At 44.1% G+C, this 115343-nt stretch carries 105 protein-coding genes and 13 tRNA genes (1 of these 118 cut by a window edge); 68 read left to right on the forward strand and 50 right to left on the reverse strand.

Going from position 1 to position 115343, the window contains the following annotated elements; translation table 11 throughout:
* The 7 genes from ACGHAV_RS06825 to ACGHAV_RS06855 form a co-directional block, all read left to right on the forward strand.
* On the forward strand, window positions 1–672 hold the 3' portion of the coding sequence (locus ACGHAV_RS06825) for a SpoIIE family protein phosphatase (RefSeq protein WP_390378215.1). 1002 nt of this gene lie to the left of the window's left edge; only the last 672 of its 1674 coding nucleotides appear in the window; the start codon falls outside the window, past its left edge; the stop codon is at window positions 670–672.
* Between the two features lie 84 nt (window positions 673–756).
* Entirely contained in the window at window positions 757–1194 is a 438-nt protein-coding gene (locus tag ACGHAV_RS06830) for a TerB family tellurite resistance protein (RefSeq protein ID WP_390378218.1), read from the forward strand.
* A 166-nt stretch (window positions 1195–1360) separates the two neighbouring features.
* A complete protein-coding gene (locus ACGHAV_RS06835) occupies window positions 1361–3433 on the forward strand; it encodes an EAL domain-containing protein (protein ID WP_390378221.1) in 2073 nt (690 codons plus the stop codon).
* 299 nt (window positions 3434–3732) lie between these two features.
* A complete protein-coding gene (locus ACGHAV_RS06840; RefSeq protein ID WP_390378224.1) occupies window positions 3733–4014 on the forward strand; it encodes a calcium-binding protein in 282 nt (93 codons plus the stop codon).
* Window positions 4015–4092: 78 nt separating this feature from the next.
* Entirely contained in the window at window positions 4093–5490 is a 1398-nt protein-coding gene (locus ACGHAV_RS06845; protein WP_390378636.1) for a sensor histidine kinase, read from the forward strand.
* Between the two features lie 62 nt (window positions 5491–5552).
* A complete protein-coding gene (locus ACGHAV_RS06850) occupies window positions 5553–6080 on the forward strand; it encodes a hypothetical protein (protein WP_390378227.1) in 528 nt (175 codons plus the stop codon).
* Window positions 6077–7426, forward strand: coding sequence for a sigma 54-interacting transcriptional regulator (locus ACGHAV_RS06855; protein WP_390378230.1), 1350 nt, complete (start codon window positions 6077–6079; stop codon window positions 7424–7426). The genes ACGHAV_RS06850 and ACGHAV_RS06855 overlap by 4 nt, the downstream gene beginning before the upstream one ends.
* A 134-nt stretch (window positions 7427–7560) precedes the next feature.
* On the opposite strand, the gene ACGHAV_RS06860 is transcribed toward ACGHAV_RS06855, so the two are convergent.
* Complete coding sequence (locus ACGHAV_RS06860; protein WP_390378233.1) at window positions 7561–8442, reverse strand: DUF72 domain-containing protein; 882 nt, start codon at window positions 8440–8442, stop codon at window positions 7561–7563.
* 201 nt (window positions 8443–8643) lie between these two features.
* Here ACGHAV_RS06860 and aspS point away from each other — a divergent pair, with 201 nt between their 5' ends.
* The 19 genes from aspS to ACGHAV_RS06955 all read left to right on the forward strand — a co-directional run bounded on the left by aspS (window position 8644) and on the right by ACGHAV_RS06955 (window position 24324).
* Window positions 8644–10404, forward strand: a complete 1761-nt coding sequence (aspS, locus tag ACGHAV_RS06865) for an aspartate--tRNA ligase (protein WP_390378235.1) — start codon at window positions 8644–8646, stop codon at window positions 10402–10404.
* Window positions 10405–10407: 3 nt separating this feature from the next.
* Window positions 10408–10848, forward strand: a complete 441-nt coding sequence (gene nudB, locus ACGHAV_RS06870) for a dihydroneopterin triphosphate diphosphatase (RefSeq protein ID WP_390378238.1) — start codon at window positions 10408–10410, stop codon at window positions 10846–10848.
* Window positions 10848–11366 carry a crossover junction endodeoxyribonuclease RuvC gene (ruvC, locus tag ACGHAV_RS06875; RefSeq protein WP_334013082.1) on the forward strand — a complete coding sequence of 173 codons (519 nt, stop codon included), beginning with the start codon at window positions 10848–10850 and terminating at the stop codon, window positions 11364–11366. The genes nudB and ruvC overlap by 1 nt, the downstream gene beginning before the upstream one ends.
* A gap of 36 nt (window positions 11367–11402) precedes the next feature.
* Window positions 11403–12023 carry a Holliday junction branch migration protein RuvA gene (gene ruvA, locus ACGHAV_RS06880; RefSeq protein WP_390378242.1) on the forward strand — a complete coding sequence of 207 codons (621 nt, stop codon included), beginning with the start codon at window positions 11403–11405 and terminating at the stop codon, window positions 12021–12023.
* 68 nt (window positions 12024–12091) lie between these two features.
* Window positions 12092–13096, forward strand: a complete 1005-nt coding sequence (gene ruvB / locus ACGHAV_RS06885) for a Holliday junction branch migration DNA helicase RuvB (RefSeq protein ID WP_390378245.1) — start codon at window positions 12092–12094, stop codon at window positions 13094–13096.
* Between the two features lie 529 nt (window positions 13097–13625).
* A complete protein-coding gene (gene ybgC / locus ACGHAV_RS06890; protein ID WP_334013085.1) occupies window positions 13626–14024 on the forward strand; it encodes a tol-pal system-associated acyl-CoA thioesterase in 399 nt (132 codons plus the stop codon).
* Window positions 14014–14703: a protein TolQ gene (gene tolQ, locus ACGHAV_RS06895; protein WP_334013086.1), complete on the forward strand. Its 690-nt coding sequence runs from the start codon at window positions 14014–14016 to the stop codon at window positions 14701–14703. Before ybgC ends, tolQ begins: the two co-directional genes overlap by 11 nt.
* A gap of 29 nt (window positions 14704–14732) precedes the next feature.
* The gene (tolR, locus tag ACGHAV_RS06900) at window positions 14733–15152 is read left to right on the forward strand and encodes a protein TolR (protein WP_390378250.1); all 420 of its coding nucleotides are present in this window, start codon (window positions 14733–14735) and stop codon (window positions 15150–15152) included.
* A 7-nt stretch (window positions 15153–15159) separates the two neighbouring features.
* A complete protein-coding gene (gene tolA, locus ACGHAV_RS06905; protein WP_390378254.1) occupies window positions 15160–16005 on the forward strand; it encodes a cell envelope integrity protein TolA in 846 nt (281 codons plus the stop codon).
* 4 nt (window positions 16006–16009) lie between these two features.
* Window positions 16010–17365, forward strand: a complete 1356-nt coding sequence (tolB, locus tag ACGHAV_RS06910) for a Tol-Pal system beta propeller repeat protein TolB (protein WP_390378257.1) — start codon at window positions 16010–16012, stop codon at window positions 17363–17365.
* 38 nt (window positions 17366–17403) lie between these two features.
* On the forward strand, window positions 17404–17970 hold the full coding sequence (gene pal / locus ACGHAV_RS06915) for a peptidoglycan-associated lipoprotein Pal (RefSeq protein WP_390378260.1): 567 nt from the start codon (window positions 17404–17406) through the stop codon (window positions 17968–17970).
* A complete protein-coding gene (gene ybgF, locus ACGHAV_RS06920) occupies window positions 17970–18758 on the forward strand; it encodes a tol-pal system protein YbgF (RefSeq protein ID WP_390378263.1) in 789 nt (262 codons plus the stop codon). Before pal ends, ybgF begins: the two co-directional genes overlap by 1 nt.
* A 292-nt stretch (window positions 18759–19050) precedes the next feature.
* A tRNA-Lys gene (locus tag ACGHAV_RS06925) sits at window positions 19051–19126 on the forward strand.
* Between the two features lie 24 nt (window positions 19127–19150).
* A tRNA-Lys gene (locus ACGHAV_RS06930) sits at window positions 19151–19226 on the forward strand.
* Between the two features lie 38 nt (window positions 19227–19264).
* Window positions 19265–19340 (forward strand) — tRNA-Lys (locus ACGHAV_RS06935).
* Between the two features lie 269 nt (window positions 19341–19609).
* Window positions 19610–20665: a quinolinate synthase NadA gene (gene nadA / locus ACGHAV_RS06940; protein ID WP_390378266.1), complete on the forward strand. Its 1056-nt coding sequence runs from the start codon at window positions 19610–19612 to the stop codon at window positions 20663–20665.
* Between the two features lie 108 nt (window positions 20666–20773).
* A tRNA-Ser gene (locus ACGHAV_RS06945) sits at window positions 20774–20864 on the forward strand.
* Between the two features lie 311 nt (window positions 20865–21175).
* Window positions 21176–23680, forward strand: coding sequence for a TonB-dependent receptor (locus ACGHAV_RS06950; protein WP_390378269.1), 2505 nt, complete (start codon window positions 21176–21178; stop codon window positions 23678–23680).
* Between the two features lie 422 nt (window positions 23681–24102).
* Entirely contained in the window at window positions 24103–24324 is a 222-nt protein-coding gene (locus ACGHAV_RS06955; protein WP_390378272.1) for a hypothetical protein, read from the forward strand.
* A gap of 117 nt (window positions 24325–24441) precedes the next feature.
* Here ACGHAV_RS06955 and ACGHAV_RS06960 read toward each other — a convergent pair whose 3' ends face one another.
* Window positions 24442–25419: a patatin family protein gene (locus ACGHAV_RS06960; RefSeq protein WP_390378275.1), complete on the reverse strand. Its 978-nt coding sequence runs from the start codon at window positions 25417–25419 to the stop codon at window positions 24442–24444.
* 192 nt (window positions 25420–25611) lie between these two features.
* Here ACGHAV_RS06960 and ACGHAV_RS06965 point away from each other — a divergent pair, with 192 nt between their 5' ends.
* Window positions 25612–26670 carry a 2-dehydropantoate 2-reductase gene (locus ACGHAV_RS06965; protein WP_390378277.1) on the forward strand — a complete coding sequence of 353 codons (1059 nt, stop codon included), beginning with the start codon at window positions 25612–25614 and terminating at the stop codon, window positions 26668–26670.
* 12 nt (window positions 26671–26682) lie between these two features.
* Entirely contained in the window at window positions 26683–27039 is a 357-nt protein-coding gene (locus ACGHAV_RS06970; protein ID WP_390378279.1) for a VOC family protein, read from the forward strand.
* Between the two features lie 63 nt (window positions 27040–27102).
* On the opposite strand, the gene asd is transcribed toward ACGHAV_RS06970, so the two are convergent.
* The 4 genes from asd to ACGHAV_RS06990 form a co-directional block, all read right to left on the reverse strand.
* Window positions 27103–28227, reverse strand: coding sequence for an aspartate-semialdehyde dehydrogenase (gene asd / locus ACGHAV_RS06975; protein ID WP_390378282.1), 1125 nt, complete (start codon window positions 28225–28227; stop codon window positions 27103–27105).
* A gap of 214 nt (window positions 28228–28441) precedes the next feature.
* On the reverse strand, window positions 28442–30013 hold the full coding sequence (locus tag ACGHAV_RS06980) for a diguanylate cyclase domain-containing protein (RefSeq protein ID WP_390378639.1): 1572 nt from the start codon (window positions 30011–30013) through the stop codon (window positions 28442–28444).
* A gap of 1 nt (window position 30014) precedes the next feature.
* Window positions 30015–30461 (reverse strand): hypothetical protein, encoded by a 447-nt coding sequence (locus ACGHAV_RS06985; protein WP_390378285.1) that lies wholly within the window; start codon window positions 30459–30461, stop codon window positions 30015–30017.
* A gap of 8 nt (window positions 30462–30469) precedes the next feature.
* Window positions 30470–31714 (reverse strand): hypothetical protein, encoded by a 1245-nt coding sequence (locus tag ACGHAV_RS06990; RefSeq protein ID WP_390378288.1) that lies wholly within the window; start codon window positions 31712–31714, stop codon window positions 30470–30472.
* Window positions 31715–32018: 304 nt separating this feature from the next.
* Here ACGHAV_RS06990 and ACGHAV_RS06995 point away from each other — a divergent pair, with 304 nt between their 5' ends.
* On the forward strand, window positions 32019–32438 hold the full coding sequence (locus ACGHAV_RS06995) for a CBS domain-containing protein (protein ID WP_390378291.1): 420 nt from the start codon (window positions 32019–32021) through the stop codon (window positions 32436–32438).
* A 39-nt stretch (window positions 32439–32477) separates the two neighbouring features.
* Here ACGHAV_RS06995 and ACGHAV_RS07000 read toward each other — a convergent pair whose 3' ends face one another.
* Both ACGHAV_RS07000 and ACGHAV_RS07005 read right to left on the reverse strand, forming a co-directional pair.
* Complete coding sequence (locus ACGHAV_RS07000; protein ID WP_390378294.1) at window positions 32478–35525, reverse strand: efflux RND transporter permease subunit; 3048 nt, start codon at window positions 35523–35525, stop codon at window positions 32478–32480.
* Between the two features lie 3 nt (window positions 35526–35528).
* Window positions 35529–36611, reverse strand: a complete 1083-nt coding sequence (locus ACGHAV_RS07005; RefSeq protein ID WP_390378297.1) for an efflux RND transporter periplasmic adaptor subunit — start codon at window positions 36609–36611, stop codon at window positions 35529–35531.
* Window positions 36612–36777: 166 nt separating this feature from the next.
* Here ACGHAV_RS07005 and ACGHAV_RS07010 point away from each other — a divergent pair, with 166 nt between their 5' ends.
* Together ACGHAV_RS07010 and ACGHAV_RS07015 are read left to right on the forward strand one after the other, a co-directional pair.
* The gene (locus ACGHAV_RS07010; RefSeq protein WP_390378300.1) at window positions 36778–37389 is read left to right on the forward strand and encodes a TetR/AcrR family transcriptional regulator; all 612 of its coding nucleotides are present in this window, start codon (window positions 36778–36780) and stop codon (window positions 37387–37389) included.
* Window positions 37390–37780: 391 nt separating this feature from the next.
* Complete coding sequence (locus ACGHAV_RS07015) at window positions 37781–39859, forward strand: TonB-dependent receptor (protein ID WP_390378303.1); 2079 nt, start codon at window positions 37781–37783, stop codon at window positions 39857–39859.
* A 120-nt stretch (window positions 39860–39979) separates the two neighbouring features.
* Here the strand turns inward: ACGHAV_RS07015 and ACGHAV_RS07020 are convergent, their stop codons facing one another.
* From ACGHAV_RS07020 to ACGHAV_RS07050, 7 genes are all read right to left on the reverse strand, one after another.
* The gene (locus tag ACGHAV_RS07020; protein ID WP_390378306.1) at window positions 39980–40468 is read right to left on the reverse strand and encodes a GNAT family N-acetyltransferase; all 489 of its coding nucleotides are present in this window, start codon (window positions 40466–40468) and stop codon (window positions 39980–39982) included.
* A 109-nt stretch (window positions 40469–40577) separates the two neighbouring features.
* Window positions 40578–43757 carry an efflux RND transporter permease subunit gene (locus ACGHAV_RS07025; protein WP_390378309.1) on the reverse strand — a complete coding sequence of 1060 codons (3180 nt, stop codon included), beginning with the start codon at window positions 43755–43757 and terminating at the stop codon, window positions 40578–40580.
* 9 nt (window positions 43758–43766) lie between these two features.
* On the reverse strand, window positions 43767–44915 hold the full coding sequence (locus tag ACGHAV_RS07030) for an efflux RND transporter periplasmic adaptor subunit (protein WP_390378312.1): 1149 nt from the start codon (window positions 44913–44915) through the stop codon (window positions 43767–43769).
* 176 nt (window positions 44916–45091) lie between these two features.
* A complete protein-coding gene (locus ACGHAV_RS07035) occupies window positions 45092–46081 on the reverse strand; it encodes a GGDEF domain-containing protein (RefSeq protein ID WP_390378315.1) in 990 nt (329 codons plus the stop codon).
* A gap of 116 nt (window positions 46082–46197) precedes the next feature.
* Window positions 46198–46815 carry a membrane integrity-associated transporter subunit PqiC gene (locus ACGHAV_RS07040; RefSeq protein WP_390378318.1) on the reverse strand — a complete coding sequence of 206 codons (618 nt, stop codon included), beginning with the start codon at window positions 46813–46815 and terminating at the stop codon, window positions 46198–46200.
* Window positions 46816–46869: 54 nt separating this feature from the next.
* Window positions 46870–48528 (reverse strand): intermembrane transport protein PqiB, encoded by a 1659-nt coding sequence (pqiB, locus tag ACGHAV_RS07045; RefSeq protein ID WP_390378321.1) that lies wholly within the window; start codon window positions 48526–48528, stop codon window positions 46870–46872.
* Window positions 48525–49667, reverse strand: a complete 1143-nt coding sequence (locus ACGHAV_RS07050) for a paraquat-inducible protein A (protein WP_390378323.1) — start codon at window positions 49665–49667, stop codon at window positions 48525–48527. The genes pqiB and ACGHAV_RS07050 overlap by 4 nt, the downstream gene beginning before the upstream one ends.
* 158 nt (window positions 49668–49825) lie before the next feature.
* Between ACGHAV_RS07050 and ACGHAV_RS07055 the strand changes: the two genes are divergently transcribed.
* A complete protein-coding gene (locus ACGHAV_RS07055) occupies window positions 49826–51007 on the forward strand; it encodes a hypothetical protein (protein WP_390378326.1) in 1182 nt (393 codons plus the stop codon).
* 3 nt (window positions 51008–51010) lie between these two features.
* On the opposite strand, the gene ACGHAV_RS07060 is transcribed toward ACGHAV_RS07055, so the two are convergent.
* Entirely contained in the window at window positions 51011–51955 is a 945-nt protein-coding gene (locus tag ACGHAV_RS07060) for an alpha/beta fold hydrolase (protein ID WP_390378329.1), read from the reverse strand.
* A gap of 112 nt (window positions 51956–52067) precedes the next feature.
* Window positions 52068–53465, reverse strand: a complete 1398-nt coding sequence (gene asnS / locus ACGHAV_RS07065) for an asparagine--tRNA ligase (RefSeq protein ID WP_390378332.1) — start codon at window positions 53463–53465, stop codon at window positions 52068–52070.
* 289 nt (window positions 53466–53754) lie between these two features.
* On the opposite strand from asnS, the gene ACGHAV_RS07070 reads away from it, so the two are divergent.
* Complete coding sequence (locus tag ACGHAV_RS07070) at window positions 53755–54240, forward strand: hypothetical protein (protein WP_390378335.1); 486 nt, start codon at window positions 53755–53757, stop codon at window positions 54238–54240.
* 73 nt (window positions 54241–54313) lie between these two features.
* Here ACGHAV_RS07070 and ACGHAV_RS07075 read toward each other — a convergent pair whose 3' ends face one another.
* Entirely contained in the window at window positions 54314–55282 is a 969-nt protein-coding gene (locus ACGHAV_RS07075; RefSeq protein ID WP_390378338.1) for a calcium/sodium antiporter, read from the reverse strand.
* 253 nt (window positions 55283–55535) lie between these two features.
* On the opposite strand from ACGHAV_RS07075, the gene ACGHAV_RS07080 reads away from it, so the two are divergent.
* Window positions 55536–57023, forward strand: coding sequence for a RimK family protein (locus ACGHAV_RS07080; RefSeq protein ID WP_390378341.1), 1488 nt, complete (start codon window positions 55536–55538; stop codon window positions 57021–57023).
* A complete protein-coding gene (locus tag ACGHAV_RS07085) occupies window positions 57020–58183 on the forward strand; it encodes a GNAT family N-acetyltransferase/peptidase C39 family protein (RefSeq protein WP_390378344.1) in 1164 nt (387 codons plus the stop codon). Before ACGHAV_RS07080 ends, ACGHAV_RS07085 begins: the two co-directional genes overlap by 4 nt.
* A 94-nt stretch (window positions 58184–58277) precedes the next feature.
* On the opposite strand, the gene ACGHAV_RS07090 is transcribed toward ACGHAV_RS07085, so the two are convergent.
* The 3 genes from ACGHAV_RS07090 to bioA all read right to left on the reverse strand — a co-directional run bounded on the left by ACGHAV_RS07090 (window position 58278) and on the right by bioA (window position 60860).
* The gene (locus ACGHAV_RS07090; RefSeq protein WP_390378347.1) at window positions 58278–58559 is read right to left on the reverse strand and encodes a hypothetical protein; all 282 of its coding nucleotides are present in this window, start codon (window positions 58557–58559) and stop codon (window positions 58278–58280) included.
* A gap of 408 nt (window positions 58560–58967) precedes the next feature.
* A complete protein-coding gene (locus ACGHAV_RS07095) occupies window positions 58968–59489 on the reverse strand; it encodes a DUF2937 family protein (protein WP_390378350.1) in 522 nt (173 codons plus the stop codon).
* Between the two features lie 105 nt (window positions 59490–59594).
* Complete coding sequence (gene bioA / locus ACGHAV_RS07100; protein WP_390378353.1) at window positions 59595–60860, reverse strand: adenosylmethionine--8-amino-7-oxononanoate transaminase; 1266 nt, start codon at window positions 60858–60860, stop codon at window positions 59595–59597.
* A 109-nt stretch (window positions 60861–60969) separates the two neighbouring features.
* Here bioA and bioB point away from each other — a divergent pair, with 109 nt between their 5' ends.
* Genes bioB through bioD form a run of 4 tightly spaced genes read left to right on the forward strand, consistent with a single transcriptional unit; the run spans window position 60970 to window position 65006 of the window.
* Window positions 60970–62097 (forward strand): biotin synthase BioB, encoded by a 1128-nt coding sequence (bioB, locus tag ACGHAV_RS07105; protein ID WP_390378356.1) that lies wholly within the window; start codon window positions 60970–60972, stop codon window positions 62095–62097.
* Complete coding sequence (locus ACGHAV_RS07110) at window positions 62097–63407, forward strand: aminotransferase class I/II-fold pyridoxal phosphate-dependent enzyme (protein WP_390378359.1); 1311 nt, start codon at window positions 62097–62099, stop codon at window positions 63405–63407. The genes bioB and ACGHAV_RS07110 overlap by 1 nt, the downstream gene beginning before the upstream one ends.
* The gene (locus tag ACGHAV_RS07115; RefSeq protein WP_390378362.1) at window positions 63408–64295 is read left to right on the forward strand and encodes a methyltransferase domain-containing protein; all 888 of its coding nucleotides are present in this window, start codon (window positions 63408–63410) and stop codon (window positions 64293–64295) included.
* A gap of 21 nt (window positions 64296–64316) precedes the next feature.
* Entirely contained in the window at window positions 64317–65006 is a 690-nt protein-coding gene (gene bioD, locus ACGHAV_RS07120) for a dethiobiotin synthase (RefSeq protein ID WP_390378364.1), read from the forward strand.
* A 23-nt stretch (window positions 65007–65029) separates the two neighbouring features.
* On the opposite strand, the gene pepE is transcribed toward bioD, so the two are convergent.
* Window positions 65030–65761: a dipeptidase PepE gene (pepE, locus tag ACGHAV_RS07125; RefSeq protein ID WP_390378367.1), complete on the reverse strand. Its 732-nt coding sequence runs from the start codon at window positions 65759–65761 to the stop codon at window positions 65030–65032.
* A 105-nt stretch (window positions 65762–65866) separates the two neighbouring features.
* Here pepE and ACGHAV_RS07130 point away from each other — a divergent pair, with 105 nt between their 5' ends.
* The 8 genes from ACGHAV_RS07130 (at window position 65867) to ACGHAV_RS07165 (ending at window position 73488) form a co-directional block, all read left to right on the forward strand.
* Entirely contained in the window at window positions 65867–66334 is a 468-nt protein-coding gene (locus ACGHAV_RS07130; RefSeq protein ID WP_390378370.1) for a low molecular weight protein-tyrosine-phosphatase, read from the forward strand.
* Between the two features lie 70 nt (window positions 66335–66404).
* A complete protein-coding gene (locus ACGHAV_RS07135; RefSeq protein ID WP_390378642.1) occupies window positions 66405–67313 on the forward strand; it encodes a FecCD family ABC transporter permease in 909 nt (302 codons plus the stop codon).
* Window positions 67314–67316: 3 nt separating this feature from the next.
* Window positions 67317–68102 (forward strand): ATP-binding cassette domain-containing protein, encoded by a 786-nt coding sequence (locus tag ACGHAV_RS07140; protein WP_390378373.1) that lies wholly within the window; start codon window positions 67317–67319, stop codon window positions 68100–68102.
* A 144-nt stretch (window positions 68103–68246) separates the two neighbouring features.
* Window positions 68247–69590, forward strand: coding sequence for a class II 3-deoxy-7-phosphoheptulonate synthase (locus ACGHAV_RS07145; protein WP_334013149.1), 1344 nt, complete (start codon window positions 68247–68249; stop codon window positions 69588–69590).
* A 180-nt stretch (window positions 69591–69770) separates the two neighbouring features.
* Entirely contained in the window at window positions 69771–70778 is a 1008-nt protein-coding gene (locus ACGHAV_RS07150) for a DUF4118 domain-containing protein (protein WP_390378376.1), read from the forward strand.
* Window positions 70771–71457: a response regulator transcription factor gene (locus tag ACGHAV_RS07155; protein WP_390378379.1), complete on the forward strand. Its 687-nt coding sequence runs from the start codon at window positions 70771–70773 to the stop codon at window positions 71455–71457. Before ACGHAV_RS07150 ends, ACGHAV_RS07155 begins: the two co-directional genes overlap by 8 nt.
* A 13-nt stretch (window positions 71458–71470) precedes the next feature.
* A complete protein-coding gene (locus tag ACGHAV_RS07160; protein ID WP_390378382.1) occupies window positions 71471–72127 on the forward strand; it encodes a potassium channel family protein in 657 nt (218 codons plus the stop codon).
* Complete coding sequence (locus tag ACGHAV_RS07165) at window positions 72124–73488, forward strand: TrkH family potassium uptake protein (protein WP_390378385.1); 1365 nt, start codon at window positions 72124–72126, stop codon at window positions 73486–73488. Before ACGHAV_RS07160 ends, ACGHAV_RS07165 begins: the two co-directional genes overlap by 4 nt.
* Here the strand turns inward: ACGHAV_RS07165 and ACGHAV_RS07170 are convergent.
* From ACGHAV_RS07170 to ACGHAV_RS07180, 3 genes are all read right to left on the reverse strand, one after another.
* Window positions 73485–73808 carry a hypothetical protein gene (locus ACGHAV_RS07170; RefSeq protein WP_390378388.1) on the reverse strand — a complete coding sequence of 108 codons (324 nt, stop codon included), beginning with the start codon at window positions 73806–73808 and terminating at the stop codon, window positions 73485–73487. The genes ACGHAV_RS07165 and ACGHAV_RS07170 overlap by 4 nt on opposite strands.
* A gap of 75 nt (window positions 73809–73883) precedes the next feature.
* Entirely contained in the window at window positions 73884–74099 is a 216-nt protein-coding gene (locus ACGHAV_RS07175) for a DUF3820 family protein (RefSeq protein WP_390378391.1), read from the reverse strand.
* Window positions 74080–75891, reverse strand: a complete 1812-nt coding sequence (locus ACGHAV_RS07180) for an ABCB family ABC transporter ATP-binding protein/permease (RefSeq protein ID WP_390378394.1) — start codon at window positions 75889–75891, stop codon at window positions 74080–74082. The genes ACGHAV_RS07175 and ACGHAV_RS07180 overlap by 20 nt, the downstream gene beginning before the upstream one ends.
* Before the next feature lie 283 nt (window positions 75892–76174).
* Here ACGHAV_RS07180 and moaA point away from each other — a divergent pair, with 283 nt between their 5' ends.
* Together moaA and ACGHAV_RS07190 are read left to right on the forward strand one after the other, a co-directional pair.
* Complete coding sequence (gene moaA / locus ACGHAV_RS07185) at window positions 76175–77143, forward strand: GTP 3',8-cyclase MoaA (RefSeq protein ID WP_390378396.1); 969 nt, start codon at window positions 76175–76177, stop codon at window positions 77141–77143.
* 87 nt (window positions 77144–77230) lie between these two features.
* Complete coding sequence (locus tag ACGHAV_RS07190; RefSeq protein ID WP_390378399.1) at window positions 77231–77758, forward strand: GNAT family N-acetyltransferase; 528 nt, start codon at window positions 77231–77233, stop codon at window positions 77756–77758.
* Window positions 77759–77767: 9 nt separating this feature from the next.
* Here the strand turns inward: ACGHAV_RS07190 and ACGHAV_RS07195 are convergent, their stop codons facing one another.
* The 5 genes from ACGHAV_RS07195 to ACGHAV_RS07215 all read right to left on the reverse strand — a co-directional run bounded on the left by ACGHAV_RS07195 (window position 77768) and on the right by ACGHAV_RS07215 (window position 79970).
* Window positions 77768–79390: a response regulator gene (locus ACGHAV_RS07195; protein WP_390378402.1), complete on the reverse strand. Its 1623-nt coding sequence runs from the start codon at window positions 79388–79390 to the stop codon at window positions 77768–77770.
* Between the two features lie 210 nt (window positions 79391–79600).
* A tRNA-Val gene (locus tag ACGHAV_RS07200) sits at window positions 79601–79676 on the reverse strand.
* Window positions 79677–79696: 20 nt separating this feature from the next.
* A tRNA-Val gene (locus tag ACGHAV_RS07205) sits at window positions 79697–79772 on the reverse strand.
* 23 nt (window positions 79773–79795) lie between these two features.
* Window positions 79796–79871: transfer RNA gene (locus tag ACGHAV_RS07210), tRNA-Val, on the reverse strand.
* A gap of 23 nt (window positions 79872–79894) precedes the next feature.
* Window positions 79895–79970, reverse strand: a tRNA-Val gene (locus ACGHAV_RS07215).
* Window positions 79971–80655: 685 nt separating this feature from the next.
* Between ACGHAV_RS07215 and gltX the strand changes: the two genes are divergently transcribed.
* The 10 genes from gltX (at window position 80656) to dusC (ending at window position 86219) form a co-directional block, all read left to right on the forward strand.
* Complete coding sequence (gltX, locus tag ACGHAV_RS07220; protein WP_390378405.1) at window positions 80656–82065, forward strand: glutamate--tRNA ligase; 1410 nt, start codon at window positions 80656–80658, stop codon at window positions 82063–82065.
* 85 nt (window positions 82066–82150) lie between these two features.
* A tRNA-Ala gene (locus tag ACGHAV_RS07225) sits at window positions 82151–82226 on the forward strand.
* Window positions 82227–82384: 158 nt separating this feature from the next.
* Window positions 82385–82460, forward strand: a tRNA-Glu gene (locus ACGHAV_RS07230).
* A gap of 154 nt (window positions 82461–82614) precedes the next feature.
* Window positions 82615–82690: transfer RNA gene (locus ACGHAV_RS07235), tRNA-Glu, on the forward strand.
* Between the two features lie 152 nt (window positions 82691–82842).
* Window positions 82843–82918 (forward strand) — tRNA-Glu (locus ACGHAV_RS07240).
* A gap of 152 nt (window positions 82919–83070) precedes the next feature.
* Window positions 83071–83146, forward strand: a tRNA-Glu gene (locus ACGHAV_RS07245).
* 387 nt (window positions 83147–83533) lie between these two features.
* A complete protein-coding gene (locus ACGHAV_RS07250; RefSeq protein WP_390378408.1) occupies window positions 83534–84439 on the forward strand; it encodes a M14 family metallocarboxypeptidase in 906 nt (301 codons plus the stop codon).
* Window positions 84440–84496: 57 nt separating this feature from the next.
* Complete coding sequence (locus ACGHAV_RS07255; protein WP_390378411.1) at window positions 84497–84724, forward strand: hypothetical protein; 228 nt, start codon at window positions 84497–84499, stop codon at window positions 84722–84724.
* Between the two features lie 2 nt (window positions 84725–84726).
* Complete coding sequence (locus ACGHAV_RS07260) at window positions 84727–84909, forward strand: DUF1289 domain-containing protein (protein ID WP_390378414.1); 183 nt, start codon at window positions 84727–84729, stop codon at window positions 84907–84909.
* 371 nt (window positions 84910–85280) lie between these two features.
* Window positions 85281–86219, forward strand: a complete 939-nt coding sequence (dusC, locus tag ACGHAV_RS07265; protein WP_390378645.1) for a tRNA dihydrouridine(16) synthase DusC — start codon at window positions 85281–85283, stop codon at window positions 86217–86219.
* 61 nt (window positions 86220–86280) lie between these two features.
* Here the strand turns inward: dusC and ACGHAV_RS07270 are convergent, their stop codons facing one another.
* The 3 genes from ACGHAV_RS07270 to ACGHAV_RS07280 all read right to left on the reverse strand — a co-directional run bounded on the left by ACGHAV_RS07270 (window position 86281) and on the right by ACGHAV_RS07280 (window position 88633).
* A complete protein-coding gene (locus tag ACGHAV_RS07270) occupies window positions 86281–87159 on the reverse strand; it encodes a hypothetical protein (RefSeq protein WP_390378417.1) in 879 nt (292 codons plus the stop codon).
* Window positions 87160–87747: 588 nt separating this feature from the next.
* Window positions 87748–87930 carry a hypothetical protein gene (locus ACGHAV_RS07275; RefSeq protein ID WP_390378420.1) on the reverse strand — a complete coding sequence of 61 codons (183 nt, stop codon included), beginning with the start codon at window positions 87928–87930 and terminating at the stop codon, window positions 87748–87750.
* 46 nt (window positions 87931–87976) lie between these two features.
* The gene (locus tag ACGHAV_RS07280; protein WP_390378423.1) at window positions 87977–88633 is read right to left on the reverse strand and encodes an arylesterase; all 657 of its coding nucleotides are present in this window, start codon (window positions 88631–88633) and stop codon (window positions 87977–87979) included.
* Between the two features lie 16 nt (window positions 88634–88649).
* On the opposite strand from ACGHAV_RS07280, the gene ACGHAV_RS07285 reads away from it, so the two are divergent.
* On the forward strand, window positions 88650–89348 hold the full coding sequence (locus ACGHAV_RS07285) for an ABC transporter ATP-binding protein (protein ID WP_390378426.1): 699 nt from the start codon (window positions 88650–88652) through the stop codon (window positions 89346–89348).
* Window positions 89349–91871: an ABC transporter permease gene (locus ACGHAV_RS07290; protein WP_390378429.1), complete on the forward strand. Its 2523-nt coding sequence runs from the start codon at window positions 89349–89351 to the stop codon at window positions 91869–91871. It begins immediately after the preceding gene.
* A gap of 270 nt (window positions 91872–92141) precedes the next feature.
* Here the strand turns inward: ACGHAV_RS07290 and ACGHAV_RS07295 are convergent, their stop codons facing one another.
* Together ACGHAV_RS07295 and folX are read right to left on the reverse strand one after the other, a co-directional pair.
* A complete protein-coding gene (locus tag ACGHAV_RS07295; protein ID WP_390378432.1) occupies window positions 92142–93038 on the reverse strand; it encodes a TIGR01777 family oxidoreductase in 897 nt (298 codons plus the stop codon).
* A gap of 23 nt (window positions 93039–93061) precedes the next feature.
* Window positions 93062–93430 carry a dihydroneopterin triphosphate 2'-epimerase gene (gene folX, locus ACGHAV_RS07300; protein ID WP_334013171.1) on the reverse strand — a complete coding sequence of 123 codons (369 nt, stop codon included), beginning with the start codon at window positions 93428–93430 and terminating at the stop codon, window positions 93062–93064.
* A 72-nt stretch (window positions 93431–93502) separates the two neighbouring features.
* Between folX and ACGHAV_RS07305 the strand changes: the two genes are divergently transcribed.
* The gene (locus ACGHAV_RS07305; RefSeq protein ID WP_390378435.1) at window positions 93503–94549 is read left to right on the forward strand and encodes an AI-2E family transporter; all 1047 of its coding nucleotides are present in this window, start codon (window positions 93503–93505) and stop codon (window positions 94547–94549) included.
* Window positions 94550–94695: 146 nt separating this feature from the next.
* Here the strand turns inward: ACGHAV_RS07305 and ACGHAV_RS07310 are convergent, their stop codons facing one another.
* The 10 genes from ACGHAV_RS07310 to ACGHAV_RS07355 form a co-directional block, all read right to left on the reverse strand.
* On the reverse strand, window positions 94696–96027 hold the full coding sequence (locus ACGHAV_RS07310) for an ATP-binding protein (protein ID WP_390378438.1): 1332 nt from the start codon (window positions 96025–96027) through the stop codon (window positions 94696–94698).
* On the reverse strand, window positions 96024–96698 hold the full coding sequence (locus tag ACGHAV_RS07315) for a response regulator transcription factor (protein WP_390378441.1): 675 nt from the start codon (window positions 96696–96698) through the stop codon (window positions 96024–96026). Before ACGHAV_RS07315 ends, ACGHAV_RS07310 begins: the two co-directional genes overlap by 4 nt.
* An 8-nt stretch (window positions 96699–96706) precedes the next feature.
* Window positions 96707–96973, reverse strand: coding sequence for a PepSY domain-containing protein (locus ACGHAV_RS07320; protein ID WP_390378444.1), 267 nt, complete (start codon window positions 96971–96973; stop codon window positions 96707–96709).
* A 437-nt stretch (window positions 96974–97410) separates the two neighbouring features.
* On the reverse strand, window positions 97411–97710 hold the full coding sequence (locus ACGHAV_RS07325; protein ID WP_390378447.1) for a YciI family protein: 300 nt from the start codon (window positions 97708–97710) through the stop codon (window positions 97411–97413).
* 6 nt (window positions 97711–97716) lie between these two features.
* Window positions 97717–98526 carry a tryptophan synthase subunit alpha gene (gene trpA, locus ACGHAV_RS07330; RefSeq protein ID WP_390378449.1) on the reverse strand — a complete coding sequence of 270 codons (810 nt, stop codon included), beginning with the start codon at window positions 98524–98526 and terminating at the stop codon, window positions 97717–97719.
* A complete protein-coding gene (gene trpB, locus ACGHAV_RS07335) occupies window positions 98526–99707 on the reverse strand; it encodes a tryptophan synthase subunit beta (protein WP_390378452.1) in 1182 nt (393 codons plus the stop codon). Before trpB ends, trpA begins: the two co-directional genes overlap by 1 nt.
* Before the next feature lie 22 nt (window positions 99708–99729).
* A complete protein-coding gene (gene trpCF, locus ACGHAV_RS07340) occupies window positions 99730–101139 on the reverse strand; it encodes a bifunctional indole-3-glycerol-phosphate synthase TrpC/phosphoribosylanthranilate isomerase TrpF (protein ID WP_390378455.1) in 1410 nt (469 codons plus the stop codon).
* Window positions 101132–102163, reverse strand: a complete 1032-nt coding sequence (trpD, locus tag ACGHAV_RS07345) for an anthranilate phosphoribosyltransferase (protein ID WP_390378458.1) — start codon at window positions 102161–102163, stop codon at window positions 101132–101134. The genes trpCF and trpD overlap by 8 nt, the downstream gene beginning before the upstream one ends.
* Window positions 102156–102788: an aminodeoxychorismate/anthranilate synthase component II gene (locus ACGHAV_RS07350; protein WP_390378461.1), complete on the reverse strand. Its 633-nt coding sequence runs from the start codon at window positions 102786–102788 to the stop codon at window positions 102156–102158. Before ACGHAV_RS07350 ends, trpD begins: the two co-directional genes overlap by 8 nt.
* Window positions 102785–104461, reverse strand: coding sequence for an anthranilate synthase component 1 (locus tag ACGHAV_RS07355; protein ID WP_390378464.1), 1677 nt, complete (start codon window positions 104459–104461; stop codon window positions 102785–102787). The genes ACGHAV_RS07350 and ACGHAV_RS07355 overlap by 4 nt, the downstream gene beginning before the upstream one ends.
* A 278-nt stretch (window positions 104462–104739) precedes the next feature.
* Here ACGHAV_RS07355 and ACGHAV_RS07360 point away from each other — a divergent pair, with 278 nt between their 5' ends.
* The 5 genes from ACGHAV_RS07360 to rluB all read left to right on the forward strand — a co-directional run bounded on the left by ACGHAV_RS07360 (window position 104740) and on the right by rluB (window position 108770).
* The gene (locus ACGHAV_RS07360) at window positions 104740–105582 is read left to right on the forward strand and encodes a PHP domain-containing protein (RefSeq protein WP_390378467.1); all 843 of its coding nucleotides are present in this window, start codon (window positions 104740–104742) and stop codon (window positions 105580–105582) included.
* Window positions 105583–105738: 156 nt separating this feature from the next.
* A complete protein-coding gene (locus ACGHAV_RS07365) occupies window positions 105739–106359 on the forward strand; it encodes an L-threonylcarbamoyladenylate synthase (RefSeq protein WP_334013184.1) in 621 nt (206 codons plus the stop codon).
* A 42-nt stretch (window positions 106360–106401) separates the two neighbouring features.
* On the forward strand, window positions 106402–107256 hold the full coding sequence (locus ACGHAV_RS07370) for a segregation and condensation protein A (RefSeq protein WP_390378648.1): 855 nt from the start codon (window positions 106402–106404) through the stop codon (window positions 107254–107256).
* Window positions 107243–107836 carry an SMC-Scp complex subunit ScpB gene (gene scpB / locus ACGHAV_RS07375; protein WP_390378469.1) on the forward strand — a complete coding sequence of 198 codons (594 nt, stop codon included), beginning with the start codon at window positions 107243–107245 and terminating at the stop codon, window positions 107834–107836. Before ACGHAV_RS07370 ends, scpB begins: the two co-directional genes overlap by 14 nt.
* 37 nt (window positions 107837–107873) lie before the next feature.
* Window positions 107874–108770 carry a 23S rRNA pseudouridine(2605) synthase RluB gene (rluB, locus tag ACGHAV_RS07380; RefSeq protein ID WP_334013187.1) on the forward strand — a complete coding sequence of 299 codons (897 nt, stop codon included), beginning with the start codon at window positions 107874–107876 and terminating at the stop codon, window positions 108768–108770.
* A gap of 63 nt (window positions 108771–108833) precedes the next feature.
* Here rluB and ACGHAV_RS07385 read toward each other — a convergent pair whose 3' ends face one another.
* Window positions 108834–109388 (reverse strand): sugar O-acetyltransferase, encoded by a 555-nt coding sequence (locus ACGHAV_RS07385; protein ID WP_390378474.1) that lies wholly within the window; start codon window positions 109386–109388, stop codon window positions 108834–108836.
* A 32-nt stretch (window positions 109389–109420) separates the two neighbouring features.
* The gene (locus tag ACGHAV_RS07390) at window positions 109421–110092 is read right to left on the reverse strand and encodes a hypothetical protein (RefSeq protein ID WP_390378477.1); all 672 of its coding nucleotides are present in this window, start codon (window positions 110090–110092) and stop codon (window positions 109421–109423) included.
* Window positions 110093–110808: 716 nt separating this feature from the next.
* On the opposite strand from ACGHAV_RS07390, the gene ACGHAV_RS07395 reads away from it, so the two are divergent.
* Window positions 110809–112092 carry a DUF445 domain-containing protein gene (locus tag ACGHAV_RS07395; protein ID WP_390378480.1) on the forward strand — a complete coding sequence of 428 codons (1284 nt, stop codon included), beginning with the start codon at window positions 110809–110811 and terminating at the stop codon, window positions 112090–112092.
* A 16-nt stretch (window positions 112093–112108) separates the two neighbouring features.
* On the opposite strand, the gene tmpT is transcribed toward ACGHAV_RS07395, so the two are convergent.
* The 3 genes from tmpT to recN all read right to left on the reverse strand — a co-directional run bounded on the left by tmpT (window position 112109) and on the right by recN (window position 115032).
* On the reverse strand, window positions 112109–112756 hold the full coding sequence (tmpT, locus tag ACGHAV_RS07400) for a thiopurine S-methyltransferase (protein ID WP_390378483.1): 648 nt from the start codon (window positions 112754–112756) through the stop codon (window positions 112109–112111).
* Window positions 112757–112869: 113 nt separating this feature from the next.
* On the reverse strand, window positions 112870–113226 hold the full coding sequence (locus ACGHAV_RS07405) for an outer membrane protein assembly factor BamE (protein WP_390378485.1): 357 nt from the start codon (window positions 113224–113226) through the stop codon (window positions 112870–112872).
* A 120-nt stretch (window positions 113227–113346) separates the two neighbouring features.
* Window positions 113347–115032, reverse strand: coding sequence for a DNA repair protein RecN (recN, locus tag ACGHAV_RS07410; RefSeq protein WP_390378488.1), 1686 nt, complete (start codon window positions 115030–115032; stop codon window positions 113347–113349).
* Window positions 115033–115343 lie beyond the last annotated feature (311 nt).

Genomic DNA, 115343 nt, shown 5'->3' on the forward strand with positions numbered 1-115343 from the left:
GAGGAAGGTTTTGCAAATTTGGTCAAGTCGGAGCTACAAGAAACAGGGGGGGTATCAACATCGTCTTTAAAACAGCGTGTTGAAACCTTCGCAGCCAACGATGAGTTTGAAGATGACGTGACCTTAGTCATTTTTACGGCAAAGCCCATTACGTTGACGGAGCCCTCGAAAAGTGCAGTTGGTCTACCATCGGTTCATGAAGTGGCACTAGTTGCCGAGCACTTAAAACAACCTGATATACTGCAACGTGTTCTCCAGCTGGCAGGACAATGTGAGGGCGTTAAAGGCGTTCGCTCAATCATGTATACGGTACTTTCTGAATTATTTAATAATGCACTTGAGCATGGCATCTTAGCACTCGACTCTAAATTGAAATCGGAAGAGAACGGGTTTCATGCTTATTATGAAGCACGAGAAAAAAGTTTAAATGCGCTTGAGACCGGGCGTATTATTGTGCGTGTAGAATCGGTACCGCAAGAAAGTAAAGTGCTACTGAGTGTTGAAGACAGCGGAGAGGGTTTTAATTGGAAAAATGCATCTCTGGCTAACTCGGAAGCCTCTTACGGAAGAGGGATCCCGCTTTTGCATGCTTTATGTGAAAAAGTATGGTTTGACAAAGGGGGAAGCAAAATCACCTGTTTGCTCAATACTGACTACGCCGGTTTTGCTTAACGCTTGTGAGTGTTGAATAAACGTATTTTGCTTGTCAACAGTACAACATATAACAAGACTCTTTCATTTTAACGGTAGTTCATAGTGCTTAAATCATTTCTTAATCTCTTTGAAACGAAGACAGCGTCTTCTCCTTCTTACACCCTAGAGTTAGCGACAGCAGCTTTACTCAGTGAAATAGTAAGCGCTGACAATGAAGTGACTGACGAAGAACGAGACGAATACAAGAAACAGCTCCAAAAGCACGTAAAGCTCGATGAAGAAGCTATGTCGTTGTTGTTAAGGAAGGGCCAGGATACAGCAGAAGACGCTGTTGACCTTGTTCAGTTTACACAAGTTGTTAATCAGCACTGTAGTGCACAAGAACGCAACGATATTATTAGAAGCTTATGGGCAATTGCCTATGCTGACAAAAGCTTGGCACCGTTAGAAGAAAGCACTATTCGTCAAATCGCCGAATTGCTTTATGTGCCACACAGTCAGTTCATTAAAGCAAAACTTGCAGTGGTTGAGGGAAACTAAGCGTTTTATTCATTTAATAACCAAAACACTATGACTAAATTTTATTTTAGTTTTTGCTAACAGTATCTTACTATTGGGCACCTCATTGGCAGTAAACAAAGCTAGTGTATCTAATAAATTAGTTTGTTTGGCTTTGTATTGAGTAGCAATAGTTAAAGGTGTACGTGTGTTTAAAACGTTAAAAGTACCAATTGGTGTGGTTATCGCGCTGTCTATGTCGGTGCTTGCTATTTCGGTAGCAGTAGTTACAAAAGTTGAACACAATAACGCCATTGAAGACATTCTTTTAAAGAACACTTCAGCATTAAGCGACGAACTTGCCCGTCAACTTGCGGTGGTGATGGAGCAAAGCCCAGGCAATAAAACACTCCATAACAAGGTGTTTCAGTCTTTAAGAGGCAACCCCAATATATTATCGGCTACTTTTTACGATAATAACTATCGCGCCCTGTCTTCTGTTGAGCAAGCGAATATCAATCCTGAAGTACTCTCCGATATACCAAGTAAGCCGCAAAGCGTTCCATTTGGCGTAACACATTACGGCAATGCTATGGTAGCGCACCAATTGATTGGGAGTAGCCTGTATCCGCTGGGCCACGTAGTTATTTACGTTGATGTAGACGGTGCATTAACGCAAGGTTCAAAGAAAACCCTGCTCAATCAAGTGCCTGTAATTATTGTGGTTTGGATATTGTGCGTCGCTATCTGCATGCTTTGTATTCACCTTTTAATTACACCACTAACAACGCTAAAAAAATTCACACAAAGTGTTTTCGAATCAAAAGATTATTCGTTAAGAAGTTCAATCGTTTCAGGTAACGAAATAGGTCGCTTGTCAAACAACATCAACAGTTTGCTCGATACTATTGAAGTAGAGCTGCTGATAAACTTTGAGCAGAAGCAAACGCTGGTTGATCAACAAGAAACCATGGCGCGGCTTGCTAATTTTGACAGTTTGACTGGCTTACCAAATAGACAGTTTGTATTAGATAATTTGCGCTTGGAGTTGGCAAGAGCAAAGCGTAATGATGAAGACATTATGCTGCTGTTTTTTGACCTAGACGGGTTCAAAGGTATCAACGATTCGTTAGGGCACGAAACGGGCGATTTGATTTTAATCGAAGTGGCAGACCGCGTGCAGCAATTGCTAAGAGATGGTGACTTATTTGCCCGTTTGGGTGGCGACGAGTTCCTAGTGCTTCCCGATAGGGATGTATCGACAGCGGCAGCAGAAAGCCTTGCTACACGTCTTATTACTGCGTTTGATGAGCCTTTTGAATTACGTGGTTTGTCATTAACCGTTGGCCTTAGTGTGGGCATAGCAAATGCTACTGATGCAAACTATGACTTAAGCGAGTTAATGAGTAATGCTGACCTTGCTATGTATCGTTCAAAGGCGAGAGGGCGAGGTAGTTTCACCTTATTTACACCGGACATGGTGGAATCACACAAACGTAAGTTACACCTTGCCAATGGTATTGAAAGCGGCATAAATAACGATGAATTTGTGGTTCATTACCAAGTTAAAGTCAATAACAACGGGTACATAATTGGGGCTGAAGCACTTATTCGCTGGCAACACCCTGAATTTGGATTAGTTATGCCCAACGAGTTTATCCCGATTGCAGAGCAGGGCGGAAAAATTACCGCTATTACACAATGGGTAATACAGCGTGTTTGCTTAGATATTCCAACTATCAAGCACTGGGCATCATCAAGCACTTTTAGAGTGTCGATTAACTTATCTGGTCACGACCTTCGTAATGCTCATCTGTTCGACTTTATTTACAATACTTTTAGCGTAAACGGTATTAACCCCGAAAATATAGAGTTTGAAGTGACCGAAAGTGCTTACCTCGAAAACTTCGCTTTATCTAACAAATTCTTTAGACGTATTGGTAATATGGGGTGTGCTATTGCGCTGGACGACTTTGGCACTGGTTACTCTTCACTAAGCTATCTAACGCAAATTAATATAGACACCCTAAAAGTTGACCGTCAGTTTGTTACTGAAATACAAACCTCTGAAAGAAGTCGTCTTGTAACGGGGGCTATTATTGACTTGGCAAAACGATTATCGCTTTCGGTGTGTGCAGAAGGTATCGAAAACCTCGAACAATGGGATTACTTGAAACTTCATGGTTGCGATAGTGTACAAGGTTTTATGTTCAGTAAGCCCATTCCTTTAGACCAGCTTCTAGCCTTAAAGGCGCAATACAGTGTTGAAGAATTCTCTTAAAAGAAAGTGTTGCAAATAACTGTCACTTTTTTGCCACACACTCTTTGTGCTCTTGTGTGTATACAATCCAATTTTTGAATCAAATCATTGAAATAAAAAGCTAATGTAGTTTTGGTCTGAAACTCGCATAGGCTATTCACAACAATATCTTTTGATGTAATTTGCAAACTTACAGTAGTGGTTAATTGATGACTAGTGATACTATCTAGGCACTTTTCAAAACGAATACCGTTTAAATAAATGCATGTTTTGAAGAGCCTAGTAAGAAGGATTTTAACGAGCATTTTTGCGGAGGATTCATGATGAAACGACTCGAAAAAGTATTCTTAGCTGCGTGCACAGTAGCGGCAATGCAAACTGTGCTAATGGCAGACGTTCAGGCGTCGCCGGCGCGCTCTCTTATGGAACAGTTAGACACGGATAAAGACGGTCTTATTTCGCTTAAAGAAGCTGTTCGCCACACTGGTTTGCTGCGTAACTTCGGCTTGATTGACGACAACGAAGACGGAAAGCTTTCTGAAGCTGAGTTAACCAAAAGTCAATTAACACCGGGCAACAAAAAGGAAATAGCCATTAACTAGATCGTGTTTTTTTAGTTAGTTTGGCGATGGTTTTTTAAGGGGAAGGTTCTGATTAATAAGTTTTCATTGGGTGAACGCCTGATGCAGGTGGGCTCGCTTCGGCAGTTAACCTTAGGTAGTTTTGTTCTAGCCCTTATTCCTCTTATTGCCTTGCTATGGCAAAGCCAAAGCGATTTAGCCAAGGTAGGCCAAATGACAACGCTTGAAACCCGCTTTGTGGTAGATGTAGTGGGTGACATGCAGCGTTTAGACAATGCGGTAACAGACGTTGAGCGAAGTGTCAGACAATTTGCTGTTTTGAGAAACGAGCAGGTGGCTACACTGTCTGATAACGCGCTAGAACAATTTGCCGTGGCTGCCGATAATTTGTGCCAAACGTTGTCGGCGTCACCAACGTGCGAAAGACTATCTGAACAACTAAACCAACTTGCTGATTATCGAACCATTGAAGATCAGTTGCTGTTAAACGCTTATCTTGCTTCTGTGAGTAACAGTGTAGAACAATTGCGAGACGACGTTGAAGGCGCAATTAACCAGCGTGTACAACTGCAGCAAGATGACTTGAATGCCATGCAGGCAAAACAGGCGTGGTCTACCGCAATGCTGGTAAGTGTGTCGCTTTTGCTTATTTTGCTTGGCAGTCAGCTTATTGTTAACCCTGTAAATAACCTCAAAAAAATCATTCGCATTGTTGCGCATAGTGGTGGAGAACTACCGCCATTATCACGCCAAGCACCGAAAGAGCTTATTGATGTAGAAAAAGATCTGCATTGGCTTTACGACAGGCTTCAGCAGTTAGAACACATACGCACAGCGTTGCTACGTCATGCCGCGCACGAGTTAAAAACCCCGCTAGCCAGTATTAAAGAAGGCTGTAGCCTGCTTTCAGAGAACGTAGTGGGTGAATTAAATAACGGCCAGCGGGAAGTGTTATCACTATTAACCGCCAGTACTCACCGATTAAACACATTAGTTGAAAAACTGCTCGATTATAATTTGCTGTTACAACAGGCACAGCCCAAATTAGTGTCGAGCTCTCCTAAACAACTTGTCGATGCTTGCCTTGAGGACTACGCACTTGCCATTCAAAACCGAGATGTGGAAGTAAGCATTGCGCCCGAGAGAGCAATATTAGATGAAGAGTTATTTCGCCGAATACTCGATAATTTGGTATCAAATGCGGTAGCGCACGGTGCCGTTGGCAGACCAATTGATATTAAAATATACCTCAACGCTGATAAACTGGTGTTAGACGTTGCCAATCGCGGGAAACGCATTGCGCCAGAATCTGTTGCAACCCTATTTGAACCATTTATTCGAGGTACAGAGCCCCGAAACGACAATGTAATTGGAACGGGCTTAGGGCTATCTATTGTAGCCGACTGCGCAAGACTAATGCACGGTGAGGTACATGTGGTCGATGTTGATTATGCAGACGTATGTTTCAGGGTAACCATTCCACAGCAGGAACAATAAAAAAGATGAGATTAAGTGGATTAATTGTGATGTTACTCATGCTGACAGGGTGTCAGAGTTTGTTGAGTAAAACAAAAAGCAGTGAGCCCACGCCAAATGAAGCGGCAAGGGCCATATTAGATGAAGATATATGTCTTTTTGAACACGCCCCAAAAGACTTCGAACACAATTGCGATATGCGGTTTTGGATAAATGAGTGGGTAGTTGCAAGCGCAACGTCATGGAGCGAGCGTAAAGCCACTATTAAGGAAATGGGAAACTCTCAGTACGATATTGTGCGTGCTTATGTTCTTACATTGCCAAACGATACGCCTTACCAAGATAGGCTTCGTGCTCAGCTTGCTTTAGATACTCTTTCTGAAAAGTTCACAGCATCAGCCAAAGAAGTAATTAACGTGGTAGCAGCAGAACAAAACAATCAGCTTATGCAATTAGAGTCTGCGCTTGTTGTACTGGAAAAGGAAAATACGCAACGGGGCGAAGCATTACAACAATTACGTGATGACGCGGTGAGCTTACGCAAAAAATTAGAAGAATTGCTGCAAATAGAAGCGGCATTGATGGATAAAAACAGGAGTACTCAACAGTGAGCGAAAAGGAAAGTAGTAACCCTAACTTATTGTTGGTCGATGACGATAAAAGCCTGCTTAGGTTGCTGACCATTCGACTTGAAGGCGAAGGATACAACGTAACGGCAGTAGAAGATGGCAATGCAGCATTACGAAAGCTGCAAAACGAAAACTACGATGTAGTGCTTAGCGACTTGCGTATGCCAGGTTTAGACGGGTTAAGCCTGTTTGAAGAAATTATGGGCATTCGAAAAGACATACCCGTTATCTTAATGACGGCTCACGGCACTATTTCCGATGCAGTGGCTGCAACTCAGCGCGGCGTTTTTGGTTTTTTACCAAAGCCTGTCGATCATGATGAATTGCGCACGTTGCTGCAAAAAGCACTAAGCCAGTCGCAAGCGGCTAAACCAGGAGATTGGGCGAAAGACATTATTACCCGTTCCCCTGAAATGCTGAACGTGCTTGATCAGGCTTTTCGTATAGCGCAACGCGAAGTTTCGGTACTCATTAGCGGCGCGAGTGGAACAGGTAAAGAGCTACTCGCGAACGCCATTCACAATGCAAGTAATCGCGGCGACAAACCTTTTGTGGCAATCAACTGCGGTGCGCTACCAGAAAACCTTCTAGAATCAGAGCTGTTTGGTCACGCCAAAGGTGCATTCACGGGGGCTGTTGCAGCCCACCCTGGTCTATTCAGAGAAGCCGATGGTGGTACACTGTTTTTAGATGAAATTGGCGATATGCCAATGACGCTACAGGTAAAGCTATTGCGAGCTTTGCAAGAGCGCCAAATTCGTCCTGTGGGCAGCAGTAAACACGTTGATATTGATGTGCGCATTATCTCAGCAACGCACAAAGACCTACATAAAGAGATGGAAGACGGTACATTCCGTGAAGATTTGTATTACCGCTTAAACGTGGTGAACTTGAAGCTACCGTCGCTTAAAGCCCGAAGCGAGGATATTCCGTTGCTTGCTCGCTCTTTGTTACAACAAAGTGCACAGCGTCATGGCGTCAATGTAAGCCAGTTCTCTGATGATGCTATGCAGCAGTTAGTCACCTCATCTTGGCCCGGTAACGTTCGCCAACTCGTAAACGTAGTAGAGCAGTGCGTAGCACTAACACAAACACCGGTTATCCCGCTTCATTTGGTAGAGCAAGCACTTTCTGCCACAAGACAAAGCTGGCCAACGCTTACTGAAGCGCGTGATGCATTTGAACAACAGTATCTGCATAAGCTTCTTAAAATGACAGATGGAAATGTGACCCGTGCTGCTGAACTGGCTGGGCGAAACAGAACAGATATGCACAAGCTAATGAAAAAGCATGAGCTTGATGCATCTGATTTTCGACAAGGTGCCTGATAATAACTCGCATTTTCCGATGCTGTTAAGGCTATATAATCCATAGAAAAGCGCACGCATGATTAGGTGAACGCCTGAACGCCTGAACGCCTGAACGCCTGAACGCCTGAACGCCTGAACGCGTGCGTTTGTCGCTAAAATAGGCTGTCTTGCTCTGGTTGAGCTTTAAGTGCAAGGTCTGGTAGCTGTGCAGCTGGACTGGTAGCGTTATACAAATCAATAAACTGCTGAGCCAGCCATGGTGCGTCTTTGTTGTCTGGGCGATGACAAAAGAAATAGACATCTTTTCCTTCCCGTTGCCACTGCTGCACTTTATTCACCCATGGGCGCAAGCAGGCCTCGTTGTCTGCATCTTCATCATTACCTACAAAACGCACTATAGGCGTCTTGCCAGTCGCAATTACATTAACGGGTACTCTGGGCTTTTTTCCTCTTACTTCAGACAGAATGTCAGAGTTGCAGGGGCCTGTGAACAGCGCTCTTGTATCCATAATAATGCGATTGCAGTTATGGCGCATAAGAACCTGATTTAAGGCTTTCTCTTCTGCGCCCTTAGCGAAGAATGCCAAATGACGGACTTCTACGGCAATGTTCAAATCACTCGGTAATGCGGCTATAAATTGTTCCAATAATGGTAGCTTGTCAGGGCCAAAAGATGCGGGTAACTGCAGCATCACCACGCCTAATTTTTCGCGCATAGGCTGTAAAAGCGATAGCTGCTGTGCAACTTCGTCCTCACAATGCTGTAGTTGATGTACATGACTAATATTTTGGTGAAGCTTAAATGTGAACCGGAAGTTGTCAGGTACTGACTCACACCAACGTGTTACAGCGTCTTGGTGGGGAAGTGAGTAAAACGTCGTGTTTCCCTCTACGGTATTACACTCTTTGGCATATAGCGATAATGCATTATCAGACTTAGGCGAGTTTGCAAACCATGTGCTTGGCCAGTGGCTGTGCTGCCACATTGGCAGACCAATGTAGATATTTCCTTGTGATATGGCTGATTTGTGCATATTTGTCATTGGGCTTTATCAAGCATTTGTTTATACTATGCGGCCTTTAAATCATTACATTATGCATGTAGTGTGCGGGCCAACGAATTGGCCAGCAAGTTTACGCGATTTTATGGCAGTGCTTAAGCCCTAAAACACACGATAAACAACGCGCCATTTCACTGCATGAGAAGCAAGAAAATATATCAGGGGTCAAGGACCATGCGCACAGATTACTGTGGGAATATCGATTCATCATACATTGGACAAGAAGTTACCCTTTGCGGGTGGGTAAATAAGCGTCGCGACTTAGGCGGTGTAATCTTCATCGACTTACGTGACCGCGAAGGTATCGTACAAGTGGTGTTCGACCCAGACTTACCTGAGGTTTTATCGGTAGCAAACACACTGCGCAGCGAGTTCTGCGTAAAGCTAACGGGTAAAGTACGTGCGCGTCCAGAAGGTCAAGTAAATAAAGACATGCGTACCGGAGAGATTGAAATCTTGGGTACAGGGCTTGAAGTAATTAATAAGTCAGATGTTTTACCGTTAGATTGGAATCAAGAAAACTCAGAAGAGCAGCGTCTTCGCTATCGTTATTTGGACCTTCGTCGTCCACTAATGAGCCAGCGTTTGCAGTTCCGTGCAAAAGTGACTGGTGCAGTGCGTCGCTTCTTAGAAGAAGAAGGTTTCCTTGATATTGAAACACCAATTCTTACCAAGGCAACGCCAGAAGGCGCGCGTGATTATCTAGTGCCAAGTCGTACGCACAAAGGCGAGTTTTTCGCGTTACCACAATCGCCACAGCTATTTAAGCAGCTGCTAATGATGTCGGGCATGGACCGTTATTATCAAATCGTTAAGTGCTTCCGTGATGAAGACTTACGTGCTGATCGCCAGCCAGAATTCACGCAAATTGATATCGAGACTACGTTCTTAGATGCAGACGGCGTGATGTCTATTACCGAGCGCATGATCCGCGACTTGTTCAACAAAATGCTTAATGTTGACCTTGGCGACTTCCCGCGAATGACTTACGCGGAGGCGATGAAGCGTTTTGGTAGTGATAAGCCAGACTTACGCAACCCATTAGAGTTAACAGACGTAGCAGACTTACTAGCCGATGTAGACTTTAAAGTATTCAGCGGCCCTGCAAACGATCCGAAAGGTCGCGTTGCGGCTATTCGTGTGCCAGGCGGTGCGTCACTGTCGCGTAAGCAAATTGATGAGTACACCAAATTTGTAGGCATTTACGGTGCTAAAGGCCTAGCATGGATTAAAGTGAACGACGCGCAAGCAGGTCTTGAAGGTCTACAGTCGCCAATTCTTAAATTCCTAACAGAAGATATCACTAACGCTATGCTTGAGCGCACTGGCGCACAAAGCGGTGACATTTTACTGTTTGGCGCAGACAGCTACACAGTAGTGACTGAAGCAATGGGTGCGCTTCGTCTTAAATTAGGCGAAGACTTTGAACTGCTTGAAGGCGAGTGGAAGCCACTTTGGGTAGTTGACTTCCCAATGTTTGAAGAGTTTGACGGACAGCTTCACGCTATTCACCACCCGTTCACGGCGCCACGCGGTCTAACGCCAGAAGAGCTAAAAGCGAACCCAGCTGAAGCCTTATCTGACGCTTACGACATGGTACTGAACGGTGTTGAGTTAGGTGGTGGCTCTGTACGTATTCACAACGAAGACATGCAGGCGACTGTGTTCAACATTCTTGGTATTGACGATGAAGAAGCGAAGAATAAATTCGGCTTCTTGCTTGATGCACTGCGCTTTGGTGCGCCACCGCATGCAGGTCTTGCATTTGGTCTAGATCGCTTAGTAATGCTAATGACTGGCGCAACGTCTATTCGTGATGTAATGGCATTCCCGAAAACAACAACGGCGGCGTGCCCGTTAACGTCTGCACCTAGCCCTGCAAATCCACAGCAGCTTGAAGAGCTTGCAATTGCAACGGTGAAAAAGCAATCGTAATTTATGGCATATAAGAAGCCTGAATCTGCACTGGTAGTGTTGTATGACCAACACTACCGAGTGCTATTGCTACAGCGACAAGACGACCCTACTTTTTGGCAGTCTGTCACTGGCGCGCTCGAAGACGGAGAGCGTCCTATCGAGACTGCTTACCGAGAAGTAAGCGAAGAAGTAGGAATAGACGCTAAGGCCCATGGTTTTGTGATCAACGATCACAATAAGCAAAACCAATATGTTATTCGTAGCCGTTGGCTGCATCGTTATCCTCCCGGCACTGTTCACAATACAGAGCATGTATTTTCTCTACAAATAAACAGCAATTTACCCATTACGCTTACTGAGCATTTACAATACGAGTGGGTGTCGAAAGACGAAGCGCTTACGCGTTTGTGGTCTCCATCAAATAAAGAAGCGGTATCTTTGTTTGTACCGAGTGTGCCTTAATGGTTATACTGGGTATAGATCCAGGTTCTAGGATTACAGGCTACGGTTTAATTGAACGTAAGCAAGGTAAGTTAGTGTACGTGGCCAGTGGCTGTATTCGCGTAGGTACGACCGATTTACCATCGCGTCTTGCCAATATTTTTACTGGCATTGGCGATATTATTCGCCAATACAAGCCTCAGCAATTTGCGATAGAGCAAGTCTTTATGGCAAAGAACCCTGACTCAGCATTAAAGTTGGGTCAGGCAAGAGGCGCTGCTATTGTAGCGGCTACGCAAGCGCAGCTTCCTGTTGCTGAATATAGCGCCAGGCAAATCAAGCAGTCGGTGGTAGGAAAAGGGAGTGCAGATAAAACGCAAGTTCAGCATATGGTTAAACACCTTTTGAACTTAAGCGGCACGCCACAAGCCGACGCAGCCGATGCGTTAGCCGTTGCCTTGTGTCATGCACACACCGAACAGAGCCTGATTAATATGGCAGGGCAAGCGCGCAAAACGGTACGAGGCCGCCTGCGATAAAACTGCCTGTAGCTCACGCTTTTACAGAGATTTTTCATGATTGGACGAATTCGCGGTACGTTGGCTGAAAAGCAGCCACCAGAAATTCTTGTAGATGTAGCCGGTGTTGGTTACGAAATTCATATGCCCATGACAAGCTTTTACCAACTTCCTGCTGTAGGCGAAGAAGTGGTGGTATATACGCATTTTGTTGTTCGTGAAGACGCGCAGCTACTATTTGGTTTTGCCGACAAAATGGAACGAGGTTTATTCCGCGAGCTAATTAAAGCCAATGGTGTTGGCCCTAAACTTGGCTTGGCCATTTTATCAGGTATGTCAGCAGGGCAGTTTTTGGCAAGTGTACAAAACGAAGATGTATCAGCACTGGTAAGTTTACCTGGTATTGGAAAGAAAACTGCAGAACGCTTAGTGGTAGAGCTTAAAGACAGATTGGCAAAATTTGGAAAAGCACAAAGTGTTGTTGTTCCGCCACCTAGCGGTGACTTATTGTCGAAAAATACCATTGTTGAAGTGAACGATGCGCGTGAGGAAGCGCAAAGTGCACTGATAGCGCTAGGTTACAAGCCAGCACAGGCCAGTAAGCTGGTTGATAGTGTTTACAATGAGGGAATGGAAAGTGAAGCCCTTATTCGTGAAGCGTTAAAAGCGGCCATTTAAAAGTGCCTTGTGAAGGTATTGCACTTATTAGTCAGTGCGTTCACGTTATTGTTTAAAGTAGAACTATCATGATTGAAGCCGACAGACTCATTACGCCCGACGCAAGCACCGAAGACGAGGTGATTGATCGCGCCATACGCCCCAAAATGCTGGAAGACTATACCGGTCAGCCACATGTTTGCGAGCAAATGGAGATTTTTATTCAAGCGGCGCGCAATCGCGACGATGCTTTAGATCATTTACTTATTTTTGGTCCTCCGGGGCTAGGTAAAACCACGTTGGCTAACATTGTTGCTAACGAGATGGGCGTAAATATTAAAACCACGTCTGGCCCTGTATTAGAAAAAGCGGGTGACTTAGCAGCACTTCTCACCAATTTAGAACGCAACGATGTGTTGTTCATTGATGAAATACACCGTCTAAGTCCAGTGGTTGAAGAAATCCTTTACCCTGCCATGGAAGACTATCAGCTTGATATTATGATTGGAGAGGGGCCTGCAGCGCGTTCAATAAAGTTAGACCTTCCTCCGTTTACATTAGTTGGCGCTACAACGCGTGCTGGCTCACTAACCTCACCATTACGAGATCGCTTCGGCATAGTACAGCGTCTTGAGTTCTATAACGTTAAAGACCTCACAAGTATTGTGGCAAGAAGCGCGAGCTTCTTAAACTTGGATATGAGCGAAGAGGGCGCCCAAGAAGTTGCTCGTCGTTCTAGAGGCACACCACGAATAGCTAACCGCTTATTGCGCAGAGTACGTGACTACGCAGAAATTAAAGCCGACGGTACAGTGGGGGCAGATGTAGCGGCAAAAGCGCTTGATATGCTTGATGTAGACAAAGAAGGTTTTGACTACATGGACCGCAAGCTGCTGACGGCTATTATTGAAAAATTTGATGGCGGGCCGGTTGGTTTAGACAATCTTGCTGCTGCTATTGGAGAAGAGAAAGAAACCATAGAGGATGTGATTGAGCCGTTTCTAATTCAACAGGGCTTTTTACAGCGTACTCCTCGCGGGCGTATCGTGTCGCAGCGCGCCTATCTTCATTTCGGCTTTACACCATCAGACTAACGCTGTTTTAAACACGTCAGAGATATTCATATTCAGCGGCATGGCAGTGTTGTGGCATGCCCTTTGCTCAATTTTCTTAAGTTAAATACGAAGAAATAGCGTTATCGAACTTTGTAAATATTTATGTTTTACATCAATCGGGCAGGCAGTCATTTATATTGTGCTGAAAAATGCAAAAAAAAAGCCCGCTCAGAGAGCGGGCTAAAACAACAAGTGTTGAAGGAAATAAATCCAGGGAACTCATGTCTAACAGGAGAATGTCTCTTGCATGACCGTGCTTCGCACCATCACACTCTGTATGACTGATGCTGTGCATTATAGGGAGTGCCGAAAAAACTACAATTGAGTTAAATTGTTCTTTCTAATTAGAAAAACTAATGTGTTAAATAAGTGTTTAAGATTGGTTTAAAAATAATTAAAACCTAATTATAGTGTGGCTTGTAGCTTGTTTTTTGTTTTTAATTTATCGCTGTTTTTTGCTGTTTAAGTGCTGTGCTGGATTATAAATTTTTTTATTTTGGGAATAGTTATGCATAAACACCAGGTAAGGGTGTATTACGAAGATACTGACGCGGGCGGCATAGTGTATTACGCCAACTATCTAAAGTTTATGGAAAGAGCACGAACCGAGTGGCTTCGCGGGCTTGGCTTTGAACAAGACACATTAATGGAACAATCTATCGCATTTGTCGTCAAACGCGTTGAGATGCATAACTATGCGCCAGCGCGATTCAACCAGCTGTTGAGTATTGAGTCTCACGTTGTAGAATTAAAGGGCGCTAGTATGACGTTTCAACAAATCATAAAAAATGAACAGGGCGACAAACTGGTATCAGGAGATATTCAGGTTGCCTGCGTCGATTTGGCTACAATGAAGCCAAAAAGACTACCACGTACTTTGTTAGGGGAAATTTCGCGTGTCATCTGATCTCACATTTATCGGCTTGTTTCTGCAAGCAAGTTTTATTGTTCAGCTTGTAATGCTGCTATTGCTAAGCGTTTCGGTTGCTTCTTGGACATTTATTTTTCAGCGTAGTAAAGCATTGTCTGCGGCACGTACTGAAATGCGTCAGTTTGAAGATAAGTTTTGGTCAGGTGCAGACTTAAACCGCCTGTACCAAGAACTTTCAGCTCGCACAAATTTAACGGGGATGGGCAGCATCTTTTGTGCAGGGTTTAAAGAGTTCGTTCGACTAAGAAAATCAAATACGGCCACTAACGGTATTGTTGACGGTACTTATCGCGCTATGCGTGTGTCTATGTCGCGCCAAGTAGAAGAATTAGAAAGCCGTTTACCGTTTCTTGCCACTGCAGGCTCAATTAGTCCGTACATTGGTTTATTTGGAACGGTGTGGGGCATCATGAACGCATTTATCGCCCTAGGTGAGGTTCAGCAAGCCACGTTGGCAATGGTTGCTCCTGGTATTGCCGAAGCGCTTATTGCAACAGCCATTGGTCTTTTTGCGGCAATACCTGCCGTTATTGCCTACAACCGCTTTAGCCATCAAGTTGAAAAGCTTGAAAATAGCTATGGCAACTTTATGGAAGAGTTTTCAGCCATTCTTCATCGCCAAGCGGTTGCTGCGCAAGCACAACAACAAGCCTAAGCGTTTACATTCCAAACGGAGGACTTGTTATGTATGTAAGAAAACGCCGCAGACCGGTGTCTGAGATTAATGTAGTACCTTATATTGATGTTATGCTGGTACTGCTGATTATCTTTATGGTAACAGCCCCGCTTATTTCACAAGGCGTGAAGGTTGATTTACCTAAGGCAAGTGCAAATCCTATTGAACAAGAAGATAATCCGCCAATTATTGCGTCGGTGGACGTAAAAGGACGATATTTTCTGAACGTAGGTAACGATCAAGAAAGCCCTATCAGCAAAGACGAACTGGGTGCCATTGTAAAAGCTCAGCTGACCAAAGAGCCAAATACTCCCGTTGTTGTAAAAGGCGATGGGCAAGTGGCTTACAATGAAGTCATTCAACTAATGGTGTTATTGCAGCAAGCAGGCGTGCCATCGGTAGGGTTAATGACCGACCCGATTGAGTAACAGTACAATGTCGAAATCCGAATTGTCTAACAAATCGACGTCGCAAGTGAGTAAGTCGAAAAAAGCCAGCAGCATGAATCCTGAACAAGTAGGTTTGTATAAATCGCTTGGGCTTCATGCTGTAGTGGCAGCAGTGTTGCTAATTAGCGTCAGTTTCTCTCCCGACCCGCTGCCAAGCATGCCTTCGAATGCGCCCGTTATTGAAGCCACGTTTATCGATGCTCAAGCTATTGAAGATAAAAAGCGTGCACAAGCGCAGGCCGAGGCGCAAGCAAGAGCACAGGAGCAAGAACGACAGCGCAAAGCAAAGGCCGAAGCTGAGAAAAAGCGTCAACAGCAGCTTGCAGCCAAGCGTGCGCGAGAAAAACGAGAGGCCGAAGCCGCTGAAGCGAAGCGGCAAAAAGAGCTAGAGCGACTTGCAGCGCAAAAAGAGCAAGCTCGCAAGGAGCGAGAGGCAGCCGCAAAAGCTGAAGCCGAGCTTAAAAAGAAGGAAGCCGCTGAACGTGCAGAAATGGAAAGAAAAATGCAAGCGCAGCTGGCGCAAGAACGGGCAGCACAGCAAGAACGCAGGCGCAAGGTGGTGCTTAGCGAGGTAGAGCGCTATACCGCACTAATACAGCAGACAATAAAAAATAACCTATATTCAGACGACAGTTACAGTGGAAAGACATGTCGACTAAATATTAAGTTGGCCACAACAGGGTTTGTGACAAGTATTCGTGTATTAGGCGGGAATGATGCGCTATGTCGTGCTGCTGAGAGCGCTGTACGTCGCGCTGAAAAGCTACCCGTGTCAGATGCGCCAGATGTGTACGAGCAACTTAAAGACATTACTTTAAAAGTGGAACTATAGTGGTATGAAAAAACTAGGTTTATGGATAGCGCTAATGACGATGGTACTGAGTACCAATGCATTGGCTTCCTTAGAAATTGTGATAACCGAAGGCGTGGACAGCGCGCGTCCTATCGGGGTTGTGCCATTCAAGTGGAAAGGGCAGGGTGCCATGCCGGGTAATATTTCTGAAGTTATCATGGCAGATTTAATGCGAAGTGGTAAATTCAACCCGGTAGCAGTAAACGATATGCCGCAATACCCAGGTACCGCCGACGAGGTAAGCTATACGGCGTGGGCAACACTAGGTGTTGATACTGTGCTTGTGGGTAGCGTTGAAGAGCAAGGGGCAGACCGTTACTTAGTGACTTACCAACTTGTGGACATTCTAAAGGGGCAACTTGACGGCGGACAAGCTAAGGTATTGAAGAATGGCGCACTCGTTACCAGTAACGAACACGTTATTGTTGCGCGACAAGCTGCGATAAACGGCAGTGATTTCCGCCAATATGCACATCGCATAAGCGACATCGTTTATGAAAAGCTGACAGGAGTGCGTGGCGCATTCCTTACAAAAATTGCATACGTTATTGTTCGCGACAGAAAAACGGTAGATAAGCCCTATCAACTTGTTATTGCTGACTATGACGGTGAAAACGAAACTCGCCTACTTTCATCACCTGAACCGTTGATGTCGCCGGTGTGGTCTCCAGATGGTGAAACGCTAGCGTATGTCAGTTTTGAAAATAGACGTCCACAAATATACATTCAAAACATCTATACAAGTGAGCGCACACGCATCACAGATTTTAGAGGAATAAATAGTAGTCCTGTTTTTTCACCAGATGGCAAGCAACTTGCTATGGTATTATCGAAAGATGGGAATCCAGAGATCTATATTATGGATCTTGCAACGAAAAACTTGCGCCGTATTACTCGCAATAGAGCGATTGATACGGAGCCAGCCTGGCTTCCAGACGGCAAAGGGTTAATATTTAGCTCTGAACGGGGTGGTAAACCCCAGATATATAGCGTAAATTTAAGCTCTGGGAAAGTAAGGCGAGTTACCTTTGTAGGTGAACAGAACCTTGGCGGTACAATTTCACCAGACGGTAAGCAGATGATTATGGTTAACCAAACAAACGGTAACTATCACATTGCGAAGCAGTCTTTGGATGGTGGTTCGCCACAAGTACTGACACGGACGTACTTGGATGAATCACCAAGCGTAGCGCCGAATGGAAGCATGATTATTTACAGCACCCTACACGAGGGCACCCAAGTGTTGTCATTGGTTTCTCTTGATGGGCGCTTTAAAGCTAGGTTACCAGCAGCCAATGGGCAAGTTAAATCGCCAAGTTGGTCACCATTTTTGTTCTAACAATTTAAGACTAAACAATAAAATTAAGGATTAGTGGGATGCAAATGAATAAAGTGATGAAAAGCTTCATTATCGCCTTGCCAGTAGTGACAATGATGGCGTGTTCGTCAGGCCCTAGCGAGGAAGAATTAGCTGCAGAACGCAACCGTCTTGCACAAGAGCAAGCTGCTGCAGAAGCTGAAGCACGTGAAGCAGAAGCAATGCGTGTTAAAGCAGAAGCGGCACAACGCATGAAGCGTCAAGAAGAGATGGTTCAACAAGAAATGGAAGCGTTGAAAAACGAGCAAACCGTTTACTTCGACTTCGACCGTTCAAGCATCAAGCCTGAATTCCAGCGCATTCTAGACAAGCATGCGGCATTCTTGGTGAAAAACCCAAGCATGAACGTAACTATTGAAGGTCACACAGACAGCCGCGGTACGCCAGAGTACAACATTGCACTAGGCGAGCGTCGTGCCCAGTCTGTTGAAACTTACCTGCTTAACGCAGGCGTAAGCAGCAACCAAGTATCTGTTGTATCTTACGGTGAAGAAAAGCCAGCTGTGATGGGTTCTACTGAGTACGCATTTGCTCAAAACCGTCGCGGAGTGGTTGTATACCGCTAATGACTATTCTAGCGAATAAGACATTAAAATTGGGCGTCACGTTAAGTGCCGCCCTTGCCGTTTCTAGCGCTTTTGCACAAGCTCCCGTTGTTGATGCCAATGGCGGTGGTGAACTAGAGCAGCGAATCGCAGTGCTCGAACGCATTGTGAAAAGCCGCACGGAAATGCAGCATCGGCTTCAAACGCAGCTCGACAACATGCAGATGGAAGTTGATCAACTGCGTGGCGCTGTAGAAGTGAATACTAATGAACTTCAAAAAGTGCTTGAGCGACAGCGTGAACTGTATCTAGAAATAGACAAGCGCGTAGAGGCGCTTAAGCAAGCGGGCGGTGTAACCAGCACTGCAATGCCTAGTGCTGGTGTAGAAACACCTATTGTGTCTACGCCAAGCTCACCATCATCCACACCAGAGGTGGGAGAGGATGAAGCTTACGAGGATGCAGTGAATCTTATTCTTAAATCAAGAGAGTACGATAAGGCCGTTCCAGCGTTTCAATCATTCATCTCTCGCTTTCCTAACAGCAGTTATGCGCCCAATGCGCATTATTGGTTAGGGCAACTACTGTTTAATGAACAGAAGTGGGATGAAGCTAGCGAACAGTTCAACATCGTTGCAAATCGCTTTAGTGATTCTGCCAAACGTCCTGATGCCTTATTGAAGTTAGGCGTAATTTCAGAGCGTACCGGCGACACAGCTTCGGCAAGACAATTATTGCAGCAAGTTATTAACGAATACCCAGATTCCTCGGCAAAACGCCTTGCTGAATCTAGATTAAATAACTTGTAATGAACAAAGCCTCTTTTAAAGAGGCTTTTTTGTGAATTATTGTTTTGTAAAACAGAAATTAATCGATACAAATCGCGTTATTCTTCTGCACTTAAAAATAGGCGAAGCTACGAAGTTTCTACTAAACTCAGTAACCTCTGGTATAAATACCCAGCGATTTGTTTTCATTTTGACCGTTTAGTCGCAATTTGGCAGAAAAATGAAAATAAAAAGACGTTATGGGTTGCGTCGAATAAAAATCTGAGTATTATATGCCGCCGTTGCCAAGACACAGGCAACAACAGGAAAGAAAGGGTCGTTAGCTCAGTTGGTAGAGCAGTTGACTTTTAATCAATTGGTCGCTGGTTCGAATCCAGCACGACCCACCACTTTCTCTCCTAGCATCAAATGATGGGTCGTTAGCTCAGTTGGTAGAGCAGTTGACTTTTAATCAATTGGTCGCTGGTTCGAATCCAGCACGACCCACCATCATTTGAACTGCATCACATATCATCGTGTCACTTGATGGGTCGTTAGCTCAGTTGGTAGAGCAGTTGACTTTTAATCAATTGGTCGCTGGTTCGAATCCAGCACGACCCACCATCAAGCTCAATACTCAATATTCCTTAACTCTAAAAATACCCGATAGCGTTAGACAAAAATTTGAACCAGCGAAGCTGGTCGACAAAACTCGCGCAGCGATATGATCTTCCCTCTAATTCATGCTGTAAGTAACCTCAAGCCCCATTTGGCGGTATCTACAATAAGTATCATTACAACTAATTTATTACGCTAATGTTGCTTATGTAGTGTGTAATTTTTATGACAGTTGGGTATAATCCGCACCCTTGTCGCAACAGAGATGTAGGTCAATGTCAGTAGCATTTCGAGTGGATCAGGTTGAATACCCGTTCCCTGCAAAACCACAGCCATTATCAGAAGCACGTAAAGCTGAATTAAAGGCTGAAATTAAAGCCTTATTAAAAGCACGCAATGCCGTGTTGGTAGCACATTATTATACCGACCATGAAATTCAGGCATTGGCCGAAGAGACTGGCGGCTGTGTAGCAGACTCGTTAGAAATGGCTCGTTTTGGCCGCGATGCAGAAGAACAAACACTTATTGTTGCTGGCGTGCGCTTTATGGGCGAAACGGCAAAAATCCTAAGCCCTGAAAAAACAGTGCTAATGCCAAACCTTGAAGCAACGTGCTCATTAGACATTGGCTGCCCGGTGAAAGAATTCAGCGAATTCTGTGACCAGCATCCCGACCACACGGTAGTGGTTTATGCAAATACTTCTGCGGCCGTAAAAGCGCGAGCAGATTGGGTGGTAACCTCTAGTATTGCATTAGAAATTGTTGAGCACCTAGACAGTCAGGGCAAGAAAATTATTTGGGGCCCAGACAGACACCTTGGCGCTTACATTGCCAAACAGACTGGCGCTGAAATGTTAATGTGGCAGGGCGAGTGCATTGTGCATGACGAATTTTCTGCACAAAAGCTTGCTGATATGAAAGCGTTATATCCTGACGCTGCCGTGTTGGTTCACCCTGAATCACCCGCTAGCGTGGTTGATATGGCTGACGCAGTTGGCTCTACTAGCCAGCTAATTAAAGCGTCGCAAATCATGGACAATGATACGTTCATTGTGGCTACCGACAAGGGCATCTTTTATAAGATGCAGCAACTAACACCAAATAAGACCTTTATTGAAGCGCCAACGGGCGGTAACGGCGCTACATGTAAAAGCTGTGCTCATTGTCCGTGGATGGCAATGAACGGCTTAGAGGCCATTAAGGCGTCTTTAACGGGCGAAAGTGAAGGCCATGAGATCTTTGTTGATGATGAACTAAGAAAAGGTGCGCTAATTCCACTCGATCGCATGTTAGACTTTTCAGCCGAGTTAAAAGCAAAAGGCGGCCTGTAGGAAGCACGTTTTATAAGCACTTGCTCACTAATTTAAAGCAAGTTCTTGATTAAGCGCGTGGCTTTACCTACTATACGCGCGCTCAAGTGAAACCTTGAAAACAAATTTGGAGAGATGGCTGAGTGGCTGAAGGCGCACGCCTGGAAAGTGTGTATACGTTTATAGCGTATCGAGGGTTCGAATCCCTCTCTCTCCGCCAAATATAAAAAAACCGGCTTTTGCCGGTTTTTTTATACCCAGACTACTAATTCACCACTATAAAAATTTTGAATACACTTTTTTAAGGTGTGCTAAAACCACTGCGCGCCTTGTTTTTTGTGGTGTTCTAACTAATTAAAAGTGTCTACCTCTCTTTTTCATTTTTACAAAATTTAAACAAATGTTTTACATCTGTTTTCTTTCTTGGTTATTGTAGGTTTTCTACAACCTATGAGCCGTTCGCTAAGTCAGTACTAAAGTTCGTCGCTCTAAAACAATAAAAAATACAAAAGAAAAAGAAGAGAAGAAAAAATGAGTAAACGCTTACCCTCAAACTTCAAACGAAATCGCGCTGCAACGCTAATTGCGCTAAGTCTGGGATTAACCAGTACAGCACTTTGTGCGCAAGAAGCAGAAGAAGAGCAGAGCAAAGACGAACTTTACGAGCAAATACAAATAACTGCATCAAAACGCAGTACTGGGCTTCAAGAAACCCCAATAGCTGTTTCTGTAACAAGTGGTGAAGCAATAGAGCAAACGCAGGTTCTTGATATTCAGGACATGCAGGCGTTAGTACCTACACTTCGTGTAACGCCATTGCAGCGTTCTACCAATACTAACTTCTCTATACGTGGCTTTGGTAACGGTACTAACAACACGGGTATAGAGCCTTCGGTAGGTGTGTTTATCGATGGTGTTTATCGCTCACGGGCGGCGGCACAAATTGGTGACCTACCGCGCTTACAGCAGGTAGAGGTGTTAAGTGGCCCACAAAGCACGCTGTTCGGTAAAAACGCATCAGCGGGTGTAATTAGCATTCGTACTGGCGCGCCTTCGTATACTGAAGAAGGTAAAATTACGCTTGGTATCGGTAACTTCAATCAGAGACTGCTTCGTGGCTATTACACCAATGGTATTACCGATGAACTGGCATTTAGTATTTCTGGTGGTATCAACAAACGTGACGGTTACACCGACAGCGTAGTGGATGGTGTTGACGAGCTTAATAATCGCGACCGCTGGAATGTGCGCGGACAGGCGTTATACGAACCAACAGCAGATGTAAAACTACGCCTAATTGCCGATTACAGTGAAATTGATGAACGCTGCTGTACCGTGTCTGATGTTATAAACGGTCCAACAACAGGTGTGGTTCGTGCTTTAGGTGGAACGGTACTTGAAACCGATGATCCATTCGCTTACGAGTCAGCGCTAAACTTCAACCCCAATAACCAAGTGGAAGATGGAGGCGTTTCTCTTCAACTGGATGTAGATTTTGATACATTCTCGTTTACGTCAATTACCGCGTACCGCAACAACAAATCGAACTATATTGGCGATGTTGACTACACCTCGCTAGATATTTTGACCGAAGAAGGTAATACCGATATCGATACCTTCACGCAAGAGTTTCGCTTAACATCGACGGGTGACAATACATTAGATTGGATGGTTGGTATGTTCTACTTCTCTGAAGAAGTAGATACGGGAGATACGTTAACTTACGGCCAAGCTACAAGGCCTTACTTCGACGTACTGCTTAATGGAGGCGTAGCTCAAGCTATCGCGCCTTTACCGTTTGATGCAGTGTTCCCTGTAGGTTTTCTTGGCACGTTCGAGCCGCTTTATGGTCAAGCGCCCGGTACTTTCTTTGCTGCTGGACAGTATGTAAACAGTGAGTTTTTACAAGAAAATGATGCATTGTCGATTTTCCTAAACCTAGACTATCACCTGTCAGATGACCTAACCGCTACGCTTGGCGTTAGCTACACCGAAGATGAAAAAGACGTATCAATTGAGCAAATTAACACAGAAGTGCTTTCATCAATTGATTTTGTGAATGACCCAACTGTGTTTGGAGTACCATTGTCTGTAGCTGCACCAGCGCTAACACCGTTTATTCCAACGTTACAAAGCGTGCAGTTTTTACCACCTCAACTTATCTTTCCTAACAGTGTAGAAAACGGTAACACTAACGATGACAAAGTAACGTGGAGTGCGCGCTTAGCCTACGAGGTTAATGACAATATCAACGTGTTTGCTACAGCCGCTACAGGCTTTAAAGCGTCATCTTGGAACTTGTCTCGTGATACAAGACCATTTGCTGCTGACCAAGCCGCATTGCTTGCCGCAGACTTGCCACGCGCGAACCAGAGCTACGGTACGCGATACGCAGGCCCTGAAGAGTCAACCGTTTACGAGTTGGGTATGAAGGCTCGCTTTAAGCGCGGTGCGTTTAACGTAACGTTATTCGATCAAACGATTGAAGGGTTTCAATCGAGCATATTTGTGGGCACAGGTTTTGTACTTGCAAATGCGGGTGAGCAATCGACTAAAGGGGTTGAATTTGATTCGACGTATGACATTACCGACAATCTAACCTTTACTTTCGCGGGCACCATTCTAGATCCCGTTTATGATTCGTTCGAGGGTGCTAATGGGCTAAATGGCCCAACTGATTTATCGGGCGAAATGCCATCGGGTATTCACGAAAGAAGCTTCGTTGCCGGTTTGACGTACTACCTAGACTTTGAGAACGGCATGACAGGTTATGTACGAAGTGATTATTTGTACGAAAGCGAAGCTCAGTTAGTTGAAAACGTGCCACCAGAGCTTACGCGTGAAGTTCGCACGTTAAATGCTAGTGCGGGTCTTGAGTTCGAAAATGGTGTGAGCGTGCAGGTATGGGTACGTAACCTCACCAATGATGAATATTTCATGTCGGCATTCCCACCGCCAATTCAAGCGGGAAGTTTTAATGCTTATCCAAATCAACCAAGAACATTCGGTGCTACGGTGTCATATTTGTTTGACTAACCTAGTTTGAATTTAGCAACCAAAAGCCAGCTGATTGAATTGACCATCAATAGCTGGCTTTTTTAATGTTGGTAATAGTGTAAAAGGTTCATATAGGGTTCAATAACTTAGCGCTGCTTTCGCACCCACTCGATCATTAAATTAACGAACATTAAAATTATCTAATAAATTTAATTTGATGAAGTGTATTATTTGTTCATACTAAAGTAGTAATTTGCGATTGGCATTGCGATTCATAAACGCGCCTCGCATTACAGGTTTAACGTTAGTAAGCTTGAAGTAGATGGGTGTTCAGTTATCACAACTCGTTTCCATAATACGCTTCACTTCAGCAGTTAACGGTGTTTTGTTATGAGCGGTAACAGTTAGCCTCGAGCAGAAACAATTGTTCCGCATAGACAGGGTAGTTGAAGGAAAAAATAATGAACGCACTACAAAATCATTTATCACCTCAAACCGACTTCTTTGCTTTCTGGAAAAAGCGCCTTTGGTTATTTGTCTCGTTGTTCTCCCTAGGCTTTGGCCTGTTCGTTGGTATCTTTAGAGAAAGCTTTGCTGCGTTTGACGCTGTGCTGCAAGCAACCATCGTGATGGTTTATGCGGCGGTATGTGCCTATGGTTTGTATCAGGGCATGAAAGAGTAAGGTATTATAAACGCAGGAGCTGCTTGATAAGGTAAGCAGCTTTTCGTTTTATTTTTAATTTTGGATACGTAGTGAAGATTGTGCTAGACAAGCGTGAAGCGATGATTCTTTCAGACGCTACGCGGCATGGATTTTTAGCTCACTCTTTACTTGGTCGACGTTCCCTTCTGGAGCATTCAAAAACGACGACCCGACGTATTTACCCTCGGCATAATCATGCTTTAATTCAGCATTTGAGCTGCCGAGGAGTTTGCTTTTCAGTTTTTGGTTAGAAAACAGCTGAATTATTTCCACATCATCGGGTGGATTATTTATAAACGCCAGTTCTTTTTGATAGGCTTTTTCATGCTGCAATAAATAATCAATGGTTTTTGGACATTGCCCTGTTGCACACATAATTGCGCTTAGTCGCTGTAGCCAAGCAGATTGGGCTTGGAAGTCTTTATCCACTGTACGAATAACAACTATTTTTCTCGCTCCACGCTTATAAGCTTCGGTTACAGGTAGCGGCGCAGCCAAACCGCCGTCCAGATAAAAATCTGTGTTTGCAGCTTCATTTTGGCGTTGGTCTTCAGCTACCAGCGGTACGCCTTGCTTGTAAAGAAGAGGAAGCGCGCTCGACGCTTTTATTAGCTCTATCCAGTCGTTTTTACTGGCTTTAGGGCTCAAAAAATAAGCTTGTCTGTCGCGAACGTTAGTTGCAGTAAAAAGTATTTCTCTTTCTTCAACATTGTTCATAGCCGTTTGTAGGTCTAACGCACGTTTTGCTTCTTTCGTTTTTTCGAAATACCAATCTAAATCAACAATATGCTTGCCTAAAAGGCCGCGACCAACTTGAAAAAATTGTTTGTGACGCGTTAATCCACGAATAAGTCGCTTGGCATAACCTTTTTGGCGTGACACGAAACTCGTTAGGTTTTGCGAACCCGCAGACGTGCCTATTAAAATATCAAAAGGGTCATAGTCATGTTCTAACCATGCATCTAAAACTCCAGCAGTAAAAATTCCGCGCTGTCCGCCGCCCTCGGCGACAAGTGCTGTTTTCACTTTCTTAGCACTTACGTTCGACTCTGATGAAGCACTGCTGTGATACATAATGACCTTCTAAAAATAAACGATATATATTGACTACCTAGTCAAAGATTAGACAGATCACGATAAAACTTAAAATTGAAAGAATGAATCGGTTTGATTGAAAAAACATTTACTTACAATGGCTTAGTTGTAAAATAAGTGTTAATTTTGTATCGGTATTCTTATGTTGCTGAACCAGCCAGAGGAGCGTTAATGAACAGTGAAGCAAAAACACTTAATGTTGTAGTATTAGGTGCTGGTAGCATTGGATGTTATTTGGCTGGTTGTATATTGGCACACAATGGCTCCACAGAGCAAAGTGCACCTTTTACGCTTACGCTAATTGGCCGCCCTAGGCTACAGCAAGACATTCTATCTAATGGGCTTACGCTTACCGATTGGCAGGGGCGTAACGACAAGGTAGTTTCAGACGCCATTAATTTTACGTGTGACTATGACGCACTTGCATCAGCCGATTTCATATTATTGTGCGTGAAAAGCCAAGATACACAAAGCGCAGCACAGATAATTCAAAAGCATGCTAAAGATGAAGCGACTGTTATCAGTTTCCAAAATGGTGTTACGAACGGTGATGTTTTAACGAGCGAACTGTCTCAACACATAGTAAAAGGCATGGTGCCTTTTAATGTTTTCTATCAAGGTAACGGGCACTTTCATTGCGGTACAGAAGGGCATCTTGCTATTGAGGATCCTGATTCTATTTGTACGCCTGTTGTCGATTTGTTAGAGCGAGCTCAACTTCCAGTAACGGTATACGGCGACATTAGCAGTGTTCAGTACGGTAAGTTAATTATGAATTTAAACAACGCCGTTAACGCGTTGTCCGGTATTCCGCTCAAGCAGCAGCTTGCAGAGAGAGCCTACAGACTGGTAATGGCAGAGGTACTTAAAGAGGCGCTTTTTGTATTAAAAGCTGAAGGCATATCACCAGCAAGAACGGGTAAAGTGATCCCTAAACTAATGCCAACTATTATGATGCTGCCAAATTTTCTTTTTAATATTGTTGCAGCATCAACGTTGAAAATAGACCCTCAAGCTCGCTCTTCAATGTATGAAGATTTACAACTTGGACGTACTACTGAAATTGATTTTCTGAACGGTGAAATAGAGCGCTTAGGTAAAAAACACAAGATTGCTACTCCGGTAAATAGCAACATAATTGCGCTTATTAAGCAGGCACAGGGCAAAAACAGCAAAAGCCCTATGCTGAGCGCAGCAGAACTTCTACATACTCCAGTAAATTGTCATTGAAGGAAAAAGAAAATGACTGAGAAAGCACAGCTTAACTATGCTGAGTTTGCCACCGCTGATATTACAGCATCTAAAGTCTTCTTCGGGGATGTTTTTGGCTGGTTGTTCACAGATTACGGCAGTGAATACAGTGCATTTAGTAATGCCGGACTTGAAGGTGGCTTTTTCGTATCATCTACTGTTGCGCAGGCATCAAATGGTGCCCCTTTACTTGTGTTCTATTCAAAGAATATTGAGCAAACGCAACGTGAAGTAGAGGAGGGCGGTGGACAGATAAGCAAGCCTATCTTTGAGTTTCCCGGAGGCTGTCGCTTTCATTTTATAGAGCCTGGCGGCAATGAGTTTGCCGTATGGTCTGAGTCTCGGTAATACTAAAAAGCCCCTATGTAGGGGCTTTTTTAATGTATTTACTCGCCTAAGGCAAATTGTAATTTATACGGTTTCTAACACAATGCGCAGCATTCTTCTTAGTGGCTCTGCAGCGCCCCATAAAAGCTGGTCGCCAACCGTAAAGGCGGAAATATACTCAGGTCCCATCGTAAGTTTACGAATACGCCCTACTGGAATGGATAAGGTGCCAGTAACTTTTGCTGGCGTAAGCTCTTGCATGGTTACATCGCGGTCGTTAGGAATAACTTTTACCCACGCGTTATGTTCAGCAAGTGTGCGCTCTATTTCATCTATTGGAAGGTCTTTTTTAAGCTTTAACGTAACCGCTTGGCTGTGACAACGCATAGCACCTACGCGAACACAAATACCGTCAATAGGCACTTCAGGTCCGTGTGTACCCAGTATTTTGTTAGCTTCAGCTTGCGCTTTCCATTCTTCTCTACTTTGGCCTGAGGGAAGCTGAGAATCGATGTACGGAATTAAACTGCCCGCTAACGGCACGCCAAATTGTTCACTGGGATAGTCATCACTGCGTATAAACTCACACACCTGCTCATCAATGTCTAAAATTGCGGTAGCCGGGTCGTCAATCTTGTCTTTCACATTGGTATGAATAGCGCCCATCTGGCTAATGAGTTCACGCATATGTTTAGCACCTGAACCTGACGCTGCTTGATACGTCATAGGTGATGCCCATTCGACGAGGTCTTTTTCAAACAAGCCACCCAACGCCAGTAGCATCAGTGAAACCGTGCAGTTTCCGCCAACAAAGGTGCGTTTGCCACTGGCAATACCATTGTCGATTTCTTTTCTGTTTACTGGATCTAGTACAATAACGGCGTCATCTTTCATGCGTAACGCCGATGCTGCGTCAATCCAATATCCACTCCAGCCCGTTGCTCGAAGGTCGTTATAGACGGCTTTGGTGTAGTCGCCGCCTTGGCATGTAATGATGATGTCTTGCTTAGATAATGCCTGAATATCAAAGGCGTCCTCGAGAACTCCTGCATCTTTACCCGCGAAATTTGGTGCTGCACTGCCTTTTTGAGAGGTAGTGAAAAAGGTGGGCTCGATGTGCGCAAAATCTTGCTCTTGCTGCATGCGCTGCATCAATACTGAGCCAACCATGCCTCGCCAGCCCACTAAACCTACTTTTTGTTGTGACATTTAACTGAAAACCTTGTTGCAAATGGATGAGTAAACGTAAGTCATTAGCCAAAACGCAATGCTTACACAATACCTGTCGTCATTATTATTGTGATGGCAGTCTAAGGCTAAAAGATGAAACTGACTAGATGGTTTTTTATAAATATTCTTTCAACGTTATACGATAAACAAAGGTGGGCGATATTTGCGCGTGCTAAATGTAAGCTCACATTTGCTAACCGGGTTCGGCGAAGAATAAATAGTCTTCAGGTGCCGATACCTTGTTCTGTTTCGCTTTATACATAGCAACATCCGCAAGTTTTATTAGCGTGTTCATATCGCTGGTCATCGATGGGAAGAAAGCAACGCCTACGCTCATAGACACAAAAGTAGGATTATTGTCGTTCTCAAAATAAAAAGGTTGTTTCACTGCTTCGTTAACCTTGGTAATGGCCTTTGTTACAGAGGCTTCGTCATCCGCATGCAGTAGAAGAACAAACTCATCGCCACCCCATCTAATGGCAACGTCATTTTTACGTATGGTGTCTTTTAGTTGCTGAGACACAAACACTAGCACTTCGTCACCAGCATCGTGGCCAAAAATGTCATTCACCGCTTTAAAACCATTTAAATCGATAAGTGCCAATGCAAAGTGGTGCCCTTTATTCATTAGCTTTGCAATAAGCTTCTCGCCACCATTTCGGTTGTATATGCCTGTTAATGCGTCGAAGTCTGCCTGCAGCGCTAGCTTTTGCAACTCTTGTTTTCGGCTTGATATATCAATTAACGTAAGCTGATAAAAGCGCTCACCGTTTTCGGTCAATAGCGGGTTGGCAATTAACTGCACCCACATAGTGTCTACGTTAGCACCTGTGTTTAACTTGAACTCTCCTGTGGCAAACTCGTTTCTTTTGAATGCCTCGTTCAGTGTATTTTTCACAACAGTGGGTTGCTCAAAAAGCTCTTCAAGTAGCTCGCCGTAATCTTGCCTTACACCCAGCCCAATTTTTTCGACAAGCTCGTTAAACGCTTTGTTTCTAAGCTCGATAAATCCGTGCTCAGTCATTAATACAATAGATGACTTTGCATTTTCAAAAAGCATTCGAAAGCGCTTTTCTAAAAACTCTATTTCTTCGCGCAATTGGCGCTCTTGCGTAAACTGTTCTTCTACCTTGCCCAACAATTTGTTGGTGTCTTTTACCAACGTGCCTATTTCGCTGCGTTTGTGATAGCGCGGTACATTGATACGCTGTGATGTGCCTGGTTTTATCTTATTAAGCGAACGACCCACTCTTAGCATCGGCGCAATCGTAACGTAATAAGTAATGACCAATGCGACAAAAGCTACAACCAATGAAGACATGTAAAGCGAAAAGCTATTGTCGACACTAATTTCACCGGCTTGCTTAATGATGTAATTGAAGTCGGGATAAACGTTGACTTCAGCCAATGTGTCTTCGGGAATAAACGGGTGACGCACTACAAAAACACGAGGTTCAGTGTTTCTGTTTATTGCGTTTGTAACGTTGACTTGGTAATACAGCGTTTCGCTTTTGATAGATGCTGCGAGAATTTTATTACTCTTCACCAAACCATTTATCGCTTCTTTAGCAAGGTCTTCATCTTCCAAAAACGCAGCAATCGACGCCGTAGCAGATACGGTTTCATACAGCTCTTTAATATCACTGTTGGCCGCACTTATTTCTTTTTCGAATGTGGTGCGATAGAAAAATTCGGCGGTAACAATAACAACGAGCACCGATGCTGCAACAAGAAAAAGCGAAAAGCGAACACCTAAACCATGCACATTAATCAAAACGATATACTACCTTCATTTTATCAGTTACTTTCGATTCGTAAATATAGGCCAGCGCGGAACTATCGTTGTTAATACGCTGTTCAACATCGTCTAACGTTTGTTCAACAGTCGGTGGCTTCGCTCTACCTGAGAACTTCAAGCGCGACCAATAGGCATTGACACGGGCTAGCGGTAATCCTACCAATGCCTTGTAAAATGTTTCTTTTAAATTACTGTCTTTTTCTACGTCGATTGGCGTTGCGCGTTCACCATTTGGAAATGCAGAGTATTTACCCATGTATAAATCAATAAGCCCTTTTTTGTCTATTGATTGAATGGTGTTGCTCTGACTAGTTACAACAACAATAGTTTCCTGTGCGTACGCAAACTTTGTGCATGTCAATAACACTAAAATACCAATAAAAAGCATAGTGGAGCAGGTTGTAAATAACTTCATGTCTACTCCTAAAAGCTAAAGCTTAGTCCTAGAAACAAAGTATGTGCAACGCTCTCTTCTCCATTTATGACGAGGTCATCACGTGCTCGTAAGCCGCCTCCTCTTTCATCTATATCGGTACGTTCAATTTGTGCTTTAAATGCTAAGTTTTCTTTTAAATCCCATCGCCAACCTACAGAAAATGATTGTTGGCTATGAGCTAGAGAGTTTGCAACCTCTTCTGCCAGTGCGGCGAGTTGCAACGTGTTAGCGTTTATAGGGAAGTCAGGTCGCTCTTCGCCTATGTAGTAAGCATCTGTATCGGCAAACGAGTAAAGGGCGTAAAACGTGTGCGCACCATAAAAATAGCTTAAATTAAAGAAGCCGTTTATCGAATGGCGTAACCCAATAGAGGTAGAGTCAATATGCGATAGCTCACCCGATAACTCCCACTCACCCAAAAATCGGTTAAAGTATAGAGAGGTATATTCAATGTCAGCGCCTTCAGTTGACAACTCTCTTGCATACACAGTTGCACCGCTCCAAATTGGTTGTAATTGCGCTACTGATTCTGATGCGAAATTAGCCCCAGGTGATGCATTCTCGGCTTCGGTTTTGGTGTGCTTAAAAGCAACGCTCCAGTCAAGGGCGGTTAGCTCAATGCCTAAGGTGTACAACTTGTCGAACTCTATAGGAACAAAGTCATCGCTAGTGAAGTCACTCTCACCTTTCCCAAAAAAGGCTTTAAGCGACAACTCGAAATTATCGTAGGGTTTTAAATAGGAAACGTCTGTTCCATCTAAGCTCCTGCTCGGTACAATACCATAAACTTCCGTCGGTACTTTTACCCATGGATAGGCAATTGATACATCCCGTGTATCGCTAAAGTGAAAAATATCTGCTGCAACTCTTCCAGCTCTTAATTGCCATGACGGCGAAAGCTGGTAACGCAAGAAGGCCATTTGCGTTACTGAGTCGAGCTTTTGAAAATCTTGGTCGCGATATACAAACTGGCCCACGAAGTCGAGCTTATCTGTAATACGATAATCTATTTGAACACCAATTGAGCTCAACGGCCTAAAAGCAAAGCCGTCTTTTTTCGCCTTAGCGTCTTGTGAACGGTCGTTTCGAAACTCAAAATTGTTTGTGTCAGCTGTTGCAGTTGCAATGGTTCCGAACCCACTAATATTAAGTCTTTCTTGTTCGGCCGAAGCATTAAATGCTGCCATGCCGCTGCAAAGTAGTGCGATTGCCGAAAACTGCCCTTTAATCATTCATACTTACCTAAGATGAAAAACATCATTAATTGTTTCAATAGTTTCATACCGTTAAGCATTCAACGCAGACTAAAGAATAGTAAAGATTTGAGAAATGGAAAAAGGTTAGAGCGAGAAAGCACGCAATTTAATTTGATATGGCGCAAAGAAAACACCGAGTAAAGAACAATAAGAAATGGGGGGGCTTGTAAAAAAGTACACTCATTTCTACGCTATTAGTAAAGTACACTCATTTCTACGCTATTAGTAATGTGTTAGTCATCTTATGTAAGCTATTACTCTATAAAGGATAGAAGTGATAATGAGCATTTCACAAATAATGTCTACCCGTGTTGTTAGCGTTCATATGGACGACAGTTTGCAGTCGTTACGCGAGCTGTTTGCTGCTACTGGTTTTCATCATTTAGTGGTCGTAAATGACAACGTACTTAAAGGTATTATTTCCGACAGAGATTTGATGAAAGCGGTAAGTCCATTCGTGGATACTATTAGTGAGCGCATGCTAGACCGCGCCACGCTTGACAAAAAAGCCCACCAAATTATGACGCGTGAGGTGATTACCCTCACATCAAACGATTCCATTTATACTGCTATTACACTGTTTAACCAGAATAAAATTTCTTGTATCCCAATAATAAACGAAAAAAAGCACCCAGTAGGTATCGTAAGCTGGCGCGACGTCATGAAATACATGCAGTCGCGTATAGAGGCAAAAAGATAGTACGCACTGGCAGAAAATTTTCGCCGCCAGTGCGTTTTTTCAAGCTTGGCTGTTTCTATAACTTACTTTAAATAGCAGGCTATAGAGCACAGGCACTGCAACTAACGTTAATACTGTCGCAAATGCTAGTCCACCCATAATAGTTACCGCCATGTCTGCAAAAAATGCGTCGAACAACAATGGTGCCATACCCAGTATGGTTGTGACAGCTGCTAATGCCACAGGCCTTACACGGCTAAGAGTTGCTTCTACAATAGCGCTGCGTATTGCTAACCCTTCTTCAATTTGAAGATCGATTTCTTCTATAAGCACAATGGCGTTTTTAATCAGCATGCCGAACAAACTTAGGAAGCCAAGTAAAGACATAAAGCCAAACGGCATATCAGTAGACAGCAAACCCGTCACTACGCCGACAATGGCCATAGGTACTACTAACCAGATGATAAGAGGCTGACGAGCACGACCAAATAGCAATACTGAAATAATAAACATCACCAAGAAGCCTGCTGGCAAACCTGCGCCGAGTGCTTGCTGTGCTTCACTTGAACTTTCAAATTCGCCACCCCATTCAAGGTGATATCCTGGGGGGAGTGGAATAGCTTCCAACTGCGGGCGCACGCGTGCTAGTGCTTTTGCTGCGGTCTCATTTTCTCTAGGCTCTGCTTCAACAGTAATGGTGCGAAGTCTGTCTTTGCGATGTATGCGCATTTCTTCTGTCATTAACTCAAGGCCATGAGATACTTGAGTAAACGGAACATATTGACGTTGCTGCGACGACCAAACCTGAGATTCGCGAATTGACTGGAGTTCATCGTTTTCAGCGTTACCCATTTTAGCAATAATGCTGTAAGCATAATCACCATCTTGCACAGTACCTAGCTGTACGCCACTGCTGGCATATTGAACGGTTTGACTAAAGTCGCTGTGTGATACGCCCGCAATACCGGCATTGTAGTTGTCGAACTGTGTATTAATTGCAAAGCCTTTCTCTCGCCAGTTGTGTCTAATGTCTATGATATTACCGTCTGCATACAGTTTTGCTTTTGCTTCTTCGGCAAGCTGGCGAAGCACTTCTGTATCTGGGCCAGAAAAACGCGCTTCTAACTTCGCACCTGAGCCTGGGCCAAACTGCATGCGTTCCATATAGAAGTTGGCGTCTAAATCTAAATCGTTTAGCTGGTTGCCAAGCTGAGCTTGAATTGACGGTATTGCGTCTAGTTCATCAGCTCGCACAATAAAAAACGCATAATTTTCATTTGCACTCTTTGGAGAGTAAGTAAGCGTAAATCGGTCGGCGCCCTGACCAACAAACGTGGTTACTGCAGTTACATTATCTAGCGCTAACATACGCTGCTCTGCAGCTTTGGCGATGTTTTCTGTGGTACGAATATCGCGGTCTTGTGGACCCCAATAATGCACGAAGAAAAGGGGAGCATTCGATGGTGGGAAGAAGCCTTGCTTCACCATACCAAAGCTTCCGTATGCCGCGACGGTAATTAACCCTAGTGTTCCAATAGTCACCCAGCGCAGTTTTAGTGCACCAAGCAACGTACCTTTGAACCAACGCTGCATGGCAGACGGTTTTGTGTTACTCGATTGGGAAAGCCCTTTGCGGTAAAAATGTGCGCCCAAAACAGGTACAAGCGTAACTGCTAGCACCCAGCTGATCATCAAAGAAACAAGCACTACAGCGAACAATGAGTAAAGGAATTCACCGGTAGCATCGTTCGATAACCCAATACCAGAAAATGCGGCAATGCCTATCACTGTGGCGCCCAGTAACGGCCATTGCGTACGTTTAACAATAAAGCTTGCAGCTTCTTTTGCTGTTGCGCCTGTGGCCATACGAAGCATCATACCTTCAGCAACTACTATGGCGTTATCTACAAGCATACCCATGGCAATTACCATGGCGCCTAGCGAAATACGCTGAAGCTGAATACCCATAAGCCACATTACTAAAATAGTACCTAACACGGTTACCAATAATACGGAGCCAACAACTACGCCAGAGCGCCAGCCCATAAACAAACATAGTGTTAGCGTTACCACAGCAACCGACATAATAAGGTTGTTTATAAAGCCGGTCACTGACTCATCAACCACTGAAGCCTGGTCGTATATTGGAGTAAGCGTTATGCCGACAGGAAGTTGCTTTAGCAAAGCATCAACCTTCCCATTCACTCTTTTACCTACATCAACAATGTTAACATCAGTTAACGCCGACACACTTAGCGTAAGGGCTTCTTCCCCGTTGTAGCGCACTAGTACAGGCTGTATATCGGCTGGCTCTAACTTTAACGTTGCCACGTCAGCAACACGCAAGGAGCGGTTGGTGCCGGGTATGACCACAGAAAGGTTGGAAATCTCTTCCAATCTATCGGGGGCCCGTTCAACAATTAGACGTACGTTCTTTTCATCCACCTTTACGCGCCCGCCATTGAATGGACGCAAGTTATCCTCAAAAAGCTTTGCTAAGTCTGGAAAAGAAATGCCTAAACCGGCCAGTTGATAGGGGTTGATATAAGCTACGATCTGCTCTTTTTGTACACCCGTAACATTTACTTTGGCAACACCGCTGGTGGTTAACAAATCGCGTCGAATAATACGTGCAAACTCGCGTAGTTCTCGAGTGTCAAAATCGGGGGCACTTAACGCGTAATACAGTCCGTAAACGTCACCAAAGTCATCGAACACAACAGGAGCTCTAGCGCCAACGGGTAAAGAGCTTTGAATATCTCGAAGACGCTTGCGCAGTTCATCCCACACTTGAGGTAATAAACTACTGTTGTAAGTACTTTTTACTTCAACTGTAATTTCAGAACGACCTGGCGATGAGACCGAAGTAACTTCTTTTAGTTGCGGCATTTGCTGAATCGCAATTTCCAGCCTTTCGGTAACCTCTCGCTCTACTTTTTCAGCACTGGCGCCAGGGTATGCGGTATATACTTTTACTTGTTTGATAGTGAAAGCGGGGTCTTCTAGCCTGCCTATTTTAGACATCGCAAGCATGCCGCCAAGTAGCAGTATAACTACCATAAGCCACACGTTTACGGGTTTGTCGATGGAGTAGCGTGCAATATCCATAAACTACTTTTCTCCCTTATAAGGAAGCACTTTCATTCCATCACGCATTTGCGCTGCACCAGCTGCCACCACACGTTGGCCAAGTTCAACGTTACCCGTTATTACCGCCAGCTTGTTTTCTATATGCTTAACTTCAACAGGTGTTTTTATTACCGATTCAGACTGGTTGTCGTAAAGCCAAACGGCAAAGCCATTATCTTCATTGCCTACTAACGCTTTTACCGGTACCACAAACCCATCGGTAAATAGTGTGCCTTGCAAACCAACTTTAACCACTGCTCTTGCGCCTGGCGTAAGCGGTAACTCTTCTCTTGGCGCCATAGCGAATACTACTTCATAAGTTTGAGAGATTGGATCGGGCTGTGTAGAGTGCTCTACATATTCCACCGCGTACCATTGGTTTCGATTACTTGCCAATGTTGCACTTGCTCTGTCTATTCCCCTTCCTAAATTAGCCGTCACCAAACGCTCGGGAACGTTAATGTTGAAATAAATTTTTGATACATCTTGAAGCCGCGCGATGGGAGTGCCCGCTGATACAAAGCTATTGTTTTCAACCAACCGTTGCGACACTTTTGCGTCGAAAGGGGCGTAAAGCTGCGTATAGCTCAAATCTTCTTGGGCGTTTTTCAAATCAATAACGGCAAGCTCGTAAGACGTTTTCGCTGAGTCTAAGTTACTTTGTGCCACTAAGTTTTGTGAAAACATTTTTTCAATTCTATCAAGCTCTCGCTTGGCTTGATCAAGGCGTGTTCTAGATTCTTCAACACGTCGCTCGAAGGGTTTTCTATCAATAGTGGCAAGCAGTTTTCCTTCTTTAATATCGCTTCCTGTCACTAGGTCGGTTTGCACAAGACGACCTGACACCTCGAAACTTAAATCAATTGTCTTTACAGCCGATACGACCGCTGGAAATGTAAACTCGTCGAATTCTGGAATAGTGCTTACTGTTGCTAGTTTTACATAGCGCGGTGATGCAGGCTTTTGCTCTACTGCTTCTTCCGTTGTGCAAGCGCTTAACGAGGTAAGCAACGTAATTGAAAGTAGGCTGGTGAACAGCGTTTGAGATATTCGTGTTATGGACATGATGATTGGGTATCCATTTATATTGATAAAAAAGGAGTTACTTAACATACAGATTACAGATAAATAATCGCATAAAGTAAACTGGTGAGTGCATTTTAGTGTCGTCGCATTGAAAAGTAAACTGTTCGGTGTAAAATGACGTTGGGTTTTATTAGGGACATGTCTTATGACAGGCACTACGCGCACACGCAGCGACATTAAACGTGAAGCCATAATTCAGGCTGCCACGCAGGCTTTTCAAGAGTTTGGAGTGAATGGCACAAGCATGGATAAGCTAGCAGAACTGGCGAATGTATCGAAGCGAACGGTATACAACCATTTTTCGACAAAAGAAGACCTAGTAATGCATCTTGTTACTCAGCAATGGCAGAGTGCAATTTTAAATACCAAAGCAGACTACGACAGTAACGCGCCGTTGGACAATCAGTTGGTAGCGCTAATTCTGCAAGATATTGAGTTTATGGTGAGCGAGTCTCACTTAGATTTAGCACGCGTTGCTATTGGGCATTTTTTCTATAAGCCCGAGAAATTAAAAGACGAAGTTGCCCAGCTAAAAGCCCAAGAAACAGCCATGCACCGCTGGTTTAAAGACGCTAAAGCTGACGGTAAGCTTAGTTTTGATGAGTTGGACCGCGTTGTTGATGAGATTGACAGTTTAGTGAAAGGGCAGTGCTTTTGGCCGCAGCTATTTAAAATTGAAGAAGCACTAAGCGCTGACGATCAAAATAAGATAGCGACAAATATTGCGGCGCTTATATTAAGTCGTTACGCAACATGAGCACAAAGTAAGCAGCGCAACTAGCGCATTTTATTAAACCGCACTAACAACATTCATTTACTACTTTTTTAATAAAGTATAGGTCATCACTAACTCACCTGTACTTTTGCGCTTTCTTCCACTGAATCACCCTCCGTATAACTTCTTCCTTTGCGCATTTATGTCTCTCATTTTTGCCTTTTCTCAATGAACTCCCCACCAAAGTATAAAAAATATGACTTTACCTCTCGTCAAGATAGGAATTTTTCTATATGATGCCAACCGAAAATAACAACGATTCTTATTAGCACTTAGAAAGCGGGTTCGGTTCACTCACTCAACGAGCCATTTTCAACGCTTTTCTAAACGCCACACGAACATATTTGAAATGTTTAAAACTTGGAGATGAAAATTGAAGTTTAAACTTACCAGTATTGCTACAGCCGTATTATTGAGCCCTGCAGCGCTTGCTGTTGATTTAGAAAACATCGAGCGTGTAACCATCAATGGACAGTATCTGTCGGTAAACCAGTCAAACTCAATTAAAAGCCCTACACCAATCATTGACGTGCCGCAAAGCTTGTCAATCATGACATCTGAAGAGATCACCGCCCGTGGTATCACAAGCGTTGGTCAAATTATCGATTACATGCCAGGTGTAAATACATCTCAGGGTGAAGGTCACCGTGACGCGGTGGTATTTCGTGGCGTGCGCTCTACCGCAGACTTCTACATTGACGGAAACCGCGACGACGTTCAGTACTACCGTGCATTATACAACGTAGAACAGGTAGAAATTCTGCGTGGTCCGAACGCGCTATTATTTGGTCGTGGCGGTACTGGCGGTATTTTTAACCGTGTATCTAAAAAAGCACAAGTGGGCGAACAGTTTGTAAATTACAATGTTTCAGCAAACACGTTTGGCGCTTACAACCTACAACTAGACACAAACATTGATACAGGCGATGAGTCTGGCGTGCGCATTAACGCAATGTACGAAAGCCTAGATAACCACCGTGATTTCTTCTACGGCGACCGCTATGGTTTTAACCCAACTGCGCGTTTCCAACTTAGCGACGATACTATTGTTGATTTGTCTTACGAGTATATCGATCACGAGCGCTTTATTGACCGTGGTATTCCAACTGGCGCAAACGGCGAACCTGTTGAAGCGTTTGAAGATATTGTATTTGGCGACCCAGATAACAACTACCAAACACTTGACGCAGATGTATTCCGTGCCAACCTTCAACACACGTTTTCTGATAACCTAAAAGGTAACTTCAATGCCTTTTACGGTGACTACGATAAAGTTTACGCTAACTTTTATGCTGCCGATTTCAACCCAGAAACAAACGTAGCAACCCTTGATGGTTACATCGATACAACGCAGCGTGAAAATCTTATTTTGTCTGCAAACCTTGTGGGTGAATTCGCGACAGGCAGTATTGAGCATACGGTGATCTTTGGTGGTGAAATGATTAACACCAAGTCAAACCAAGACCGTTTTAACCCAGTGTTCAATATAACCCGTAACGATAAAGAAGCGTTTAACGTAATGCGCCCACTAAGCTTCCGTGGCCTTCAAGGCGTAAATGCAAATGGTGAGAACATAACAACGGCTTTCTCTGCACTTAACGACGATACGCACGTTGACCTAGATGTTTACTCGTTCTATGTACAAGATGAAATTGCGCTATCTGAAAACTTCGACCTAGTACTAGGTGCACGTTTCGACAGCTTCGATATTGAAGTATTCAACGTTGCAGCGGATGAGCTTCGAAACAGAACTGACGAAGAAGTATCTCCACGTGCAGGTGTGGTTTACAAGCCTCAAGAGAATATCTCGATTTACGCAAGCTACAGCGAGTCTTTCTTACCGCGTTCTGGCGAGCAATACGCGAACATCAACGGTGACGCGGACCGTCTTGACCCAGACACATTTACTAACCAAGAAATTGGTATTAAATGGGACTTCATGGAAGGTTTAAGCTTCACTGCGGCAATCTTTGAGAACGAACAAGTATCACTTGATAACGATCCGAACGACCCTGAAGGTTTTGTTGAAGTTGATTCAGACGTGTCTGGTTTCGAGCTTCAGCTTCAAGGTTATGTAACAGAGAAACTTCACGTTACTGCAAACTACAGTAACCTTGACGGTGAAAACTCTGATGGCGTAGCACTACGTGAGCTACCAGAGAACACGTTCTCAGTGTGGGCAGCGTACGAAGTTAGTGACGTATTTGGTTTTGGTGTTGGTGCAACGTACCAAGATGAGAGCTTCATCTTGACCGCTGATAATTCACCAGTACTACCTAGCTATTTACGTGTTGATGCATCTGCATATTATGACATTAATAGCGACATGCGCTTACAGCTAAACGTTGAGAACCTAACTGATGAGCTTTACTTCCCGAATGCTCACTCACGTCACCAAGCAACAGTTGGCGCACCAATTAACGCGCGTCTTTCATTAATTGGTTCGTTCTAACATTTATTAAGCCTAGCGTTTAATATTGAAAAGCCATGTAGTAATACATGGCTTTTTTTGTTTCTGTGAGCTAGTACTGCGATTATGTTTAACGTTGCTACTGAGTATAAAAAAGTAACGTTAGCCGTTGTTAGCAAAGTCGATTAACGTTTGTCCGTCCATACGATAGCCTAGCCATTCACTTTTAGGTTTTGCGCCAAGCGATTCATAAAAATCGATAGCAGGTTTGTTCCAGTCTAAAACGCTCCACTCAAAACGCCCGCAGTTGTTCTCTACTGCAATCTTCGCTAGGTGCTGCAATAATGCTTTGCCTGCACCCATACCACGAGAAGCCACAGACACATAAAGGTCTTCTAAATAAAGCCCGTTTCTGCCTTGCCATGTTGAGTAATTAAAGAAATACACAGCAAACCCAATTGCAGAGCCATTGTTTTCGCACATTACACAGTGTGCCGTTGCGTCAGGGCCAAACAGGGTGTTGTGCAAGTCTGCTTCAGAGGCCTCAACTTCATGCTCGGCTTTTTCATAAATGGCGAGCTCAAGAATAAACTGGCGTATTTGTGCAATATCGTCAGGTGTGGCCTTTCTAATCGAAACCGCGTTAGTCATGAGAGTGTCCTTTTTCTGTGGTCAAAAAAAATCAGCCTTGTGGAAGGCTGATTTTGACATTTAAAAACGTTATCTACGCTAAATCAAAACGATAAAAGAGTATACCCGTTTAATCAACAGCGCTACTGGTTTGTGGTGCGCCGCTCAGCGTGTCGCTACTTGTATTCGACGATGCTTTACGTTTTGATACCGTGCGCTTTATGTAAGAGAACGGGCCACGTAAGTCTAGTAAAATAACATATAAGCACGGCACTAAAATAAGCGTAACCAATGTGGCGTAAAGTACAGCGAAACCTAACGCAACGGCCATTGGAATTACAAAAGCAGCCTGTAGACTTGTTTCAAACATTATTGGCAGTACGCCCGCGAAGGTTGTAATAGAGGTAAGCGTAATGGCCCTAAAGCGTGCCGTACCTGCTTCTACTACCGCTTCTTTAACACTGTAACCCTGTGCGCGTCGCTGATTCACAAAGTCTGTCATTACCAGCGAGTCGTTTATTACCACACCGGCAGCAGCAATAAGGCCAAATGTAGACATCATCGAAAGGTCGAGGCCCAATAGGTAATGGCCCCAAATTGCGCCGGTAAGACTAAACGGAATCACCGACATAATTATAAGCGGTTGGCCATAACTTTTTAGCGGTACCGCCAGAAGAATGTATACCATGATCATAGCGGCTAGGAAGAACAGGATTTGCTCGTTTTGTTGCGCTTGCTGTTCTTCAATGTCACCACCTAGCTCTGTCATTACGCTAGGGAATTGTTCTTGAAGTTGTGGAAGTAGCTTCTCTTGAATTTCATCTACAACCTCATTTGGCTCAACTTTTTCTTCGTCGATGTTACCCCAAACGTACACACTGCGATAACCACCTTCACGGCGAATGTAGCTAATACCTGGCTTCTCCTCTAGAACAACAACGTCGCCTAACATTACATCCTCGCCAGAAGGCGTTTTTATCAAGGTGTATTTAAGGTCGGCAAAGCGTTCGCGAGTAAGCTCTGGGTAACGCACCATCACGCGTACTTCTTCACCATTGCGAAGTACTCGCTGTGCTTCGCCACCATAAAAGCCTGCACCCACTTGCGATGCCACACTCGACAGCGTTAAACCTAAGTCATAAGCTACCGGTAGAAGTTTCATTTGCACTTCTTTGCTAGGAGGGTCAATGGTTGAACTAACGTCAAATAGCCCTTCTTGCTGCTGCAGCATTTCAATAAATTTAAGGCCAGCAGCATTTAACGTATCGATATCTGGACCAAACAGAAGGTACCCAAATTCACCGTCACCATTGCCATTATCACCGTTTACATCGTCAATAACGGTGAATGACTTCATGCCGGTAATTTCGGGTATTGCAGCACGCCAGCGACGTGCAAGTTCAAAGGTATCGATAGGGCGCGCATCTTCGTTGACCAAAGGCGCAAGAATACGACCCTCTGAGCGACCGTCGTTGAAGACCAAACGGTCTCTGATCATGCCGGTGCCAAATTCGTTAATGATGTCTTCCTCAACATCTAAAATTGTTTGTTCAACAATTCTTAACGCGTTAATGGTAGTCATATCAGACACGTTTTCATTCATTTCGATGCGAACGCTAGGGAAGTCGTGAGGCACTTTAGGGTTAGGCACCATGCGCACATAGTTCGCGTTTATTAAGCCGAAGCTAAGCATAAGTAGCGCAATAAACATCATTAACACCGCCCAACGCCAATTAATTGCCCGCTCAACGGTGCGTTTATATGGGCCGTTTACAAAAGCAAAAAAGCGTTTGTTGAAGCGAGAACGCCAGCCGTTTGGTTTTACTTCTGAAAACGTAGTGTGGGCAATATGCGCAGGTAAGATAAGCTTCGATTCAATTAAACTAAAAACCAAGCATAAGATAACCACTACAGCTATGTTGTAAAAGAAAGCGCCTTCAGGACCACTACTTAACGTAAATGGCGCAAATACCGCTATGGTCGTTAACACCCCAAATGTAGCAGGGGTTGCTACACGCTTTGCACCACGAATAACGTTGTCTATGCCGCCGCCTTTGCTTTCTATTTCGGTGTAGGCGCTTTCTCCTATAACTATGGCGTCGTCTACCACAATACCCAGTACCATAATAAACGCGAATAGCGACAAAATATTAATACTTACACCAAACAAGGGCATTAGCATCATCGCACCAAGGAAACAAACTGGAAGGCCAATCATTACCCAAAGTGCAAGTCTGAAGCGTAAGAAAAGGGTGAGCATAAACGCAACTAATACAGAGCCCTGCACTAAGTTAGACAGCATCATGTCTAGGCGAGCATTAAGGTAGTAGGTCATATCTACCAATATCTCTAGACTAATGCCTTCAGGTAAGGTTTCGTTCTTTTGTTCAATATAGGCTTTAACCGTTTCAGCAACAGGAATGGTGTTTTGCGTTTTAGTGGCTTTTATTGCGATATACATGGCATTCATGCCGTTGTATTTAAAGTAGCGTTCGCCTTCAACAAATCCGTCGTTTATATAAGCAACATCACCTAGCGTTACACGGGCACCACTTGCACCAATCTTAACTGGGATCTGGCGGAATTCTTCTCCGCTGTAATATTGATTCTCAACGCGAACCGACACAATGCCTGAATTAGTGCGAAGCTGACCCGCTGACATATTCGCTGAATAGTTATTAATGGCGCGCGTGACATCACTAATATTCAGCCCGTATTTACGCAGCGTATCTGGCTTAATTTCAATGGCAATCTCATCATTCGGCGCGTTTACCGTCACCAAAGACACTGAACCTAATTGTAGTAGTTCGTCTTCCACTTCTTTTGCCAGTACTTTTAATTCGGAAAGGGGAAGGTCACCCACTAGAGGCATTTCAATAACTTGCTGCTGAAACTCCACTTGCGATATGGTTAAAGGCTCCATATCTGCGGGAAAAGTAGCAATACTGTCTACGCGCAGCTTCACTTTATCAAGAACATCGGTAAGTTCAGCTTTGGTGTCAATTTCAAGCGTTACCGCACCGCCACCACGTCTTGCTCGGGAAACGGTTCGCTTTATTTCCGTTACATCTTTAAGCGCTTCTTCAACCTTTATGAAAATACTTTCTTCAATTTCCTGAGGTGAAGCTCCGGGGTAACTTGCTTCTACATTAATGTAGTTAATTTCGATGTTGGGAAACATCTGGCGCTGAATGGTGAAATAGCTAGCCACACCCATAATGATGATAAAAATCATCAACAGGTTTGCGGCAACTGAATTGCGCGCAAACCATGCAATTAAGCCAGTTTGAGGATCGTTTTTATTGTCCATGACAGTTCCTTAGTCTGCTTTCGCTGTCACAAGATCAGAAGTGTTTTTAATCACTTTTACCGCCATCCCATTTTGCGGATACTCGGGTAGTGACATGACCACTTTATTAGGGTTGAACGACCCTTGAATTAGGAAGTCGCCGTTTTCTTCACGTACTACTTTCACCTTTTGCGACTTTAACTTGTTGTCATCGTCAAGTGTCCATAGCAAACGGTTGTTTACCAACTCTTGAGGAACACGGTAAACATCATTCAGTGTTTTACCTTCAAAAGAAATCGTGCTGTATGAACCAAACTTAATCACTGGCTTGTTTGAATGAATGGCGTAGGGGTCTTCAACGCGAGCTACGAAATAGCTCATACGGGTATTGTTGTCTATAACACCAGTGTCACGATGGATTGTGCCTTTCACCTTTGCTCCAGCCACATCATCTATTTCAATCGCAATGTCACTGCCAATAGTGTTGTCGGCAAGAAATATTTTGTCGAAACCGGCAATAGGGAAGGTAATTTCTGCATATTCAATATTGTTAAGCACAGCAACCGCTGTACCTTGCGATACGTAATCGCCTGTACTGATATTACGCGATACTACCAAAGCGTCGTAAGGTGCTTTTACTTGACAGTTCTCTAAGTCGCGCTTGGCAATTTTAAGCTGTGCTTCTGCAGATTTAACACCAGCCTGTGCGCTCATTACTTGAGGCTTTCTTAAGTAAAGGTCGGTGACTCTGGCGTTGGGCATGGTTTTGGCTTCTTTAGCCGCCACATCAGCTTGCGCTTGTTCTTGAATTAGCTGTGCTTGAGCACTGGCTAAGTTTGCCTCTGCTAGCAGTAGTGCTGCCTCGTAGGCGTCTGGTTCAATTGAGAAAAGCACTTCGCCTCTTCGAATCAATCCACCGCTTACAAATTTAGGGTTCCAGCTTTGTACTTCACCTGAGACCTGAGCAGCCAAATTGGTTGTTTCAAGTGGCGTAATTTCACCATAAGAGGTTAATTGAACGCGAATATCCTCAGGTGAAATCGATTCAACAGTAACAGTGGGGCGAGTGTCTACTTCGTCCGTTATGGCGGAATCGTCAGCAGATGCCTCAATACCTTTCATACCCAAGTAACCAAATAGCAAAACGCCGATTGGAAGCGCAACTTTCATCCATTTCATAACTGCTTCAACTTTAGTCGTAATATCTGTACATAGTGTAGCGCTAAAGTGTTTCAGATATACAGTCTAAATGTAACTAAAGATGAGTCAATTTTGTGTAAAGATGAATAATCGTGATGAATTGTTATGTTTTTGAGATAAACAGAGCAAATAGAAATGGAAATGAGCGAAAAAAGTTAGGTAAGTGACGATGCACTACACACTTTGTTTCTTCCTGTGTCTTTCGCGTGATAAAGCGCTTTGTCGGCTTGCTTAACCGCGTGTGACAGGGTCATTCCTTGATTTACTTCACACACGCCAAAACTGCTTGTTACTTCAAGCTTTTCACCGTTAATCACTAGTGGGTTGGTATTTAAGCAGTTGCGAATTTTTTCAAGCGCTTTAACGGCATTTTCCTCGTTGGCGCCTACAAGGATGAACAGGAATTCTTCGCCACCCCATCTAGCAAGAATGTCTTCGCTGCGAAGTTTCGATAAAAACGCTTTTGAAATTTGTCTAAGTACCTCGTCTCCATGCTCATGGCCTAGGGTGTCGTTAATATTCTTAAAGCGATCGATATCAGCAATGGCGATGGCAAAAGGCTGTTTGTTGCGAAGAAAACGCGCATATTCATGTTCAAGATATTCCTGCCCACCTCGGCGATTGAGTAATTGCGTTAAGTGGTCGTGTTTTGCTTGTCTTTCAAATTGTTCTTTCAAGTAAAGTGCGGTGTCATAACTTTTCTGGCGGCTAAATTCATAAAAAGCAGACAAGAAAGATACGGTAAGAAAAGAGTACAGAAGACGTGTTTTAAAAGCGTAAGAATACTGTGTTAATAGCAACATATCGTTATATGTAAACATAATTAATGCGCATACTACGGTATAAGCAATTAGGGCAAGCAGACCGCGTACGAAGCCCGCAAAAAACATGGTTACCGGTGGTACAAGGTAAATCCATAAGGGGCCAGTGTTGTCTTTGCCGCCAGTAATGATGAGCAAAAGGGTTAATATCATTAGGCATGATATAAGTAAGCTTATAGAGGTTGTTCGTGCTTCTTTTGTGGGGACTCGTACTTGCAAACGTTGAGACACAGCAAAAACTACACTGGCGACCAATAGGGTTAAAGCAAGCCCCATTTCATTGGCAAACAAAGCACGAAAACCCAGAACAAAAGTTATACTCATGCCCACTGCAGCAAACAGATTTACTACAATTATTCGTCGATTAGTCTCGTCTTTGTAGTGGCAGTTCACTCCACTTAAAGCGTAGTTTTTAAAATTACTTATCATTGTGCAGGTGGTTACATTGTTTCTTTTATTTGTTCGCTTAACTGGTTTAGTGTGGCTCGCATAGCCTTAATGCTTGCTTCAAAGCCATCATGGTTGATGGGGGCTTTAAACATAAATGATTGATGCATTGCGTCAGAGTCAGCAGCGGTAATAACATACTCACCGCTTAAGATAACCTCTCCGCCATATGTGCTTACGAAGTCGTTTATTAAAATGCTTATTCTATGGTTAGCTGCAGGCACTGAACCTCTTGCGTAGTCGGCTTGCTTAAGCAGTTTAACGCCTTTTGAGGAAAGCGCGCTACGCAGTACTTTCACTATGCCTTCTTCGACCGGTTCAGCCCATAAATGCGTTGTTGATATGTGAATATTGGTTTCACTTATCTGATATACGAGGCCGCGCTGTTTTAAATATTCAGGTATCACTAATTTATCTATTTTTAGCAGGGCAGGCGTTTGATTGGCTTGCGCGTTAGCACTGTGGGTTGCTGATGTTGAATGCAACAAATAGTAATGTAGTGATGACGAAGAGCTTGAACATCCACCCATAAATAAAACTAACACGCACAAGAAACCAGCTAGTCGCCATCCGCCTACTTTACTGTCGAATTTGCTCATTGTTACGTTCATTTTTTAATCCATTTTGGTCTCTGTGCTGCCATTTGAAGGCAGCGCAGACTATCGTTAATCTTTTTTCGCTTTCGCTTTCGGTTGAATGTCAATTTCATCGCCTGGCGAAAAAATCAAACTATTGGGCGTTTGATTCAGTTTCAATAGTAAAGGCTGAATGCTGCGCATAGTTTCTTGCAAAGTATCAACGGTTTCTTTAATTTCAGATTGATTGAAACCGCCTTCACTGTAATTTTTCAATAGGCCATCAAGACTAACTAGCACCTGATTAAGGTTACTGTTAAGCGCTTTGGCATCTATCTCTTCAATCAGTAGGTCAAAATCGCTGCTGGCGGTTTCAACCGACTCTGCCGCAAGCTTCATATCTTCCACAGCAAGTTGTACATTTTCCACCATCTCTTTTAGCGGAAGCTGGTTAATCTTATCTAAAATGGCGTCCGCTTTTTGAGTGAGCTGCGTAAACTCGTTGCTAACAGTTGGAATAACCTCGTAGCCATTTATTACCTGTATCATTCCTTGGCTGTCTTCATCAGGGAAGTGCTGAAGATCAACAAAAAGACCACCGGTAAGCACGTTACCCATGCGCAGCGAAGCACGCAAATCGCGTGCTAACCAATTTCGAATGGTTTGTTGTATAGCGTTCAGCCCTTCTTGGGTATCTGGCTGTCGCGCTTTTCCCGGGTAAATGTTGATCAGTACTGGAATGGGGTAGTCGCGCTCAAGCACGTTGCCTTCTACTGCAGCAAATGAGTTGATGGCAGTCACATAACCAATTTCTATACCGCGATATTCAACAGGTGCACCAACGGTAAGTCCGCGTACGCTTTCATCAATAAGTAAAAGGTATTCAGCGGCCACCTTAAAGCGGGCATCCGACGCCGCGGCACTATCTTTATAGATAGTGAATTCAGCGTTCTCTGTAACCAGTTCACCTTTTGGCACGTCTTCTGGAATACCAAATGTAATGCCGTTTGCCAACAGGGTTTCTAGGCTTCCTGTTTCAACAGTAACGCCGCTAGATTCCAGCAGAAGTTTAACGCCGCTCACATCCCAAAAGCGCGTGTTGTAGGTAATAAGCTTGTGGTACGGCGCTTCTATGAATGCGTTGTAATAGACAATTCGCTCGTCAATATCGAAGGTGGCGTCTTCAAACTCACCCACTTTAAACCCTTTATAAATAATTGGATCGCCAGGTTTATACGCGAATTCATCATCGCTTTTAAGCATCACGTGAAGGCCTGGTGTGCCTTGGGGCGTCACTGGTGGGCGCTCTAAGGCCGTAAAATGCAACTGTTCTTTGCCTTCATCTTGTGCTGACATTGCAATGTAGCTGCCAGATAAAAGCGTGTTTAGCCCTGATACCTCTGAAAAGCTAATTCGGGGCGCAACGACCCAAAATTCCGCATGCTCGTTTAATAAATGCTCTGCACTGGCATCAATGCGTGCAGTAACTAATACACCGGTTAAATCGGGCTTAAGTGTGATTTTCTTTACTTGCCCAATGTCTAGATCGCGTATTTTTATTGGCGTTTTGTTTACTTCTATACCGGTGGCCGATTGTAGCTCTATCGTAATTAGGGGGCCCTGATTCTTCCATTGGTAGTACACCATCCAGCCGCCTACTAACACCACCAAAATGGGAATTAGCCAAATACGTGATACAGACGAAGTGGGCTTTACGTTAGCTTCAATTGACTTTATGTCGTCGGTCATTTTTCTTGCTTCCACTGCTGCCAAATAAGTCGCGAGTCAAATGTCATCGCGGCAATCATTGTTACAAAAACTACGGCACAAAAGGCAATAGCTGCCTGGCCAGGGTGAATAGATAGCGTGCTTCCCATTTGAATAAGTGCCACTAGTACAGCTACCACAAAAACATCAATCATAGACCATCTGCCAATGGCCTCGGTAATACGATAATACTTTATGCGAAGCTGTTTTGAATTGGTTTTCTGCTGCTGAACTGAGTAATTCAACCAACAAAGAATAACTATTTTAGCCACTGGAACCACTACACTGGCCACCAATATCACTATTGCAACTGGGTATGAGCCCGTTTGCCAAAGGCTTATAACGCCGCCAATAATGGTGTTTGGCGTTTGTTGGCCAAACAGTTCCGTGTGCATAATGGGCAGCACGTTCGCAGGAATGTACAAAATACATGCTGTTAGCAATAAGGCCCAGGTGCGCTGAATGCTTACATGGGCTTGTTGTTCACTTAACTGCTTGGGTTTTGGTGGCACGCCTTCGGCCAACCACATTGCGCATTTTATCGTATCAAACTGCGCAATACATAGCGCGGTGAATGTAGAAAACCCAATAAACGCATAAAACGATAGGCCAATGGCTACATCGGCAAGTTCAGTCACTTTGATAAGGCTAACCAATGTTCCGACCAGAAAAATCTCTGCCATACTCCACGGCATTAGCGTGGTTACCATCTGTAAAATACGCGGAAGATATGATGGACGGTGATTGCGATACTGTGCCAACGATAACCATAATATTCCCATTAAAACCATTCCCGGTAATAGGATGGTGGCTAACCCCGTAACAATGGCAAGCGACAAATAATCTTGTTGAATAAGTACAGCAATGCCTGATGGTAAGTCGATGCTATGCTTTTGGCCACTGGCTTTAAAGGTGAGGAAGTTAAACGACAGTGAAAGCAGCAGTAACACAATGGCACTGAACGAATAAGCAATCATGTTTTCGCTCGAATTGTTTCGGTGTGAAACCAACGTGTGATTGCAAACTGGGCAAACCGCGCGCTGTCGATGTGCTAAAGAAGGGATATGTGCAGACGTATGGCACTGTTCGCAAACAAGCGTTAAGTTTTCAGAATGCGTCATAAAAATTCGTGTGCCACTTGTTCAACGTGTAATATCCAAGGTATAACTTGTTGATTTTAAGACTTTACAGCATAGCGCATTGTTGGCGTGTCGGGAAGTAAAGCGCGCCAAGCACTAGAACATACAAAAGAAAAACGAGCATTAAAGCGAATTTGATTATGGAAATAACAAACGGTATACGTACTCTTTACCTTAGTGGTAAAAACCAGGGAAGGCGCTTTGTATCAAAAAAGAGCGTAGGTGTGGTTCGATTTTGGCGAAGTCTTAACTTCGCACAGCGTTGCTATTTTTCTGCCACTTGCTTGTTTGCACTTTGGCTGTATTTTGATATCAACAGTGTAGCGTTCGAACTGTTGATGTTTAGCTTTGTGCTGGTTGGTGTGTTCAAAGAGACATGGCCGAAATTTATGTTGGTGTGGAATAGTTTGCCCGGGAAAGCTGCTATTTTATTTGTTTACGCTGTTATCGCAAATTTCGCGCTTGCATCGGCGAGCGGCATGGTTAATGACGTTACAGGTGTATCAGCTTCAGCTTTGCCCTACAGTCACAATTTCGCCCTAATTTTGATGTTGCCGAGTTGGTTTTTTCTTACCTCTACACTCCTTTTATTTAGTGCGATCATACTCACGCCTTTATACCTCCTTGTTTTGCTTCTGCTCAAGCCTATTGGCATAAAGCGGGTTTGGCATCCGCCTGAATATCGGTTCGTTTTCACCACAGCTTTCGTTCGATACATCCTTACTTGGGGAGTTTTCTTAAAGTTAATCGTTATCGCATTGCAGTTAGGTATTGTTGAGCCTGTAGCGGATAGTGACGAAGGAGAGGTTGTAACTATTGATTATGCTGCAGGAAAGTTGGCAACAGAGATCTTGCGAAGTGAAGAGGGGGAAGTGGCGGCTCTTAATAAACAGGCATCTACTGAGCCTGTACTTGAAAGAGAGCCCAATAACTCGTCACAGCAAAATGCTATTACAAAAGCTCAAGCGTTAGCCAATGTAACAGATACTTCAAAACAAGATGAAGTGAGGCAAACCATAAAACAAATAAACGCTGACGCTAATGAACTCAACAATGAGCTTGACGATGTTTTAAGAGACGCCGCTGAAAAAAGTAAATCTTTCCGGCGCATGCAGCGTGTAGCGTTGGCACACTTTATTTTCGAGTATGAAGCGGATGCGCGCTCCCGTTGTGCGCATACTGAAAGCAGTAGAGTTATAGAGCTTAACGACTATGAAATACTTCAGGTTACGCAAAATAAAGACGAAACCAATGAAATCGGCTTCGATTATCAGGTGCTCGCATGTAAATCTGCTGCAATTGGCTTAGGTGAGAACAAATAAATTTTATTCGTTAATAAAATCAAGTACCGGTGAAACTGTTATTTGCGGTGCCTCTTCGTGAGGCACGTGGCCAAGTTCATCGAAAATAATGAGGGAACTGTTAGGGATATCTTTTTCGAATCGCTTGCCCAGTTTTAGCGGAATTAGTTTATCTTTTGCTCCCCACAATATGAGTGTGGGTATTGTTAATTTAGGCAGTGATTTGCGAAGCTCACCAGGCTGTGTTTGCACAAAACGCTCTTTTATCGCGGCGCGATTACCTTCGCGAAGCGTTAGCTCATAGTACCTATCTACTAAGTAATCGGTCACTAAAGCAGGGTTACCAAAAACGTTCTCTACACTGCTTCTGATAACAAATTTAGGAATAAAATTCTTAAGTAATAGCTTTGCAAGTTTATTTTGTGAAAGCTTAAATGCAATAGGTACAGACTCCGCTTCGTAAGGGTAGCCAGAAGCGTCCACTAGCACTAACTTTGACACTCTGTTGGGATAACGTACGGCAGTTGCCCAGGCAATGTAACCGCCCAGGGAATTACCGGCAATAATGGCTTCTGAAACTCCTAGACTGTCGAGTATCCCTACCACATAGTTTGTGTATTGTTCTATTGTGTAGTTGTTGTCAGGTTCCGGGCCGGTAAGGCCAAATCCAGGCAGATCAAAACGAATAACTCTGCGCTCATTTTTTAACTCAGAAACCCAGCCATCCCAGGTGTGTAGTGATGCACCAGTGCCATGGATGAGAACAATTGGTACAGCCGAATTATTGGCACCTTCATCACTAACATGCACACGAAGCCCGTTAACATCAACAAATGAAGACGTCTTGTACATCCACTTGGAGGTCAACTGCTCCACTGGAATGTCATCTACTGAATGCATTTTTACAAATAAGTAACCGCCTGCCGTTAGAACAATTAGCGTGACTACAACAATTTTAAAAATCTTCATTATTTTACTTTTAGAATTATTACTAACGTTAGTGATACTTTTTTGTCAAAGTTACAAAAAATCCGCGAACAGCAAAACTGGACGCGGATTTCTTAATAGCTCAACAAACGCTTTAGAAGCTCGCGTTGCCAGGTGTACGTGGGAACGGAATTACGTCACGTACGTTTTGCATGCCGGTTACGTATGCAACAAGACGCTCGAAACCTAGTCCGAAACCTGAGTGAGGCACGGTGCCATAACGGCGTAAGTCGCGATACCACGCGTAGTCTTCTTTCGATAAGCCCATTTCTTCAAGGCGAGCGTCGAATACATCAAGACGTTCCTCACGTTGAGAACCACCGATGATTTCACCAATGCCCGGTGCAAGTACGTCCATTGCAGCAACTGTTTTACCGTCGTCGTTAATGCGCATGTAGAACGCTTTAATATCTTTCGGGTAGTTCTGCATGATAATTGGCGCGCCAACGTGCTCTTCGGCTAAGTAGCGCTCGTGTTCAGACGATAAATCGATACCCCATTCAACAGGGAATTCGAATTCTTTACCGCAGTTTTGCAGAATCTCGATAGCGTCTGTGTAGTCCATGCGCACGAAATCAGAGCTGACTAACTTTTCTAAACGCTCAATTGCGTCTTTCTTAATACGCTGAGCAAAGAACGCCATGTCGTCTGGTAGCTCTTCAAGTACCGCTTTACATACATATTTCAGCATGTCTTCAGCAAGTTGCGCTACGTCTTTCAATTCGGCAAAAGCTACTTCTGGCTCAATCATCCAGAATTCTGCCAAATGACGAGAAGTGTTTGAGTTCTCGGCACGGAACGTAGGGCCAAACGTATATACTTTCGACATTGCGGTACAGTATGTTTCAACGTTTAGCTGACCAGAAACTGTTAGGTAAGTCTCTTTTCCAAAGAAATCTTCAGAGTAGTCAACGTTGCCTTTGTCATCACGAGGAATGTTCATCATATCTAATGTAGATACGCGGAACATTTCACCTGCACCCTCTGTATCGCTTGCCGTTAAAATAGGCGTTGAGATCCAGAAGTAACCTTTCTCGTGGAAGAAGCGGTGAATAGCCTGAGATAAACAGTTACGCACACGTGTAACCGCACCGATAACGTTTGTGCGAGGGCGAAGGTGTGCGTACTCACGAAGATATTCGATGCTGTGACGCTTTGCTGCCATTGGGTAGGTGTCTGGGTTTTCTACCATGCCCAGTATTTCTACGTCAGTTGCATCAATTTCAAGCGACTGACCTTGGCCTTGCGACTCTTTCACGGTGCCTGTTACAGACAGCGAGCAACCTGCAGTCAAGCGCTGTATATCAGCATAATTAGACAAAGAATTAAGCGCAATTACCTGAACAGGATCGAAGCAGCTACCGTCATGTAGCGCTATAAATGATAACCCGGCTTTAGAATCTCGGCGTGTTCTTACCCAACCTTTTACGGTTACCGATTCGCCAACGGCGTACTTACCCTTAAGTACGTCAACTACGGGCGCATGCGTCATGTTAATTTCTCCGTCTTACAAATTTTATTGTTGTTGCTGGTATTGAGACATATTCAACAACAAAGTGCAAAATGCACGAAACTGTTTTTTTTTAAATCAATGTTTTTAAATTGTGCTGCCGATATCTAAATACATGATGAGTGTGGCATTTTTTTGCGTTTACGGCTCAGACCGTTCGGCACATAATCGAGTACGATGATATGGTGGTGCAAAAATAAACAAAGGACACAATTTACTAGCACGCTAGTATACTCAACCGTAAGCGGGATGCCAGAGAACAGAGTGACAAATGGGAAATAAAAATAGTTCAACGTCAGAAAATGAAGCTGAAGCATCATCTATTAAAAGTAATGCAGCCAAAAATAACAGGGCCAGCGCAGGTAATACTGACGAGATAATCACTTATGAAAAGCTGGCTGAGCGTCGTTCGGTAGATCGCGCACAAACGCCATTCTTTCGCATAATGATAGGCGTAAACATACTTGCATGGATAAGTATGGTTGTAGTGTTAGTGTTGTTTCACTATGCCAGACCTGAACTAATCACTGGGCTTCAAGAATATTGGGGCATTGAAGGGAATACATCATGGTCTGAAGAGCACTTATCAGCAATGACGATAATGCTGCAGGTGTGCGTGGTACTAAGCTTAATCAGTATAGTGATGCGGGCAAAAAGAAACAGACGCAAGACTGATAGCTTTGGCGTTAATTTGTTTATATTAATTGCCATTGCAGCAATAAGCTTAATTACACTGGTAACGACGTTAGGCCTTTAACAAGCGCGTGCATGAAGCAGCACACGCTTTAAAATAGAAAGATGCTTTTTCGGGAAAGGTGAAACGTGCAGCGTTATATAAACGCTACCTGAATAAGCCAATAGGTATAAGCAGCATAGGCCAGCACAAAAGCACCACCTTCTAAACGGTTTAAACGGCCCTGACGTTTTATACCAATACAGAAAATGAATAATGCAACCGTTGACGCTAGCATTACAACCACATCTCGATATAAGAAGTCGGCCGATACTGCCATGGGCTGAATAGTACCCGCGATGCCCACAACCGCCAGCGTATTAAACATGTTTGAGCCAATAACATTACCTATTGCTAAATCGTGCTCACCTTTTTTAACCGCCACTAATGATGATGCTAATTCTGGAAGCGATGTACCTATGGCAATGACGGTAAGTCCAATAATGGTGTCGCTTACACCAAAATATGTGGCTACTTCAACAGCGCCCCATACCAGCATACGCGAGCTTGCCACTAAAAGCAGTAACCCCGTGATAAGCCAAACAACATGGGTTTTTACCGTGCCCGCATTGGCGTTTATCTCGTCACTATATTCACTGGCAAGCTCGTCGCTGTCACCCTTCATACCGTGGTAAATACTCCACGATATTAATAGTACGAATAGTCCTAGCAGTGAAAATGCATCGTCTTTTGATACGTTTTGGTCGAGCACTTGCCATGCAGCAAAAAACGTAATGCCCAACAAAACCGGAAGTTCTTTCTTAATAATGTTCGATTTAACGGCGATAGGGCTAATTACTGCCGTCAAACCCAAAATAAGTAGGATGTTTGCTACGTTCGAACCGTAGGCGTTACCTAATGCAATACCTGAGTTTCCTTGAATAGCAGCAAAAATTGAGACAATGATTTCGGGAGCAGATGTTCCAAAACCAATAATGAGCATACCAATGAGAAGAGGAGACATACCAAAGTGATTGGCAACAGAGGCAGCACCACCAACGAATTTATCTGCACTCCATAATAAAATGGGTAGACCAATCAAAATAGCCAAAGTGGCCAATAGCATACTTACTCCTTAACACATTTCTTACTGGCGTTTTTTGTATTGAAGTACCGCATATTTCTTGGGTACTTAAGTACATTTCAACCGCTATAAAACTCATAACTTTTTGTTGTCTTAACGATGAAAAAAAGCCGTGCTGATATTGCTATGCAAATGAATACATAGGCGTAAACTCAGCGCACATTTTCCAGTGGCGAAAGATTGAACTCGCCACTATTTATTGTAACCGACAACTCACTTTTTAGAAGCGAATTACATGCACAATACACTGATTGTTACAGATGATGTTACTCCTTTTTGTAACACCGCTTTAACCGTGCTGACTTTTCAAGAATACCTTGCTGACTTTCCGAAGCTGAACGAGCCGAAAACTCGCGTTATAAACTTATGCGACACATCGCGCTATTTGAGTGAAGGTTACTACTGTTCTTTGCTTGCGCAAGCAAGAAGTCACCTGGTGTTACCCACAGTTAATACTATTAACGACTTACGCGTGGCCGAAGAAAAAAGTATCGACCGCATGGTGTTTTCTTTGTCGGTACAGCAAGACAATGCAGAAGTATTGAGCGAGCCTTTGTTAGTACTATTCGGTGAAGTGAAAGATCAGCGTTTTAAGCGTTTAGCGCGCCAAGCGTTTGAAAAATATCCTTGCCCAATATTGATAGTGACACCATCGGTTACCCACACCAAAGTGTTGGCCAAAGCGTCGGGGAAAGTGCAGGTTGAAGGTGTTGCCACTGTGCAAGTAAAAGCGTTTAAAGACCTTGCTGAAAAACAGCAAGCCCGCTTTATTGAGCAGCTTGAAATACACACTAAAAAACAGTGGCGAGCTAGTAAAGCAAGTAAGCGTACGCGTTGGGATATGGCGATATTGGTAAACCCAGAAGAATCTACGCCGCCTAGCGACGAAAAGGCCATTAAACACTTTGTGAAGGCTGCTGAAAAAGCGGGGTTTCGTGCCGATGTGGTCAGCCGTTTGTCGCCAGAAGAGCTTGGTCATTACGATGCGCTTTTCATTCGTGAAACCACCGCTATCGATCATCACACGTACCGCTTGGCACGCGCCGCTGAGCGTGAAGGCATTGTGGTTATGGACGATACGCAGTCTATTTTGCGCTGCTGCAACAAAGTGTTTTTGCAAGACGCCTTCGTGTATCAAAAGGTGCCTGCACCGAAAGCTACATTTGTTTCAAGTGCAACGGATGAAGTGTGTAACAAGTTGATAAACGACTTTGGGCTACCGCTTGTGTTAAAGCTACCTGAGAGCTCATTCTCGCGTGGCGTGCACAAAGCTGAAAACAAAGAAACATTGAAAACAAGACTAACGCAAATGCTTGCTGAGTCGGCCTTAGTATTGGTTCAAGAGTATATCTTTACCGAGTTCGACTGGCGCATTGGTGTATTGGGTGGCAAACCTATTTACGCATGTCAGTATTTTATGGTGAGAAACCACTGGCAGATATACAACCATCAGGGGGACAGGTTTTCATCGGGTGGTTTTACCACAATGCCTACTTTCGAAGTGCCTAAACCCGTACTTCAAGCAGCTATTAAAGCGGCAAAAGTGGTTGGTGATGGCCTGTATGGAGTTGATATTAAACAGCAAGGCAATGCCGTTTACGTTATCGAAGTAAACGACAACCCGAGTATTGATTCGGGTGTGGAAGACAAATATTTAGGCAAGGCCCTGTACGAATTAATTATGCAGGAATTTGCTAATCGACTGGAGCAAAGAGGGCGATGATTTCATTGCGCGCTGCCACAATAAGCGATATTGCGGCGTTACAACATATTGAGAAAACCTGTTTTACAACCGACAGGTTAAGTAAATCACGTTTCAAATTTTATGTAGACGCGCAACACGCTGAATTAGTTGTTGCAGAGAGAATTTTGGCCGCAAACGACGAAGCTAGCCAAGGGAATGACAACCCAAACCCTGAAGTTCAGCAGTCTTCTCAGCACCAAATAGTAGGCTACGGTTTGCTATTACTGCGAAGAGGAACGCAGTTAACACGTTTGTATTCTATTGCTGTGTTGCCAGAAGCGCGCGGGTTAGGTGTTGCCGAACAACTCATTAACAGCTTGGGGGAGCGGGCGCTTTCGCGGGGAAAGCGGTTTATGCGCCTAGAAGTGGCCGAGTGGAATACGGGGGCCATAGCGCTCTATAAAAAATTAGGTTTCAGCCAATTTGGTATGTATACCGATTATTATGACGACCACACTGATGCACTAAGAATGCAAAAAGTATTGGTAAAAAGTAAAACGGCCAATCCGAGTGTTTATCCTTGGTATCAACAAACCACAGATTTCACGTGTGGGCCATCTGCATTAATGATGGCTATGTGCGCCCTTGATAGTCGCTTTGAAATGACGCAAGAAAAAGAATTGTCATTGTGGCGCACTGCCACCACTATTTTTATGATGTCAGGACATGGTGGCTGCCACCCTGTAGGGCTTGCACTTGCTGCTGCTAACGAAGGTTATCACGCGCGCGTTGTTATAAATCAGGATGTACCCTTGTTTATCGACGGCGTGCGCAACGTGGAAAAAAAGGCCATTGTTGAAAAAGTCGAAAATCAGTTTATGGCGCAGGCCCATGAAAAGGGCATTCCTGTTGAAATAGCTGACTGGCATACAGACGTCATTGACAACACATTGAAAGCGGGTGGCACAGTATTGTGCTTAATCAGCACATACGCATTCGACAAAAAGAAGATACCACACTGGGTAGCTGTAACGGGTGCAGATAAACACTGCTACTATTTGCACGACCCCGATGCCAGCGAAGGGCAAGTTGTGGAATATCAACACATCCCTGTAGCACGAGAAGATTTTTTACGACTTGCCAGTTACGGCATGCGCAAAGTTCGCACCTTAGTGCTTTTGCAAAAAGAAATAGCCTGAAGCAAATACCTGTAAAGAAACAGCTTAAAAAGAACAGCTTAAAAATATTTCACATCCGCTATATCTTGCAATCACATTAGTTCGCTTGAGCGTTCTAGTGTGAAAGCTGATTTACCGTTACTTTCTTGTTCAGTGTTTTAAGCTTAGAAACTAGCTGAGACAGTTCTTTCACCGAGCCAGAATACGCAATGCGTTTACTCATTTGCTGGCCTTTCACTGCGCTTCTGTACAAAGCCTGGCTTTCGAAGCACTGAGTTTGCTTATCGAGTGACTGCCATTCGTCAGCGAGATCGCTTGGAATACAGTGGCGTTTTGCACTGATTTTGTCTTTAATTTGCAACACTTTCCCAATTAGTAATTGTGCGTCAGTTGGCATAATATTCACTCCTGTACAACGTTTTTCTGGTATCGCTCTGTTTTCATTGGTTTTTTCATAAAAAGATGCTGTGCTATGAAAATGTTGACGCGTTACCTTCTTCGTATCTCATACAGGTATCTGCATCATTAGTGCCAAAGTACGAAAAATAAAGCTAACACAATGAAAACAGGTGTTAATTATCGCTTTGCGATAAAAGGTATGTATTGTTAGTTGTATAAAAAGTGGACGGCAAACTTTCTAAAACGGGAAATTGCTTAACATTTTCGTCTGATATGTTGTAACCCGTAGTGCGCTAATACACTGCGTTAATATGCCGCCTTGATGAATTGAACTTTAGCATTGTTAAGCATATTCAAGGCTCAGATAAAACAAATAGCACTACTATGCTATGGCAAGCACGAGTGCCTATTTATAAGAAAAACGCTTTGGTTTGCTTTTGATGTGTTTGATTTGGCAATAGCAAAAGTGTGGCGTCCACATAAGTAGATTCAACAAAATGGCTGTTATCAAACTAAATACGATAGAAGAAGGAGTGAGCGGAACCGACGGACGGTAGTTGTCTAAAACGCGTGTTAGCGTGTGGTAGTGTGAAGGTGATGCAATAAAAGCTAGCTTTTCAAAATAGTGTCCATGCTCCAATTTTCGAATACCTTGCTCAACAGTTGCCATTTGTGCAAACCGTTCAGCTTTAAGCTTTGCATTTTCACGAACAACAGCTTCGCTATTTTGCTGCAGGCTGTCGAGCATAGCGTCCACCGATGTGAAACCATGGTTTTTGGCCATATTGGTAGACGTTGTAATTTCGTCTCTAAGGGCGTCATAGTAGCCGCTTAAATATTGACGGTAGTGGTCGGCTAGAATAGGGACCTGCAGTGTAATAATAAACAACACAGCGAATAACACCTTATCTAATACTCGTACTACCATCTCTACGCCTCTATATTTTCCTTACTTATGTGCCAAGCATTTGCGCCTTTTAGCGCATTCAGGGAATTGCTTGCTCGATACAAAAAAACACACGGCAGTGACCGGTCATCGCAAAGCAGTATAAATTGCGTGTGTTAGCTTACTTAGTTGCTCAGCACTTATTATGTAGGGAGGCATAATGTATACCAGCTTGCCAAAGGGGCGTATCCATACGCCATGTTTCACAAAATGACGCTGTATTTCCGCTACATTTACCGGTTTTACTGTTTCTACCACGCCTATAGCGCCTAACACTCTAACGTCGGCCACGCTTGGTAATGATGCACATTTTGCAAGTTCGCTCTGTAATTGTTGCTCAATGGCGGGAATTTGATGCTGCCATGCATTTTCATTAATTAGCGTAAGGCTAGCATTGGCAACAGCACAGGCTAACGGGTTACCCATGTAGGTAGGACCATGCATAAACACGCCCGGTTCGCCTTGGCATACGCCCAGTGCTACATCTTCAGTACACAGTGTTGCTGCCAACGTCATGTAGCCGCCGGTAATAGCTTTGCCTAAGCACATAATGTCGGGTGATATTCCCGCGTGTTCGCAGGCAAACAGTTTGCCCGTACGGCCAAAACCAGTGGCAATTTCGTCGCAAATAAGCAGTACATCGTAGCTATCGCAAAGCTGTCGGCAGCGCTTTAAATACTCTGGATGATAAATGCGCATGCCGCCAGCGCCTTGCACTACAGGCTCTAAAATGAGTGCGGCCATTTCATGATGATGTTTTTCAAATAGCTCTTGAAGCGGCAAAATGTCGTCTTCGCTAAACGTTTGGCCGAAACGCGTTTGCGGGGCGGGTGCAAAAATTTGCTTACTTAACACTCCTTCAAACAAGCTGTGCATGCCGTTTACGGGGTCGCACACACTCATGGCGGCGAATGTATCACCGTGATAACCATTACGAGGTGCAACAATTCGCGACTTCTCTGCGCGACCTTGGCAAGCCCAGTATTGAATAGCCATTTTAATGGCAACTTCAACCGACACCGAGCCCGAGTCGGCCAAAAATACGCGTTCTAGCCCCGCAGGCACCATATTCAGTAACGTTTTACACAGATCAATGGCGGGTTGGTGAGTAATACCGCCAAACATAACGTGAGAAAAGGCTTCAATTTGATCGTGTGCAGCTTTGTTCAGTGCAGGGTTATTGTAGCCGTGAATGGCTGCCCACCAACTCGACATGCCGTCTACCAATACTTCTCCAGTAGCCAAGGTAAGCTCTGCGCCTTTTGCGCCCGTAACTTCGTAACAAGGAAGTGGGTTTACTGCAGAGGTATAAGGGTGCCAAATGTGTTGCTTATCAAATTCTATACTGTTCAAAATTTAACCGTTAGTAAATCTTTTCAAATGGTCAGAGTTGACAACTTTTCAATGACGCATAGACTAAGCCAGCATTCTCATTTAGTAAAGATTAAGTAAGGGACATTTAATGACCACGGCTTCAGCACAAAATGCGCAAACGACAACATTCCGTAACGATTGGACCAAAGCCGAAGTAGAGGCAATGTTTGCAATGCCCTTCAACGACCTGCTGTTTAACGCGCAGGTTGTTCATAGACAGCACTTCAACCCAAACGAAGTACAAGTTAGCACGCTGTTGTCGATTAAAACCGGCGCTTGTCCTGAAGATTGTAAGTACTGCCCACAAAGCGCACGTTACGACACTGGGCTTGAAAAAGAGCGTCTGCTAGAAATAGAAAAAGTTATTCAACGCGCAAAAGAAGCGAAGCAGGTTGGCTCGACACGTTTCTGCATGGGCGCCGCGTGGCGTAATCCGCGCGATCGCGACATGCCGTATATTTTAAAAATGGTTGAAGAGGTGAAAAGTCTAGGCCTTGAAACCTGTATGACACTTGGCATGCTTACTCGCGACCAAGCAGTTGCTCTTAAACAAGCTGGGCTTGATTACTACAACCACAACCTAGATACCTCACCAGAATTCTATGGCGACATTATCACAACCCGTACATACCAAGACCGCTTAAATACGCTAGAGAACGTGCGTGAAGCTGGCATGAATGTTTGCTCGGGCGGTATTGTGGGTATGGGCGAAACAGTAAGCGATCGCGCGAGTATGCTGGTGCAGCTTGCTAACTTACCAGAACAGCCGCAAAGCGTACCTATTAACATGTTGGTGAAAGTGAAAGGCACGCCATTAGATAGCGTTGAAGACTTAGATTACTTTGAGTTTATCCGCACCATTGCGGTGGCGCGTATTATGATGCCGAAGTCTCACGTACGTTTATCTGCAGGCCGCGAAGCCATGAACGAACAAATGCAGGCGCTGTGCTTTATGGCAGGTGCTAACTCTATTTTCTACGGTTGTAAGCTACTTACTACGTCTAACCCTGATACTCACGAAGATGTAATGTTGTTCAAGAAGTTAGGTATTAATACAGAACGTACTCGTGATTTTTCTGATGAGGCGCACCAGCAGGTGCTAGAAGAAGAAATTGCACAACAGCAAGAGCAGCAGGCTGACAGTAGCGATCTGTTTTACGACGCCAGTAAACCTAAAGCAAAAAGTGAAAAAGTAGTAAGCACGTTGGACGCCTAATGGCCTTTGATTGGTTGGAAACAAAACTGACGCAGCGAGCAGAACAGGGCTTGCTGCGTCAGCGTTATTGCCAGCAATACGAAAAAGACAACATTATTTGTATTAATGACAGCCACTATCTGAATTTTTCAAGCAACGACTACCTTGGCATGCGTCAGCATGAAGGTGTGTTACAAGCTTGGGTTGAAGGCTTGGCGCAGTTTGGTGGCGGAAGCGGAGCTTCACCATTAGTTACAGGCCATACGCAGGCGCACTTGGCACTTGAGGCGTACATTGCCGATGGGCTAAATCGCGAAGCGGCATTGCTTTTTAATTCGGGCTTTGCAGCTAATCAAGCATTGTGTATGGCACTGTTTTCTCGCCATGCAGGCGTGGCAAAGGCCGACAATGAAAATGTAAGTTCAAGCGCAAAGGGCGCCATTTTCGCTGACAAGCTTATGCACGCATCGTTTCTAGAAGGCGCCATGTGTGTTGGTGAACAGGCGCAGCTACGTCGTTTCAAACACAACGACATTAACCACCTTGAAAGTTTGCTTGAAAAAAGAGCTTTGAGTACATGGAACGCTGAATATGCCGATACCCTCGTAGTGAGTGAAGGCGTATTTAGTATGGACGGTGATGTTGCACCAAGTACAGCCATAGCAGCGCTAGCGCAAAAGCATAAAGCATGGTTTATGGTAGATGATGCACATGGAATGGGTGTGCTAGGGCAAAACGGCTTTGGTACTGTTGAAGCTCTCGGCTTAACACAAGCGCAAGCCCCCATAGTGATGGGCACATTCGGAAAAGCCATTGGTACCGCAGGCGCATTTATTGCGGGAAGCCAAACCCTCATCGACTTTCTCGTGAATTTTGCAAAGCACTATGTGTATTCCACCGCAATGCCCCCTGCACAGGCGGTTGCAACGCTTTATTCTCTGTCCCATATTGCTAACAATGCAACACAGAGAGACAAACTCGCTGAAAATATTGCCCATTTTAGGCAACGGTTTCATTCTATTTTTAGTGAAAGTTCAGGTTGTGATTCGAAAGAAAAAGCGACTGATACAGCAAGCGATAAGCCGCTAATTGCGCTCACTCTTGCTGAGTCAGAAAGTGCCATACAACCTATTATTGTGGGTTGCCCAAATCGTGCCGTTGCGCTTAGCGAAGGGTTAAAACAGCGCGGTATTTGGGTGTCGGCTATTCGCTATCCTACGGTGCCTAAAAATCAAGATAGACTGCGCGTAACACTATCTGCAAATCACACTGCACAGGATATAGACGTATTGGTTGACGCTATTGCCCTAGCGTACGAGGAGCTTGTGTAAGTGACAGTAAACGCAAACAATGCCTGCTATAAAAGTGCCAATATGGACGGTAGCGTAAACACTGGTACTACTGAACAGTACAACGTTAAAGCTCGTACGTTCGTTACCAGTGAAACAGGCTCCAGCGCGGTAAGTGAGCAGGCCGTCGCTACTCGTTTCTCGAAAGCGGCAGGGCAATACGACAGTATCGCCAATATTCAAAAGCGAATAGCGCAACAGTGTCTTTCATATTTACCCGAAAAGCTTAAGGGCAGTGCCTTAGATATAGGCTGTGGAACAGGCATGCACACCAATACGTTGAGCATGCGTGGTGCCAACGCCATTGGTGTAGACATTGCGCAAGGTATGTTAGATGTAGCTGCAAATTCATTTAACAATGTGAAGTTTGTAAACGCCAGTGCTCAAGCGCTTCCTTTTGAAGCTGATAGTTTTCAAACTGTGTTTTCGTCAATGGCGCTGCAATGGTCAAGCTCGCCATTGCTCGTTGCTGAGCAAATACAGCGCGTGCTTTCCCAAAATGGTATAGCCGAGCTGGCTATTATGGTGAGTGGTTCATTTGCAGAACTTCAAAACGCCCGCAAAGTTGCCCAACTGCCTCAGGCAAATACGCCCATGCCAAGCACGTCTGACTGGGTTAGCGCATTTCAAAAATCGTCACTAACACTGTCGCGAGTGATCACAAAAGATTACGTGGACACACACTCATCGTTAATGAAGCTATTGCATTCTGTGAAAGGCGTAGGCGCAGGTGAAACAGGCAACAAACAGCCTTCATTGTCGCGTCGCGATATTAAAAAGTTAGCCATGGCTTACCAGAACATAAGTGGGGTAGACGGTGAGTTACCGCTTACCTACCGCGTGAGCCATTTTAGGTTAGAAAAACGATAGATTTAGAAAATTGAGAAACTGATGAAGCAGTATTTTGTTACAGGGACAGACACTGAAGTAGGGAAGACCTACGTTACCTGTCATTTACTTCGTGCCGCAACCAAAGCTCAACTTAAATCGGTTGGCTACAAACCCATTGCGGCAGGTTGCGAATTAATAGACGGTGAATGGGTTAACGAAGACGCCGCGAACATCCAGCAGGCTAGTGGCCTAGCATTGCCAATAAACGAAATTAACCCCATTGCATTGAAGCCACCCATTGCACCGCATATCGCAGCGAAAGAAGCAGGTGTGCAACTTACACAAGCCAGTATTGATAAAGGGCTAAGGCATTTAGAAAGCTACCAGCCAGACTTTTTGCTCATGGAAGGTGCGGGCGGATGGCGCCTACCGTTATCGATAGGCAATGAAACTACACCTACTCACTATCTATCGGATGTGGTTAAAGCGTTGAAAATGGACGTGATATTAGTAGTTGGTATGCGTCTTGGCTGCTTAAATCACGCGCTATTAACCGCTGAAGCGATACGTTCAGATGGGCTAACGATAAAAGGGTGGGTCGCTAATGATGTCACAGGAAACATGTCTCGCTATCAAGAAAACCTTGCATCGCTGTGTGACATGTTACCTGAACCTTTACTGGCTGAAATTCCTTACCAGTCCGAACCCGCTGACGACGTATTGCAACGAGCAATCGAACAGTTATGTTAACAGCCTTCGTTAATTAGACTTATTTAAATCAGGTGCGTTAAATCTGCACCTGCGTTTAACGGCTTTTTCTCATCACCTAAAAAGATAAAGCCGTCATGCTCGTCTTTTTTATGCGAACGGCCATCCTCTAGCGTCAGAGTTCCGCCACTTAGCTTTAATGCAGTACCTTCTCTAATTGCTACCACTGGTGTAGTAGGGTTCAGTGTGGTGAACTCAGCTAAGCGTTGGTCTCGAGTTTCGCCATTATGCCCAGGTGGCTGATAGTCGGTGTAGTGCGGGTTAAGCTGGAACGGCACGATATCAAGCGCATCAAAGCTAGGCGGCTCGATAATAGGCATATCGTTGGTGGTTCTAATTGACTGGCCACAAATATTTGAACCTGCACTCCAGCCTACATAAGGTGTGCCGTCTGCAATAGCATGTTTCATGGGGACTATTAGCGCGTTTGAATAAAGGCTTGATAGTAAGTGAAACGTGTTACCACCGCCTACCACAATGGCTTGATTGTTCTTTTTAGCTTTATTAATAGCACTTACCGGATCATCAAACGTATGTAGGCCAGTTACATTGCATTCTGGCAGTGCTGTAGCAACAGCGTCTACATAGGCGTCGTAACTTTGTGTTACAGCAGCATAAGGGACAAATAGAAGGTCGCGAATGTCACCTAAGTGTGCAAAAATAAGCGCCCTTGCATGTTCTAGGTAAGGCTCGCTGCCTTGTCGTGAACTGCTAAGCATTAATACGTGTGCGGTCATACAAACTCCACAATTTTTCTGACGGCGTATCATACGTGAAACTAGGCGTAAAGTTTAGTCACGCTCTGTCATAGCGACTTCACATAAAGGTAAATGGGAAAGTAAATGGGACAATCAACGTCGGTTTTATTTGTGTGCTTGGGAAATATCTGTCGTTCTCCAACCGCTGAAGCTGTATTTAAACAAAAAGCCGCTGACGCAGGATTAAAATTAGTCATCGACTCTGCAGGCACCCATGGTTATCACATCGGCAAAGCGCCGGATAAGCGTTCACAAGCAGCAGGCGTAGCGCGAGGTTATAGTTTTAAGGGGCTTAAATGCCGTCGTGTAGATGAAAGTGATTTTGAAAAGTTTGACTACATTCTTGCAATGGACGACAGCAACTTATCGAATTTACGCGGAATGTCGCCTAGTCAGTATCAAGACAAAATAAAGCTGTTTCTAGACTTCGCAAGCGTTGAAGATAAAGAAGTACCCGACCCGTATTATGGCGGAAAGCGTGGTTTTGAGCTTGTATTAGACTTAATTGAAGAAGCGTCAGACGGGCTAATTGCGCATATTCAACAATCTTAATAGGAATATAAAAAGGTTGAACCAAGGGAAAAATGTAGTTGTAGCGCTTACCATTGTATTCGTGCTAGCGATTTGCAGTGTGCTTGGCGTCGTATTTTTTTCAGATATTGAGCCTGCATTAAAGCAGCATATAACGTTACAGTTGCAGCTTCCGTTAGTGATTACAGCAATATTGGTTGGTGCGGCATTGGCAAGTAGTGGCGCAACATTACAGGTGGTGTTGCGCAACCCACTGGCCGACCCGGGAATTGTAGGCATTACAAGTGGTGCAAGCTTGGTCGCAGCAGCATTGCTTTTACTGTCACCCAGTTGGGCTCAGCCTTATTTGCATTACCTTCTTCCTTTCGGGTGCTTTATTGGGGCACTTGCTACCACGTTTGTAATATACCGATTGGCGCGAAAGTTCTTGGGGTCGTCAACGGCGGTAATATTGTCTGGTATTGCAATATCCACACTCGCCGGCGCAATTATCGCGTGGCTCTATTTATTTAGTGACGCGAGTGCACTGCGCAACCTCACTTTTTGGTTAATGGGTAGTGTTTATCAAACCAATTGGCCTATCTTAGCAGTCGGCACACCGCTTATTATTGGCGCTGTTGGTGGCCAAATTTTTTATGCAGCTTCACTAAATAAACTGTATGCCGGAGATATAGCGGCGCGAAGCAGTGGTGTTGACGTTGAGAAACTAACCGAGCGCAGCCTTATCCTATGTGCCGTAGCCGTTGGTGCTGCAGTGTCTATGGCAGGCTCTATTGCCTTTGTTGGCTTGTTAGTACCTCATGTTTTACGGTTAATTGTAGGGCACAATAATAGGTGGCTACTGCCCTTAAGCGCGCTAGCGGGGGCAAGCTTGCTTTTACTGGTTGCTCTTGCTTCAGAGCTAACCCGAGCCATTACTCTTCCGGTTTCTATGGTTACTGCCACCCTTGGCGGGCCTTTGCTTATTTGGGCATTGGCAAAAGGTCATGTGCGAGGCTAGGGTATGGAAAACCAACAGCAACCAATCATTTCGCTATCTAATATCAAGCTTAAAAAACGGCTGAATATCGAAAGATTAGATGCAAAAAAAGGCGAGTGTATTTACATTCTGGGCCCAAATGGTGCGGGTAAATCTTCGCTTTTGTTTGTTATAGCAGGAATGATTGCTACCGATTCTGGAAACGTGTTGCTGCACAACAAATCGGTTGAACACTGGCCTTTGGCGAGCCTTGCTAACGTGCGAACGTTGCTACCTCAACATACCCAGAGCAGTTTTCATCTAAGCGTGCGTGAGTATCTGAGCTTTTATATGCCAAGCACTTCTGCGGCCGATGTCATCATTCCAGTACTATTAGAAAAAGCACTTGAGATAACCTCATTTCTGGATAAAACACTGACTCAGCTTTCTGGTGGCGAACGACAGCGCGTGGAGCTTGGGCGTGTTCTGCTTCAGCTTTGGCATCAACTGCAAAAAGGCGAAGCCTTAGTGCTATTAGATGAGCCTTTGCAAGGGTTAGATATTCGTCATCAATATGCGGTAGCGCAATTAGTTCAAGTCCTGTGCAATAAAGGCAATACCATTATTATGAGCTGTCATGATATTGGGTTAAGCGCAAACTACAGCAATACTATATGGTTAATGCAGCATGGATGTATTGTTGGCGCAGGCAAACCAGAGGCTGTACTTACAAAGGGTAATTTAGAAACTGTTTTTGAATGCCATTTTGCTATAAGCAAGCACGATAACTTTCTAGAATTTCAAGTTTGTGCACCTATTTCGCTTGAGTAAATGTGATACAGTGCTTCAATTACATTTTTATCATTTAATTCCTAATTAGACTGATTAGCGCAAGTCGTTACGCTTACATCAGCATTTTCATTATTATCAATATTAAAACGTTTGCCCTACGTTAATATTTTCAGGAGAACACCGTTGAGTAATTGGCAAGTAGATAGTTGGAGAAATAAACCTATTCTTCAACAACCCGAGTACGAAGACAAAGTACGATTACAAGAAGTAGAGCAAACACTTAGTACGTATCCGCCACTCGTTTTTGCAGCTGAAGCTCGTGAACTGCGCCGTCAGCTAGGTGAAGTAAGTTTAGGAAAGGGCTTCCTATTACAAGGTGGCGATTGTGCTGAATCTTTTGATGAGTTTAATGCGCCTAAAATTCGCGATACGTTTAAAGTGTTGCTGCAAATGGCCATTGTGCTTACCTTTGCCGGTCGTTGCCCGGTAACAAAGGTAGCGAGAATGGCAGGGCAGTACGCAAAGCCGCGCTCCTCAGATTTTGAAACCCGTAATGGTGTAACACTGCCTAGCTATCGCGGCGACATTATCAACAACTTTGAGTTTACCGAGGCGGCACGCCGCCCAGATCCAGACCGTTTACTTGAGGCTTATCACCGCAGCGCCTCAACGCTTAACTTGCTGCGCGCTTTTGCACAGGGCGGCTTGGCTGACCTGCACGAAGTGAACCGCTGGAACATGGCATTTGTTGAAAACAACCCGCTGAAAGAGCGCTATTCGGATATGGCTACGCGTATCCAAGATACGCTGGCATTTATGGATGTTATAGGCATTAATGCACAAACCAGCACTACGCTGCATGAAACCTCGTTATTTACCTCGCACGAGGCATTGTTGCTTAACTATGAGCAAGCACTTACACGTATTGATACCCTAACGGGCAAACCTTACGACTGTTCTGCGCATATGGTGTGGATTGGTGAGCGTACCCGTCAGCTTGATCACGCGCATGTAGAGTTCTTCCGCGGTATTCACAACCCAATTGGTGTGAAGGTGGGGCCGAGTATGCAGGAAGACGAGCTTATTCGTTTGATCGATGCACTTAACCCATCAAACGACCCTGGTCGCTTAACACTGATAACGCGCATGGGTGCCGATAACTTGGCAGACAATTTACCGCGTCTTCTTCGCCGCGTTAAAGAGGAAGGGCGTCACGTGGTATGGAGCTCTGACCCAATGCACGGCAATACATTCTCTGCATCAAGCGGTTACAAAACCCGTAATTTCGACGCTATTTTGCGTGAAATTAAGCAGTTCTTCCAAGCTCATGAAGCAGAAGGAACGCATGCTGGTGGTATTCACCTTGAAATGACTGGTCAACACGTTACCGAATGTACGGGTGGCGCATATCAAATAAGTGACGACGACTTGGCGCAAGCATACAAAACGCAGTGCGACCCGCGTTTAAATGCAGACCAGGTTCTTGAAATGGCGTTTTTAGTGGCCGATCATTTGCGCAGCGCGTAACTAGCAATTCGCCAATAAAAAATGTGAAAACAGTAAGGCCAGTAAGCATTTAGTGCTCACTGGCCTTTTTTATTGGCGTGACATGCTCTAGCTTTACAAAAAAACTTTTACGGAAATTTTACGCGTTAATTCTTACGCTGCTTGATATGCTAAATACATCGAAGTTGAACGACATGTATTATGAAGCAGTTTAAAAGCGTGCTGTTGCCACTGGGTATAATGATATTGGCGGTAGTAGTTTGCGTAGTGTTAAGTGAATGGTTGCTTCCTTTGGGAGCAATATTACTGTTATTGCAATTAGCGTGCGCTATCTCCGCACTTGTAGGGTCGCGTTTAAGCGGCATTATTGCTGGCTTTATTGGGGCGCTAAGCTTTAACTACTTCTTCACCGCACCCCTTTATTCCTTTCGCATAAATCAATTAGAAGACAGTATTAACTTCATTGTTTTTATGCTGGTGTCATTACTTATAAATGAAGTGGCCGCTTATGTTAGAAAGCAGCAGCGAGCTCTTGAAGTGGCTACTACACAGTCCAGCATGCTGCGCTCTGTTTCTCACGACCTTCGAACTCCACTTTCAACCATCATTGGTTCAGTAGAGACCATCAATACTTATGGCGATAAATTGCAAGAGAGTGAAAAGCATGCGCTGTTACAAGGTGTACTAGCTGAAGGAAGACGCTTGTATGCCTACATTGAAAACTTGCTTCAGGCTACGCGGATTGAACACAATGCACTAGCGGTGAACTTAGAAAGCGTGCCCCTTGTTAAAGTCGTCTCATCTCTTGAGACTAGAGTGAACAATTCACGCTTAACTGTGGAAAATAGCGCTTCACATCAATTTGTTACCCTGTCGGAATCTTTATTCGAACAAGCGTTGTATAACGTTATAGAAAATGCGCTTAAATTCAGCGAACACGAAGTGCAATTGAAAGTAAGCGATGATGAAAACAGCGTTACCTTTTGTGTAAAAGATAATGGCAAGGGGTTCAGTGAAGCTATGCTTCAAAAGCCTTTTTCGCTGTTTCAAACCGAACAACCCACCGACAATGGAACCAAAGGAATAGGGCTAGGACTTAGTGTGGCAAAAGGTATTGTAGAGGCTCACAAAGGAAGTATATCACTTCAAAATAGCAATGCTGGTGGCTGCGTGTATATACGCCTTTTAAAAGGACACCAGCATGGCTAACACCATTCTAATCGTTGAAGATGACATCAATATTGCCCAAATGTTAAGTATTGCACTACGTACAGAAGGGTATGACTGTGTTCAAGCTTCTAACGTTGCAGATGCCATTGCAATGTTTTTAAGAACCCCGCCAGATTTAGTGATTCTCGACTTAGGGTTACCAGACGGCGAAGGTGCTCACGTTCTGGCTCGTATTCGGCAAACCAGTAGGCTTCCTGTGTTGGTGTTATCAGCACGAGATCAAGAAACAGACAAAGTTCAGCTTTTATCTCAAGGTGCGAATGACTACGTAAGCAAGCCATTCGGTATAAAGGAATTAGTTGTGCGGGTAAAAGTATTACTGCGCGATTTTAATCCTACCGTTGTAACTGCTTCTGCCAATCGCACAATGGGCAATATCTCTCTTTCAATAAAGGAAAGAACGCTTTCAATAGACAATCACGTCATACCGCTGGCACCAAAAGAATTACAGCTTTTAGATGAGCTAACAAAACAGCCTGGAGAATTTATAAGCCAGCAAGAGTTGCTGCGTCGAATTTGGGGCCTTCACCACAGCGAAGATTCGCACTATATACGCATATTAGTGCGTCAGCTTCGCAAGAAAATAGATGAACATAACTGCGCTTCAACGTTTATAGAGACCATGCCGAAGCGCGGTTATCGTTTCAATGTTACTTAAACGGAGTTGTTAAATGTCGCATTTCACTGTTATTGGACTTGGCAAGTTTGGGCTAACAGCAAGTCTAGAGCTTATTCATATGGGTCATACTGTTACGGGGATAGACAAAAACGAACGACTGGTAGAGCAATATGCTGGCGATCTTACCCAAGCCTTAATATGTGATGGGTGTGATGAACGCGCACTAACTGAGCTCAACTTATGTGAAAGTGAGGCGGTGCTGGTGGCCATTGGCGAAAATATGGAGGCCAGTTTGCTGTGTACGCTAGCGCTTAAACATTTAGGCGTTAGCAATATTTGGGTGAAAGCCAATAGTAATGCACATCACACTATTTTATCGAAGCTGGGCGTTTCAAAAATTATTCACCCCGAGGAAGAGATGGGCGCAAGGGTCGCACAGGCGTTAAACTACCCAATGGTGAACGATTATATGGGCATTGGGCACGGGCATTATATTGTTGACGTAAATTTGTCTGATAATTTTGAGCCGCAGTCACTCGCCACCATTTTGTCAGGCTTTGAAAAACAGCTTAACTGTTTGCTCGTTAAACGTGGACAGACACTTCATCCGTCGCCTGCTGCTAAATTTGAGCTTCAGCCAAACGATACGGCGATATTGTGTGGGCCTCGTGAATCGCTAGTTGCTATTGCACCAAGGCTAGTGAAATGAACAGATGGAGTCCGGCGTATCGCCAGCTAGAGCGAAAACCAAAAGGCGCGAAAAAGGTGCAGGCTGCACCGCCGCTCATACTTAGTTTAAGCTTTCTTGCTGTCATTATTATTGGCACGTTGCTTCTAAAGCTTCCCATAATGACAACCCAGCCCATTACTTGGGTTCAAAGCCTTTTTACTGCTACCTCAGCTGTTACGGTGACGGGTCTTGTGGTGGTTGACACAGGAAGTGCGTTTACCCTTGCAGGGCAAACAATAATTGCCATTCTTATACAGCTAGGCGGTTTAGGGCTTATGACATTTGCCGTGGTAACGCTTATCGCGTTGGGCAATAAAATGAGCTTTATGCAGCAGTCGGCAGTGAAAGAAGCGTTCAATCAAACTGATATGTCGACGTTAGTTAGTACTGCCAAAGCGGTACTCTTGTTTGCCTTTGTAGTGGAAAGCGTAGGTTTTATTGTGTTAACCGCATTCTGGTGGCAAGAATTACCGCCTTTAGATGCTATGTTTCATGCCTTTTTCTACACCATCAGCGCCTTTAACAACGCTGGCTTTGCATTAAGTAGTGACAGCTTAAGTGCCTATGTAGCAAGCCCCGTTGTTAATATTTCAATAACCTTGCTGTTCATTGTGGGTGGGCTTGGTTTCTCAGTATGGTTAGAGCTCCTCAAAAAGCGTCGTTGGCAGCCATTGTCGGTATACGCTAGAGCCATGATCTTAGGTACGGTTGTAATTAATGTGCTGGCGTTCGTGCTTATTTTGCTTATAGAAGGGGACAACCCAGCCACGTTGGCAGGCATGGATACTCAGGCTGCGTTGTGGGCGTCTTGGTTTCAAGCTGTTACGCCTCGCACGGCGGGCTTTAACACTATTGATATTGCATCGCTTGAAGATGCAACAACAGCATTAATGCTACTATTGATGTTCATTGGTGGTGGTTCGATGAGTACTGCTAGCGGTATAAAGCTAATTACGTTTATTGTGCTTTTGCTTGCCGCGTATAACTATATTCGACGCGGTGCCGTACCAAGCCTATTTGGTAAATCTATTAATGCCGAAACGGTGAGTAAAGCACTAGCGCTTACGCTAATATCAATAGGCATTACTTGGATGGCTATTTTCTTGCTGCTTATTACTGAAGATGCGCCTTTCTTAGATATCGTGTTCGAAGCTGTTTCCGCGCTTGGTACCGTGGGCCTGTCGCGCGGGCTAACCGGCACGTTATCTAGCAGTGGTGAATTTATTATTATTGCGTTGATGTATATTGGCCGCCTGGGGCCGCTGACGATGGCGTACTTTATTGCAAGTCCTCGCAGCAGCAGAATTAAGTACCCAGACGCACGTCTCGCTATTGGTTAGTTTTGAAGAGCGCTAGTGCGCTCTTCTTCTGTTAATACGCCCGTGAAAATGGTTTCTCGTCGCAGGTTAGCGGTACGCTCATCCTCTGCAAGAAGCAGTGCTTTGAACACATCGGGCTGATTTACCGTTTCCAAAATGCTTTTCCACAGCATATAGCTGCCATATCGCATCATTTTTGATTCGTAACGTTGTTCTAGCTTATCTTCAATACCATCTAATAAATCTGGATTGGCTAATACCTTATCGGCAATGGCTTCATGTAGTTTGCGAATACGTTCGTTTACTTCGCTTCGTCGCTGTTTTCTTGGTCTTGCTAACATCTATAAATATCTTTACTTCTAAATCTTCATTAATCGGTTAACACTTTGGCGAAACCTACAAATATACGCTGCGCTTTAATCGTCATTTAGCAAAGGCTCTACAACCGACTCTAAGCCGTTTAGCTTAATTTCGTACATCAGCGCCAGTTGTTTACCTAGTGTATTGTCTGGAAAGCCTTGTTTGTGAAACCACACCAAATAAGGCTCAGGCAAATGAAACAAGCGCCTTCCAGAGTACTTGCCAAAGGGCATAACTTGGTTGATAGCCGCTTTAATTTGATTGGGATCCATCGTTACACTCTGTTTTGTCGCGAAGCTGAGCTTGCCATAATTGAGCGTACTCTCCGTTTTTACTCAACAACTCGCTGTGTGTGCCTTCTTCAACAATATTACCTTGTTTAAGCACCAAAATTTTATCTGCATCCACAATGGTTGATAGCCTGTGTGCGATTACCAAGCTTGTGTGGCCTTTGGCAGCATTTTGCAGTGCAGACAAAATAGCACGCTCAGAGGTGCTATCAAGAGAGCTAGTCGCTTCATCAAAAATCATTATTGGCGCGCCTTTTAACAATGCTCTGGCTATTGCTACGCGCTGTTTTTCGCCGCCAGAGAGTTTCAAACCACGTTCACCAACCGTTGTCTCTAGCTTTTCTGGCAGTTTGGCTACAAAGTCTTCAAGGTGTGCCAGTTTAATTACCTTCTCAACTTCCTCGTCGGTAGCATCGGGTTTTCCGTAGCGGATATTTTCAATTAGCGAGGTGTTAAACAGAACAGTGTCTTGGGGCACAATACCAATATGATTGCGTACGCTTTGCTGCGTAAGTGAGCGAATGTCTTGCCCGTCTATACATACTGCGCCCTGAGTTGGCTCGTAGAAGCGAAATAAAAGCTTCATTAACGTGGATTTTCCAGCACCGCTTTCACCTACCACTGCTACCTTCGCACCCGCCGGAACCGTAAAGCTTATACCATTTAAAATTTGGCGCTTTTCATTATAGGCGAACGCAACGTTGTCGAACCTTATCTCAGGGTTGGCTGTTTTTAATGGTCTAGCGTCGTTACTATCACTTATTGCAGGCACCTGTGCCAACAGGCTGAATAACTTATCGATATTCGCCAAGCTACCGCGGATCTCTCTATAAACAAACCCAAGAAAGTTTAGCGGCATAAATATTTGCATCGTAAAGGCGTTAATAAGCACAAAGTCACCAATGGTCATAGTGCCGTTTATTACACCGTATGCCGCGTTGGCCATCATAGATGTCATGGCAATGGCGATAATACTGGCTTGACCACCATTTAATGCGAACAGCGATAATCGGTTTTTTCTGCGCGCCTTTTCCCACGCTGCTAAGTCGGTGTCGTAGCGGTTGGCTTCAAACTGTTCATTATTAAAGTATTTAACTGTTTCAAAATTTAATAAGCTGTCGACTGCGCGCGAATTGGTTGTTGAGTCAGCTTCATTCATTTGTACAACAAAACGCGTACGCCAGTCGGTAGCTTTCATGGAGAAACCGATGTAAGCCACCACGCTTATCACAATAATAAGCGCAAACGACACCCCAAACTGAAATAGCAGCAGGCCAACTACTAAACTGATTTCCAATAACGTGGGTACAATGTTAAACACCATAAAACGCATTAAGAAGCTTATGCCGCTTGTGCCACGCTCTATATCTCGTGACAAACCACCAGTACGGCGGTTTAAGTGAAAGCCTAAGTCAAGGTTGTGAAGATGCTTAAAAACTTTTAATCCAAGTCGTCGCATTGCACGTTCGGTGACCCGTCCAAACAATGTGTCTCGTATTTCACCAAGCAACACGTTAATTAATCGCAGCGCTCCATAGGCAATCACTAAACTTATAGGCACCGCAATAGCTAGCGTGGAGAGGTCGCTATTTAAGCTGTCCACCGTATATTTCAGCACGTAGGGCAGGCCGATACTGGCTAATTTCGCTGCAATAAGGCACAGTATGGCAAGTGCCACACGACGCTTAAACTCAAGCAAATAAGGCCATAGTTGCGATAAGGTTTGCCATTTTACGGGTTCATCGGCGTTAGTTGGGAATCGGTTTCTTCTCATATTCGTGTATAGTGAAGCTCTAAAGCGTGATGGTTAACGATGCGACATTGCGTTTAAGATAACACGAGTTTTGTGTTTCAAGCCGACAAGAATACGCAATGAAATATATAAGAGATTAATTTGGTCTTTTTTATCGGTGTAAAACGTTTTAATCTGCATATGAGTTCGTAAATTGAAAAAGTTGCAACGTTGAATTATTGGGAAGTAGTTTAACTAGGCGGTGACTTAGTTCACGGTTTATAGGGAAGATTAAACATTAATTATTCAGTAACGAGAGGTTGGTTTGTTAGAAGATAGTTTCGGTAGACAATTTCATTATTTACGTTTGTCCGTTACCGAAGCGTGCAACTTTCGTTGTCAGTACTGTTTACCTGATGGTTACGAAGGCCCATCAAGTGATCAATTCATGTCGCTTGCTGAAATCGACACTCTTCTTAAAGCATTTGCACAATTGGGTACGTCTAAAGTACGCCTTACAGGTGGCGAACCCACACTGCGCCGTGATTTCCTCGATATTTTACAGCTTACTGCAAACACGCCCGGTATTGAGCGGGTAGCAATGACCACGCATGGTGCGAGAATGGAAAAATTCGCATCCCAGTGGAAACAGGCTGGGCTTCATCAAGTAAACGTTAGCATTGATAGTCTTGACCCTAGACAGTTCGCTGCAATTACAGGGCAAGATAAACTTCAGGCAGTGTTGCGCGGGCTTGATGCCGCGATAGACTGTGGTTTAGACGTAAAAGTGAATTCAGTACTGCTGAATGATTTTTCAGATAGTCGCCTTCATCGCTTTTTGGCGTGGTTAAAGGATATGCCTGTCACTCTTCGTTTTATCGAGTTGATGGAGACCGGTAACTTACCGCAGTTCTTTAACCAGCAGCACCAAAGCGGCTCGCCCCTTAAAGACACGTTAATTGAAATGGGTTGGCAACCGTTATTAAGACGAAAAGATGCAGGCCCTGCGCAAGAGTTTTATCACCCCGACTATAAAGGGCGTATTGGCCTGATAATGCCGTACAGTAAAGACTTCTGTAAAACCTGCAACAGGTTGAGAGTTTCAGCGCCAGGAAAGCTTCATTTATGTTTATTCAGTGAAAACGGCATTGATATGCGCGATTTATTGACCAGTGGAAACGTAAATGATGTGGTCGCGTTCTTACAAAACGTGCTGGGTCAAAAGCACGAAACACATTATTTACACGAGCGAAAAACCGGGGCTACTAAACACCTTGCCATGCTGGGCGGCTAGAGAACGCTATTTTTGTTTGGTTTGACGTAAAAATAGGCTATATTCCTAAAGAGATGTGACGTTTAAGAACAATAATAAAGGAAGTATATGCATATCACGGACAGTGCGCGCCTTTCTTACCACTACATTACCGAATCAGACGCTGACTTCTTATGGGAACTAGATCAGGATGAACTAGTTATGAAGTACATCAACGGCGGTAAAAAGTCTTCAAAAGAAGATATCCAAAACATTTTCATTCCTAGAGTGCAAGCATTCTCTAATTTTGCTTTCGGCTGGGGCCTATGGCGTGTCGACAAATTGGACGATGGTGAAAGTATAGGCTGGATCCTTGTTAGGCCCTTCGGCTTTTTCACTCAACATCCTGAAACCGATAATATTGAATTAGGCTGGCGTTTTAAACAGTCTAGTTGGGGGAAAGGCTACGCGACCGAAGCTGCATTAACGGTAAAAGAAGCGTTGTACGAAATAGGTGTAGAACAATTTTCTGCCATCGCAAACCCAGACAATGCAGCGTCTATCAATATTATGAAAAAACTTGGGATGTCGTTCAGTCACGAGCTTGAATACAAAGACAAAGTTTTTGATGAGACAGTTGTGGTTTATACCAATTAGTCTTTTCTGCTAGGCGTTGCTAAGTATTTGCTTGACCGAGTCGTAACGGGTTTGTTGGTCGCTGGTAAGTGCTGCAGATTCTAATATTTCTCTACAGTTTTTTATTGCCTGCCTGGTATTCGGGAGAAGTGCTGTATTTGCTTTTCGAGCCCGCAGTATTGCCTGCAAATAATTTAGTGCAATAGATGGGTTTTTAGGCATTACGCGAAACGCTTGCGCAAAGATATTGTACGACTGCTCTAAGTTGCCCTTCTTGTATTGGGCAACTGCTGTGTTGTTTAACACTTTCGGACTTAGCGAAATGGCTTTCTTTTCGGCTCGCTCTTGTTTTAGGTAAGTCTGCATCAAATCAACCTCGCCGACGCTTTGTGTTTGCTTGTCAGCAATAGCGTCTAGAATTTGAAGCGACTCTTTTTTCATTCCCACTTCATGAAGTGCCTTCGCTCGGTCGAGCAGTGCTTCAGTTGAGTGCTGCTCGCTATGATCGGTATAGAACTCTGACAACAAGGTTTGCGCTTTCAAGGTATCATCTTTCAAGTAGTGAATTCGCGCTTCAATAACGGCAAGTTCATCACTTAATGAGGCCTTAGGATGAGCCTGTTTGAGCTGCCTTAGGTATTCATTCGACTGCTTTATGATGCTGTGTACATGCTCTGGTTCTGACGTCATTGCGAAATCTACACCTGCCCGTGCAGCGGTTAGGTAAACCTCGGGCTTATCGTGTATTGACCCTTTGGCATATCGCACCATTTTTCTAGCGCTGTTAAACTGGCTCTCATAGTCGTGAGTGATACGCGCTAGATTTAACGCCTGCTGGTGGCGAGCGATATTTCGCGGTGAAATATCGCATGCTAAGTGCGTACTTTCTAATGCATCATCGAACTCTGAACGCTTTATTTGGACTTGTGCTAATAAATCGTAAGCATTTAGTGCCGAATCTGGACGCATAGCCAGCTGTATAATTTCCCGTTCTGCGTCATCTAATTCGTTGAGTGCTAAAAGCGCAATGGCTATACCGAGTTTTGCCCAATTAAATTCCTGAACATTGATTATCGACTCGTAAAAGGCAACGGCCTGCTGAAAACGTTCGGTTAATAAAAGCAGATCGCCTTTTATCTTAAACGCAAGAGGGTAGTGATCTGCATTCTCTGGTTGTACAAGAAAGTGTTCTACTTCCGCCAATGCTCGCTCATGGTCATCTGAATCCATAAAACGATAAACATTTTTTAGCGCCTTTTTACGCGACAAAACACGGCTTAAACGCTTATCTAGCTCGTTAACAGAAAACGGCTTTGCAATAAATTCGTCTGGCTGTAGCTCGATGATAGCGTGAACCACTTCTGTTGAAGTATCGGCACTGGTAAAGATGAAAGCGCTAGTAAGCGGAAGTGCTTTTTCATGGGTAAGCTGCTCTAGCAGAAAATAGCCGCCTTGTTCAGAGCGCAGGCTATAAGAGCATATAATGGCATCGTAGTCGTGTTGCTGCATTGCTGAAAGTGCAGACGAGGGCCTGTCAACATAGTCCATATTCTTGAAACCCAACTGCTGAAGCGCATAGTGCATGTGGCTTTTTGCCAGCACTTGGTCTTCTGCAATCAGTAACTTAGTATTTTTCGCTAAGTTTAGTTTCATTTAGGCTTTGTCCTTAAGGCGTATTTTTACACAATACCACGATGTTGTACTTCAGTAAGTATAGATACGTTTATTGTATTGGGCATAATATCATCAATATACAATGTATCGGAGCGTAAGGGAAAAAGCTTTAATGGGGTAAAATTAGCCTACGGCTATACGATGCGCCAAAAGAAGAGCTGATTATTTGATTTGGATATAGAAAGAGGATGGTGGACGCTACTGGGCTTGAACCAGTGACCCTCGCCTTGTAAGGGCGATGCTCTCCCAACTGAGCTAAGCGTCCGTATTGTGATTTTTCAAAAGTGGTGGACGCTACTGGGCTTGAACCAGTGACCCTCGCCTTGTAAGGGCGATGCTCTCCCAACTGAGCTAAGCGTCCATATTTTGAATGCATTTGAAAAGTGGTGGACGCTACTGGGCTTGAACCAGTGACCCTCGCCTTGTAAGGGCGATGCTCTCCCAACTGAGCTAAGCGTCCATATTTTAAATGCGATTGAAAAGTGGTGGACGCTACTGGGCTTGAACCAGTGACCCTCGCCTTGTAAGGGCGATGCTCTCCCAACTGAGCTAAGCGTCCATATTTTTCAATCCTTGCCGAAGCAAGTGGGGCGGTATTATAGAGTCGGTTCCGTTAGTGTCAACAATAAAATTAAAGAAAAATGACTGTATGCCCGAAATTTAAACATTCTGCTGGGATATTGATTAAATTGATGAAAAGAGCGCCGATTTAGGTTAATCACATAGCTTTTACCATATTACGAATGGCCCAAGCAGTTCGGCGTTTCTTAAGCGAATATTCCCTTGGAGTAAGTTAATAAAGTGCGGCTTTCAAACAATGAGATGTTGAGCAAAGGTGCTCATTTTTATTTTCGAACACACGATTGACGCATGTCTGCTAAGCATCAGTTTAAAAATGATAGTGCGACATGTGAGAGACTTGTAAGTGACTGTCCACGTTATAGTCGTTGTGGGTGATTGTCCAAGTTAAGGTCTGCGTCATAGTTTAAAGATATAGTCCCACCTACAGGTATTAAAAAGAGTAGCGCGTATAGTGAATGCCTAGCGTGTCTGTCCACACTATTTCCTCGCTTATTTACAACTAGGTATTTTATTAATCCCCCTAAATTCAGAGCCTATTTAGCGCCTATATATGTAGCTCTGAATCTTTATTACTAACAGAACTTATCATCTTACTTTTGAAGTGTTGCTTACACTGGTAGAATGCGCGCAACTTTTTGGAATTGTTTAAATAGAGAGTGATCATGTCGGTTGTTACACGATTTGCACCTAGCCCAACAGGCTATCTTCATGTTGGTGGCGCGCGTACTGCGCTTTATTCTTGGCTTGTTGCTAAAAACAAAGGTGGCGAGTTTGTTCTTCGTATTGAAGATACAGATATCGAGCGTTCTACAGAAGAAGCGAAGCAAGCTATTTTAGATGGCATGCAGTGGCTTGGACTAACGTGGGACACAGGTCCTATTTATCAAACAGCGCGCTTCGACCGCTATAAAGAGCTAATCCAACAGCTCCTAGATGAAGGTAAAGCGTACAAGTGCTTTATGAGCTCGGAAGAATTAGACGGCATTCGTGAAGCACAGAAAGAGCGCGGCGAAAAACCTCGTTACCCTGGAACGTGGAGAGATAGAACCGATCACCCTGAAGATCAGCCTTTCGTTATCCGCTTCAAGAATCCGCTAGAAGGTACTGTGGTTATTAATGACCATGTTCGTGGCAAAATTGAAATAAGTAACACTGAGCTTGATGATTTAATAATTCAGCGTAGTGACGGCACACCAACGTATAATTTCTGCGTAGTGGTAGATGATTGGGATATGGGGATTACCCACGTTGTACGCGGTGAAGACCATATTAACAACACGCCTCGCCAAATTAATATACTGGAAGCGCTAGGTGCACCAGTGCCAGAATACGCGCACGTATCAATGATATTGGGTGACGATGGTAAAAAACTGTCGAAGCGCCACGGTGCAGTAAGCGTTATGCAATATCGTGATGATGGCTTCCTTCCTCAAGCAGTACTAAACTATCTTGTAAGGCTAGGGTGGTCTCATGGCGATCAAGAAATTTTCACTCTTGATGAAATGATTGAGAAATTTAGTTTGGATGCTATCGGACAGTCGGCGTCAGCATTCAATACTGAAAAGCTAATTTGGTTAAACCAACATTACATTAAAGAGCTACCTGCGAGTGAAGTTGCTGCGCATGCAAAATGGCATTTTGATGAGTTGAATGTTGATTTAATGGCTGGACCATCACTTGAATCTGTTATTGCGATTCAAGCTGATCGTGTGAAGACATTAAAAGAGCTGGCAGAGATTTCTACCTATTTTTATCAAGATTACGAAGATTTTGATGCGAATGCTGCGAAAAAGCACCTTCGTCCGGTTGCAAGAGGTCCTCTTGAGCTAGTTAAAGATAAATTAATGGCAATTGAAGAGTGGAACCCTGAAAATATTCAAGCTGCTATTAATGGTACCGCCGAAGAATTAGATGTAGGTATGGGCAAAGTAGGTATGCCGCTGCGTGTAGCGGTTACAGGAGGTGGTAATTCTCCATCGCTTGATATCACGTTGAATCTATTGTCAAAAGAGAAAATTGGCGAGAGAATCGACAAAGCGCTTACTTTTATAGCAAACAGAGAAAATTCATAAAAAAAGCGTTGACATGACAGGGGGGGATGCCTAGAATGCGCCCCGCTGTCACGGAACAGTCACATAACACTGACTGATACATGACGGGGCCATAGCTCAGCTGGGAGAGCGCCTGCATGGCATGCAGGAGGTCGGCGGTTCGATCCCGCCTGGCTCCACCAGATTACACGCAAGAAATTGAATGTAGCTTGGTTATATAGGCTGGAGTTGATGATTCAACTTCTGACTGAAAAATCAGTAGGGAAAAGTCGCTCAGTTCGCTGGCTCACTTCGCCTTACTGAAAATCTCGAAAGCGAAGCTTTCGAAAGAAGATTTTCAGTCCCCTTCGTCTAGAGGCCTAGGACACCGCCCTTTCACGGCGGTAACAGGGGTTCGAATCCCCTAGGGGACGCCATATTTTATCGCGTCACAGTCGATTAATACTGTGAAATAGGCTGGAGTATTTAGCTCCGGACGGAAATTTCGGTAAGGATAAGGTCGCTCGATTCGCAGAGCTCATCTCGACTTACAGAAATTTAGTGAAGCCTTGCTTCACTAGCAAGATTTCTGTCCCCTTCGTCTAGAGGCCTAGGACACCGCCCTTTCACGGCGGTAACAGGGGTTCGAATCCCCTAGGGGACGCCATTTTATCGCGTCACAGTCGATTGAAACTGTGAAATAGGCTGGAGTATTTAGCTCCGGACGGAAATTTCGGTAAGGATAAGGTCGCTCGATTCGCAGAGCTCATCTCACCTTACAGAAATTCAGTGAAGCTTTGCTTCACTAGCAAAATTTCTGTCCCCTTCGTCTAGAGGCCTAGGACACCGCCCTTTCACGGCGGTAACAGGGGTTCGAATCCCCTAGGGGACGCCATTTTATCGCGTCACAGTCGATTGAAACTGTGAAATAGGCTGGAGTTTTTAACTTCGGACGGAAATTTCGGTAAGGATAAGGTCGCTCGATTCACAGAGCTCATCTCGCCTTACAGAAATTTAGTGAAGCCTTTCTTCACTAGCAAAATTTCTGTCCCCTTCGTCTAGAGGCCTAGGACACCGCCCTTTCACGGCGGTAACAGGGGTTCGAATCCCCTAGGGGACGCCATATCGAAAAAACCAGCCATCCGGCTGGTTTTTTTGTTTCCATTGCCTTATTCCAAAAAGTCTCACCTTTAATAACGCACCTCATATCATGCGCCCTACACCGTGGACAGACACTTTTGTTGATCGGATTTCCTCGCTGCGTCTGATGTGTGCTCAACGTGCATGCTAACGTGCATGCTTACGTGGACAGGCACTTTAATTAGATTTCATTCAGGTGCGTGTTTATATTTTTTCATTAGAAGCATTAATTGAAAGAGTTGGGCGAAGGCTAGTTCAATAGGTCTTTGTGCGTTTCGCTACCGATGATAATTGTTATTCAGTCTTACTTTGTCTTACTCCACCGCCGTAAACTGCTAGAATCACAACAAAATAAAAATGGAGACGATAAATGCAACACTATCCAATTGGCACACCAGGTACACCTTGGAGTGACGACGAAAAATTGCAGTGGAAGGCGAAACAGACAGTTCAAAGAAGCTATCGAGAAGAAGTGTTAGATAAGCTTGAGCGTATGGTGCCAGATGGCTTTAAAAAGCTAGCTTACGGAGCGCTGCCGTATGATGAATCACGCTATCCGCTTTTTGCAGTAGTGCCAGTTGAATTTGACAATTCGAAGCCTAGTGCTCTTGTCACTGGTGGTGTGCATGGTTACGAGACTAGCGGTGTACAGGGTGCTTTGCAGTTTATTGAAACACGTTTAAAAGACTATTCAGAGCATTTTAATGCTGTTGTGGTGCCTTGTGTTAGCCCTTGGGGGTATGAAACCATTAATCGGTGGAATCCGATGGCAATAGACCCCAATCGTTCGTTCTTTGTCGATTCCCCATCTCCAGAAGCTGCACAGGTGATGAAGTTTGTCGATTCATTAAACCTGCTTTTTGCTTTACACATTGACCTTCATGAGACAACTGATACCGACAATAGTGAGTTTAGGCCAGCACTGGCTGCAAGGGACGGCGTGACACACGACAATTGGAATATTCCTGACGGCTTTTACACCGTTGCCAATACTCCAAGCCCAGAAATTGAATTCCAAAAGTCGGTTATAGACGCGGTAAGAGAAGTTACACATATCGCACCTCCTGATGAAAACGGTAAGATCATTGGGGCTGATGTAGTGAGTGATGGCGTGATTTGCTATGACAAAAAGTCTCTTTTTCTATGTGGTGGTATGACAGATGCGAAATACGTAACGACCACCGAAGTGTATCCAGATAGTGAGAATGCAACGCCTCAGAACTGTAATGATGCACAAGTCGCAGCAATTTGCGCCGCATTAGATTTTATCAGATAGACGCTTGAACGTTTAGACGTCTAGATGTATATTGAGCCTTCTGTTAAGGAGGCTCATGTGTTTACATTTTCTGCGGTTATTTACGATGGCAATAAGCAAAATTTGGTAAAATTCGACGCAAGAACAGAGTCTGATTTTGACGCGTATTTGCAAAGTCGATTTGGGTGTTACGTGTGTTTGTGGTCAAATAAAGAATTATCTGCAAGCACAATATCAATGATTGCCAACTCCCAAAGTGCGCAACTCTGCAAGGACGCCATAAACAACATAAGTACTGAACGCTAACAATGTACCCTGAATCACCATGTATCGCCCAATGCAAACTTAACGACGAAGATGTTTGCATAGGATGTAAACGCACGATCGAAGAAATAGTGAATTGGCGTTCATTCTCAATTGAACAAAAGAAAGGTGTTTTCACAAGGCTGAGTAAGTTAGTCGAAGCTGGTGCGCCTAATAATCAACAGTAACAACAGGCTATTTAACTGCAAAGAACACATTCTGTGCAGCATTAATGCTCAAATTAAGTGGACAGGCACTTAAATACTCAACAACTCTCTGATTTAGTGTGTCATGTATATGTTTCGTGTATCTGTTTCATGGACAGACACTTAAGTACCCATCAAATGAAATTACATGGACAGTCACTTACAGCTATGGCTCCTCTTCTATTGTATTAGGCTGTTAACAATACAGTTAAGAGTGTCTGTCCTCGTAAAAATCCACATAACGATCACTTAGTTTAAAAACACGATTTAATTTTTCTTCGTAGCAGGGAGTTAGCGTTTTTGTTAAACTTTCGCGCCGATTTTTTATGCTGCTATTTAGAGAACATTCGTCGATGAAAGTGATGCTAGCCCCTATGGAGGGCGTTGTTGACCACCTTATGAGAGACATGCTTACCCGTGTGGGTGGCTTTGACCAGTGCGTTACTGAGTTTGTGCGTGTTGTCGACCAAAAGCTGCCAAAGAAAACCTTTTATCGTCTGTGTCCAGAGTTGCATAACGGTGGCAAAACGCCTTCTGGTGTTCCCGTAAGAGTTCAGTTACTTGGACAACACCCCGAGTGGCTTGCAGAGAATGCGCAAACCGCAGTTGAGCTGGGGTCACCTGGGGTCGATTTGAACTTCGGTTGCCCAGCCAAAACCGTAAACAAAAGCAAAGGGGGGGCTGTTTTATTAAAAGAAACACAGACCCTCTATAACATCGTTAAAGCCGTTCGTGATGCCGTGCCAGCACATATCCCGGTTTCAGCAAAAATACGATTGGGGTTTGAAGACAAATCACTGGCTATCGATAACGCCTTAGCTATAACCGAAGCAGGCGCCTCAGAACTCGTTGTACATGCTCGTACGAAAACTGAAGGCTACAAACCACCGGCATATTGGGATTGGATTGCGAAGATAAAACAGCACACTAAAATACCGCTAGTAGCCAACGGAGAAATATGGAGTGCTGAAGATGCAAAACGTTGCCAAGAGCAATCTGACTGTATCAACTTGATGATAGGTCGAGGAGCGCTTGCACTTCCCAATCTTGCGTTGTGTATTAAAAATGCTGTCGCTCCGATGCCCTGGTCTGAGCTAGCGTCATTGTTAATACAATACTCGGGCTATGAAATTTTTGGTGATAAAGGTAAGTATTATCCTAATCGTATAAAACAGTGGTGCGGTTACCTGAAAAGACAATATCCAGAAGCTGAGCTGTTATTCAACGACATTCGCCGTTTGACCAATTCACAAGATATTGTTGACGTATTGGCACGTCAGGCGTCTTCATAGCAATCTAAATTTGAACATTCGAACCCTGATATATCAGCATATAACGCTTATGTGATTCGCCTCAAGCTAGATATCGCTGAGCATTTGCCATGTTTGGGCTACGATGCCTATCAGTGGCCTCAGCAAATTGGTGCATAGTGTTAGGGCTACCGACTGGCCCGCAGAAGAGCTTCTCGAAGTTCGTCGTTACGTAACACCAGTCTTCCTCAGTTATATTTAGCTTTGCTAAGGGAGAGGTACTTGGTCTCATATCAGTGTCAACATCTATATTGGCCTTCGAACTGCGAGTATGCTCTAGTAGATGTAAATAGTCTTCAAAACTAAATGGAAGGCATTCAAATCTTCTTGGGCTTTGCCCTTTAAACGGCATTAAGAATCTAGGAATTTTTGCTGCTTTCTGGGCATTTAGTCTGTACTGAATGCTTGTAAACTTTGAATTTCGTAATGTAGAAGCTATGTTTGCTCGTATTGGGTTTAGGTCAACGTAAGCCAGGACGGATGCAAGCGCTTTATCATCCAATATAGCTTGTGAACGAAAGCGTCTTTCCCAAAAATAACCTGTACAGCCGTCTTCTTTGTTGGCTTTGCGCGCAATATACTCATTCAACAACTTCATAAACCAACTAATACATTGAAGTCTTTGGCGATAAGTAACAGACAATGACTCAATTTCCGCTAATTCATCATCTGTGAAAACAGCGTCAGGCTCATCTAAATATCGCTGAACTAAGGGAGGACATTTGTAGAACATACGCCACCTCAGTAGCACTTCATCCATACTCCACGCTTCAGCTCTCGCTTTTGTAATATGTAGCACCACGTGCAGATGGTTGTGCATAACAGCATATGCACAAAGGTTTATTGCAAATGCCTTCGTTAATTCATGAAGTCTTTTTTGTATCCACTTGCGTCGATGTTCGTAATTTTCACCAGAGTTCATGTCTTTTCCGCAGAGAAATGACTGGCGAACACATCGTGAAATGCAATGGTAATAAGGCGTGACGTCCGTATTTATCTGTTTATAGCGAGGTAATGGCATATCCGTATCCCAAATTTATTTCTCTTAATTATGAGGGGTAAAAAAGGATAAGAAACTGCCGAATAGTTCAGTTTTAGTACAGTTTATGTGCATGATAATTCGACATTGTGCATGATTTTGGCTTACCAAAATTGGAAGCAAACCAAGCAGGCAAGTTTATTTGCAAGAGTTGGTAGACAAAAAAAGCCCAAGTCTTCGTAACCGAAGGATGTTGGAAAGGCTAAATTAATCGCGGATTTGAATAGCAGGTCAGCAGGTGCGGGTTTACATGGACAGACACTTAAACTTCTAGATAAACCGGCCTTCAAAACTTTTTTACTTGGGCGAATAAGCGTGTCTGTCCACGAAATTATTCGTCAAATCAAACGAGAGTTCTATATATTAGCGTTTCTGTCCACGAGACCCACTATATGTCCACGACTTATACACCCGTCGCAGTATTCGTTTCCGCCACAGAGACACAGAAAAAAGAGTTACAGCGATACGCCGTTAAACAAATACATCCACGCGCGATCCCACGCGACTGTCAGTATTTGCAGTTGTTTGCTGTGAGGTTTGTGGTTCAGATACCTGTGGTTGTTCACTACGTTGCTGTACTTGCTGCTGAGATGCACGTTGAGGTGTTTCAAGTGCCGCTGACACCGGCGCTGAGTTTACTGAAGATACGTCCATAGCTTACTCCTACTTTATGCATATGCTTAGTATAAAAATAGCACAACTATTTGTTGTTAAGTATTAAGTTTCTTAAGTGTCTGTCCATGAAACGTGCGATTAAAGGCTGAGCTGTCGCATTGGGGTGTATTCCGTCGTTCTGCATTAACGAGTCATCTAGCGCTATCTCTTCAAGAAAGAAAGGAATTTTCTGGATATCCGCATCTATAGCTACATCAGAATAGTTTTTGGTGAACATCTGCGTGTATCGCTTTCCGTAGTTAGATGGAATTTGCATTTCCTGCAAGTAAACTGTAGCGCCACTTTCTTTAGCAGTGTTCACTAGCGATAGTAAATTGCGCTTAATTTTTTTAGTGCTATGGCCTTGTAACCCATCATTGCCACCTAGTTCAATTAGCACATGGGTTGGCGAATGTTGTTCTAAAAGTCGAGGGAATCTTGCTAATCCACCGTCAGTTGTTTCTCCGCTCACCGCAGCATTTACAATTTCAATCGGAATGTTGTCGTCTTGCCACATCTTTTGTAACAAACTAATCCAGCCTTCACTTTGCTGTAAGCCGTATGCTGCAGATAGACTATCACCAAGTACAAGAAGCACAGCATTTTTTGACTGCTCATATGGCTCTGCTTGATCTGATACCGCATGTGCGGGTATTAAAAGAATAAACAAAAAAGCAAACAAATTACGAAACTTAACAAACACGAATTGAATACCTCATATGATAAAAGCTAATTCTGTAACGAAAGTAGTGAATACGAGTGAAGGTTCTTTGCAGATCCTTCGTCCAATCTCGTTCGAAGTCAAGCCAGGTGAGTCAGTTGCCATAATTGGTGCGTCAGGCTCTGGAAAATCTACGCTTTTGGGGTTACTCGCAGGCCTTGACGAAGTAACTGAAGGCGAGATTTTTCTTGATAATGAAGCTCTTCACACTATGGACGAAGAGCAGCGCGCTATTTTAAGAGGCAACAAGGTTGGGTTCATCTTTCAAAGCTTTATGTTGGTGCAAAGCCTAACCGCTTTGGAAAACGTTGTGTTACCTGCTGAGATAGCAGGTTTAGAAAACCCAAAACAACAGGCCTTAGATATTCTTGAACAGGTAGGCCTAAAGCATCGAGCAAGTCACTTTCCGAATCAGTTGTCCGGAGGTGAACAGCAACGTGTGGCAATTGCCCGCGCTTTTATTACATCGCCAAAAATCTTATTTGCCGATGAACCGACGGGTAATCTAGATGCAAAGAACAGTGAAAAAATTGAACAGTTACTCTTCAACCTGAACAAGGATAAAGGCACAACACTTGTCCTTGTGACACACGACAACACCCTTGCACAGCATTGTAGTAGACAATTAACGATGAGTGCTGGAGAGTTAGTTGAAACTACTCGCCGTGTTGCAGAACAACGTGTTGAGGCGAACTAAATGACAACATCGTTTAATTTAGCCTGGCGTTTGTTTCGTCATGAAGCTAGGCGAGGTGAGCTTACCATTATTCTGTTGGCAATAGTGCTGTCGGTTGCTGCAGTGCTTTCTTTATCGTTATTCAGTGAACGTTTACAAGGTGCGCTTAAATCGCGCTCTGCTGCTTTCATTGCTGCTGATGCCCAGCTTCGCTCAGACGACCCTATAGATGAAGCGTGGTTGACTAAAGCGCGCGAAGAAGGGTTGAGTACGGCAAAACAAGTTGCCACACGCTCCATGGTGTTTCGTGGTGACGACATGTCGCTTGTTGATCTACGTGCGGTGAATGAACAATATCCGCTGAAAGGAGCGGTAAGCGTGAGCGATCAGCCTTTCGGTGTGAAGCAAGAAACTAAAGCACTCCCAGCGCCAGGCGAAGCGTGGGTGCAAGCTAGACTATTCCAGACGCTACGTTTGACACTTGGCGATGACATAGAAATAGGGGATGGCACTTTTCGCGTAACCCGAGTGCTTGTAGATATCCCTGATGCTGGTTTTAGTATCTTTAATACCGACCCCATTGCACTTATTAATATGTCTGATTTAGACAAAACTGCGGTGACAGGGCCTGGCAGCAGAGTTCGTTACGTGGGGTATTTTTCAGGACAGCCAAATGACCTTGCTACGTTTAGCGATTGGTTGTTACCCAATTTAAATGATGATTTGCACTCGTGGCGCACAGTGGCCGATGATGAATCTGCCATTGGACGCTCGGTGGCGAGTGCTGAACGTTACTTTTTACTTGCTAGCCTTTTAGCCATTGTTTTAGCTGCCGTTTCAATCGCCGTCGCTGCACAGCGCTATGCTCAAAGGCATTTCGACCCAGTAGCGATTATGAAAACACTCGGTGCAACCAGTAAGGTAATTAGGCAGGTATACCTTTACCAGATACTGTTTATTACAGCGTTAGGCATCGCTATTGGTTTGATAATAGGTTTTATTGGTCAGCAAATTGTCGTTTCGTTAGTTGCTGACAGGGTTGATGTGTCTTTAGATGTTTGGCACTGGAGACCCTTGGTAATAGCTGTTGCAACAGGAGCAACGTGCGCTCTGTTATTTTCGCTGTACCCTTTGTTACAATTGTTTTCTGTTCCACCTTTGCGCGTGCTAAGAAAAGATATCAGCGCAAATTTACGTTCTCGAAGCATTCAATTTATTGCATCTGGCGGTGCCATTTTTTCGCTTATGTGGATGTACAGCCAAGACTTAAAGATTAGTGCGATTTTATTTGTGTCAGGCGCTGCTTTGGTCCTAGGGTTGCTGGGCGCGACGTTTGTTTTGATAGCATTAGGAAGGCGGCTTGGAAGTGGTCGAATGGGCCCGTGGCAGTTAGCGTGGGCAAGAATTAAGCGACGAGCGATGGACAACAGCGTTCAGCTTATAAGCTTCTCAGTTACCATAATGTTGCTGCTTGTTGTGTTGGTCATGCGAAACGACATGGTGTCACAGTGGCGCTCACAATTACCCGAAGGTACGCCCAATTACTTTCTTATAAATATTACACCTGACATCCAACCTAGCTTGGACAGACACTTTAGTGACAACGGTATTCAGATTGAAGAGTTTTACCCCGTAATTAGAGGGCGCTTTGTTGCTGTTAACGATGAAGGCGTGAATACCGATGTATCAAAAGAAGAAGCGCCTAATAGAGAAGGTCGCCGAGGCCTAGGGCGTGAGGCGAACCTTACGTGGAGTAATACGCTTCAAAAAGAAAATAAGGTGATTGAAGGTCAGTGGCATGCTGGGACAGACACTAATGTTAATGAAGGTATATATCCTGTTTCAGTAGAGGAGGGAGTGGCATCGCGTCTAGGCATAAAAATGGGCGATAAGCTTACATTCAATGTTGGTAGTGAAATTGTTGAAACTAAAGTCACTAGTATCAGAGAAGTAAATTGGCAGACTATGCAGCCAAACTTCTTTTTTGTTATTCATCCAGATGCAATGAAATCGTTTAGTCCAACGTATATTACTAGCTTTTATTTGCCAACAGAACGCAAACCAGAGTTAACAAACCTTTTAAGGCCGTTTGGTTCCATAACGATGTTCGATGTTGATGCCCGAATAAACCAGTTGCGGGAAATTGTTGAGCAGGTGTCGGTTGCGGTTGAGTTTATCCTTGTGCTTGTACTAATGGCTGGAAGTTTAGTGTTGATAGCGCAAGTACAAGCGAGTATGGATGAAAGACGCCAAGAGATTGCCATACTCCGCACTTTGGGTGCTAAAGCTGGCCTGATAAGACAAAGTGTCATTTTCGAGTTTGTCATTATAGGCTCAGTTGCAGGGTTCATGGCTGCACTAGCAAATGAACTTAGCTTATACATGCTGCAGACTTCTGTGTTCCAAATGGAGGGAAGTTTACATGTTGAGTACTGGGCAATTGCACCCACTGTAGGAGCTGTAGTTGTAGGAATACTTGGTGCTTTTGGATGCTGGCGCTTGCTTACCCTAAATACTAGCCAAATGTTAAGGAAAATGGTTTAGCGGACTTGCGTTACGATCTTTAAGATCAAGCTTTAACGTGGACAGGCACTCTAATTTGAAGTGCCTGTATTACAACACCACTTTTATAAGTGCCTGTCCACGCAATTGCACGCAATTGCACGCAAAGGTATTAAGCCTGCCGCGAGGTTGAATGAACACTTACACATGCAATTTGTTTCTAAGTCGCGAATAAATGCAAAATGGCTCGGAACTAAACGGGTTTAGTTCACAAAGAGATGCAATATTTGAAAGCTAGGCCAGAAAGCCAGCTTATTTGCTGTAGATGTTCTTTAATGCTTTATCAACAGTAGGGAGAGTAAAACTGTAGCCTGCCTCAGAAAGTTTCTTAGGAATAACGCGTTGTCCTTTCAAAATCATTTCTGACGATTCACCCATCGCAATTTTCATTACAAAGCTGGGCACGTTAAACAGGCAAGGGCGATTAAGTGAGTTGGCAAGCTGCTTTGAAAACACCTTGTTCGTAACAGGGTTGGGCGCGGTAAGGTTAAAAGCGCCCGAGCTTGATTCTGAATGAAGTAGATAAGCAATTGCATCCACCATATCGTCGATGTGGATCCAGGCAAGGTATTGTTCGCCAGTACCAAGAGTACCGCCTACACCCAGTTTGAACGGCATTGCCATTTTATCTAAAGCACCACCATTAGGGCTTAACACTACGCCCGTACGCAGTAAAACCAATCGCGTATTCTCTGAGCTTGCCGTTTCTGCAATGTTCTCCCACTTACTGCAAAGCTCATGTGTGAACTCTTGTTTTGGTGGAGTATCTTCATCAACAATGAAGTCGCCTTGGTCGCCATAGTAGCCAATGGCTGACCCAGAAATAAACACTTTTGGCGGGTTGTTGCTAGTTGTTATTTTAGCCGCTAGCTGGGACGTTGTGTCCCAGCGGCTATCGCATATCACTTTTTTTTGAGTGTCTGTCCACCGTTTATCGGCAATTGGTTCGCCTGCAAGGTTTATCACTGCGTCAAAAACGCCAATGTCGTTTATCTCTGCAATACTTGCCACATAGTCTAAATCATTTCCCAATATTTCCGTCGCTTTTGCGGTATTACGAGATACAACGGTAAAACTATGTTCTGTACGAAACTTGTTTATGAAAGCTTGTCCAATAAGACCAGTGCCGCCGGTGAAAAGAATGTTCATTAGATTCCTTTAAAGAGAGTCCGTTATTCAGATTTGTTGCAAGACAACATAAGTGATACCGAGTCTGAGAAGCGTAGTGCATGAGGCTTATCAACCTCTACTTCTGCATAACGCACTGATGAGTGCTCTGCAGCAATTGCCAATACATCAGCCGTTAACTTTTCCAGTAATGAGAAACGATTGTCTTCAACCAGCTTGATGATGGCCTTGGTGATGGTTTTATAGTTAAGCGCATCATCCATATTATCTGTGTTTGTTGCCTTTTCGGCGTCATAGTCAATTTTCACATTAACCACAACATCTTGCTTATTTTTTATCTCATCTTCGTTTATACCAATGTAGGTACGAAGTCTGAGGTTCTTGATTCTTATAGTGGCAAGGTTAAAGTTCATTACAGTCTCTTGTTTGTAGTTGAATATAAGTCGTTGTAAAGTGTTGCTGTTTTATTCAGGAATGTAGCACAAATGTCTATGGAACTACGCTCGTCAACAGCAAAAATTCTTATTGTACTTGCATGTCTCGTTGTCGTAATGGCGGGTATTAAGGCCGCAAGCACAATAATGGTGCCCTTTTTTCTTTCGATCTTTATCGCAATTGCGTGCAGTCCAATTATTCACTGGACGTCAAAGTTCGGCATACCAAAGTGGCTCTCTATCACCTTTGTTATACTGCTAATCGTTATATTTGGTTTTCTTTTAGCTGGCCTTGTTGGGCAGTCAATGACAGAGTTCAGAGAAAATCTTCCTGAATACAGAACTAAATTAGACTCCGAATTCGCGTGGGTTGTATCTCAGTTATCAGAGTACAACATACATATTAATCGCGAGCTGATTGCTTCCCACTTAGACCCTGCTACTGCAATGTCTGTCGCTACAAATTTCATAAGCGGCATGGGAGGTGTTCTATCAAACCTATTTTTAATTCTGCTTACGGTTATTTTCATGCTTTTTGAAGCAGACAGTATCCCTCGAAGGCTGCATATTGCATTAGCCGACCCAGGTATGAAACTGAAGCACATAGACCGGTTTATTAAGTCGGTTAACAGCTACCTAGCGATAAAAACGGTGGTGAGCTTGGGAACCGGTTTAATTATAGGTTTATGGTTGTACATAATGGGTGTTGACCATTTCATGCTATGGGCTGTTCTGGCTTTTATGCTGAACTTTATTCCTAACATAGGTTCGATAATCGCCGCCGTGCCTGCAGTATTAATTGCTTTTGTGCAGTTGGGGCCGGCATCAGCGGGCTTTGCTGCGCTTGGTTTCTTATTAGTAAATACCATTATGGGCAATATGGTAGAACCGCGCTTGATGGGTAAAGGGATGGGGCTTTCAACCCTTGTAGTGTTCTTGTCTTTAATCTTTTGGGGATGGTTACTCGGCACCGTAGGTATGCTTCTTTCTGTACCGCTCACAATGGTGGTTAAAATAGCACTTGAGTCTAGAGAAGAGAGCAAGTGGCTTGCTGTTTTACTATCTAGCGATGGTGATGAAGTCGCGAAAGCTTCGTAATATTAGCTTTTTATATACGCATCTTACGTGGACAGACACTTTTAAAAAACGTGTTTGTCCATGTCTAGCTGAATGTGTTTACATGGACAGACACTCTTGCTTGTTAAGAACTTTTCTTCTTACCGTGTTTAAGAACACATTGATATTTAACGTTTCTGCGGAAACTTGATGATAATGCTTGCACCGCCAAGTTCACTGTCTTCAATTTGCATTCTGCCCTCATAAATAGACACTAAATCAGCAACTAGAGCCATGCCTATGCCGTGACCTTCAGCGTAAGTATCAAGCCTTGTACCTCGCTCTAGCAGCATAGTTTTCTTATTAGCTGGGATCCCTGGGCCATCATCTTCAATTGATATTTCTAACCATGCGCCGGCTGTTTTGGCTGAAACCAATACGTTGTTTTTTGCAGCTTTGCAGGCATTGTCTAAAACATTTCCGCAAAGCTCCATCAAGTCGGTTTCATCACCATTGAACGTAGCGTCTTCACTAACGTCAAAGTCAATTACTAGTGCTTTATCTTGATAGACTTTATCCATCGCGTCAGCAAGCCGATGTAAGACAGGCTCGACATTAATTGCACTCTGCCAGCCAGACTTTCCAGCGCTCGCACGTTTTAATTGTCGCTGGATAATGCGATCAATTTGGGTGAGTGAATCAGATACTTCAGCGGGTAGCCCTTTGTGTCCTGACGCCACTGCTAGCGGGGTTTTTAAACTGTGCGCTAAATCGCCCAAACTGTTCTTGTATCGAGTGCGTTGAGCCGCTTCTGTATGAAGCAGGTCATTGATTGAATGTTTTAGCGAATCGAATTCTACAGGGTATCTTGCATTTAGCTTTTCTTTATTACCGCTAGAAGCTTGGGATATTTCATCAATCAGCTTCCTTACAGGAAGTAGAATTACGCTGATACCGATAACAATGAAAACAAGTAATGCTAAACAAAGTGTAACAATCCACTGCCATGTTGTAGTCAGAAAGGTTTCTCTTTCTTGTTGAAACAGAGCCTTATCGTTGAAAATGTAAAAACGCACAGGCTCAAAATCTCTACTTGAGGCAAACTCTGCGGTAAAGGCATACACAAAGTATTCTGAGTTTTGGGAAAAGTCAGGCTCAACAGATTCAACGAATAGTTCGTTTCCAACAGGCACGTCAATATCTGGGGGGTTAAATGTATATTCAAGTGCAGATGCAGACTGCCAAATCACTTCGTTTCTAAATACGATAATACCCAAGTAACCCGAACCTGGAAGGTTTAATTGCTCCTCGTACAGAATCTCGGGCATGTAGGGCAGGTCGCCGTCCAACTCAAATGCAGACAGTAACCCTAAGTTCATTAGGCGTAATTCACTCATCTTTGCTTGTGTAAGGCTTTTTGTGTAGGCCTCTTCAAGAATTACTACAGTGAATGGTGCAAACAGTGCTAGTAGCGCTACAGCAAGTAAAACGCTTCTTACTCTAAGAGACAGCTGCCTCATAGGTTACGGTTAATCCTATAGCCGCGACCGCGCAGTGTTTCAATAGGTTTAAGCTCGCCAGAAGGATCAAGTTTCTTACGTAGTCGACCAACAAAAACCTCAATTACGTTGCTATCTAGGTCGAAATCTTGGTCATAGATATGCTCGGTGAGCTCAGTTTTAGAGATAACCTTTTGTGGATTTAGCATCAAGTATTCCATCACCTTATACTCATATGCCGTTAAATCGAGTGCCTGTCCATCTAACGACAGTTCTTCGCTTACTGTATCAAGCGATATTGGGCCGAACTGAATGGTTGGGTTTGCTTGCCCTGAAGCACGTCTGATCAAAGCTTTTGCTCTTGCAAGAAGCTCTTCATCGTGGAAAGGTTTTGTTAAGTAGTCGTCAGCGCCAGCATCTAATCCTTCCACTTTTTCTTGCCATCTGTCACGCGCTGTAAGGATCAAAATAGGGCAGGCAATGTCGGCCTGTCTGGCTTTTTTTATGACTTCAAAGCCATCTAATTTAGGCATGCCAATATCAATAATGGCAAGGTCGTAGCTGTATTCTTTTATCAAAAAAAGAGCGTGCTCGCCATTGTCAGCAAGGTCTACACTATAACCATGTTGCTGCAGCAAGGCGTCCAATTGAGTCAGTAGTCTACTATCGTCCTCAGCAATTAGAATGCGCATAACTGTCCCTATCTTTCTTTCGATGTTTTAACGTTACCAGAACGCTTGTCTACATCTACCGATACAACACGCCCCGATTTTTTAAGTACTTTTACCCGGTAGCTTTTCGACGTTTGTTCAACCTTAAGAACACGTCCATTCTCAGCTTTACGGGCTCGTTCAGCGGCTTCGCTCTTTGTAAGGTTGCCGCCAGAATTTTGCAATGCAGAAGCTGGGCTAACGAAACTAAACGCTAGCACAATGCAAACAACAAAAACTCGAAGCGATAATGTCATACAACCTCACAATAAAAACAGCGCTCGCGCCAAACTAAAAGCAAGTATATCGCGGCAATCTGAACAGTTACTGAATTTAGATTAAGTCTACCTCGCCATTAGGAATGTGTATAGCGTGAAAGCTTGAGGAAGCTGTGATGAAGGGCAGTAAATCGAAGAGTTACTAGCAAAATCATAAGTAAAATTACAAGGACACACACTTTAGTCTTACGTTCATGGAAGAGCGTCGGCCTGCTTAATTACATAAACAATGCTCTTAAAAAAGGTGACCTTAAAGTGTCTGTCCACGAAACGCTTCACGAAAAGCTTTTCCGAAAGGCATATTGGTTAAAGTGTCTGTCCATGTAAAAACAACCGAAATTTCAAACCATCAACAAACCTCCAGCTACAAAAAAGCCCAGCTTTGCTGGGCTTTACACGCATTAATTACTACCTGATTAAGGAAGCACTTTTTTATACGGCTTAACAACAACTTTGTCGTACACACCTGCCTCGATGTAAGGGTCAGCATCAGCCCATGCTTGTGCTGCCTCTAGCGACTCAAATTCGGCAACAACTAAAGAACCTGTGAAGCCGGCAGGTCCTGGATCTGGACTATCGATAGCAGGGAAGGGGCCTGCCATCGTGAGTCTACCATCTGCTTTAAGCGCGTTAAGTCGCTCTAGGTGAGCAGGGCGCGCAGCTAGTCGCTTATCTAAACTATTTGGTGTGTCTGTCGCACAAATCATATAAAGCATTAACAATTAACCCTTATTTGTCGCGGCTTTCATACTCTCAACAAAGCTGCCTAATTCACTAAGCATTTTTTCATTATTGTCTAGGTTTGCAGCAATAATGTTCACTGTTGCAGAGCCAGAAATTGCGCCTGCGGCGCCAGCGTCTACCGCCGACTTCACCTGTTCAGGTGTCGAAATACCAAAGCCAAGTAATGCGGGGGCGGCGTTGTGTTTGTTTAATCTAGCAATTAAGTCAGCAGCTGGTACATTTGCTGCGGTTTCTGCACCCGTTACGCCCGCACGACCTAACAAATAAGTGTAGCCTTTGGAGTACTCGCCAATTTTTTCCATGGTCTCATCGGTTGCATTTGGAGGTGCAATTAAAATTTGAGAAATTCCTGTGCTGTCAGCCGCTTTTTGGAAAGGAGCTGCTTCGCGAATAGGAACATCCGCCACCAAGATGGAATCGACGCCCGCTTCTTGCGCCTTTTTGTAAAAGCCTTCAATACCTTGCGCCATAACTAGGTTGCTGTATAGCAATAACCCAATAGGCACATTAGGGTACTTTGCGCGAACGCGTGAAATTACGCCCAGGCAGTCGGCAACGGTAACTTTATGATTTAATGCGCGGATCGCCGAAGCCTGAATAGTTGGGCCATCTGCGATGGGGTCTGAGTAAGGAATCCCCAATTCAAGTGCATCTGCGCCACTTTCAATTAACTGGCAAATAATCGCTTCAGACTGTGCAAGGTCAGGATCGCCAACCATAACGAAGGGTACGAATGCGCCTTGGTTTTTTTCGTTAAGTTGCGCAAACATTTCAGCATATCTATCCATTATAAATCGTCCCCTAGAATGTTAATAACGTGCGCAAGATCTTTGTCACCGCGACCAGATAAGTTCACCACAATGATGGTTTCTTCTTCTGCTTCATCTGCCATGTTCAATGCATGAGCTAGAGCGTGTGATGATTCTAGCGCAGGAATGATACCTTCTTTTCTGGCAAGGAGTTGAAACGCGTTCAATGCTTCTTCATCGGTAGCCGCTACATATTCAGCGCGACCAATGTCGTGTAAGTACGCATGTTGCGGGCCTACTGCTGGGTAATCTAGCCCGGCAGACACCGAATAGCTCTCTTCAATTTGGCCTTCTTTGTCTTGCATGATAAACGTGTATGCGCCATGCAGAATACCTTTGGTACCCGTTACAATCGTTGCACCGTGCTCTTTAGTGTGAACACCTTTACCTGCAGGCTCCACACCAACCAAACGTACTGAAGGTTCGTCGATAAAGTCGGCAAACATACCAATAGCATTCGAGCCGCCACCAACACAAGCCACTACTGCATCTGGCAAACGGCCTTCTTTTTCCATAATTTGAGCACGCGTCTCTTCGCCAATCATACGATGGTATTCACGGACAATAGTTGGGAAAGGGTGAGGGCCTGCGGCTGTACCTAACAAGTAATGTGCAGTTTCATAATTTGCAGACCAGTCACGCATCGCTTCGTTCACAGCATCTTTTAGTGTACCAGACCCCGCGTTTACTGGGATTACTTCGGCACCCATTAACTTCATTCTGAAAACGTTAGGGGCTTGTCGCTCTACGTCTTTAGCGCCCATGTAAATACGCGCTTTAAGGCCTAATAGGGCACACGCCAAGGCGGTTGCCACACCGTGCTGTCCAGCACCGGTTTCGGCAATTACTTCTTTTTTGCCCATACGTTTAGTTAGCAGTGCCTGCCCAAGAACTTGGTTGGTTTTATGTGCACCGCCGTGAAGCAAATCTTCACGCTTTAGATATAGCTTTACCTTCGGGTTACTAACCAAATTACGGGATAACGTCATTGACGTTGGGCGCCCTGCATAATCTTTCAATAATGAAAGAAATTCTTCATTGAATGACGGGTCTTCTTTCGCGTCTAAAAACGCTTTTTCTAGCTGGTCTAGTGCAGGAATTAGCAATTCGGGCACGTACATGCCACCAAATTCGCCAAATTTTGTGTCTAGTTGGTTCATTACGTTGTCCTGTTTCTTAAATTTAGTACTGACGGCACACATCGAAAAGTGCGCGCAACTTGTCTGATGATTTTTTGCCAGGGGCGTCTTCCACGCCGGAGTTCACATCAATCACGCCACAGTGAGTATTTATTGCGCTTTTTATATTGTGCGGGCTGATACCCCCAGCAAGCACTAGCTTTTCTTTTTGCTCAATTTCATCAAGCAGTTGCCAGTTGAAAGATTCACCTGTACCACCTTTTGCATCGCCAACTTGGCAGTCAAGTAAAACGCGGCTAACAAGTGGGTTATTAAAGTGTCTGTCCACGTTAATAGGCATAGCATTCGCGTTATCTGCTTTTACCCCTTCTACCACCCATATTTCGCAGTTTTCAGGTAGTTTTGGCGCTAGCGCGGCTACATAGCTTTCATCTTCATCGCCGTGCAGCTGCACAGCGTGTAGGTTTAGTGTTTTAGCAATTGTTGCAACTTCATCGGCATCGCTGTTTACAAAAACACCAACGTAAGCGCCCTGCGTTTTTTCAACGATGTTCTTTGCCACGTTTGAACTAACATAGCGAGGTGATTTTTCTGCAAAAATAAGCCCGCCGAAACTTGCGCCGCTATCAAAGGCAAGTTTAGCTTGGTCGGCGGTTGTTAATCCGCACACCTTAACCGCGCCATTAACTAATGTTTTAACTGCTCGAGGCAAGTCTTGTTCTGCCATTAAAGCGCTGCCAACTAGAAAACCTTGTGACAGCGGAGCAAGTCGAAGCACGTCGTCGTGGGTATAAATTCCCGACTCTGAAATCACTACGAAGTCATGCGTTGCTTTCTCTAACATTGGCACAAGGCGTTCTGTAGTGGCTAGGTCTGTTGATAAATCGCGAAGGTTGCGGTTATTAATGCCAATAATGTTGGCTTCAAGTGCAATGGCCCGCAGCATTTCTTCTTCGTTACTCACTTCGGTCAGAATGTCTAAGTTTAAGCTATTCGCTACTCTGGCAAGCTGTCGGTACTCGTCGTCACTTAAAACACTCAGCATTAATAGAACGGCGTCTGCGTTGTAATGACGTGCCAAATAAACCTGATATGTTTCTACGAAGAAGTCTTTATTTAATACAGGTTGAGAAACGCGCTCGGTAACATAAGCAAGATACTCAAATTTGCCTTGGAAATACTTTTCATCGGTAAGTACAGAAATTCCCGCAGCATAAGGCGTGTACGCAGCCAAAATTTCATCTAAATCAAAGTTCTCTCGGATGAGCCCTTTCGACGGAGATGCTTTTTTGCACTCAAAAATAAAGCCCGCATTGGGTTCGCTTAGCGCTTCGAATAAGCTTTTCGTTGATGGAACAAGCGCATCTTTAAATGTTTCTAGCGGTAAAGCCGCTTTTCTTGCCGCTATTTCTTCGCGTTTGTCTGCGACAATTTTCTCAAGCACATTAGCCATTTGTGCTTACCTCCTGAGTAATTTTGGCAACCTTCGATAGTAGCTGCATGGGTAGCCCTTTAGCCATTGCTTCCATGGCCATTTCAGCACCGTCTTTAAAAGAGCTCGCTTTGCCCGTGACCTTAAGCAATGCACCGCAATTCATTGCTATGGCAGCTCTGTGAGCCTCTTTTCCCTCACCATTAAGGGCTGCCTCAACGAATTGTTTGTTTTCCTCGGGTTCGCCACCCTCTATCGCCGAAAGTGGGAACCGAGGGAGCCCGAAATCATCCGACGTCACTGTTAGCTTTCTAATATCACCATGCTCTAAATCGTAAATTAATGACTCGCCGTGCAGCGCAAGCTCATCAAGCCCGTCACCATGTACAATCATGGCGCGATGTTGACCCAGCAGCATAAGGGTTTTTGCATAAGGTTCAAGCAATTCGGGAGAGTATACGCCGAATACACCGTGTGTTGGACCGGCAGGGTTGGCCAATGGGCCCAGTATATTAAATAGGGTTCTGGTCTTCATCGCAGCGCGTACGGGGGCTGCGTGGCGCATACCTGCGTGATAAACAGGCGCAAAAAGAAATGTGAAATTTGCTTCATCTAAGCATTTTTTCGATTTATCGGGGCTAATTTCTAAATTTAGACCAAATTGGCGGAAAAGATCAGCAGAGCCAGATTTGCTCGATACACTTCTATTTCCGTGCTTTGCTACCTTCACTCCGCATGCGGCAGCTACAACGGCAGCGGCACTAGAAATGTTTATAGTGTTATGGCCATCGCCTCCCGTTCCCACAATATCGGCAAACTCGTAGTCTGGTGATGGGAAGGGGAGAGCGTTTGCTACCATCGCGCTTGCTGCACCTGCAATCTCGCTGGGGGACTCTTTTTTCATTTTTAGCGCAGTAAGCACTGCAGCCATCATCACTTCACTTTGCTCGCCGTGCATGATGCTGTTAAATAGGCTGTATGCCTCTGTTTGCGAGAGTGATTCTCGCAACATAAGTTGTTCTAGTAATGGGCCAGCGTTAAGCATGTTTCGCTTCCTGTTGGGTCAAATAGTCAATACTTTGCTTTAGCAATTGGCTGCCTTGCGCCGTTAATATGGATTCCGGATGAAATTGAAATCCCAGCATGCGGTCGTGTTCGCTGTACACAGCCATAACAGCCTCGCTGCCATCATCATTAATGGTTGAAGCACATACACTCAACGCACTGGGAAGTTCAAGAGCAACTAATGAGTGATAGCGCGCAACGTGAAGCGGTTGTTGAAGCCCTTCAAACATTGCTTTCTCTGAATGTGTAATGGCTGATGATTTACCATGCATTACTTGGCTGGCGCGGCCAACGGTACCGCCGTAATGTTCTACAATAGCTTGATGGCCTAAACAGATACCAATTACTGGATACACGCCGCGTACTTTATCAAGTAGTTTCGGCATACAACCTGCCTCGCTTGGTGCGCCGGGGCCTGGCGATAACATTAATAGCACAGGCCCTTTTGTTGCCTGCTCCTGCATACGATTAAACAGTGTGTCGGCACATACCGTGTTTCGGTATACCTTAATGTCCAAATTCAAGGTACGCAGCTCGTCCACCAAGTTGTAGGTAAACGAATCAACGTTATCAAGAAGAAAGAGGGTTGTAACTTGTTGATTCATTGCTTGCCCTCTGTGCTTAGTTCAAATTCTTCTTTAAGCGCAGCTTTAACAGCGCCAATGACTGCCTGTGCTTTAGCGCGCGTCTCATCTGCTTCTGCCTGTGGGTTTGAATCGTGTACCACGCCAGCACCGGCTTGGATATAGGCAGTGTTGTTTTTAACAAATGCAGAACGAATAACAATACACGTGTCCATATCGCCTTGACCGTTCAAATAACCTACTGCGCCGCCGTAACTCCCCCGGCGCTTTTGTTCAACTTCACGGATAAGCGTGGCTGCACTTACTTTCGGTGCTCCCACTAGCGTACCCATGTTCATACAGGCTTGATACGCATGCAGTGCGTCTAAGTCGTCGCGCAACTGACCCACAACCCGTGAAACCAAATGCATCACGTGAGAGTAGCGGTCTACTTTTAAAAGGTCTTTTACATATCGTGTGCCGGGGCGGCTTACCTTGGCCACGTCATTACGCGCTAAATCAACTAGCATGATGTGTTCAGACTTTTCTTTGGTATCTTCGCGAAGGTTTAATTCAATACGGCTGTCTAAGTCTCTATCAATAGTACCGTCTGCTCGCTTGCCTCGAGGTCGAGTACCTGCAATAGGATAAATTTCTACTTGGTTACTTTCACTATCGTATTTAAGTGCTGACTCAGGGGATGCACCAAATATGCTAAACGCTTTATCCTGCAAGTAAAACATGTAAGGGCTTGGGTTCGATTCTTTTAATTTAGCGTAAGCCAGAAGCGGTGACGGGCAGGGGAGAGAGAATGTGCGTGACGGCACCACCTGAAAAATGTCACCAGCCAAAATATGTTGCTTTAAATCTAGAACGTGGTTGCAGAATTCCTCGTCACTTACGTCAACCTGTGCCTCTTGAAATGTGTCTGACGAAAGTGTCTGTCCAAGTTCAGAGCCACTTACAGAATCATGCTGAGAGTCTTGGACTGAGCGGGAGCCTTTTAGAACAGGCTTTGCTGGCATATCGTGTAGCTGCTGATGAATTGCTTCTAAACGTTGGGCAATAGAGAAATATTGTTGTGCAACGTCGTGTCCGCTAAATACACTACCAACTAGGTGGGTTTCGCGCGTTTGGTGGTCGACAGTTATCAGTGTCTCTGCAAGATAAAACACAAAGTCTGGGCAGTCGTTTTCGCCTTCGGCAACATCGGGGAGTTTTTCAAAACCTGCAAGCATGTCGTAGGCAAACACACCGCCCAAAAACACAGCGTGAGGATGCTGACGTATGGGCGTTATTTTGTTTACTACAATGCGCAGGGCGTCCATCACGCTTGAAGCTTTTAATCGACTGTCTTCGTCCAAGTCACTCGCCGCTTCATCGCACTCAAGAATTACATGACTTTCACTGCTGTCTGTAACGTTTAAACCAACGGGGCTTTGCGTTGCAAACAAGGGTAAAACTGATGCTCCGTTATTAGTTAACGCCGTAATTTCAACGCGATTACCTCTGCACTCCATACGCAACGCCGCATCTACCATCAGCAGACTTTGTAGGTCGTCTTTCGACTCTATTTCTGCCGACTCTAGCAAAAGCGCATTACTAGAATTTCCACACAGGTGGGCGAAAGCAGCAAGCGGATCATCAATATAATGCCCCGCTTGTTCTATTGTTTCTACTTTACCTGGGGATGTGCCCAGTTCCGCTAAACTCATTTTTGCTTCTCTCCAACTGCAAAAAGATAAAAAAAAGGCCCGTATCAACGGGCCTTTATGTGTTTTCATTCACGCACTATCGTGCACACCGCCCGTTAAGTAAGGGAGTGCCACCACCAAGCTGCAGCTGTCATTGCTGTATATTTATTTTGCGTGTGCATGAATTACTCGTTGTTTGTTCAAACTTCAATAGGATTTGAAGTCGTTAGTACGTATACTTTGTGTATATAGAAGAAAACAAATCGCCTTTTGTGTCAACCATAAATTTGCATAAGACATTGAAAATAGATCTACATAGCCATACAAAATTTTCAGATGGGCATTTAACCCCAGAAGAACTCGTACTCCGCGCACACACCATGCAGGTGGATGTACTCGCAATTACCGACCATGATACTGTCGCCGGTTTAGATTCAGCGCATAGCGTTCAAGCAAAGCAAAAGCGAGCTCTGACAATTATCGACGGAGTGGAAATATCCACGATGTGGCACGGTTTTGATATCCATGTTGTTGGTTTAAATGTTAATCGTCAGTGTCCGGATTTTTTAGAGCGCCTTAACGGTCAGGCACAAGTGCGCGAAGCGCGTGCAGAAAAAATTGCGGAAAAGTTGGAAAAATGCGGTTTTGAAGGCGTGCTGCCAAGAGCCAAAACGCTTGCAGGAGTGGGGCAAGTAACACGTGCACACTTTGCCAGAGTACTTGTAAACAACTACGGCGTGCCGACCATGGAAGCGGCGTTTAAAAAATACCTTGGCAAAGGAAAACGGGCTGCGGTGAAAGCCGAGTGGCCGAGCATTGAAACAGCAATTAAGTGGATTCAAGATGCAGGCGGTCAAGCAGTACTAGCACACCCAGCACACTACGACATGACAGCCAAGTGGCTTCGTCGATTGGTGGCCTTATTTGAAAGTGCCGGCGGCGATGCAATTGAAACCGCGTTTCCCGGCATAAATAAAACAAAGCAAGAGCTTATAAATGAACTTGCGTTAACGCATCGCTTGTTGGCGTCGGCGGGGTCTGATTTTCATTTTCCATCACGCTGGACAGAGCTTGGTAAAAACTTGGGAATTAGCAGTAAACTTACACCTGTTTGGCATAATTGGCCGCAAATTGAAGCATAGGCTTATCATTTTTTTGCTTTTGATAGACGGCTATTGCTACAAAGGCGTATGTTAGAAAGGCAAGTGCTGACAAGACGAGCGCATATAGATTAGCATTGAGACTTGTGTAATGTATAAATCGCTAATCATTAAACGAGTTAAGACAAGGGAGGCGTCATGAGCCAGTTTTTTTATGTTCATCCAGACAATCCGCAAAAGCGTTTGATTACGCAAGCCTGCGAGCTGATTCGAGACGGTGCAGTAGTGGTTTATCCTACCGATTCGGGGTATGCCATTGGCTGTCAAATTGAAGACAAAAAAGCACTTGAACAACTTTGCCGAATTCGACAAATAGACAAAGAGCATAATTTTACATTGATGTGCAGAGACATGTCTGAGCTATCTATTTACGCCAAGGTGGATAACACGGCCTTTCGTCAAATAAAAAATAATACGCCTGGAAGCTATACCTTTGTGCTCAAGGCAACTCGAGAAGTGCCAAAGCGTTTACAAAACCCAAAACGCAAAACTATTGGTATCCGCGTTCCAGATAACGCTATTGCTCTGGCATTGTTAGAGGAATTAGGCGAGCCGCTGATGTCTACATCGTTAATTCTTCCAGGTAATACCATGGCCGAGTCCGATCCTGATGTTATTCGCGACAATTTAGAAAAACAGGTTGGGCTAATAATTCATGGCGGCTATATTGGTGAGCATCCTACTACGGTGGTAGATTTATCAGAAGATACGCCAGTTATATTGCGTCGTGGAACTGGCGACCCATCACCATTTGAGTAAATAAGAATAATAAGCGCGTGAAGTGCGCAACAAGAATAAAATATTGTGTCGGATATCACAGAGAACAGCATAGAAGATAAGCGAGTGGAGGGCGTTACGCCCATACAGCAACCACTGCCACTTGCATTTATTAACGGTGAAGCGTTAATAGAAAAGCCTGAAGACCTTTTTATTCCACCCGACGCACTAGAGGTAATTTTAGAAACATTCGAAGGGCCTCTAGACTTACTGCTGTATTTAATCAGAAAACAAAAATTCGATATTACCACCTTACCCATTGCCGACGTCACCAAGCAATACATGGAATATGTTGATGCAATGATGTCTCTTAAGCTTGAGCTCGCAGCCGAATATCTACTTATGGCTGCTATTTTAGCCGAAATAAAGTCGCGCCTATTATTGCCAAAACGAAGTGATGATGTTGACGAAGAGGAAGACCCTCGTGCAGAGCTTATACGAAGGCTAAAAGAATATGAGCTGGTAAAACAGGCTGCAGAAGACTTAGATTTACAGCCTCGATTGGAGCGTGACATATTTAAAACACACGTCGAGACAAGTGAAAGCGTAGCGCCCATTCGTATTGAGCCCGATGTGACACTGGCTGAGATTGTGCTTGCTTTTAGTGCGGCCATGAAACGCGCAGATGCATTTGAAAATCACACTATTGAGCGCGAGGCATTGAGCACTAGGGAACGGATGTCGTTAATTCTCTCGGTTTTAACTAACGCAGAATACACGCCACTGGAGCGTCTTTTTACCGTAGAAGAAGGTAAGGCGGGTGTAGTGGTTTGCTTCCTTGCAATACTCGAATTAGTAAAAGAACAGCTTATTTTATGCATTCAGGCAGGTCCTTATGCCAAAATTCATGTAAAATTAGGTGCTCATGAAGAAAATTAACACGGCGCAGCTTAAGCAGTTGGTTGAAGCAGCAATCTTTGTTGCTGATAAACCTATTTCAAGACAACAGCTTAAGGAGACTGTACTAAACGAATTTAGCGTAGCAGATAGAACCCTTAGCAAGGTGCTTAATGAACTTAAGCTAGACTATCAACCTCGTGGCATTCAGTTAGTTGAGGTAGCAAGCGGCTTTCGATTTCAATCGTTAGATGCGCTTAGCCCGTGGTTAAGTAAATTATGGCAAGAAAATGCGCCTAAGTATTCACGAGCCATGCTCGAAACATTGGCGCTAATTGCATATCGTCAACCCATTACGCGCGGCGAGATTGAGCAAGTGCGAGGGGTTGCGGTAAGCAGCAACATTATAAAAACACTCACAGAACGAGACTGGATAAAGGTAGTGGGTCATAAAGAAGTACCGGGAAGACCGGCGCTGTATGCTACTACCAAAGGCTTTTTAGATTACTTTTCAATGACATCATTGGGCGACTTACCCAACGCTGATGCGTTTGAAAGCATGGCTGAAAGCATTGCATCCGACTCGCCGCTTAAGGTGTTAAATGAGGCACCGTCTGAATAGACCGTGCGACCGTAAACAAGCAAAAAAGAGTGAAACCATGACTGAAAAGTTGCAAAAAGTACTGGCTAACCAAGGGCTAGGCTCGCGACGAGAAATGGAACGTTGGATAGAAGAGGGACGTGTATCAGTAAACGGCGCAGTAGCAACGCTAGGTGATAGAGTCGATCACACTGCGCAAATTCGCGTAGACGGTCATTTATTGTCTCGTCAAACCGAACAGCCAATTTGCCGCGTGTTGATGTACAACAAACCAGAAGGCGAATTGTGCAGCCGTCACGATCCAGAAGGACGTGATACCGTTTTTGATAGATTACCTGCAATTCGTTTAGGCCGATGGATAACCGTTGGTCGCCTTGATATGAATACCAGTGGTTTATTGCTTTTCACTAACGACGGTGAATTGGCGAACCGCCTGATGCACCCTAAATGTGAAGTTGAACGCGAATACGCAGTGCGTGTTTTTGGAGAGGTAACGGGCAAAACGCTTAATACCCTGCAAAAAGGTGTTGAGCTGGAAGACGGCGAAGCAAAGTTCCTAACAATCTCTGGTACACCAACACCACAACATGCTGAAGAAGAGAGCATGAACCGCTGGTTTAATGTTACCTTGAAAGAAGGGCGTAACCGTGAAGTGCGTCGCTTGTGGGAATCCCAAGGCGTTCAAGTAAGTCGACTTATTCGTGTTAAATACGGCCCGATTGAACTTCAAAAACGTTTGCCGCAAGGTGCATGGGTTGAACTTGGACTTGAAGATGTAAATGCATTAAGAAGCCATGTTCAGCTACCAGATGAAACTCAAACCATGGTCAACGTGCGTCAAGGTAAGCTTGATCACGCAAGGCTAAGTCGAATGCGTCGCTCTGTGAAAAAGCACAAAGTGCGTAAGCAACAAGGCTTAAATAAGCGCGCTGGACGCCCAGGTAAACGAAAGTAACTTTAAAAAAAACCGCTCTTTAGAGCGGTTTTTTTATGTGTTTATTTGAAAAGCGTTATCTTTTTAGGTGACTGGCTTTATTATTCTTGCAGGATTGCCCCCAATAACCACATTGTCGCCAAACGACTTGGTTACCACGGCACCAGATGCAACCACAACATTATTTCCTAACGTAACGCCTGGGTTAATAACGGCATTTCCGCCAATCCAACAGTTATCTCCTAACGTAATGGGTTTGGCAAATTCGATACCTGTAGCTCGCTGCTCAGCATTAATAGGGTGAGTGGCCGTATAAATACCTACTTGGGGTGCAATCATACAATTATCGCCAATTATTACCTTGGCTGCGTCTAAAATAACGCAGTTAAAGTTAGCGTAAAAATTTTCACCTACATGAATATTATCGCCATAGTCACATTTAAACGATGACTCGATATACAGGCGCTTTCCGGTACTGCCAAATAATGCTTTAAGCAGTTGCGTACGTTTCTTATGTTCAGTCTGGCAGGTTGCATTTAGAATATCGAGTTGCTTACGGCACGCCTTGCGCATTGAAGTAAGCTGCTTGTCTGACGGGAAATAAAGCTCTCCCGCCAGCATCTTTTCAAGTTCGGTCATATCACGTAACTTTGATTTTAAAAAATCACAAATTACTGTGCGTTTCGGTAGCTTACAACCACTTTTTTCTCAACAGCTTTGTTTTCTATTTCAAGGTTTACTGGGCGCTCTAAAATAATATCACCATCAACAGATACTGAAGCGTCTATAACAAGTGTAGGAGTAGAGTCAGACATCTTGCCCCATGAGCTTTCACTTGCTCTATAAATAATGTCACCGGCAACATGTGTATTGTCAATTAGGGTGATGTCGCCATTTACTGTTTCAATATCACTGCCAATGGTACTGTTTGTAATTGAAATATCGCCGTTTACGGTTTCGATGTCACCACCCACTTTACTATGCGCTGGGATCAAAATATCTCCGTTCACAGATTCAATATCATTAGTTACTGTTAAGTGCGATGTCGCTGTAATATCGCCATTTACAATATCAATGCCCGACACAGTAACGTGGCTCTCCATCTCTAAATTACCGTTAACAATGCTGACATCGTCAGCGCCGGCGTTATCACTGATTTCCACATTGCCATTTACAGAGGAAATATCGCCCGCATGTTTACCTTCAGCGATATCTATGTTGCCTAAAATTGAGCTGAAATCGCTGCCATCCATTGCGCTTGCATTGCCAACGTGAACCACGCAGCCAGAAAGTAATGACGAAGTAGTTAGTAATATAGCGCCAGCAACAAGAGATTTATTCATTTTTTATATCCTTTTATTCTTAATTTATGAACTTATATCTCAAGTTCTTCACTTATTATGCCACTATTGAAATATTCAACCTAATCAATGTTTTATCGCTTTTTTTAGGTGATTTTAAACATAGGTTAAACGCTGAGTTGCCTAGCAATTAGCAATACTGACTAAATGTTAAGGAAATAAGCTAATACTCAACTAAATAGAACAAAGTGCCTACTCTAGCTAGGAAGTTTACGTGGACAGGCACTCAAACGTGCTTGTTTATGGCCTTATGTGGACACACACTCAAAAACTCAGACGAGCTGGGTATTCATAGAATTCTAGAGATTAACTTTTGGCGAGGGGCATATAGGTTTGTTATACAGAAAAGCTCTAAAAGTGCCTGTCCACGTTTATAAAGCCTTATGTGAAAGCCTTATGTGGACACACACTCAAAATGCTTGCTTACCATTGATTTATTGAGCTCAACTTTAAAATGAAAGGTAAGCAGGCACTTGGTACAAAAAAGTCTATAAAAGTGTCTGTCCACGTTAATACACGTAAACAAATGCAGTTCAGTTAGAGTGCCTGTCCACGTAATAAAGAGTGAATTAGTGATGAATGTTTGTTGTGGGGAGGTAGTCGGTCTGTTGTTTGCATAGTTTTTCTTTCCTTTGGGAAATATGTGATGCTGGTAATTGGTGGCTTAGTTTGTGGTTTGTAAAGTGGAGAAGGAAGTTTTGGATAAACATGCACAGTTAACACGTGCGAAGCGGCTTGCGTTAGGTTGTCTAATTATTGCTGCTAGCGTTTTCGTGTTAACAACTTTGGCTCCTCGATTTTTTCCATCATTATCAGGTGCTTGGTGGCTAGGTTTAACAAAAATGGCGAGCGAAGCGGCGCTAGTTGGAGGCTTGGCAGACTGGTTCGCCGTTACTGCACTTTTTAAGCCTATCCCTCGCCGTTATCCAATTCCCCACACCAATATCGTGGCAACAAATAAGTCTGTTATCGCAGAAAATCTATCTCTGTTTGTAAAAGAAAAGTTCTTCCACCCGGATGCAATTGAAAAGCTTATTGCTAGCAGTAACCCTGCGAAAGGGGCGGGGCGTTGGCTAAGTATTGATGCTAACTCGGCTAGACTAAGTCGCTTCACGTGTGATGCATTAGCAGGCTTGTTGCGTGTACTCGACGATAAGCCAGTAAAAGAGTTTATATCGCGCACCGCAGAGAAAGGTATTCATCAGTTAGATTTACGTCAGCTAATGTCAACGTCGCTTAACGCTGTAACAAGAGAGCGCCAACACCAGGTTGTTTTAGATCGTATCCTTGGAAAATTGGCTCACCTGCTCGCTCAGCCAGATACGCAGGTTTACATTGCCGATACTCTGGTTGTTTGGTTAAAAACAGAATATAGCCGAATTGAAAAGTTGCTACCTTCAAGCTGGTTAAGTGAACAAGGGGCGCTTATTGCAGTAAAAGCAGTGTCGAGTATTTTAGAAGACATTTATAACGACGAAGAGCACCCAATAAGGCATGCTTTTGATGAGCAAGTACATGAGTTTTTGTACGAATTACAACACAGTCCATTAATGGAAAATAAAGTTAATGGCTACAAAGACAAAATCATTAACGACCCGGCATTGAAAAATTACATCCATCAAAGCTGGGCTAAACTGAGCAATTGGCTTTTAGCTTCCCTTGAAGAAAAACAGGGTAAAGCGGAAGCGAAAGTCGCCAAGTTATTTAAAGAGCTAGGCACTAATTTGAACAGTGATGGTGAATTGGCTCTGGCCTTTAATAAGCATATTGGCGAAGCTGCCAAGTATATGGCGCCAGAGCTTGCCGATTTTCTTACTCGACATATCAAAGATACGATTAATAGTTGGGATGAAAGGGAAATGGCGCAGCAAGTAGAGTTAAATATTGGAAGAGATCTTCAAAAGGTAAGGATAAATGGCACCATTGTGGGTGGCCTTATTGGCGCCATTTTATTTGGTATCGAAACTTTAATGGCTTTTTAGAAGCCAGACAAGCTAACTAGCTATTCCCCTTTAAATGGAATACAAGGTTGTCTGCATCTACTTTGCCTTTGAGCTTACCTTCAAGCACCGATCTCTCTAACCTAGTTATGACGTAGGTATCGCCATACAACGACTCGACGGTTGCTTCGTTAACACTAAAAGGCGGGCCGGGCATGCGGCTTTGGTCGTATTCAAAAGAAACAATAAGCTGAGGTGCGCTTTCAGTTGTTTCTACAATATGTGATGCGTAAAGAGAGCGCATTGCATCAGGTAGGGCAACTAAAGCTGCTCTGTCGTAAACACCGGTCACCGCACCAATATCATTTGCCGTTAGCTTAAAAATGTCACCTACAAACACAGTAAGGTTTTCTTTGTGGAAAATTTTACCGGTAGGTGTTTGTGATATAGACGGTGCCTCGCCAAGCTCTTCAAAGAGTTGGGTAACAGCAACTTCACTTAACTCTGCACCTACTACCGATGCGCCTTGCGACAATAACCAGGCAATGTCTCGCGTTTTTCCACAAAGCGGTACAAAAATACGTGCTGAATTTGGCGTAGTGCCTAGTAAATGCTGAGCATGTTTTACTAGTAGAGCATTCCCTGTAGGCTCGTGAAATCCAATCTCACTTTTCTGCCATTTACTGTGCCAAAAACTGTGTTCCATCTATCGTCCTTTGTGCCTAAGTGAATCAAAACGCCAACAAACTTAGTGTTTGCCAAATGTAAGAAATGAAAAGACTGGGGAAAAACAAAAAGGAGTGCAAGCACTCCTTCTGATTAACTATCTAGCGGGGTATTAAAGTCTTCAGAAAGTTCAAAGTCGCCTTCAACCGACTCAACTTTGTTGTCTACAAAGTGAATAATCATCTGCTTTTGAAAGTCTTCGCCGCGTTTTCTCATTCCGCGCTTCATATCGTAAACGTAGTACCACGTATCATCATTAAACGAATCTTGAACTACAGGGTTTCCAAGAACATAAATAACCTGTTCTTTAGTCATGCCGATGCGTAGTTTCTCCACGTCGCGTTGATCAAGGAAGTTTCCCTGAGGCACGTCGATTCTGTATATCCAGTTAGAACAAGCGGTTGATGTAAGCGTGATACCAAGTATTACTAGTAGGTGTTGCAACTTCATGCGTTATTAAGTCCAGTATTGCCTTTGTTCGTGTTCGGTCAACGGAGTGGTTAATCCGAACTGTTTTAATGCAAGCGCGATGGCATGCTACATTGACAACTATGACCAATCAACTGCATTTTAGTTCGATGCGGCGCTTTTAAGCAGTTCTTTTGCATTAGCCAACGCAGATTTGGTTATTTTATCACCTGCAAGTAGTCTTGCCAGCTCATCAATTCTGTCTTGCTTGGTTAACGCTAACATTTGTGTTTCTGTACTTTCACCATCAGTAAGCTTCGTCACGAAAAGCTGATTATGCGCTTGCGCTGCAACTTGAGGTAAATGGGTTACGCACATAACCTGCGCTTGACTGCCAAGTCTGCGAAGTAGTGCGCCTACAATCGATGCTGTAGGACCACTAATACCAGTATCTACTTCATCAAAAATCATTGTAGGCGTCGTATGATTGTCACTGGCAATAACTTGAATTGCCAAACCAATTCTTGAAAGCTCACCGCCTGACACCACTTTTTCAAGTTTATCTGCATCCTGGCCAGGGTTGGTAGATACATTAAACTCTATATTGTCTAAACCTGTGCTTGAGGGCTTTTTAAATTCGTCGTACAACACGTCTATGGCCACTTTTGCATGTGGCATATTCATTTGTTGTATCTGCGCTTCAATGTCTTTTGCTAAATTGACTGCTGCACATGAACGACTTTCAGACAACGCTTTCGTTGCAGCAAGATATTGTGCATGCATGTTGTCTACTTCTAACTCAAGAGTGCCCAGTAACGTTTCTTGTTCTCCTAGCGCACTAAATTCGCTTGCTAGCATTTGGTGATGTTGGAACAAGGCTTCTGGCATTACCGCATGCTTTCTGGCAAGTTCCATGGCTTTGGCATAGCGCGCCTCTACTTGCTGCAGCCGAAGTGGGTCAATTTCTAACTGATCGCAGTAGCTACGAAGCTCGCTCGCTGCTTCTTCAACTTGTATAGAGGCTTCGTTTAGAAGGCTTATAATTGGCGTAAGGCTTGCGTCGTGGGCTTCTAGTTCACCTAATCGCTCAATACTATTTTGAATGACTGCTAGCGCATTCCCCTCGTCGTTTTCATACAGGTTGTAAACGCTGGTTTGAGCTTGTTCAAGTAAGCTTTGCCCATTACTTAGGCGCTTGTGTTCTACTTCAAGCTCTTCAAACTCACCCTCTTCAATAGCAAATTCGTCAAGCTCTTGTACTTGATAAGTTAATAGCTGAAGTCTGTCTTCTCGTTGTTGTGCTTGTTCTTTTAACGATTGCAGCATACGCTGCTTTTCTTTCCAGTTTGAATATGCGTGTTCAACGGTATCTATTTGACTGGTGTGTTTTGCGTAGGTATCAAGAAGCGAGCGTTGATGGTCTTCTTTCAATAACTGCAAATGTGTATTTTGGCCATGGATAGCCAGCAAATATTGGCCAAGCCCTTTTAGCTGCTGCAGCGAGGCGGGAACACCATTAATAAAGGCTTTAGAACGGCCTTCTTTTGACACAACGCGTCGAACAAAACAGCTATTTTCGTCTTCATCTGATGTAAGTTCATGTTCATCGAGGTATGTTTTAGCAGCCGAATTACCTGAAAGCGAAAAATGCGCAATGATTTCAGCTTTTGCTGCACCTTTTCTTACGGCATTGGCGTCGGCGCGCTCTCCAAGGCACAGGCTTAAAGCGTCTATTGCAATTGATTTACCCGCACCAGTTTCACCGGTAATAGCCGTTAAACCATCTTCTAGCTGAACAGACAGCTGCTTTACTACGGCAAAGTTAGAAATTGATAAATGCGCCAACATAACTACACCCTCAAAATAAACATGATGATATATACAGTATGTGTAAATATATACAGTATTTTTTGTGTGTAAAGTGAAGATTGAAATTAAAAAGGCTTACAAGTGATGTTATAGAAGTAAGTTGCTGATATTAATAGTTTAAATTTTTTAGGGCTTAAAGTCTGCTGATTAAATCTTTTTCGTTTTAAGCATTAACGCGTTAAACAGTACTGTTGAACACTGTACAGCATTTTTGTTTCGTGAGGTAAATAGGATTACGTATTTTCTTAAATGGAAAAATCATAAAAAAGGAGAGGGCAATCCTCTCCTTT

Origin of the sequence: Alteromonas sp. MTD1 (assembly GCF_042848195.1) — a bacterium.
Classification (GTDB): domain Bacteria; phylum Pseudomonadota; class Gammaproteobacteria; order Enterobacterales; family Alteromonadaceae; genus Alteromonas.

Coding starts and splice junctions, on each gene's coding strand:
- ACGHAV_RS07250 (WP_390378408.1), top strand. CDS start 83,534: ATGCAACACTATCCAATTGGCACACCAGGTACACCTTGGAGTGACGAC.
- pal (WP_390378260.1), top strand. CDS start 17,404: ATGCAAATGAATAAAGTGATGAAAAGCTTCATTATCGCCTTGCCAGTA.
- ACGHAV_RS07010 (WP_390378300.1), top strand. CDS start 36,778: ATGACAGGCACTACGCGCACACGCAGCGACATTAAACGTGAAGCCATA.
- ACGHAV_RS07055 (WP_390378326.1), top strand. CDS start 49,826: ATGGAAATAACAAACGGTATACGTACTCTTTACCTTAGTGGTAAAAAC.
- gltX (WP_390378405.1), top strand. CDS start 80,656: ATGTCGGTTGTTACACGATTTGCACCTAGCCCAACAGGCTATCTTCAT.
- ACGHAV_RS06960 (WP_390378275.1), bottom strand. CDS start 25,419: ATGTATCACAGCAGTGCTTCATCAGAGTCGAACGTAAGTGCTAAGAAA.
- ACGHAV_RS06950 (WP_390378269.1), top strand. CDS start 21,176: ATGAGTAAACGCTTACCCTCAAACTTCAAACGAAATCGCGCTGCAACG.
- ACGHAV_RS07260 (WP_390378414.1), top strand. CDS start 84,727: ATGTACCCTGAATCACCATGTATCGCCCAATGCAAACTTAACGACGAA.
- ACGHAV_RS06970 (WP_390378279.1), top strand. CDS start 26,683: ATGACTGAGAAAGCACAGCTTAACTATGCTGAGTTTGCCACCGCTGAT.
- folX (WP_334013171.1), bottom strand. CDS start 93,430: ATGAACTTTAACCTTGCCACTATAAGAATCAAGAACCTCAGACTTCGT.
- ACGHAV_RS07385 (WP_390378474.1), bottom strand. CDS start 109,388: ATGACCGAACTTGAAAAGATGCTGGCGGGAGAGCTTTATTTCCCGTCA.
- ACGHAV_RS07180 (WP_390378394.1), bottom strand. CDS start 75,891: ATGAGAAGAAACCGATTCCCAACTAACGCCGATGAACCCGTAAAATGG.
- asd (WP_390378282.1), bottom strand. CDS start 28,227: ATGTCACAACAAAAAGTAGGTTTAGTGGGCTGGCGAGGCATGGTTGGC.
- pepE (WP_390378367.1), bottom strand. CDS start 65,761: ATGACCGCACACGTATTAATGCTTAGCAGTTCACGACAAGGCAGCGAG.
- ACGHAV_RS07160 (WP_390378382.1), top strand. CDS start 71,471: ATGTCGCATTTCACTGTTATTGGACTTGGCAAGTTTGGGCTAACAGCA.
- ACGHAV_RS07170 (WP_390378388.1), bottom strand. CDS start 73,808: ATGTTAGCAAGACCAAGAAAACAGCGACGAAGCGAAGTAAACGAACGT.
- ACGHAV_RS07110 (WP_390378359.1), top strand. CDS start 62,097: ATGGCCTTTGATTGGTTGGAAACAAAACTGACGCAGCGAGCAGAACAG.
- bioD (WP_390378364.1), top strand. CDS start 64,317: ATGAAGCAGTATTTTGTTACAGGGACAGACACTGAAGTAGGGAAGACC.
- ACGHAV_RS07040 (WP_390378318.1), bottom strand. CDS start 46,815: ATGAACGTAACAATGAGCAAATTCGACAGTAAAGTAGGCGGATGGCGA.
- ACGHAV_RS07050 (WP_390378323.1), bottom strand. CDS start 49,667: ATGACGCATTCTGAAAACTTAACGCTTGTTTGCGAACAGTGCCATACG.
- ACGHAV_RS07030 (WP_390378312.1), bottom strand. CDS start 44,915: ATGAAATGGATGAAAGTTGCGCTTCCAATCGGCGTTTTGCTATTTGGT.
- ACGHAV_RS07350 (WP_390378461.1), bottom strand. CDS start 102,788: ATGAATCAACAAGTTACAACCCTCTTTCTTCTTGATAACGTTGATTCG.
- recN (WP_390378488.1), bottom strand. CDS start 115,032: ATGTTGGCGCATTTATCAATTTCTAACTTTGCCGTAGTAAAGCAGCTG.
- ACGHAV_RS06860 (WP_390378233.1), bottom strand. CDS start 8,442: ATGCACAAATCAGCCATATCACAAGGAAATATCTACATTGGTCTGCCA.
- ACGHAV_RS07130 (WP_390378370.1), top strand. CDS start 65,867: ATGGGACAATCAACGTCGGTTTTATTTGTGTGCTTGGGAAATATCTGT.
- tolB (WP_390378257.1), top strand. CDS start 16,010: ATGAAAAAACTAGGTTTATGGATAGCGCTAATGACGATGGTACTGAGT.
- trpB (WP_390378452.1), bottom strand. CDS start 99,707: ATGAACCAACTAGACACAAAATTTGGCGAATTTGGTGGCATGTACGTG.
- ACGHAV_RS07365 (WP_334013184.1), top strand. CDS start 105,739: ATGAGCCAGTTTTTTTATGTTCATCCAGACAATCCGCAAAAGCGTTTG.
- ACGHAV_RS07090 (WP_390378347.1), bottom strand. CDS start 58,559: ATGCCAACTGACGCACAATTACTAATTGGGAAAGTGTTGCAAATTAAA.
- ruvC (WP_334013082.1), top strand. CDS start 10,848: ATGGTTATACTGGGTATAGATCCAGGTTCTAGGATTACAGGCTACGGT.
- ybgF (WP_390378263.1), top strand. CDS start 17,970: ATGACTATTCTAGCGAATAAGACATTAAAATTGGGCGTCACGTTAAGT.
- ACGHAV_RS07005 (WP_390378297.1), bottom strand. CDS start 36,611: ATGTCCATAACACGAATATCTCAAACGCTGTTCACCAGCCTACTTTCA.
- asnS (WP_390378332.1), bottom strand. CDS start 53,465: ATGACGCATGCGCCCGTAGTTGACGTACTTAAGGGTAAGTACGCCGTT.
- ACGHAV_RS07290 (WP_390378429.1), top strand. CDS start 89,349: ATGACAACATCGTTTAATTTAGCCTGGCGTTTGTTTCGTCATGAAGCT.
- ACGHAV_RS07075 (WP_390378338.1), bottom strand. CDS start 55,282: ATGCTATTGGCCACTTTGGCTATTTTGATTGGTCTACCCATTTTATTA.
- ACGHAV_RS07320 (WP_390378444.1), bottom strand. CDS start 96,973: ATGACATTATCGCTTCGAGTTTTTGTTGTTTGCATTGTGCTAGCGTTT.
- ACGHAV_RS07310 (WP_390378438.1), bottom strand. CDS start 96,027: ATGAGGCAGCTGTCTCTTAGAGTAAGAAGCGTTTTACTTGCTGTAGCG.
- ACGHAV_RS07190 (WP_390378399.1), top strand. CDS start 77,231: ATGCATATCACGGACAGTGCGCGCCTTTCTTACCACTACATTACCGAA.
- ACGHAV_RS07315 (WP_390378441.1), bottom strand. CDS start 96,698: ATGCGCATTCTAATTGCTGAGGACGATAGTAGACTACTGACTCAATTG.
- trpCF (WP_390378455.1), bottom strand. CDS start 101,139: ATGGCTAATGTGCTTGAGAAAATTGTCGCAGACAAACGCGAAGAAATA.
- ACGHAV_RS07405 (WP_390378485.1), bottom strand. CDS start 113,226: ATGAAGTTGCAACACCTACTAGTAATACTTGGTATCACGCTTACATCA.
- ACGHAV_RS07095 (WP_390378350.1), bottom strand. CDS start 59,489: ATGGTAGTACGAGTATTAGATAAGGTGTTATTCGCTGTGTTGTTTATT.
- ACGHAV_RS07175 (WP_390378391.1), bottom strand. CDS start 74,099: ATGGATCCCAATCAAATTAAAGCGGCTATCAACCAAGTTATGCCCTTT.
- ACGHAV_RS07270 (WP_390378417.1), bottom strand. CDS start 87,159: ATGAACTCTGGTGAAAATTACGAACATCGACGCAAGTGGATACAAAAA.
- ACGHAV_RS07020 (WP_390378306.1), bottom strand. CDS start 40,468: ATGACTAACGCGGTTTCGATTAGAAAGGCCACACCTGACGATATTGCA.
- ruvA (WP_390378242.1), top strand. CDS start 11,403: ATGATTGGACGAATTCGCGGTACGTTGGCTGAAAAGCAGCCACCAGAA.
- ACGHAV_RS07140 (WP_390378373.1), top strand. CDS start 67,317: ATGGAAAACCAACAGCAACCAATCATTTCGCTATCTAATATCAAGCTT.
- ACGHAV_RS07195 (WP_390378402.1), bottom strand. CDS start 79,390: ATGAAACTAAACTTAGCGAAAAATACTAAGTTACTGATTGCAGAAGAC.
- ACGHAV_RS07275 (WP_390378420.1), bottom strand. CDS start 87,930: ATGGACGTATCTTCAGTAAACTCAGCGCCGGTGTCAGCGGCACTTGAA.
- bioB (WP_390378356.1), top strand. CDS start 60,970: ATGACCACGGCTTCAGCACAAAATGCGCAAACGACAACATTCCGTAAC.
- ruvB (WP_390378245.1), top strand. CDS start 12,092: ATGATTGAAGCCGACAGACTCATTACGCCCGACGCAAGCACCGAAGAC.
- pqiB (WP_390378321.1), bottom strand. CDS start 48,528: ATGACCGACGACATAAAGTCAATTGAAGCTAACGTAAAGCCCACTTCG.
- tolA (WP_390378254.1), top strand. CDS start 15,160: ATGTCGAAATCCGAATTGTCTAACAAATCGACGTCGCAAGTGAGTAAG.
- aspS (WP_390378235.1), top strand. CDS start 8,644: ATGCGCACAGATTACTGTGGGAATATCGATTCATCATACATTGGACAA.
- ACGHAV_RS06990 (WP_390378288.1), bottom strand. CDS start 31,714: ATGATTAAAGGGCAGTTTTCGGCAATCGCACTACTTTGCAGCGGCATG.
- ACGHAV_RS06840 (WP_390378224.1), top strand. CDS start 3,733: ATGATGAAACGACTCGAAAAAGTATTCTTAGCTGCGTGCACAGTAGCG.
- ACGHAV_RS07285 (WP_390378426.1), top strand. CDS start 88,650: ATGATAAAAGCTAATTCTGTAACGAAAGTAGTGAATACGAGTGAAGGT.
- ACGHAV_RS07080 (WP_390378341.1), top strand. CDS start 55,536: ATGCACAATACACTGATTGTTACAGATGATGTTACTCCTTTTTGTAAC.
- tmpT (WP_390378483.1), bottom strand. CDS start 112,756: ATGGAACACAGTTTTTGGCACAGTAAATGGCAGAAAAGTGAGATTGGA.
- rluB (WP_334013187.1), top strand. CDS start 107,874: ATGACTGAAAAGTTGCAAAAAGTACTGGCTAACCAAGGGCTAGGCTCG.
- ACGHAV_RS07025 (WP_390378309.1), bottom strand. CDS start 43,757: ATGGACAATAAAAACGATCCTCAAACTGGCTTAATTGCATGGTTTGCG.
- trpA (WP_390378449.1), bottom strand. CDS start 98,526: ATGGATAGATATGCTGAAATGTTTGCGCAACTTAACGAAAAAAACCAA.
- ACGHAV_RS07305 (WP_390378435.1), top strand. CDS start 93,503: ATGTCTATGGAACTACGCTCGTCAACAGCAAAAATTCTTATTGTACTT.
- ACGHAV_RS07165 (WP_390378385.1), top strand. CDS start 72,124: ATGAACAGATGGAGTCCGGCGTATCGCCAGCTAGAGCGAAAACCAAAA.
- ACGHAV_RS07150 (WP_390378376.1), top strand. CDS start 69,771: ATGAAGCAGTTTAAAAGCGTGCTGTTGCCACTGGGTATAATGATATTG.
- trpD (WP_390378458.1), bottom strand. CDS start 102,163: ATGCTTAACGCTGGCCCATTACTAGAACAACTTATGTTGCGAGAATCA.
- ACGHAV_RS07085 (WP_390378344.1), top strand. CDS start 57,020: ATGATTTCATTGCGCGCTGCCACAATAAGCGATATTGCGGCGTTACAA.
- tolR (WP_390378250.1), top strand. CDS start 14,733: ATGTATGTAAGAAAACGCCGCAGACCGGTGTCTGAGATTAATGTAGTA.
- ACGHAV_RS07155 (WP_390378379.1), top strand. CDS start 70,771: ATGGCTAACACCATTCTAATCGTTGAAGATGACATCAATATTGCCCAA.
- ACGHAV_RS07390 (WP_390378477.1), bottom strand. CDS start 110,092: ATGAATAAATCTCTTGTTGCTGGCGCTATATTACTAACTACTTCGTCA.
- ACGHAV_RS07325 (WP_390378447.1), bottom strand. CDS start 97,710: ATGCTTTATATGATTTGTGCGACAGACACACCAAATAGTTTAGATAAG.
- ACGHAV_RS06985 (WP_390378285.1), bottom strand. CDS start 30,461: ATGAAGTTATTTACAACCTGCTCCACTATGCTTTTTATTGGTATTTTA.
- ACGHAV_RS07035 (WP_390378315.1), bottom strand. CDS start 46,081: ATGAGTATAACTTTTGTTCTGGGTTTTCGTGCTTTGTTTGCCAATGAA.
- ACGHAV_RS07070 (WP_390378335.1), top strand. CDS start 53,755: ATGGGAAATAAAAATAGTTCAACGTCAGAAAATGAAGCTGAAGCATCA.
- nadA (WP_390378266.1), top strand. CDS start 19,610: ATGTCAGTAGCATTTCGAGTGGATCAGGTTGAATACCCGTTCCCTGCA.
- scpB (WP_390378469.1), top strand. CDS start 107,243: ATGAAGAAAATTAACACGGCGCAGCTTAAGCAGTTGGTTGAAGCAGCA.
- nudB (WP_390378238.1), top strand. CDS start 10,408: ATGGCATATAAGAAGCCTGAATCTGCACTGGTAGTGTTGTATGACCAA.
- dusC (WP_390378645.1), top strand. CDS start 85,281: ATGAAAGTGATGCTAGCCCCTATGGAGGGCGTTGTTGACCACCTTATG.
- ybgC (WP_334013085.1), top strand. CDS start 13,626: ATGCATAAACACCAGGTAAGGGTGTATTACGAAGATACTGACGCGGGC.
- ACGHAV_RS07295 (WP_390378432.1), bottom strand. CDS start 93,038: ATGAACATTCTTTTCACCGGCGGCACTGGTCTTATTGGACAAGCTTTC.
- ACGHAV_RS07060 (WP_390378329.1), bottom strand. CDS start 51,955: ATGAAGATTTTTAAAATTGTTGTAGTCACGCTAATTGTTCTAACGGCA.
- ACGHAV_RS07355 (WP_390378464.1), bottom strand. CDS start 104,461: ATGAGTTTAGCGGAACTGGGCACATCCCCAGGTAAAGTAGAAACAATA.
- ACGHAV_RS06965 (WP_390378277.1), top strand. CDS start 25,612: ATGAACAGTGAAGCAAAAACACTTAATGTTGTAGTATTAGGTGCTGGT.
- ACGHAV_RS06955 (WP_390378272.1), top strand. CDS start 24,103: ATGAACGCACTACAAAATCATTTATCACCTCAAACCGACTTCTTTGCT.
- ACGHAV_RS06995 (WP_390378291.1), top strand. CDS start 32,019: ATGAGCATTTCACAAATAATGTCTACCCGTGTTGTTAGCGTTCATATG.
- ACGHAV_RS07000 (WP_390378294.1), bottom strand. CDS start 35,525: ATGGATATTGCACGCTACTCCATCGACAAACCCGTAAACGTGTGGCTT.